Origin of the sequence: Xaviernesmea rhizosphaerae (assembly GCF_001938945.1) — a bacterium.
Lineage (GTDB): Bacteria > Pseudomonadota > Alphaproteobacteria > Rhizobiales > Rhizobiaceae > Xaviernesmea > Xaviernesmea rhizosphaerae.
In genome coordinates this window covers 227,130-340,342 of the sequence record NZ_MKIO01000040.1, presented here as the reverse complement: position 1 = coordinate 340,342, position 113,213 = coordinate 227,130, and the positions used below count along the sequence as shown (strand labels likewise).

Below are 113,213 nucleotides of genomic sequence, written 5' to 3'. Positions count from 1 at the left end.
CGAGCCCGCCGCTTCGGGAGAAAGCGCGGGAGCCGAGGCGGCGGAGGTGGACATCAAGCCGCTTCTGGCCAAGGCCGATGCTTCGGCCGGCGAGACGATCTTCAAGAAATGCGCGGCCTGTCACACCGTGGAAAAAGGCGGGCCGAACAAGGTCGGCCCCAATCTCTGGGGTGTGGTGGAGCGGCCGATCGCCTCGCATGAAGGCTTCAGCTATTCGGCTGGCATGAAGACCTTCGCGGAGGCCAACAAGACTTGGACCTACGACCATCTGAGCTATTTCATCGAGGCGCCGAAGAAGCATGTGCCGGGAACGGCCATGGGCTTCGCCGGCCTGAAGAAGCCGGAGGAACGCGCCAGCCTGATTTCCTGGCTGCGCGGCCATGCCGACCAGCCCGTGCCGCTGCCGGGCGGCGAGGCGCCGAGCCAGTAAGCGGCCCTGCGCAGACTCTACGCCGGGAGGAGGAGCCCGGCCGGGAACTGGCAGATCCGACGTTCCGGTGAAAGCAGGCTGATCGCCTGCCGGCTTGCGGCGGGCGCACTTCGCTGCCCTCAAAGCGCGTGGCGCTCTGTCAGAGTGGCATCAGGCGCTTTCCGCGTTTTATGTATCTCGGGATTGCAAAGCCGGCGCCGCCTTCACGCGACTGGCTCCCGGCCCTTCCTCAGAGCAGCAGATAGGCCCAGCCCGAGACGGTCAGCACGCCGAGCGCGGTCGTCAGCGTGATCGTCGAGGAGGCGAGCGCGTGGCCGACATTGAAATGGTTGGCGATCAGCCAGGCATTGACGCCGGTCGGGACGGCGGCGGTCAGCACCAGGGCCGCGCGCCAGTCCGCCGGCAGGCCGAGCAGCGTGGCGAGGCCGAAGACCGCAGCCGGCATCAGCACGAGCTTGAGGAAGCTGGCAACGCTTGCCAGACCCAGATTGCCCTTCAGGCCGTAACGGTCGAGCGCCATGCCGATCGACACCAGCGCCGCCGGCGCCGCCATGGCCACCAGCTGGTCGAGCGCCACCTTCACCGGTCCGCCCAGGGGAAGCCCAAGCAGGTGGAACAGGGCGCCTGCGAACAGGCCGATCACGAGCGGATTGCGCGCGAGACTGCGCAGAACGCCGCGCGCGAGCACGAGCGGCGGCTGCGGCGGGCGACCGTTGACCCGGCGTTCGGCCCGCTCCATCAGCAAGGTTCCCGAAATCATCATGATCGGCAGATGCACGGCGATCAGGATCGACAGCGCAACCAGGCCATCGGCGCCGACGACGCGCGAGACCAGCGGCAGGCCGATGAACACCGTATTGGCGAAGGCGGCGGAAACGCCGCCGAGCACGCCGACGCGCTGATCCCGCCCGAAGGCCCTTGTTGCCGCCAGATGGCCAAGGCTCCAGGTCACGGCCACGCCGCCGAAATAGGCGAGCCACAGCGGCCAGGGCGAGCCGCTGGCGGAGAAATCCGCTTCGGCGATCGTTCGGAACAACAAAAGCGGCACCGCCACGCGAAACACGAAGTCGCCTAGCGCCTCACCCACATCAGGCTTGAGATAGCGCAGCCGGATCAATCCGTAGCCGACCAGGATCAGCAGAAAGATCGGCACGACATTGAGGAAGACTTGCGACATCACGCTCTTTCGGCGGCACAGGCTGTGGATGAACCTCTGACATGCACCGGTGAGCAGGCTGGCGCAAGCCAGAGGACCTAGCCTTGTTTCCCTGTCTCGCCACTATGTGCGTGTTCTCTAAGGTTTTCTCAACCCAAAGGAGAAGATGCGGGTGGGAAAAATGGAGTTCGCCAATGAACGAAAAATGCTGGCGCCGGCCCGTGATCATCGAACTCAGGGGGATCGGCGACTTTGAAGCTGTCTGCGATACCCGCGAAGCCGCCGAAATTCTGCTGCGCCGATGGCCCGGCGAGGGTAAGGGTCCCGCTTACGATATCGCCCTGAGAACCTGCAACTATGTTCTGCGCGGGGAGCAGGCGCCGGATTATGCACGGCATGATTTCATCGCCGCCGCGCATGAGGCGCTGATCTATGTGCGCCAGGACCAGCCGAACTGACGGCAAGGGGGCACGCCCGCCCGCCCTGCGGCTCGGGAAGGGGCATGGACGGCGGCAGGTGCCGGCGCCCTGACGCATGATCCGACCGGCGTGAAGCGAGGATCGTTGAGATGATGCCTGAACAAAAAGGCCTGAGCGCGCCGATCTCATTCCATCGAAGCGAACCACGCCCGGAGGCTTGGTTTAGCCATTCGAATTCCAACAGATGCTTGCGGAACATTCGGAAAAATCCGGCGTTGCCCTCCCACTTGTGAAAAGGGGCAGGCTTATGCGTGAACATCTCTTTTGCCGCACGGATGACGAGGCGCATCTCACCGACGACGATCTGGCCGGCAAGGTCCTGCGCTATCTGCGCTATGTTTCCATGATCGACACGAGCGACGTGCGCGTGATCGCGCTTGGCCGCACGGTGGTGCTGTCAGGCGAGGTGGCCAATGACAATGAGATTGGTTGCCTCGAGGAATGTGCCGCCTCCGTCATCGGCGTGCATCTGGTGGAAAACCAGCTTCGGGTGCGCGTCCGGCACTGAGCGGTCCGTACCCGCTTTCGATGCCGCGTCAGGGGGTCAGAAGGCGCCCGGCAGATGCACCGGCCAGCGCCAGGGACGCACGGCGACGATATCGAAGCGCACCGACAGCCGCGCGGCATCGGCGCGCCGGGACAGCCAGAGTCCGGCTGCGCCGCGAATGCGGTGCTGTGCGGCGGGCGTGACGGAGAAGACGGCCATCTCGACCGTACGCCGCGCCTTCACCTCCACGCAGGCGATCAGGTCGCCCTTGCGGGCAATGATGTCGATTTCGCCGAGCGGCGTGCGCACGCGAAAGCCGAGGATCCGATAACCTCTGGCCATGAGCGCCAGCGCCGCCCGATACTCGGCCAGCGCGCCGCGCCGCCGCGCCTTCTGCCGGTTGGGATCCGGTCGGTCGAGATGCCGGGCCGGGCTCATTCGTCCCGCCGCAGCGCGATCAGCCGGTCATAAAGATCGCGGCGATTGAGATTGAGCCGTTGCGCCGCCTCGCTGGCCGCCTTGCCCGTCGAAAGTGTGGCGGAAAGCTCCAGGAGCAGCCGGTCCACCGTGTCCGCATCCGGCGCGGCCTCCGGCAGAGGCGGGCCGATCACCAGCACGATCTCGCCCTTCACCGTGAGATCGTCATAGGCTGCGGCGAGGTCCTCCAGCGTGCCGCGGCGAAATTCCTCGAAGGTCTTTGTCAGCTCGCGGCAGACGGCGGCCTGCCGCGCCGCGCCCAGCACCTCGGCCGCCGCGGCAAGCGTTGCGCCGATGCGGTGCGGCGATTCGAAGAAGATCAGCGTCGCGGGCGAAGCCTTGAGCTCGCCCAGCCGGTCGCGGCGCGCCTTATCCTTCGTCGGCAGGAAACCGGCGAAGAGAAAGGCGTCGTTCGGCAGGCCAGAGCCGAGAAGCGCGGCCAGAGGCGCCGAGGCGCCGGGCAGGGGCACGACGCGGTGTCCGGCCGCGATCGCCGATTGCGCCAGCCGGTAGCCGGGGTCGGAGACCAGCGGCGTGCCGGCATCGGACACCAGCGCCACCGATTTGCCGGCGCTCAAGGCCGCCAGAAGTCTTTCGCCGGCCTCCGCCGCATTGTGCTCGTGATAGCTGAACGGCCGGTTGCGGATGCCGTATCGGTCGAGCAGCACCCGGGTCACGCGCGTGTCCTCGCAGGCCAGCATATCCGCGCCCGCCAGGGTTTCCAGCGCGCGCAGGGTGATGTCGCCGAGATTGCCGATGGGTGTGGCCACGAGATAGAGGCCGGGCTCCAGCGGCCGGGCGGGCAGGCTGGCCTGGCCGATGCGGAAGCCGCGCGCCTGGCTCTCTGCCGCGGTCTCAGCCGCTGCTTCTGCGCCGATCCTGTCCTCGTCCATGCTGTGCGTCCTTGTTCTCATATCCCGGCTCCGTCCCGCTCGCCGCCCGGTCCGATGGGGAGCGTCCAGCGGCGGTGTCGAACGGGCCTTGCCTTTGGCAGGTCACTTCTGCCATTTTGCCGGTCCACTTCCTACCCCGCCTCCGGTGTCCTTGGAGGGAAAAGGGTCTGTCACGAGTTCGAGCCGGATCTCCGGTTCAGTCTGAAAGCGGTTTTCTCCATGCGCATTACCCTCGAGCGGTCCAATCTCCTGAAGTCGCTGAACCATGTCCACCGCGTGGTCGAGCGGCGCAACACGATTCCGATCCTGTCGAACGTGCTCCTGCGCGCCGCTGCCGGCGACAGCCTGGAAATGAAGGCCACCGACCTCGATCTGGAGATCACCGAGGCGACGCCCGTCAATGTCGAGCAGGCCGGCGCCACCACCGTGCCCGCCCATCTGCTCTACGACATCGTGCGCAAGCTGCCGGACGGTTCCGAAGTGCGCTTGGCCACCAATGCCGAGGGCACGGCGATGACGGTCGCCTCGGGCCGCTCGAAATTCTCGCTGCAATGCCTGCCGGAAGCCGATTTTCCCGATCTGACCGCCGGCACCTTCAGCCATGGCTTCAAGATGAAGGCGGCGGATCTGAAGATGCTGATCGACCGCACCCAGTTCGCCATCTCCACCGAGGAGACGCGCTATTACCTCAACGGCATCTATATCCACACGGTGGAAAGCAAGGGCGACCTGAAGCTGCGCGCCGTGGCCACCGACGGCCACCGCCTGGCGCGCGCCGATCTGGAGGCGCCCTCCGGCTCGGAGGGCATGCCCGGCATCATTATTCCGCGCAAGACCGTGGGCGAGCTGCAGAAGCTCGTCGACCAGCCGGACACGATGGTGACCATCGAGGTTTCCGACGCCAAGATCCGCTTCACCATCGGCTCGATCGTGCTGACCTCCAAGCTGATCGACGGCACCTTCCCGGATTATCAGCGCGTGATCCCCGCCAACAACGACAAGGAGCTGCGCGTCGATTGCCAGAGCTTCGCCCAGGCGGTGGACCGCGTTTCGACCATTTCCTCCGAGCGCGGCCGCGCGGTGAAGCTGGCGCTCAATGATGGCAGCCTGACGTTGACCGTCAACAACCCTGACTCCGGCAGCGCCACTGAAGAGCTGCCGGTCGGCTATGAGAGCGACCCGCTCGAAATCGGCTTCAACGCCAAATATCTGCTCGACATCACCTCGCAGCTTTCCGGCGGCGAGGCCGTGTTCATGCTGGCCGACCCCGGCTCGCCGACGCTGGTGCGCGATCTCGCCGGCGAGGAAGCGCTCTATGTGCTGATGCCGATGCGCGTCTAAAGCATCGGGCCGAAAAGTGGGAACCGGTTTTCTGAACATGTCGATGCGCAGAAAGGCGTCCAGGGCATCGGACTGATTGTGATTTTCAGTGCGATGCCATGAGGCGCCTGGGGAACTTCCTCTCTTCGTTGCGGTTTTCGCCTCCTGCGGCGCGGCTGTCATGGTCGCGCCCTTTTCGCTTTTGCGGGGAGGCTTGCAGGCGAGAATGGGAGAAGCGACGATCCGTATTGGCCTGTCAGGCTGGGCCTATCCGCCCTGGCGGGGCGGCTTCTATCCCACCGGGCTGCGCCAGGCCGACGAGCTGGCCTATGTCGCCAGCCGTTTCGACGCGCTGGAAATCAACGCCACCTTTTACGGCCTGAAGCGCCCAGAGACCTTCCGGCGCTGGCGCGCGGCCGTGCCGCCACGTTTTCCGCTGGCGGTGAAGGCGCCGAAATACATCACCCACGAGCTCAGGCTCGCCGATGCCGCCACCCCGCTCGCCAATTTCCTGGCGTCCGGCCTCCTGGCGCTGGGACCAAACCTCGGCCCAATCCTCTGGCAATTGCCGCCCAGCCTGCCTTTCGATCCTGCACGGCTCGAAGTCTTTCTCTCGCTGCTGCCGCAGGATCCGGAAGACGCTTTGGCGCTCGCCCGGCGCCATGACGGGCATGTGGCGGGCCATGTCTTCCTGGAGGATGAGGGCCTGCCGCCGCTCCGCCATGCGCTGGAGGTGCGCCACGAGAGCTTTCGCGATCCCCGGTTCGTGCAGCTCCTGCGCCGCTTCGATGTCGCGCTGGTGCTCGCGGATACGCCTGATTATCCCCGTCTCTTCGACCGTACGGCGGATTTCACCTATGTCCGGCTGCATGGCGACCGGGAGCTTTATGTCAGCGGCTATGACGAACCGGCGCTGGATCTCTGGGCGGATCGGCTGAAACGCATCGCGCGGGGAAGAAGCGGGAGGCTTGGCCGCGCCACCGGGCGAGGATATGGCGCCGCCATCGGAGATTTTCGTCTTCTTCGACAACACCCTGCGCGCGCATCGCGCGCCTGTCGATGCGCTGGCGCTCAAGACGAAATTATGAAAGATTCGTGAAATCTTGTTTGCGCAACCCCCGCCTTTCCCACATAAGACAACAGATGCTGAAATGCGCCACAGTGAGCCTTCATCAGCCATCGCAGTGGCCGCCGGTTGTGAAACGATGACCTCACAGGGCATCGCGGCGGGTTCGAGGAAGCAGCATGCCGCCTGGCAAACGGGCGGGCTGCGCGACGTTCAGGTGTGCAGGAGATGACGTCCATGGCATTGCGTTTGAAGGACAAGCTGGGCCGCAAGTTCGATGAGGAGATCCGCTTCTTCAAGGGCTGGATCAGCAACACGAAAGCGGTCGGCGCCATCCTGCCGACCTCGGGGATTACCGCGCGGCGCATGGCCAGCGTCATCGAACCGCATTCGGGCCGCCCGGTTCTGGAACTCGGGCCGGGCACCGGCGTCATCACCAAGGCGATCCTCGGACGCGGCGTGCGGCCTGAAAATCTCTATTCCATCGAATATTCCACCGATTTCTACCTGCATCTGAAGCGCAGCTTCGAGGGCGTCAACTTCATCAATGGCGACGCTTTCGATCTCGACACGACGCTGGGCGATGCCCGCGACACGACCTTCGACTGCGTGATTTCCGCCGTGCCGCTGCTGAATTTCCCGATGTCGCGCCGTGTCGCGCTGATCGAGGACCTGCTGGCGCGCCTGCCGGTCGGCCGGCCGGTGGTGCAGATTTCCTATGGGCCGATGTCGCCCGTCGTGGCCATGCCCGGCCGCTACATCATCCAGCATCTGGATTTCGTCGTGCGCAACATTCCGCCGGCGCAGCTGTGGATCTATCGCCGCACGCACTGAGCGGCGCCGCGGCGCGGGCTTGACGCGGCCGGTTACGATAGCGACCGCATTCGTGTCATCAAACTGTCGGATCGGTGCTGCTAGAGGCGCGGCCAAGGGTGCACGCATGCGGTGCGCTCTCTTGCCCCTGAGCTGACGAAAGGCATCCGCGATGCTCGCCCTCTACCTGACCCATCCACAAGTCCAGATCGATCCGGCCGTGCCCGTTCCGCTCTGGGGCCTGTCGCCGAAGGGGCGCGAGCGCTGCATGGCCGCCGCCGCGCATGCTCCCTGGGTGCGCCAGCTTGGCCGCATCCTTTCCAGCGCCGAGACCAAGGCGGTGGAGACGGCCGCGATCCTGGCAGAGGCGGCGGGTGTCACGCCGGAAGCCGTCGAGGCCATGGGCGAAAACGACCGCTCGGCCACCGGTTTCCTCACGCCCGACCTGTTCGAGGCCGCCGCCGACCAGTTCTTCGCGGCGCCCGAGGAAAGCTATCGCGGCTGGGAGCGGGCGGTGGATGCGCAGGCGCGCATCGTTGGCGCGGTCGAGGCGGCTCTTTCAGGGCATGATCCGGCCATCCCGGTGCTGTTTGTCGGCCATGGCGCTGTCGGCACGCTGTTGAAATGTCACCTGCAGGGCGCACCGATTTCGCGCACCGGCGACCAGCCGGGCGGCGGCGGCAACCTCTTCGCCTTCCGCCTTGCGGACCGGCAGGTGCTGTGCGATTGGACGCCCATCGAAGCCTGGCAGGAGAAGAGCTTATGAAGGATGGAATCCGCGAACGCCTGATCGTCAGTCTCGACGCGCCCGATATCCAGGAAGCGCGCGCCGTGGTGGAGCGGATCGGCGAGGCGGTGTCCTTCTACAAGATCGGCTATCAGCTGGCCTTTTGCGGCGGTCTGGATCTGGTGCGGGCGCTGATGGGCGAGGGCAAGCAGGTCTTCCTCGACATGAAGCTGCTCGACATCGACAACACGGTCGCCAAGGGCGTGGAGCGCATTGCCGAACTCGGCGTGTCCATGCTCACCCTGCATGCTTATCCAAAGGCCATGCGTGCGGCCGTGGATGCGGCCAAGGGCTCGCCGCTCTGCCTCCTGGGCGTCACGGTGCTGACCTCGATGGATGCGGACGATCTCGAAGAGGCCGGCTATGCCGGCACGCCTGAGGCGCTCGTGCTCAAGCGCGCGGCCCAGGCGCGGGAAGCCGGCATGGGCGGCATCGTCTGCTCGGCCGAGGAGGCCGGCGCCGTGCGCGCGATCGTCGGTCCCGACATGGCCGTGGTCACCCCCGGCATCCGCCCGGCGGGTGCCGAGGCCGGCGACCAGAAGCGGGTGATGACGCCCTATGACGCCATTCGCGCCGGCGCCAGCCATCTCGTCGTGGGACGGCCGATCATGAATGCCGCCGACCCCGCCGCCGCCGCCCGCGCCATTCTCGACGACATGCTGCGCGCGGCCTGGCCTGCCAACCGCTGAGCCGTCCGGGCGCATAGGAGCCAGCACGCGGAGCGCTGCTCCGGTTTTGTCGGCTTTAACCGGAAACCGTTTCCCGTTTTCCGGCCCGATGCCTATATCGACTGAGAGACGCCATTTCAGGGAGACATCATCATGGCCAAGGGATATTGGATCGCGCGCGTCGATGTTCGCGACCCCGAGCGTTACAAGGATTACATGGCCGCCGCCAAGCCGGCCTTCGAGCGTTTCGGCGCGGTGTTCCTGGCGCGCGGCGGGCGGCATGAGGTGCTGGAAAGCCCCGGCCGGGCGCGCAATGTCCTGATCGAGTTCCCCTCCTTCGAGGACGCCGTCGCCTGCTACAACTCGCCCGAATATCTGATTGCCGCCGCCATTCGCCAGACCGTGGCCGATGGCGAGATCGTCGTCGTCGAAGGCGTGTGACGCTTAAGGTCGCCGAGGGGCAATCAGGGTATTTCCGCGGGAAAAGCGTGGCCGCGTGGCGGCGCTTCACCTGTCGTCAATCTTGCGTTATGTACCGTCCAACCACCTCGTTTTCCCTAAGGACCGGAGCTCGTCCATGACCCTTGGCAATCACCCCCCGCTCGTGACGGTTTTCGGCGGGTCCGGTTTCGTCGGCCGGCATGTGGTGCGCGCGCTGGCCAAGCGCGGCTACCGCGTGCGCGTCGCCGTTCGCCGCCCCGATCTCGCCGGCTTCCTGCAGCCGCTCGGCAATGTCAGCCAGATCGGCTTCGTGCAGGCCAATCTGCGCAACCGCGCCTCCATCGATGCCGCCGTGCGCGGTGCCGATCACGTGGTCAACTGCGTCGGCATCCTGTTCGAGCGCGGCGCCAACAGCTTTGAAGCCATCCAGGAATTCGGCGCCCGCGCCGTGGCCGAAGCCGCCCGTGCCGAAGGCGCGACGCTGACGCATATTTCGGCCATCGGTGCCAATCCCGATGCCGAATCCGCCTATGCCCGCTCCAAGGGCCGCGCGGAAAAGGCGATCTTCGACATCCTGCCCGGCGCCATCGTTCTGCGTCCCTCGATCGTTTTCGGTCCCGAGGATGGCTTCTTCAACAAGTTCGCCGACATGTCGCGCTTCTTCCCCGCTCTGCCGCTCATTGGTGGTGGCCGCACGGCGCTGCAGCCCGTCTATGTGACCGATGTCGCCGAGGCCGTGGCAGGTGCTGTGGCCGGCCAGGTCGCCGGGGGCAAGGTCTATGAGCTGGGCGGGCCGGAGGTTCTCACCTTCCGCCAGTGTCTGGAGATCATGCTCAAGGTGATCAACCGCTCCAACCCGCTGGTGTCGATCCCCTTTGGTCTCGCCTCCACGCTCGGCAGCATCGCCTCGCTCGTGCCCTTCGGCGCACCGGCGCTGACGCCCGATCAGGTCACGCTGCTGAAGTCCGACAATGTCGTCTCGGAGGCCGCCAAGGCCGAGGGCCGGACGCTTGCGGCCTTCGGCATCGAGCCGCGCCTGGTCGAAGCCGTCCTGCCGTCCTACCTGGTGCGCTACCGTCCCCAAGGCCAGTTCACCCGGCCCGACACGGCGGCATAAGCACGGAGTGACCGGCTGGAGAAGGGTGTTAACCCTTTGTTAACCTTGATAACTGCGGCAGGCGTTGCACTTCTGCCGCAGCTGCGAAAAGGCGACAGCCTTTACCGCTCTTTCAGGATGCCGCGTTATTGATTGTTGACCATGCTGGGCATAGACCCATGGCAACGGCGCGAAAGACGGCTTCCGCGTGATCTCACGACATCCTCGAAAGGCTTCAGGGAAATGGGCAGGTCCATTACACTCTTCTTTGCGTGTGCGGCTTTGGTAGTGGTTGCGGGCTCCTTCATGGCGCCGCGCACGGTCGCGGGTCATCACGACAATTGCGCCCCCGCCTATGGGGTCGATCCCTGCACCACCGCATCGATCCGCTCCTCGTCCAACTGAGGCGGATCGGCCGGCCTCAATCGCTTTCCCGATACGAGTTTGTTCACGGCCTGTCGCGCGAACCGCGACGGGCCGTTTGCTTTTCAAGGGTCGCCGAGGCGGTCGGGCGCAGGATGCGGCGTCGCTGCGCGGAACTGTATGTCCGATGCCCGAGCCGTCTCCCAAAAGCAAAGAGCGACGGATGGCAGCCATCCGTCGCTCTTCAGGGTTCAGGGATTGTCTGACCGTCAGGCGATCAGGCCCATATAGGCCATGCCCAGGAGGATGGCGCCGAGAATGATGCGGTAGATGGCGAAGACGGTGAAGCGGTTGCTCTGGATGTAGGAGAGCAGCCATTTCACGGCGACGAAGGCGGTGATGGTGGAAACGACGAAGGCGATGGCCAGCAGCGTCCAGTTCTCGCCGGCGGTGCCTTGTTCCTTCAGCGTCTTCAGCAGCGAATAGGCGCTGGCGGCATACATGGTGGGAATGCCGACGAGGAAGGTGAATTCGGCGGCCGCCGCGCGGCTGGCGGAGCCCGCGAGCATGGCGACGAAGATGGTGGCGCCGGAGCGCGAGGTGCCGGGGAACACGCCGGCCACGACCTGGGCGATGCCGACCAGGATCGCCGCCGTCCAGCTGATATGTTCGGTCGGCGCCTTTCTGGCGGCGAGCGATTCCGCGGCGATCATCCAGAAGCCGCCGATGATCAGCGCCCAGGCGATTGGTTCGGCGTTTTCAGGCAGTTCGAAGCCGAGCTTCTTGACCAGGAGGCCGAGCACGGCGGTGATGCCGAAGGCGACGATGAGCTTCAGCGCATAGTCGCGGTTCTCCGGCTTGTGGAAGTTGAGCAGGAGTTCCATCAGGCGGCGCCAGTAGATGATGGTCACAGCCAGAATGGCGCCGGCCTGGATGACGATGTTGAAGGTGTCCGACCGCTCGCCCAGCCATTGCTCGGCAATGATCAGGTGCCCGGTGCTGGAAATCGGCAGGAATTCGGTAATCCCCTCGATAATGCCCAGCAGGATGACATTGATATATTCCATATGCGTCTCCGGTTCGAATGGTCGGATCTCTGGTACGGGCTAAGAGCGCGCTGCGTCAATTGCTGCAGTGCACAGTGTCATTCGTCAATCCTGTGGCAAAAAAACGCCCGATTTCGCCACCGGTCATGAAAATTCCCAGATTGCGGCGGCTTGGCTTCGCCCAGGCAGGCAGCGGCGGTGGCGAACCGTCTCTATCCTATGAATTTGTTAAGGTCTGATTGGTAGAATTTTAAGAGATTGCCTCTCTTCGCCCAGGCGCCTCGGTGGACGAACAGCCAGAATGCCCACGCTTTATCATCATCCCATGTCGACCGCCTCGCGGTTCATCCGTCTCGTTCTGTCGGAATACGGTTACCAGCCGGAGCTGACGGAGGAGCAGCCTTGGGAGAAGCGCCGCGAATTCCTCGCGCTCAACCCGGCCGCCACGCTGCCTGTCTTTGTCGATGACAATATGCGCGCGCTCTGCGGGCCGATGGTGATCGCTGAATTCGTCGACGAGACCAATGGCGTGCTCAAGCGCGATCGGCGTCTCCTGGCCGAGGATCCCTTCCAGCGCGCCGAGATCCGGCGGCTGACCGAGTGGTTCCTGCAGAAGATGGAGGGCGACGTGACGCGCCCCCTGGTGCGCGAGCGGATCTTCAAGCTGCAGATGACGGCTGCGCAAGGCGGCGGGGCGCCGGACAGCAAGATGCTGCGCACCTCGCGCGCCAATATCCGCCAGCATATGAAATATCTGTCCTGGCTTGCCGGGTCGCGCACCTATCTGGCGGGCGATCGTTTGTCCTATGCCGATCTGGCGGGGGCTGCCGCGATCTCCGTCCTGGACTATATGGGCGAGATCGATTGGAACGAATCGCCCGCCGCCAAGGAGTGGTACCAGCGCATCAAGTCGCGCCCCTCCTTCCGTCCGCTCCTTGCCGAGCGGGTGCGGGGGCTGACCCCGGTGTCGCATTATGCGGATCTCGACTTCTGAAGATAAAGACAGCCCGGAAGCGCGGCAGAAAGCGAAGCTGACGGCTTTCCTCAAGGCCGAGGCCCGGGACAAGGGCTTCGACCTCTGTCGCATCACCCTGCCGGATTCCATCCCGGAGGCGCCGGCGCGGCTGCGCGACTTTCTCGATCGCGGCTATCACGGCACCATGGACTGGATGGCCGAAACGGCAGAGCGGCGCGCCGATCCGCGCGTGCTCTGGGGCGAGGTGCGCGCGATCGTCGTGTTCGGCATGAATTACGGACCGGAGCATGATCCGCGCGCCGTGCTGTCCATGCCCGATCGCGGCGCCATCTCCGTCTATGCGCAGAACCGGGACTATCACCATGTCATCAAGGGCAGGCTGAAGGAGGTGGCCACGCGCTTTGCCGCACGCGCGGGCGCCGACGTCAAGGTCTTCGTCGATACCGCGCCTGTCATGGAAAAGCCGCTGGCCGAGCAGGCGGGCCTGGGCTGGCAGGGCAAGCACACCAATCTCGTCAGCCGCGATTTCGGCTCCTGGCTGTTCCTCGGCAGCCTCTTCACCACGGCGGATCTGGAGATCGACGCGCCCGAGCGCGATCATTGCGGCTCCTGCCGCGCCTGCCTCTCCGCCTGCCCGACCGACGCCTTCCCCGCGCCCTACCGGATCGATGCGCGCCGCTGCATTTCCTATCTGACCATCGAGCACAAGGGCGAGATTGCGCCCGAGATGCGCGCCAGCTTCGGCAACCGCATCTATGGCTGCGACGATTGTCTGGCTGCCTGTCCCTGGAACAAGTTCGCGGCGCAGGCGGCCGAAATGAAGTTGCGCGCCCGCGAGGAGTTGAAGGCGCCGCCGCTTGCCGATCTGCTTCGCCTGGACGACGCAGAGTTTCGCAGTCTTTTCTCCGGCTCGCCGGTCAAGCGGATCGGCCGCGACCGCTTCCTGCGCAATTGCCTGATCGCGGCAGGCAATTCCGGCGATCCCGCCCTGGTGGAGCCGGTTCTGCGCTGTCTCGACGACGCCACGCCGGTCGTTCGCGCCATGGCGGTCTGGGCGCTCGGACGGCTTCTGGGGACTGCGGCCCGCACCACCCTTGCCGATCGCATCGCGGCGGAAGAGGATGAGGCGGTGTTGCGCGAGTGGAAACGTCTGGAGGACCCCGCATGCATCTCCTGATTCTCGGCGCCGGCTTTTCCGGCCGGGCCATTGCCGGTGCCTTCAAGGCCGAAGGCGCCAGGGTCACCGGCACGACCCGCTCGGCTGACAAGGCTAGGACTCTGGCCGAACAGGGGATCGAGCCCGTGCTGTTCGACGGCGAGACCATCGGGCCCGATCTCGCCGCCGCCATGGAAACGGCGACGCATCTGGTGCAGTCGATCGCGCCGGGGGCCGCCGGCGATCCGCTGATGCGGCCGCAGAGTGGCGCGCTCAAGGCGCGGATGCCGCAGCTCGCCTGGGCCGGCTATCTCTCCACCGTCGGCGTCTATGGCGATCATGGCGGCGCATGGGTGGATGAGGAGATGGTCTGCCGGCCGGTCTCGCAGCGCTCGCGCGAGCGGGTGGCTGCGGAAGCCGCGTGGATGGCGGCGGGTGAAGAGGAGGGGGTGCCGGTCGCAATCCTGCGTCTGGCCGGGATCTACGGCCCCGGGCGCAACACCTTCGTCAATTTCCGCGAAGGCCATGCCCGCCGTCTGGTCAAGCCGGGCCAGGTCTTCAACCGCATCCGGGTTGAGGACATTGCCGGCGTCACGCTGTTCCTCGCCGACAAGGGCGCGGGCGGCATCTTCAATGTCACGGATGATGAGCCCGCCCCGCCGCAGGACGTCGTCACCGAGGCCGCGCGGCTGATGGGCGTCGCGCCGCCGCCGGAGATCGCCTTCGAGACGGCGGAGCTCTCTCCCATGGCGCGCTCCTTCTATGGCGAGAACAAGCGGGTCTCCAACCGGCGCCTGAAGGAAGCCGGCTATGTCTTCCGCTTCCCGGAATACCGCATGTCGCTTGCCGATCTCTGGCTGAGCGGACGCTGGTCGGGATGATGCGGGAGCGCGGCTTGAAGAGCCTAGCCGGCTCTTCAAGCGCGCAAAGCCATTTCATCTTCATGCCGAAGTCGAAAATTCCATTTCGAAAGCCTGCGGAAATGAGGCAGAAATGGGCGGATTGCCCTTCGAGGGTGCAACCTGAAAACGAATTTACGAAAAATTTACTCTAATTTCGTGCGTTTTCCCCATGCTCTTAAAAAATCGAATCCGTGGTTCAGCCACAGCCAACAGCCGGCTCATCCCTTATTAGGCCGATTTTGATTCGTGACGCGAAATCAAGACTCTTTGCCAATTTTTAAAATAAATTAAAAAATTGTCACAATTAAATTCGTTTGAAGTATAGATGGCTGTGCAGAGCAACGCCGACGGTTGAGGCACCGTTTCGCCATTTTTGGCCAAGACAAACCCCCTCGTTCGCTAAGTCGAGCGGATGAAGACACAGGGGTAACTTGTTGAAGTCAGCGAAAGTCTTGACCGCCTGCATGGCGGTATTCGTCGCTCTGGGGGCTCATCTCGGTTCCAGCACATCCAGCTATGCGGCTTCACAGGGCTGCGGCGGCGCATCCTGGTACGCTCTGGGGTCCCGCACCGCATCAGGCGAGAAAATGAACGCCGCAACGCTCACTGCCGCCCACCGCAATCTTGCTTTCGGCACCAAGATCCACGTCATCAACAAGCGCAACGGCAAGTCCGTGGTCGTGCGCGTCAATGATCGCGGACCCTTCATCCGGGGTCGCGTCCTCGATCTGTCCAAGGCCGCCGCCCGCGAAATCGGCATGGTCAGCTCCGGCACCGCAAACGTCTGCTACAACGTCATCGGCTGACAGCGACCATAATGCGGGGCCTGCGCAAAAGGTTCCGCGCCTCATTAAGAAATTCTTAACCTTTGCGTCCGACCGCGGCAGCGTCTTGCTCTTCCGCACCTTGGCCGTTACACGGCAGGAAAACGGAGTGGATCATGCGGCTGGGCGGAAGGCTCGCCGGCGCCATTGAGGTGCTGGCCGATATCGAGGCACGGCGTCGGCCGGTGGCGGACGCGCTGAAGGATTGGGGCCTGTCCCATCGCTTCGCCGGATCGGGCGACCGGTCGGCCATCGGCAACATCGTCTATGACGCCCTGCGCATGAAGCTCAGCCATGCCTGGCTGATGGAGGACGAGAGCCCTGAAGCGCTGGCCTTTGCTGTGCTGCTGCGGCAATGGGGCCTGACGGCCGAGGCGCTGGCCGGCGAGCTCGAGGGCGATCGCTTCGCCCCGGCGCTGCCGCAGGCAGCCCTTGCCGCACTCTCCACCCGCAGGCTCGAGGATGCGCCCGCCCATGTGCAGGGCGATATTCCGCTCTGGATCCAGCCGGCCTTCGAGGCGGCTTTCGGCGATGCCTGGATCCGCGAGGCGCAGGCTCTGGCCGAGCGCCCCTCCCTGGACTTGCGCGCCAACCGGCTGAAAGCGCCGCGCGACAAGGTGATCGCGGCCTTGGAGGAGACGGGGGCGAAGCCCTCCGCCATCGCCCATGACGGCATCCGCATCGCGCCAGGCGAAGGAGCCTCGCGGCTTCCCAATGTCACGGCCGAGCTGACCTTCGCCAAGGGCTGGTTCGAGGTGCAGGACGAGGGATCGCAGATCGTCTCCGAACTGGTCGATCCACGGGACGGCGACCAGATTCTCGATTATTGCGCCGGCGGCGGCGGCAAGACGCTGGCGCTCTCCGCCCTCATGCGCAACAAGGGCCAGATCCACGCCTTCGACGCCGACCGCAAGCGCCTGGCGCCGATCATCGAGCGGCTGAAGCGCGCAGGCACGCGCAATGTGCAGGTGCATGACCGGCCGCAGCAGCTCAAGGCGCTGGACGACGGCTGCGACATCGTTCTCGTGGACGCGCCCTGCACGGGGACCGGCACCTGGCGGCGCCGGCCGGACACCAAATGGCGGCTGACCGAGCGCAGCCTGGAGGAGCGCCTGTCGCAGCAGCAGGATGCGCTCGCCAATGCCGCACGCCATGTGCGCCCCGGCGGCACGCTCGTCTATATCACCTGCTCGGTCCTGCCGGCGGAAAACGAGGCGCAGGCCCAGGCTTTTGTCGCCGCCCATGCCGACTTCGAGCAGAAGCCGGCCCTGCCGGTCTATCAGCGCCTGTTTGCCGGCGCGCCCGAGCCCTGGGCGGGCGAAAAGGGCGGGCTGACGCTGACCCCGGCCACCACCGGCACCGACGGCTTTTTCTTCAGTGTTATGACGCGCAAGGCGTCGTGACACTGCGGCATGACATCGGCTCGTGACACCGGGATGACGTTTCGGTGATCCGTCCGTGAAAAACTTTCCTCTTTGACACCAGTTTAAATTTGCGCCATGAGAACGGGCGAAGCGGGTGACCGGGGGCCGGCGCCCTGTTTGACGCAAAGGGTCGTTCCATGCTGTTTTTCCGCCGCACCGTTCTGGCGCTCAGCGCCACCGTGTCGCTCCTAGCCGTCGCACCGGCGTCCGCCGCCGATCCTGCGGCCGTCGTCCGCCACTATGCCGAGGTCGGTCATGCGAAATATGCCGACGCGCTGAAGGGGGCCGAGGCCTTGCAGAAGGCCGTGGATGCCTTCCTCGCCGCGCCGAGCGAAAAGACGCTGGCCGCTGCGCGCGAAGCCTGGCTCGCCGCGCGCAACCCCTACATGGAGACCGAGGTCTATCGCTTCGGCAACAAGATCGTCGATGACTGGGAAGGCAAGGTGAATTCCTGGCCGCTCGATGAAGGCCTGATCGACTATGTCGATCCGAGCTACGGCACCGAGAGCGACGAGAACCCGCTCTTCACCGCCAATGTCATCGCCAACAAGTCGATCACCATCGGCGGCAAGACCGTCGATACCTCGAAGATCACCCCGGAGCTTCTGTCGGAGAGCCTGCAGGAGGCCGGCGGTATCGAGGCGAATGTGGCCACCGGCTACCACGCCATCGAATTCCTGCTCTGGGGCCAGGATCTCAACGGCACCGGGCCGGGCGCCGGCAACCGGCCTTACACGGATTACGACCTCAAGGCCTGCACCCACGAAAATTGCGACCGCCGCGCCGCCTATCTCAAGGCCGCGACCGACCTGCTCGTTTCCGACCTCAAGGAGATGACGGAAAACTGGGCGCCAAAGGGCGAGGCCGCCAAGACGGTGGAAGCCGATCCCAAGGAGGGGCTGACCGCGATCCTCACCGGCATGGGCTCGCTCTCCTATGGCGAGCTGGCGGGTGAGCGCATGAAGCTCGGCCTGCTGCTGCACGATCCGGAAGAGGAGCAGGACTGCTTCTCCGACAACACCCACAATTCGCATCTGCATGACGCGATCGGCATCCGCTCGGCCTATACCGGCATCTACAAGACGCTTGACGGCAAGACCCTGACCGGCCCGTCGCTGCACGATCTGGTCGCGGCCAAGGATCCGGCGCTCGACAAGGAAATGAGCGAGAAGCTCGACGCCAGCGTCAAGGCGATGGAGGCGATTGCCGAGCGCGCCCGCACCACCGAACATTACGACCAGATGATCGCCGAGGGCAACAAGGAGGGCAATGCCCTGATCCAGGCCGCCGTCGATGCTCTGGTATCGCAGGCCAAGACCGTGGAGCGGATCATCGCCGCGCTCGATCTCGGCACCGTCAAGCTCGAAGGCTCCAAGAGCCTCGACGACCCGAACGCCGTCTTCAAGTAGGAGGCTCTCGCGGGCGGCGCAGGAAAGCATCGGACCGGAAGCGGGAACCGGTTTTCGCAAGGATCCGGTGCACAAGCAGAAATCCGGAGCGCCGCCCGTGTCCTTCGCTCTGGCCGGCAAGGTTCTGTCGGCCCTCCCGAACCGGACTGTCCGCCTGAACTCGAGACTTGAAGCCCGCCTCCTCTGCACAGGCGGGCTTCCGCCTGCCGCCCTGAACGGGCGGCGATCCTGTTGCGCCCAGGAAAGGGGATGGCGAAAGGCCTGTGCGACTTTCGCCTGAACGCCCGTTCCGAACCTTGATCCAGATCATGATGCGCCTGCGCCTTTCCTTCCGCCTGTCTTGGCCTCGCCGTCAGGCCCCTCCGGGGCCGGCGGCGCGCCTTCTGCTGGCCGGGTTCTGTGCGCTGCTGCCCGCCTTGGTGACGGGCCTCGTCCTGTCCGGCGGGTCCGTGGCGCAGGCTGGCGCCGATACCATTTCCGCCCCCATCGCGCTGCGGCCAGCAGGGCGGCCGGATCTCAGCGCGGCCGACCGCGCGCGGATCGCCGCCGTCTTGGCGCCGCCAGCGGATCTTGCCCGCGCGCAAGCCTTCGAGGCGATGCCCGGCGGCGCGGCGACGGCGAGAGCCGATGCGCGCCACCGGCCCGCCGCCAATCTCGGGCCGGAGGACGAGCAGCGCTTTCATCTGGGCGAGGCGCTGTTTTCCAAGCTCTGGGTCACGGCGCCATCATCCACCCAGGCGACCGATGGGCTGGGCCCGCTCTACAATGCCCGCTCCTGCGCCACCTGCCATGTCGGCGGAGGGGGAGGGGTGGCGCTGTCGGCCGGGCCTGTGCCGCCGTCGCTCCTGCTGCGCTTGGCGCGTGCGCCTGAAACGCCGCAGGAACAGGCGGCGCTGGAAAGCGGCATGGCGCTTACCTTCGACGATCCGGTCTATGGCCACCAGCTGCAGACCGCAGCAGTGCCCGGTCTTGTCGCCGAGGGTCAGCTGCGCCTCGCTTTTAAGACGCAGCCGGTGACGCTGTCGGGCGGGCGGGTGGTGCTGCTGCGCCGGCCGATGGTGGCGATCGACGGTCCCGGCTATGGCCCGCTCGATCCGCGCACGCGGCCCTCCGCGCGCATCGCCCAGCCGCTGGTCGGCCTGTCGCTGATCGAGGCGATCCATCCCGACGACATTCTGGCACTGGCCAATGATCCGGTGCTGAAGGCACGGGGGCTTGCCGGCCGTCCGGCGCTGCTGCGCGATCCGCAGAGCGGGGAGACGGTGCTCGGCCGCTTCGGCTGGAAGGCACAGGCCGCCAGCCTGAAGGCACAGGCGGCGGATGCCTTTTCCAACGATATCGGCATCTCCACGCCGCTGGCGCCTGACAGCCATGGCGACTGCACCGCGGCCGAGACCGCCTGCCGCTCAGCGCCGGATGGGGTCCAGCCGCGTTATGGCCGTTATGAGGCATCGCAGACGGTGCTCGATCTCGTGACCTTCTATGCCGGCCATCTCGCGCCCTTGCCCCGGCCACGCGCCGCCATGCCGCAGGTGCTGGCCGGCAAGGCCCTATTCTCCGCGATGGGATGCGCCGATTGCCACCATCCCCGTTTCGTCACGCGGCGCGATGCGGGTGATCCGGCGGATGCCTTCCAGCTGATCTGGCCCTATTCGGATTTCCTGCTGCATGACATGGGCGCGGATCTTTCCGGCGGTCATCCGGTGGGCCTGGCCGGCGCGCAGGACTGGCGCACGCCCCCGCTTTGGGGTATCGGCAGGCGCATGGCGGAGCCCGCCGCCGGCGCATTTCTGCATGATGGACGGGCGCGCACGCCGGAGGAGGCCGTGCTTTGGCACGGCGGCGAAGGCGATGCGGCCCGCAAGGCCTATCTCGCGGCGACGGAGAAAGACCGCGCCGATCTTCTCGCATTTCTGGAGTCGCTCTGATGCGTGCCTTTCTGTCTTTTCCCCGCCAGCGTCTGGCCGGCCTTGCCGCAGCCGCGCTCCTCGTCTGCGGCCCAGCCTTCTTCTGCGGTCAAGCCTTCGCCACGCAGGACAATCAGGACCCCGACCCGAACTTCGTGCCGCATCTGCTGCAGGCGGACCATCTGCCGCAGGTGATGGCGCGCGCGGTCGATGAGGTCATCCGCCCCGGCTACCGCGCCATGGGGGCCAGCACGGCGAAGCTTTCGCAGGCGCTGGGCGGCCTCTGCGCCGCGCCGTCGCCCGCCCATCTGGCCGAGGCGCGCGCGGCCTTCGCCGAGACCGTCAGGAGCTGGGCGGCGATCGAGTTCGTCCAGGTCGGCCCGGTCATGGAGGATGCGCGCATGGAGCGCATCCTGTTCTTCCCCGATCGCAAGGGGCTGGGTCTGAAGCAGGTGCAGCGCATTCTCGCGGAAAAGGACCAGACCGCGCTCAAGCCCGACACGCTGAGGGCCAAGAGCGTGGCGGTGCAGGGGCTCACCTCGCTCGAATTCGTGCTCTACGGCACGGGCGCCGACAGTGTCGCGACGGCGGAGGGCGCTTTCCGCTGCGGCTATGGCGCGGCGATCGCCACCAATGTGCAGCGCACGGCCGACGAGATCGCCGCCGCCTGGGAGGCGCCCGATGGCGTCGCCAAGGCCTGGAAGCAGCCGGGCCCGGACAACCCGGTCTATCGCGATGCCAGCGAGGCGGCGACCGGGCTGCTCGGCGTGCTCGTCCACGGCGTGGAGAATGTCCGCGACCAGCGCATCCGCCCCTTCCTTGCCGATGGGCTGCAGGAGGGCGGCGGCCGGCCGAAGCAGGCGATCTACTGGCGCTCTGGCCTGACCATGGCGGCCGTCTCGGGCAATCTGAACGCCCTGAAGCGGCTGTTCGACATTTCCGGGGCCGGTACGCTGCTGCCGCAGGACAAGCAGACCGTCGCTGCCGAGATCGACGCGCTCTTCACCAGGGTCACCAATGCTGCCGAGGCGCTGAACCGGCCGGTGGAGGAGGTGCTCTCCGACCGCAGCGCCCGCTCGCAACTCGACGTGCTCTCGCTCAATGTCGAAACGCTGCTCGACAAGCTCAACAAGGATTTCGGCGGCGCCATCGGGCTCACCGCCGGTTTCTCCTTTGCCGATGGCGACTGAGCGGGAGGCGATGATGGCGCAGGGTCAGAGCCTTTCGCGCAGCCGGCTGATCAACCGCCGCACCTTCCTGCGCGGCGCCGGTGCCGCCTGGGCCGCGACGCTTGCGCCGGCGGAGGCCTTTGCGCTCCACCAAGCGCCGGCCGTTTATGCCTCCGCTTTCATGGCGCCGGATGGGCGCTTCGGCCTTGCCACGCTGACGGAGGAGGGCGCGCTCATCGACCGGGTGCTGATGCCCGCGCGTGCCCATGGGCTGGCGGTCAGCCCCGCCGATGGCACGCTGGTCGCCTTTGCCCGCCGCCCCGGCATTTTCGCGCTGGCGGTGGACCCCACCTTGTCGCGGCCTCCCGTGACGATGGCCGCGGTCGAAGGACGGCACTTCTTCGGCCATGGCAGCTTTTCGCGCGATGGCCGCCGGCTCTTCGCCACCGAGAATGATTTCGACGGCAATCGCGGCATGATCGGCGTCTATGACGCCACCGACGGCTTCCGCCGGCTCGGCGAATTTCCCTCCTATGGCATCGGCCCGCATGACATGGTGGCCAGCGAGGACGGGCGCTTCCTGGCGGTCGCCAATGGCGGCATCGAGACCCATCCCGACTTTGGCCGCGCCAAGCTCAATCTGGAGCAGATGGCGCCATCGCTTGCCTTGATCGATACGGACAGCGGCGCGCTCGTCGAGCGGCACGCGCTGCCGGCGGCGCTCAACCGCCTGTCCACCCGCCATCTCGATCTCGGCGATCGCGGCCGCATCTGGTTTGCCTGCCAGTATGAAGGGCCGCGCAGCGATCGGCCGCCGCTGGCCGGCTCCTTCGCGCCGGGCGAGGCTCTAAGCTTCCTCGACCTTCCTGACGAGACCACGCAGGCGCTCGCCAATTATGTCGGGGCCATCGCGATCAATCGCGCCGAAGGGCTGATCGGCCTCGCCTCGCCCAAAGGGGGCGTGGTGGTGGTGGTGGAGGCCAACTCCGGCCGCGTTCTCGACACCCGCAGCCGCAAGGACGCCGCCGGCATCGCCGCCTCCTCCCAAGGCTTCGCGGTGACCTCCTATGACGGCCTGTTCGCCGCGACCGACCGGGCGGGGGGCGTGAAGAGCCCGGTCGCCTGGGACCAGCATGTCGTCAGGCTGAGGGGATGACGATTGACCCTTCATGCTTGTCCTGTCGGCCCGGCGTTCAACCAGCCTGCGCCCATCCGGATCTGGACAGACGCCAAGCGCGCGCTAATTGAGGCAATCATGAACCGTCTGCTCGTCACCCTTCTCTTCATCGCCGTCGTTCTCGGCATCGGCTTCCTGATCGGCATCAGCAATCCGCCGGGCGAATGGTATCAGTCGCTGGTCAAGCCCGTCTTCAATCCGCCGAACTGGATCTTCGCGCCGGTCTGGTCGGCGCTCTACGTGATGATCGGCTTTGTCGGCGCGCGGCTGTTCCTCGATCATCCGCGCTCCTCCGCCATGCGTCTCTGGCTGGCGCAGCTGCTGCTGAACTTCGCCTGGTCGCCGATGTTCTTCGGCTTCCATCAGGTGGAACTGGCGCTGGTGGTGATCCTGGCGCTCGGCGTCTGCATTCTCCTGTTCATCGCCATGGCAATGAAGCGCGACCGGCTCTCGGCCATGCTGTTCATTCCCTATGGCGTCTGGGTCGCCTTTGCCACGCTGCTCAATGGCGCGATCATGATCCTGAACTGATTACGGCCTCGTCGATGCCGGGCCTTGAGGTCTCGGCCCGATCACGGCCCTTCAAAAGCTTTCCAGAACGGGAAACAGCACTTGCCGGCCTCCGGCCGTCATGCAACTGTTCATGCCGCACCGCAGCATGCCGGGCCGGGCGCGATCACCATCCGGGCCCATGCGGCGGCAGGGCAAGGCGGCAGGACACGGCAACCGGACAAGGATGCCGGACAGGGCAGCACCACAAGGCAATGGAACGATGGCGTAACGTGCCGCAGGGAGCGCGACACCGCCACGCCGGGGGCGAAGACACCGATGAGTGACGAGACAGAACGGGATTTTCGCGAGCGCATCCGCCGCAGCTTCGCCCGGCAGGGCGCCATGCGCACCATTGGTGCGGAGCTGATGCGCGTCGAGCAGGGCATGGTGGAGATCGAGATGCCCTTCAGCGAGAGCCTGACGCAGCAGCACGGACTTCTCCATGCCGGCATCATCTCGACCGCGCTCGATGCCGCCGGCACCTATGCCGCCTACACGCTGATCGATGCCGACGCCTCGCTGCTGACGATCGAATTCAAGGTCAACCTCCTGTCGCCCGGGCGCGGCGAGCGCTTTCTCTTTCGCGGCGAGGTGACCAAGCCCGGCACGACCATCATCGTCTTCGACGGGCGCGGCTATGCCATCTCGCAGGAGGCGCCGGCCAAGCTGATCGCTTCGATCTCCGGCTCGATGATGGTGGTGCGCGGCCGTCAGGGCATCCAGGATTAGAGCATCAAACTGAAAATCGCACGCAGTCCGATGCTCTAATTTTTTGTTTTTGCATCGGATTTTTCCGAAAACCGGTTCCCAGTTTTCGGTCGGATGCTTTAACAACAGCCTGCATTTGATAAATGGCACATAAGATGCTGTAAGCGTGGCGTCGCGTGCATAGGCTGCGCGCGCAGCCTCGCCGCCACAGTCATTGTCCAGCTTTTCTCACCGATTGATCAAGGAGCCTTCCCGTGGAGCTGAAGCAAGCCGGCCCGGTCTCGATCCTCTATGTGATGGCGGCCAAGGCCGAATATGGCGCCGAGCTGCAGCGCCGCTTCGTGCCGTTGATGACCGGCGTCGGCCCTGTGGAGGCGACGCTGTCGCTCGCCCGCGCGCTCTGCCGGCTGGAGGCTCAGGGGAAGCTGCCCGATCTGGTGGTTTCGCTTGGCTCGGCCGGTTCGGCCCGGCTGAGCCAGGCCGAGGTCTATCAGGCTTCCTCGGTCGCCTATCGCGACATGGACGCCTCGCCCTTCGGCTTCGAGAAGGGCCGCACGCCCTTTCTCGACCTGCCGGCGACGGTGCCGCTCGATCTGACGCTGCCGGGCGTGCCCACGGCCTCGCTATCGACGGGCGGGAATGTGATCTCAGGCGCGGCCTACGAGACGATCGAGGCCGACATGGTGGAGATGGAGACCTATGCGGTCTATCGCGTCTGCCAGAGCTTCGGCCTGCCGCTCATCGGTCTGCGCGGCATTTCCGACGGCATCACGGAAGTCGCGCATATCGATGACTGGACGCAATATCTCGACGTGATCGACGCCAAGCTCGCCGCCATCATCGATCGGCTGGAGGCCGCGCTGGCCGAGGGCGGCTTGGCGGCGCTGCGCAGGCCGGCCTGAGCCCTTGCCCCTGAGTGAAGCCAGGGGGTGTCAGGCCTTTCGGGCCCGGCTTCGCCGCGTTCGGCAGGGCGAAACTTGCATCGCCGGCCAAGTGCCTTTAAAGCCTCGCCATGTTTCCCCGAGCCTCGAAAGATCCGGCATGACGACGATCGCCCATCCCGACAGCATTCTGATCATCGACTTCGGCAGCCAGGTGACGCAGCTGATCGCCCGGCGCGTGCGCGAGGCCGGGGTCTATTGCGAGATCCATCCGTTCAACAGCGCGGATGCGGCCTTCGCCGCGATGAAGCCGAAGGGCGTGATCTTCTCCGGCGGTCCGGCGTCGGTCACGGCCGAGGGCAGCCCGCGCGCGCCGCAGGCGGTGTTCGATGCGGGGATCCCCGTTCTCGGCATCTGCTATGGCCAGCAGACGCTCTGCACCCAGCTGGGCGGCACGGTGGAGGGCGGACACGCCGCCGAATTCGGCCGTGCCGATCTGGAAATCCGCAAGGAAAGCCCGCTCTTCGAGGGCTTCTGGGAGGTCGGTGGGCGCTATCCCGTCTGGATGAGCCATGGCGACCGCGTGACCCAGCTGCCGCACGGCTTCGAAGTGGTGGCAACCTCTGAAAACGCCCCCTTCGCCATCGCGGTGAACGAAAGCCGGCGCTACTACACCACCATGTTCCACCCAGAGGTGGTGCACACGCCCGATGGCGCCAAGCTTCTGTCCAACTTCGTTCACAAGATCGTCGGCCTCAAGTCCGACTGGACCATGGCCGCCTATCGTGCCGAGATGATCCGCAAGATCCGCGAGCAGGTCGGCTCCGAGCGGGTGATCTGCGGCCTGTCCGGCGGGGTCGATTCCTCCGTCGCCGCCGTGCTGATCCATGAGGCGATCGGCGACCAGCTGACCTGCATCTATGTCGATCACGGCCTGATGCGGCTGGGCGAAAGCGAGCAGGTGGTCGGCATGTTCCGCGACCATTACAACATCCCGCTCGTGCATGTGGACGCCTCCGACCTGTTCCTGACGCAGCTGGCCGGCGTCACCGACCCCGAGGTCAAGCGCAAGACCATCGGCCGCCTGTTTATCGAGGTTTTTGAAGCCGAGGCGGGCAAGATCGCCGCCGACGGCAAGGGCGCGCCGGCCTTCCTCGCCCAGGGCACGCTCTATCCCGACGTGATCGAAAGCGTCTCCTTCTCCGGCGGCCCCTCGGTCACGATCAAGAGCCATCACAATGTGGGCGGCCTGCCAGAGCGCATGAACATGAAGCTCGTCGAGCCGCTGCGCGAGCTGTTCAAGGACGAGGTGCGCGCGCTCGGCCGCGAGCTCGGCCTGCCGGAAAGCTTCATCGGCCGCCATCCTTTCCCGGGGCCGGGCCTAGCCATCCGCTGCCCCGGCGCGGTCACCCGCGAGAAGCTCGACATCCTGCGCAAGGCTGATGCGATCTACCTGGACGAGATCCGCAAGGCCGGCCTCTACGACACGATCTGGCAGGCCTTCGCCGTGCTGCTTCCCGTGCAGACCGTCGGCGTCATGGGCGATTACCGCACCTATGACTTCGTCTGCGCGCTGCGCGCCGTCACCTCCGTCGACGGCATGACCGCAGATTTCTACCCCTATGACATGAACTTCCTCGGCCGCACGGCCACCCGCATCATCAACGAGGTGCGCGGCATCAACCGCGTGGTCTACGATGTCACCTCGAAGCCGCCGGGCACGATCGAGTGGGAGTGAGACGCGTCAGCGCCCGGGCGGCGCCGGGAGCCTGACCATCTGCAATGCAAAAGGCCATCCGCGCGCCCCCGCCGGATGGCCTTTTCTTTGGTGCTTGCCTCGCGTCAGAAGCCTTCCAGCACGATCTTGCCGCGCGCCTTGCCGCTTTCGAGAAGAGCATGGGCGCGCTTGAGGTTGGCGGCATCGATGCGGCCGAAATGCGTGCCGAGCGTGGTCTTGAGCGTGCCGGCGTCGATCATCGCCGCGATGGCGTTCAAAAGCCGGCCCTGTTCCGCCATGTCGGCCGTGGCGAACAGGGAGCGGGTGAACATGAACTCCCAGTGCACCGAGACGCTCTTCTGCTTGAAGGGGCTGATATTGACGGCGCCGGGATCGTCGATCAGCACGAAGCGGCCCTGGGGGGCGATCAGCCGGGCGATGGCGTCGAGATGGCCGTCCGTGCCGGTGGTGGAGAAGACGAAGCCGGGGGCGCCGAGGCCGAGCGCGGCAATTTCCGCATCCAGCGGCTTGCTATGGTCGATGATGTGATGGGCGCCGAGCGCGCGGGCCCAGTCCGCCGTTTCCGGACGTGAGGCGGTGGCGATGACGGTGAGGTCGGTGCGGGCCCGGGCGAGCTGGATGGCGATCGAGCCGACGCCGCCGGCGCCGCCGATGACGAGCAGGGCCGGCGCGGCCCCGGGAACCGGGCGCTCGACGACCAGCCGGTCGAACAGCGCCTCCCAGGCGGTGATCGCCGTCAGCGGCAGGGCGGCGGCGGCGGCAAAGTCGAGACTGTCGGGCTTGCGGCCGACGATGCGCTCATCGACCAGATGAAATTCGGCATTGGTGCCGGGGCGGTCCAGCGCGCCGGCATAGAAGACGGCATCGCCGGGCTTGAAGCCCTCGACCGCCTCGCCGACGGCGGCGACGACACCGGCCGCATCCCAGCCGAGCACCTTCCAGTCCTCGCCTTCCGGGCCAGCGCGGTGCCGCACCTTCGTATCCACCGGATTGACGGAAATGGCCCTGACCTCGACCAGAAGATCCCGTCCCCCAGCCACGGGGCGCGGCAGCTCGATCTCCACGAGCGATGCGTCGGCCGCGATCGGGCCAGGTGTGCGGTAGCCAATGGCACGCATGTCAGTTTCTCCTTCTAGAGTGGATAAGATTGGGTTGGGCAGGATCGGACGCAGCCGTGCGCGCTGCGCTCACGCCGGATGCCGACGTGCCGAACGGGTGATCGAAACTGCCGGCGGGTCGTTCTCCGGCCGCAAGTGATTTGCGCCTTTGCGCTCACGCGTGCAAGAATGCACGGAAACTGCACATAGTGTCGAAAAGGATACCGTCGATGCCTGCCAAGCCGCGCCATGCGCAGATGGATTGCAGTCCCGGCTGCCCGGTCGAGGCGACGCTGTCGCTCATTGGCGGCAAGTGGAAGGGGCTGGTGCTCTACCATCTGATGGACGGCACGCTGCGGTTCAACGAGCTGCGCCGTCGGCTGCCCAATGTCACACAGCGCATGCTCACCAACCAGCTCAGGGAGCTGGAGGCCGACGGGTTGATCTCGCGCACCATCTTTGCCCAGGTGCCGCCGCGTGTGGACTATGCGCTGACCGAGCGCGGACGGTCGCTGCGCACGGTAATCCTGGCGCTGAAGGAATGGGGCGAGGAGCACGCTGCGGCTTGAATCTTGGGGTCCCGGTGGCTGGAGGTGATCCCAGTGGCTTTGGTGCCAGTGCCTGGGGTGCCAGTGGCGGAGGCCTGATGGCTGGCACGCTCCGCCCAAGGCAGAGCCCATCACATCTCCTCGTCCTGCTGCGGCTCGGACAGAAGATCCACCAGCTCGGCCACGCGTCCCGATGGCAGCGGCCTGCCGTCATTGACGAGCGCCTCGTCGGCATTTACCCAGGCCCAGGCCTGCGCCAGTTCCGGGGCGGAGGCGCCGGTTGCGGCGATCTCTGTCAGGAGGGTTTCGTCCACAGGGCCGAGAACGGCCAGAATCTCCTCGCGGGTCATCGGTGATCTCCTTGTGGCATTTCGAATTCTGCGCCCGGCGAAAGGGTTTCGGGCGCGGTCTGGGTCAGGCCGCCGCATGGGCCTTAAGGCGCTGTCCTGTGCGGCCGATGCGACGCCTGATCCGCGGCAGGTGGTCGGTGTCGACCGCCTGCCGCGGTGAAAACGCACCGGGTCACGCAAAGGTTTCCAAGGCCGCGCGTGCCCCTCCTTCGTCCACGGATACGAAGCGTTAACCAAACTTCTCCTAAATCCTGTGGAAACAATGGAGAATCAGATGATGCAGCAGGTGGGCGAAAACGGTCGGCAGATGGCGTGCACTCCGGTCATGGCCTTTCCGCTGGCGAGCCGCCGGGGCGTCGTGCGCCGTTGCGCCGCCGAGCTCGACAATGTCCATGGCGACGAGGCCGTGGCCTATTGGCGCGGCACCTGCCGCAGCCTGGCCGAGGATCTCGCCCGTCTTGGCTGCGACGAGGAAGACGTGCGCCTGCAGATCCTCGATTTCCAGGCCGAAGTGCAGCTGGAAATGATGCGCCGCTATCGCGAGGCGGCTGCTCTCACCGTGGAAGAAGAGCGCTGGACGCCGGATCGCGCCTGAAGCCATGGGTCGCGGCGGGCTCCCACGGTCCGCCCCGATAGCGCCAGAGATCGAGCCCCTCCGCCGCGAAGGTCAAGGGGACGAAGGCGGCGGCAAGCTCCGCCAGCGTGTCCTGCGCCACCTTGACGCTTACCTTGTTCTGCACGGTGATGTGCGGGCGAAAACCCTGCCGGTCCTGCGGGCCGAGATGGCGGGCAAAGCGGGCCGAAAGCGTTGCGCGCAGCCGCATCAGCGCGGCGCTCTCCAGATCATAGGCGACGCCGAAGCCAAGCCTCCGTGGCGGCCGCACCGTCACCGGAAATTCAAGCGTACGCTCCGCCTCGTCTTGAAGGACGGCGCGGATCTCGTCTTCTTCCTCGCCGGGCAGCTTGTGAAACAGTGTGACATGGGCGGCGATCACATTGCGCTCCGGGGGGAAATATCGGCGGCGCAGAGCATCAAAATGCGCGAGCGCCTGCGGGGCGATGCGCAGCGAGACGATCAGGGGATCCATCGAAAAGACCGTTCAAATTGCCATGACGCAGGAGATAGGTGCGCCGTGGCCTAAGGGGAGGGTGCGCTCGCGCAAGCCGCCTGTGCAGGTCCGGCAAGCGCCCGATACGATTCCCGTGAAACATCTGCAAAGCCCTGCGGGCATTTCGCATCGGCACCAATGACTAGAGCACCGGACCGAAAAGTGGGAACCGGTTTTCGGAAAAATCCGGTGCAAAAACAAAAAACTAGAGCATCGGACTGCGTGCGATTTTCAGTCTGATGCTCTAGGCGGGCTGCGCCATGGCCTGGCGTTCGCGCACATAGGCGGCGGCGGCTTCCGCCGGCATGGCCTTGCCGAAGAGGTAGCCCTGGCCGATATCGCAGCCATGGGCCATCAGATAGGCGAGCTGCTGGTGCTGTTCGATCCCCTCGGCGGTGATGGCGATGTTCAGGCTGCGGCCGAGGCTCAGCATGGCCAGCACGATCTTTTCCTGCCGCTCGTCGTCCTGGGTAGCGATGAAGCTCTTGTCGATCTTGATCTTGTCGAAGCGATAGCGCGCCAGTTGCGACAGGCTGGAATAGCCGGTGCCGAAATCGTCGAGCGCGATCTGGATGCCGGCGGCATGCAGCTCCCTCAAGAGATTGCCTGCCAGCTCGGGATCCTCGATCAGCGCATTTTCGGTGATTTCCACCTCCAGCCGCTGCGGCGCCAGCCCGGCATCGGCCGTGATCTTGAGGATGCGGCCGGCAAGCAGCGGATCCTTCATCTGCACCGGCGAGATGTTGAAGGACAGCATGACCTCCGCCGGCCAGCCCGCCGCATCGGCGCAAGCATGCGACAGCAGGCGCTCGAAAAGTTCGGTGATCAGCCCGGTTTCCTCGGCAATGGCGATGAAGACGGGCGGCGGCACGGGGCGGCCATTGCCATCGGTCCAGCGCGCCAGCGCCTCGAAGCCGCAGAGCGCACCGGTCTTGAGATTGATCAGCGGCTGATAATGCGGAACGATGTCGCCCGCGCGGATGGCATCGCGCAGCCGCGCCTCGTAATGGGCGCGCTCGGCGGCCTTGTTCTGCATCGCCATATTGTAGGCGGCCACGCGGTTGCGGCCGAGCGCCTTGGCTTCATGCATGGCCAGATCGGCGCGGCCGGCAATGTCGGAGAGATCGTCCGTTGCGCTGTTCGCCCTGGCATAGCCGATGCTGGCGCCCACCTCGGCCGGTACGCCATTGATACGGATCGGCCGGCCGACCGCCTGGATCAGGAGTTCGGCCATCAGGTGATCCTGCTCCGCGCTCCGGCCGGTGAAGATCAACAGGAAGTCGTCGCCGGAGGTGCGGAAGACATTGTCGGCCCCGCCCAGCGCCTGCAGCCGCTTGGCCAGCAGCGACAGGACCGCATCGCCGCCCTGGTGGCCGTGAAGATCGTTGACGCGCTTGAAGCCGCTGAGATTGACCGAATAGACGGTGATCTCGTCCTCGGCATCGCTTCGCTGCACGCTGTCGGCGTTGACGTCGGCATCCAGCATCGCACGCGCGCGCTGCTCTGCCGCCGCGGCATGCTGCTGGCGTCGGCGCTCCAGGGCGTAGCGGTTCGGCAGCCGCGTTAGGTGGTCGTGCAGGGCCATCCAGTCGGCGGTCTCCTGCGCCTGGATGCGCACCTGCATTTCCCTGTTGAGATCCATGATCCGCAGGGCAGAGAAGATGAAGCTGCAAAGGCTGGCGATCGCCAGCGCCAGGACCGCCTGCTTCATGCCAAATTCGTCATATTCGCTCATGAGCCCATAAAGAATATTATGAACTTCCAAAGTGACGCCGAATGCGAACATGGAAATGGACAGAATGGCCAAGCCCATGACTTGGCGTCCAGCCCTGCTTTTCAAGAAGTCGGTCATCGGCGTATTCTCCAGGCCCCCTTTATGGCCGGAATATGTTAATGTTTGCCACTCTTTCTGCTTGGTAGAACTTGCGATTGCAGAAAGTCGCATTTGGCGATGTTGGCGTTGCGAGATTGTTGCGCTGCATCGGCTTGACGCCGGCGGCCTGCTCGCCGATGGTCGCCCCCGATAGAATGACAGCCAAGCCTGCGATGCGCTTTTTGCGTGAGAGGCCGAAGAAAGAAGGCGCGCGGAAGCGGCATGACGAAGACCGATATTGCACGGCGTGTCTACGACAATGCCTGGAAGCTCGACCCGGTGGTGCGCAGCCTTCTGGACACGGATTTCTACAAGCTGCTGATGTTGCAGATGATCTGGCGCCTCTATCCCGAAGTGGATGCCACCTTCTCGCTGATCAACCGCACCCGCACTGTCCGTCTGACGGAAGAGATCGACGAGCAGGAGTTGCGCGAACAGCTCGATTATGCGCGCAAGCTGCGTTTTACCAAGAAGGAGATGATCTGGCTCGCTGGCAACACTTTCTATGGCCGCAAGCAGATCTTCTCGCCGGACTTCCTGGCCTGGCTCGCCGATTTTCACTTGCCCGACTATGAGCTGTCGCGCAAGGAAGGTCAGTATGAGCTGACATTTCCGGGGCGCTGGACCCATACCAGCATGTGGGAGATCCCGGCGCTGGCGATCATCAACGAGTTGCGCTCGCGCAGCGCGATGAAGGATATGGGGCCCTTTGCGCTGGATGTGCTCTATGCCCGCGCCAAGGCCAAGATGTGGTCGAAGGTGGAGCGGCTGCGCCAGCATCCGGACCTGCGCATTTCCGATTTCGGCACGCGCCGGCGACACAGCTTTCTCTGGCAGCGCTGGTGCGTGGAAGCGCTGAAGGAGGGAATCGGCGAATCCTTCTCCGGCACCAGCAACGTGCTCCTGGCCATGGACACCGACCTGGAGGCGCTCGGCACCAATGCCCATGAGCTGCCGATGGTGGCGGCCGCGCTGGCGCGCGACGACGAGGAACTGAAGGCCGCGCCTTACAAGGTGCTGCAGGACTGGAACCGTCTCTATGGCGGCAATCTGCTGATCGTCCTGCCGGATGCCTTCGGCACGGCCGCCTTCCTGCGCAACGCGCCGCCCTGGGTCGCCGAATGGACCGGCTTTCGCCCCGACAGCGCGCCGCCAATCGAAGGCGGGGAGAAGATCATCGCCTGGTGGAACAAGATGGGGCGCGATCCGCGCGAGAAGCTGCTGATCTTCTCCGACGGTCTGGATGTCGATACGATCATCGATACCTACCGCCATTTCGAGGGGCGGGTGCGCATGAGTTTCGGCTGGGGAACCAATCTGACCAATGATTTCGTCGGCTGCGCCCCGACCCATATCACCGGTCTCGATCCGATCTCGATCGTCTGCAAGGTGATGACGGCCAACGGACGCCCGGCGGTCAAGCTCTCCGACAATCCGCGCAAGGCCACGGGCGAGCCGGAGGAGATTGCCCGCTATCTGCGCCTCTTCGGCAGCGAGGATTTCGCCGAGCAGGCGCTGAAGGTCTGATATCAACCGTCGAGGAGAGGAGCCGAGAGGGTCCCGTCTTCGACTGTTGTTTACCGATCAGCTTTTGCCCAAGGGAGGCAAAACAATCATCCATGTGCGGCGCTCGCAGCATGGTGTTTCGCGGAAAGCCGCTGCGACAGAGCGCAGGTGCTTGGCTTCCGCGGCGCAATGCCGCACAAGAGGGGAGCCGTGCGCTGCGAGACGGCGGGTGCCGGCGCGCTCCTTGCCTGGCCCCAAGCCAAGGCAGGCGCGGCGGAAGCGGGACGGGAAGCTGGTGCGGAGGTTGGGGATGAAATTCGACGGGATGCGCGCCGTGTCCGAGGCGCGTGCGCAAGGCGGTCGCGAGCAGGCTGTTGGCCTGCAGGGTCATGGCGAGCAGGGTGGCGGGAACGCCAGCCGCCGGGCAGGCCGGGGCCTGCGCGCCGTGGCGATGACGGCGCTGGCCGCCTGGCTCGGCCTTTCCGCGCTGCCGGCCGCTGCGCAGGATGCGGTTAGCCCCGAGCGCTGCGCCAGGAACAAGGCCGCCGGCACGATCACCTTTCTGACCTCCTTCGCCTATGCCGCCTCGGCCGGCATTCTCGACGTGGTGGCCGCGCGGGATCTCGGATATTTCAAGGCCCTGTGTCTGGATGTGGCCCTGGAGCCCGGCTCCACCAACACCCAGCTGGTCAGCGCCGGAACCGCGCAGATGGCCGGCCTCGGCGGCGCCTCGGATGTGCTGGTCGCCGTCGATCACGGGGCCGACCTCGTCGGCGTCGCCACCTATGGCAATGTCGGGGCGATCGAGCTTCTGACCATGGCCGACAGCGACATCAAGACGCTGAAGGATTTCGCCGGCAAGACCGTCGGCTATAAGGGCGCCATCCCGCCGCAATTTCTGGCGATGTTCCTCGATGCCGGGCTGGCCGGCGATGCGGTCAATTGGGTGTCGGTCGGCTATGATCCGATCATCCTGCCCAATGGCAATGTCGATGGGCTTGCCGCCTACAAGTCCAACGAGCCGAAGGCGCTGGCCGCCAAGGGCTACAAGATCCGCGAATGGGACCCGGACGCCTTCGGCGTTCACTCCACCTTCAACACGCTGGTGGCCAACCGTCGCTTCGCCGAGGCGAACCAAACCGCGGTGGAGGACTTCCTGCGCGCCACCTTCAAGGCCTTTGCCTGGATCAACGAGTCGCCCGCCAATCTCGACAAGGCGTTGGCGGCTGCCGCCGCGCTGTCCACCTCGGGCTATGATCTCGAGACCTCCAAGGTGCGCTGGGGCGTGGAGATGGACCTCATCGCCAAAAGCTTGCCCAAGGGCATGGCGGTCGGCCAGCAAAGCATCGCGCAATGGACGCCGGAGGCCGAGACGCTGGCACGCTTCAAGCTGATTGGCACGCCCGACATCGCCCGCGCGCAGGACAACCGCTACATCGATGCCGTCGTCAAGGATGGCGCGGTGGTCTGGCCGGCGCCGTGACGGCGGATCGGCGCGGGCTGGGCGGATGTCTTCCTTGGACGGCCGCGCGCCGTGGCCGGATGATGATGTGAAAGAGCCCGACCGCATGCCCAGCCCCTTGCCCTATCAGGCGCCCGCCGCGGATGCGCGGGACAGCATCGCCGTCAAAGGCCTTGCAAAGGTCTATGGTGCTGGTGCGGACCGGGTCGAGGCGCTGGGCGGCATCGACCTGACCATTCCGCGCGGGGCATTCGTCACGCTGTTCGGTCCCTCCGGCTGCGGCAAGTCCACGCTTCTGCGCATTCTCGCCGGGCTGGAGGAGAAGAGCGCCGGCGCGGTGACCCTCTTCGGTCAGACGCCGGAGACGGCGGCGCGCGCCAAGAACATCGCCTGGGTGCCGCAATCCTCCGCGCTCCTGCCTTGGCTGACCATCCGCGACAATGTGCTCCTGTCGCGCCGGCTCAACCGCCGCGCCGATCGGGATCCGGCCTGCGTCAGCCGGCCCGAGGATGCCGACCAGGTGCTGCGCGAGCTCGGGCTTGCCGAGTTCGCCCATCATCGTCCCGCAGCCCTGTCGGGCGGCATGCGCCAGCGCGCGGCGATTGCCCGCGGCTTCGTCCAGGGCGCGCCGCTGATGCTGATGGACGAGCCCTTCTCGGCGCTGGACGAACTGACGCGCGACGCCCTGCGCCTGCGGCTTCTGGAGGTGTGGGAGCGCCACCGCAAGACCGTGGTCTTCGTCACCCATTCCGCGGCCGAGGCCGTGCTTCTGTCGGATCGCGTGGTGGTGATGACGCCGCGTCCAGGAAGGATCGAGGCCGTGATCGACATCGACCTGCCGCGCCCGCGCGGGCGGGATGCGGCCGACAGCCCGGCCTTCGACGCCCGGGTGCGGGCGGTGAAGGACACGCTGCGCCGTGGCTGGGAGGGCGAGGAATGACCGGGCGCAGCATGCGCGAGGAAGCCGCCCGTGCCGCCCGCAACCGCGCCGCCGCGCCGCGCGCGGCAAGGCTGATCGCGCCGCTTCTGGTCTTCCTGCTGCTGGCCGCCGGCTGGCAATGGGTGGCCTTCAACCTGAAAAGCATCCTGCCATCGCTGCAGAGTGTCGGCCTGGAGCTTCTGGCGCGGCCGGGCTTCTATCTCGGCCATCTCTGGGTGACGCTGTCGGCCGCCCTGAGCGGCTTTGCCATCGGCAGCGCGATCGGCATCCTGCTGGCGATCCTGATCGTGCACTTCTCGGTGCTGCGCGCGGCGATCCTGCCTGTCGCGCTGATGCTGAACGTGACGCCCGTGGTGGCGATCTCGCCGGCGTTGATCGTCGCCTTCGGCTTCAACGCCGTGCCGCACATCATCGTCGCGGCGATCTCGGCCTTTCTGCCGATGCTGATCAACGCGCTGACGGGGCTGAGGGCGATCGATCGCGATGCGCAGGACGTCTTCCGCTCGCTGTCCGCCTCGAAGATGGAGACGCTCTGGCACCTGCGCCTGCCCTCCAGCCTGCCGCATCTCTTCGCCGGCGCCAGGCTGGCGATCGCCGCGGCCATGGTCGGCTCGATCGTGTCCGAATTCATGGGCACCAGCAAAGGCATCGGCGCGACCATCATCATGGCCACGGCCTATCTCAACCTGCCGCAAATGTGGGTGTCGATCTTCGTCTCGGCGGTGACCTCGCTGTTGCTGATCGGCCTTGTCGATCTCGCGGAGCGGGCCCTGATCCGCTGGTCGTGATCGATCCGCTCCCGGCAGGTGAAAGGCTTTGATCATTCCGCCATGATCGGCATGGGCGCGCGAAGCGGGAGGAGGGCGTCTAGCAGGCCATGCGCCGCGGCTCCTCTCGTTCCTCCGCAGCATCATGCTTCGGCTCGCGGACAGGTCCGCGGGAAACGCAAAGGCAGAACCGCAACGCAATGCAATTGCCTGCTAGACAATCTTTAGTCTAGTCTAAAAAAGCGGCGCGACAACAACCTTGGCGTTCAAACTGGTGCAATCTTGTTCAATGGACGGTTTTTCCCGCCTCTTGCGCACGGTGTCGCCCTTGATGGCAGCTTTTACGGCCCGCCGGCGCCGTCCTGAAGGGCGGGCGCCACTTTGGCGGGCCGGAGCGCATCTGTCCTGCGCGCATCGGACCGAAAAGCGGAGGCTGCTTCCGGTCCGATTTTTCAGCAGGCCATGCACACCTCGCCGCGGGCGGCGAGCGGATGCACCATCGACAGAAGCCGGCGCTTGGGCGCGGTCATCAGCCGGTGCGCGACAGCACGGGCGCCGCCATCCTGAGACTGTGCGCTCCTCATGGCGCTGGCTGCGGAATAGAGGAGCGTCTTCATCTCGGAGGTCGTGACGCCATCCGCCCGCATCATCATGCGGATCATCGGATCGGTCAGAACGTCGTTAAGGGTCAAATCGTCATGCGCCTGGTTCATGGCAGTTTCCTCTTCAACCTCAAGGCCAAGCCCTTACTGTCCCGGCCCATGCGGCGCCGGGAGGCTGTCTTGGCTCTGACTGACGGGAAGCCCCGCGATCCCTGAACGCGGCCCGTGGAGCTTCAAAGCGATATTCGGACCTGGTCCCCGCCGCCGGTTGGGCCGGGCAGGGGCCGATACGGGGCGGTCCGACGCCCCAAGCTTGACAAGACCGAAACGGCCTGTTACCGATTGGTAACATGATGCTTGTTACCGACCGGTCACACCTATGTCAAGCACGAATGCGAATAAACCCGTCGAAGGTGGCGCTATTGTGAAGAAGAGCACCGCCAAGGCGGACGCCAAAACAAGCCCGCGTGAGCGGATCGTGTCCACGGCCTGCGCGCTGTTTCGCAGCCATGGCATTCGCGGCATCGGCGTGGACGCCATCGCCCAGGCGGCCGACACGAACAAGATGACGCTCTACCGTCATTTCGGCTCCAAGGACGATCTCGTCTGCGAAACCCTGAAGGTGGCCTCCTCCAAGGCTGCAGCGCTTTGGGACGATCTGTCGACCCGCTTCCCCGGCAATCCCCGGGCGCAGGTGGATGGCTGGGTCAGCGCGCGTGTCGACTGTCTGGCGAGCGAGCCCTATGGCTGCGATCTGGCCAATGCCGCGGTCGAGCTCAAGGAGAGCGACCATCCCGCCCATGCGCTGATCGAGAGCTTCAAGACCGCCCAGCGCCAGCGCCTGGAAGAGCTCTGTCGCGAGGCGGGGCTGAGCGAGCCGGAGCTTCTGGCCGATACCCTGTCCATGCTGCTCGAAGGCGCGCGGGTCAGTCGCATCGCGACCGGTGACCAGGGCCCCGCCGCACGTTTCGAGCGCGCCTGTCGCGCGGCCATCTCCGCCCATGCGGCGCGGGTCGAAGAGGCGGGCGTCGGCCACTAAGCGGTTTTTGCCTGGTTGCGCCGAAGCCGGCGGGCTTGAGCGCCAATCCATGCGAAAAGCGGGGTGGCTGTCGCCACCCCGTCGCAAACATGTAAGTGATGGCTATCTAGTATGAGCCGTCCGCCCAATCGGTCGGCTCAGTAGCCCGCGCGTTGCAGAATGGTGCGCACCTCTTCAAAGCGCCGCTTGTTTTCCGCATTGCGTTCATCGGGAGAATAGCAGGTGCTCGAGACGCAGAAGCGCTGGATGTTGAAGGGCGCCTTGGTGTTCTGAAACTGGCATTCGATCGTGTCGACCATGTTCTTCGGCTCGACACCGTCGCGCGTCGAATAGGTCATGCGCACGCCTGGCGGCTTCAGCTCGGGGAAGGCCTGGACCACGCCGGTATGCAGCGTGGCGGCCAGCAGCAGGTTCTGCGTCACGGCCTTGCAGGCGTCCTCGATGGTTGCTTGGGCGGCCGGCACCAGGCCCGGCGCCTGGGCAAAAGCCGGGGGCGCCAGCACGGCGCCCGCCATCAGAGCCGCAGCCAGTCTCGTGCACATTCTCTTGATCATGAAATTCCCCGTGAACCTGTCTCTTTCGAGACCGTTTTCAAACGCATGACATGCCGATCTGGTTCCTGAAGCTGCAGGGTTTTTGATGCGCATGCCGGTGGCAGTGCCGATGGACGCGCCGCAGCGCCGGTGCATTCCGGTCGCACCGCAGCAAAGCCTGGGCTAGGCTCGACCGAGACTTGGAGTGATTCGCCTCCTGCGTCTGCCCCATTGCAGCCGCCGGAACCAATGGGTCCACGCCGCAGTTGGACGTCCTGCAGCGCGTGGTTTGAAGGGAGTAGCGACGATGAGCATCGATGAGGACAAGATCCGGGCCCGCGCCTATCGTCTCTGGGAAGAAGAAGGCCGCCCTCAGGGTCGCCATGATCACCACTGGCAACAGGCGCTGAGCGAAGTGGCCGGCCAGAGCGGATCGCCCCAGAGTGAAATGACAGATCAGAGTGCAGCGGCAGAGACGAGCGCCGCACCGGAGATCGCTTCCGCCGCCGAAGAGACCCCGGCGCAGCCGGCTGAACGCAAGGCGCGCGCCGTCAAGGCGGCCGCGCCGAAGTCTTCGGAACCGAAGGCGGCAAAAGCGAAGATGGGCACCTCCAAGGCTGCTGCTGCCAAGCCTGCCTCTGCAAAGTCCGCTACGTCCAAGGCAAAGGCCGCGAAGGACATCGTGCCGGCCGCCGTGGGCGTGGATGTCACCGCCGATTTGACTCCCTCGGCGCCCATCGCCGAGACCGTCTCGGCCGAGGCGCCGCAGCCGAAGCGCCGGGGCAAGGTGGCGACCGAGACGGCGTGAGGCGGGGTAGCCGGATCTTTGTGGAGGAGATCCGGCGCGCGTCTGACCTGCGTCTTCACCCGGTGGCGATCAACGCCAAAGGCCGGTGAAGGCCTCCGGTCAGACCGGGACGCAGCCGTTCTGGCCCAAGCGCACAACCGCGGCGCGTTGCCGTGGTGCGGTGGACAGGCCGCAGAAAATGACCGGGCCGGCTTCTTTTCCTGGCCGGCATGGTTACAGTCGGAGCATTGGGATTCGGTCGATGCGGCAACGGGGCCGCTGAAGCGGAAGCCATCATCCTGCCCGAATTCAAGCCTCGAAGCGCTATCGCAGAGCCTCTGCGCTGGAGCTTGAGGCGATGCGGGCGACATCTGAGACACAAAAAAGGGGCTTGCGCTGTTCGGTGCCGGGTGCACGGATCGGCGAAAAGGCCGGGACGAGGTTTGCGTGAAGATACTTTCGGTGGCGTCGGAGATTTTTCCGTTGATCAAGACGGGCGGCCTGGCCGACGTCACGGGTGCGCTGCCAAAAATTCTCGGTCATCTGGGCTGCGAGACGCGGTCGCTGATCCCTGGCTATCCCACCGTGCTGGCCAAGGTGGAACAGGTGCGCCCGGTGCATTTCTTCAGCGATCTCTTTGGCGCGCCCGCCACGCTCTTGGAAGCGCAGCATGACGGGCTGGATCTCCTTATCCTCGACGCGCCCAGTCTATACGACCGCAAGGGCGGTCCCTATGTCGGCGCGGATGGCGTCGACTATCCCGACAACTGGCGCCGCTTCAGCGTGCTGTCCTATGTGGCGTCCGCCGTTGCCGGCGGCCTGTTGCCGGACTGGCGGCCGGATCTGGTCCACACCCATGACTGGCAGACGGCGCTGACCACGGTCTACATGAAATACTCCGGCAATGCGGCCGATGTTCCCTCGGTGCTGACGATCCACAATCTCGCTTTCCAGGGGCAGTTTCCCGCCAAGCTCATCCGCCAGATCGGCCTGCCGCCGGAGGCGATGAACATCAACTGCCTGGAATATTACGGCGATCTCTGCTTCCTGAAGGGCGGCATCCAGACGGCGAGCGCCGTGACCACGGTCAGCCCCACCTATGCCCGCGAGGTGCTGTCCACCGATCTCGGCATGGGCCTCGACGGTGCGCTCCTGTCGCGGCTTCGCGATTTTTCCGGCATCGTCAACGGCATCGACACGGAAATCTGGGACCCGGCGACCGACCCCTATATTCCGGCCAACTACGATTACAAGCAGATCCGCCTGCGCCAGCGCAACCGCGCCGCGCTGATCGACGCCTTCCGCCTGGACAATACGCCCGGGCCGATCTTCGCTGCCGTCACGCGCCTGACCTGGCAGAAGGGCGCGGATATGCTGGCCGAGGTGGCCGACGAGATCTGCAATCTCGGCGGCAAGCTGGTCATTCTCGGCCAGGGCTCCAAGGATGTGGAACGCGCGCTGATCCTGGCAGCCGGCTGGCGCCCGGGGCAGATCGGCGTGCGCATCGGCTATGACGAGGCCACCGCCCATCTGATCCATGCCGGCTGCGATGTCATGGTGCAGCCCTCGCGCTTCGAGCCCTGCGGGCTGACGCAGCTCTACGCATTGCGCTACGGCGCCGTGCCGCTGGTCTCGCGCACTGGCGGCCTGTCGGAGACGATCATCGACGCCAATGATGCGGCCATGTCGGCGCGGGTGGCCACCGGCTTCCAGTTCCATCCCGTCACTGCCGACAATCTGCGCCTCGCCGTCCACCGCGCCTTCCACGCCTATCGTGACCCGAAGAAATGGGCCCGGCTGCAGAACCAGGGCATGAAGGCCAATTTCTCCTGGGAGCGCTCGGCCGAGCAATATGCCGCGCTTTATGAGCGGCTGATCGCGCAGCGCCCGTCGGCTTTGTGAGTTCACACTTTCGGGAGGCTCCGGCGGGAGGCGGCTGCCCGCGCAGTCAGGCGGCCGTCTCGACAAGGATTACGGGCTCGGCATGAACGGGAAAGTTCACCGAGCGCGCGATGAAGCACATGGCATGCGCCTCGTCATGCAGGGCGCGGGCCTTGGCCGCATCGCTTTCGGCCGAGATGGTCACGCGAGGGCGCAGCGTCACCGCTGTGAACTGTCCGGCACCACCGGTCTCCTCCAGCATGATCCCTTCCGCATGATCGGCATAGTCGAGCACGATCACGCCAGCCCCGGCGCAAAGCCCGAGATACCAGAGCTTGTGGCAGGCGTAGAGGGAAGCGACCAGCAAATCCTCCGGATTCCACCGCGCGGGATCGCCGCGAAAGCTCGGATCCGACGAGCCGGCAATCGTCGGCTTACCCTCGGCGCGAATCTCGTGATCACGCCGGTATCCACGATAGGAGGCCGTGCCTGTCCCCTCGTTTCCGGTCCAGACGATATCGACAGTATAGTGGTGCCGTTTCCCGCTCATCCCAATCTCCTGCTCCTGACGCGTCGGACCGGTTCTGACGCGAAAACGGCGCGACGCCAAGGGCGCCGCGCCGTCTACTCAGTTGGGAGTGCCTGTCGGTCTATCAGGCCGGGATGAACAGGCAGAGACTGCGGCCGGTCATCTCATAAGCCTGGCCGCCCTCGACCGCCTCGTCTTCCAGCGTCGGATCGTCGGTGGTCAGCATCAGCCGCCATCCGCCTTCCGGCAGGACGAACGGCACGGGCCCATCATGCGGATTGAAGATCACCAGCATCTTTGACCAGATGCCATCCTGCTCTTCCAGATCCGCACGCGAAACCAGCGCGCCGATCGTGGTGCCGCCGCCATCGGCCCAATGTTCTGGCAGCTGCGGCCCGCCGCCGGCATTCACCCATTCGATCACCATGCCATCGCGCCAATTGTCGCGGTGCAGGAGCGGCTGCGCGTTGCGCAAAGCGATCAGTCGGCGGGTGAAGTCGCGCAGTTCCTCGGCAGAAGGCGGCAGATCCTCCCAATGGACCCAACTGATCTCGCTGTCCTGGCAATAGCCATTGTTGTTGCCCATCTGGCTGCGGCCGAATTCGTCACCGGCCAGCACCATGGGCGTGCCATGGGAGAGCAGCAGCGTGGCGAGGAAGTTGCGCTTCTGGCGTTCGCGCACGGCGATGATGGTCTCGTCCTCGGTCGGACCTTCCGCGCCGTAATTATAGCTGCGGTTGTCGCTATGGCCGTCCTTGTTGTCCTCGCCATTCGCCTCGTTGTGCTTCTCGTTGTAGGAGACGAGGTCGTTCAGGGTGAAGCCATCATGGGCGCAGATGAAATTCACCGACGCCCAGGGGCGGCGGCCGCGCTGGTCATAGAGGTCGCCCGAGCCGAAGAAGCGAGCGGCGAAATCGGGCGCCGTGTTATCCGTGTCTTTCCAATAGTCTCGCACCGTGTCGCGATATTTGTCGTTCCACTCGGCCCAGCCGGGCGGGAAGCCGCCGACCTGGTAGCCGCCGGGGCCGATATCCCAGGGCTCGCCGACCAGCTTGACCTTCGACAGGACCGGATCCTGCGTCACGGCATCGAAGAAGCCGCCGCGCTGGTCGAAGCCTTCCGGTTCGCGGCCAAGAATGGTGCCGAGGTCGAAGCGGAAGCCGTCGACATGCATTTCCTCGACCCAGTAGCGCAGCGAATCGGTGACCATCTGCAGCACGCGGGGGTGCGAGGTGTTCACCGTGTTTCCGGTGCCGGTATCGTTGATATAGTAGCGGTGATTGTCGGGGATCGTGCGATAGTAGGAGAAGTTGTCGATGCCCTTGAAGGACAGCGTCGGGCCCATCTCATTGCCTTCGGCGGTGTGGTTGTAAACCACATCGAGGATCACCTCGATGCCGCCGTCATGCAGCGCGCGCACCATGTCACGGAAGCCGTCGCGGCCGTTCGGACCATAGTAACGGTTGGCCGGCGAGAAGAAGCCGAGCGTGTTATAGCCCCAGAAATTGTGGAGCCCCTTGTCGATCAGCATGCTGTCGTCGGGGAAGAAGTGGATCGGCAGAAGCTCCACCGAGGTGATGCCCATGCTTCTGATGTAATCGACCACCGCCTTGTGGCCCATGCCCTCGAAGGTGCCGCGCAGGTTTTCCGGGATCGCCGGGTTGAGCTTGGTGAAACCCTTGACGTGGGTTTCGTAGAAGATCGTCTTGGACCAGGGAATGATCGGCGAACGATCACCCTTCCAGTCATAGCTGCCGGTATCCACCACCCGGCATTTCGGCATGACGGCGGCGCTGTCGGTCTCGCTGAAGGAGAGATCCTTCTCTTCCGAGTCCATGATGTAGCCGAAATGGTCCTTCGACCAGGCAACATCGCCGACCAGTTCGCGTGCGTAAGGATCGACCAGCAGCTTGTTCGCGTTGAAGCGGTGCCCGTCTTCCGGCCGGAAGGCGCCGTGGACGCGGTAGCCATAGAGCTGGCCGGGCTTCAGCCCGGGCACGAAGCCATGCCAGATCTCGTTGGTATATTCCGGCAGCGTCAGGCGGGCGATCTCGATCTTGCCGCTGTCATCGAACAGGCAGAGCTCGACGCGCTCGGCATGAGCGGAAAACAGCGCGAAGTTGACGCCATCCTTGTCAGGATGGGCGCCCAGCCGGTGCCAGCTGCCGGCCTCGATCGAATAGGTGTTCACTTGAGCGTCCACGCGCTTTGTCCCCCTGGAGATGACATCGATGTCTAAGTGATGCGTCCAGAAATTGTGCGGCGCACCCTTTTGTTCCAAGCGCCAGGACAAAAAGGGGATGATTTTGCGCCCGGGGTCATTTTCAGGGCATGGTCGGTTCGAGATGCCAATCCCATAGGCTCGATGGTCCGATGCAGAGGCCTGTTCGTGAACGATTCGGGAGCGCTGTTCACTTTTCAGAGACAATCCGTGCAGACGGCGTCCGCTTTTCAATCGCCACCGATAGGCCCATCTTCAGCCCATCGACGGGGCGGACACGCCGCTCCGTCATCGCCGAGAGCGGACATGCTTCCTCCGGCGATAAACCGACAGGCGCCGCACGCGAACCGGCGCGGAAAGGAATGAGCCATGCTCGACCAGATCAAGGGCCTTCATCATGTCACCTCCATGGCCGCCAGCGCCCGGGAGAACAATGCCTTCTTCACCGACGTGCTCGGCCTGCGCCGGGTGAAGAAGACGGTCAATTTTGACGCACCCGATGTCTACCATCTCTATTATGGCGACGAGCTCGGCACGCCCGGCAGCGTCATGACCTACTTTCCCTTCCCCAACATCGCCCGCGGCCGTCCCGGCACCGGCGAGGTCGGCACCACGGTCTTTACCGTGCCGAAGGGAAGCCTGGACTTCTGGCGGTCGCGCCTGGAGGCCCACAAGGTCGATGGTCTGAGCCAGGATACGGCCTTCGGCGCCAGCCGCCTGCATTTCGCCGGGCCTGATGGCGATGGCTTCGCGCTGGTGGAGGCCGAGGACGATCCGCGCCAGCCCTGGACCGGCAATGGCGTCGGCGCCGACGAGGCCATTCGCGGCTTCCACTCCGTCTCCCTGCGGCTGCGCGATGAGGGCGCGACGCGCGAACTCCTGGGCTTCATGGGCTACCAGCCCGTCGACACCCATGAGGGCGTCACGCGTCTGGCCGTGCCCGGCGGCAACAAGGCCGATGTCATCGACCTCGAAACCCTGCCCAACATCGCCCATGGGCGGCAGGGCGCGGGCTCCGTGCATCACGTTGCCTTCGCCGTGGAGAATCGCGAGGCCCAGCTTGCCGTGCGCAAGGCGCTGATGGACACCGGCTACCAGGTCACGCCCGTCATCGACCGTGATTATTTCTGGGCGATCTATTTCCGCACGCCGGGCGGCGTGCTGTTCGAGATCGCCACCAACGAGCCGGGCTTTGCCCGCGACGAAGAGGTTGCCCATCTCGGCGAGGCGCTGAAGCTGCCGCAGCAGCACAAGCATCTGCGTCCGATCCTGGAGCAGCATCTCGAAAAGCTGGAAGGCTGAGCCGATGGACGATCGGGACTATCATCATCTGGTCAGGGCCGGCGCGCCGGGCGCGCCCGCTTTCTTCGTCTTCCATGGCACGGGCGGCGACGAGAACCAGTTCTTCGGCTTTGCCAGCCGGCTCCTGCCGCAGGCGACCATCGTCGCCCCGCGCGGCGACGTGTCCGAACATGGCGCGGCCCGCTTCTTCCGCCGCACGGGGGAGGGCGTCTACGACATGGCCGACCTGGCGCGCGCCACCACCAAGATGGTGGCCTTCATCCGCCGTCTGACGAGCGAACATGGGGCCGGCGCGGTTTATGGACTCGGCTTCTCCAATGGCGCGAACATTCTCGCCAATGTGCTGATCGAGGAGCCCGGGCTTGTGTCGAAGGCGGTGCTGATGCATCCGCTCATCCCGTTCCAGCCCGCCGCTTCCGCCTCGCTCAAGGGCACGCGCGTGCTCGTCACGGCCGGGCGGCGCGACCCCATATGTCCCGTTCCGCTGACGGAAGCTCTCGCCGCGCATCTTGCGGGCCGGGGTGCTGCAGTCGAAACGGAGTGGCACGATGGTGGCCATGACATTCGGCCGAACGAGGTGGCCGCACTCGAGCGGTTTCTCGGCGGGGACGGTGCCTGAGCATCGGACCGAAAAGTGGGAACCGGTTTTCGGATCATCCGATGCGTGAAGCCCTGAGCATCGGACCGAAAAGTGGCGACCGGTTTTCGGATCATCCGGTTCAGAAAGTCGACCGCACAAGACCAGAAAGCCGCCGCTTCCGGCGGCTTTTTTGTGTGAATCATGTCGCTTTCGTCATTAAATTGTCATGTGAGAAGTGATTCGCAACGGTTTCTCCTTGATCTTGCCGCGATGATCGGCGCAAAGCTTCGGGCCTGAACGTCACCGGTGCGCAGGGCGCGGTCATTCTCAAGACCGTCGATGCATCGCGATCAGGAGGATTTCGGTGCTATCCCGCCCGAGACCGGCCGGATGATCGACGTCAATCTGAAAAGCGGGACTGCCGCCATCTCCCTGTCGTCCGCAGATCTGACGGCCTCTCCGGGAGGCGTTCATGGTGCGGCGAAGGGACGACCTGTTATGAAAATCTCCGATATCGCCCGGATCGCCTCCTGGCTGACGGCCCAGGGCCTCAAGGGCGTCGATGAACTCACCATCCTGCATGGCTTCTGCATGCAATGCCGCGCCGCCGGCCTACGGATTGATCGCGGCCTGGCGCTGATCGATACGCTGCATCCCGTCTATGAAGGCCGCGCCTTTCAGTGGGACAGCAGCGAGCCGGTGCTCTCCACCTTCGAATACATGTCCTCTGCAGAGGGCGAGGCTTCGGAAAACTGGCGCCGCACCGCCTTTCATCACCTGCGCAAGACGCATCAGAACGAGCTGCGCCGGCGCCTCGGCTTCGGCGAGCCGGCCGACTTCTTCAAGCTCGACCTGCTGCAGGAAGGAGGGCACATGGATTATGTCGCGCTGATCCATCGTTTCGCCGAGGCCAGCCATATCGGCGATATGGACTGCTTCTATTCGCACTGGACCACGCGCGACGCGAATGGTTTTGCCGAGACGGATCTGGCGGCCCTGCGCGAATTGGTGCCCTATCTGGCGCTGGCCATCAAATCCTGCACGCTGGACCGCATCTCCCGCACCATTGCCGAGGTCTATCTCGGCCGCGATGCCGCGCGCCGGGTGCTGGAGGGGCGCATTTCGCGCGGGCGCACCGACAGGATTTCCGCCGTGCTCTGGTTCTCGGATCTGCGGGACTATACCCGCATCACCGAGAGCCTGCCGCCCGACGAAATCATTCCCTTTCTCAATGATTATGCCGATGCGGTGATCACCTCGATCCACGAGGCGGAAGGCAATGTGCTCAAGCTGATCGGCGATGGCGTCATGGCCATCTTCAAGGCCGAGGAAAACGAGGAGGCCTGCCACCGCGCGCTAAAGGCCGAGCATATCCTGCGCGACAAGATCGACGCACTGAATGCCAGGCGCCAGGCCGAGGGCAAGCCGACGACGGAGGTCTATCTCGGCCTGCACACCGGCGATGTCTTCTACGGCAATATCGGCAGCGCCAACCGGCTGGACTTCACCGTGATCGGCCCGGCGGTCAACGAGGTCGCGCGCATTGCTTCGCTCTGTCGGGTGGTGGATCGCTCGGTGGTCATGTCCTCGCCCTTCGTCGCCAGCGCGCCGCCGCCCTCCGACCGCGAGGTGGTCTCGCTCGGCCGCTATGCGCTGCGCGGCGTCAAGGCGGCGCAGGAGCTCTTCACGCTGATGCCGGTGGCCGAAAAGCCGCGCCGGCCGGCGCCCGACATCGAGGAGGCCGACCGCATGGCGCCGACCCGGCTGCGGGCGCGCCTGTAAGTGTTGTCGAAGGCGGAACAGGGTGCAGCCGCCGAGCACGCACCTTATTTCTGCCGGCCCGCTTTCCTTCCGGCCGCATTCTGCTCTAACACCGGGACGCGCCGGATTTGAGCCCAAGCGGCCGGCTCGGCGCGCCTTTGAGCAAAAACCCTGCGCCCCACTCGCGCCGGCGCAAGGACAGGCAGGAGACGGCAGACCGCGGATGTACAGGCTCTTTGTCGACCCCTTGACGATCCGCACCCCGCGGGTGCTCTTCGATATCTCCCGGCTCTATCGCAATCGCGGCCGGCGCTTCGGCACCGGCGTCGACCGGATCGATCTCGCCATCGGGCTCGATCTGCTTGCCCGCTTCGGCAAGGACTGCCATTTTCTTCATGCCGGCATCCATGGCATCGTCCTGCTGCCGCAGGCGCTGGGAGCGAAAATTCTGCTGGATCTCGACCGCGCCTGGCGCGGCGACGCGAGGGCGCTGCCGGCGGGGCAGCGCGCGCTTAGCCTTGCCGCCTTGCCCTTCCTGCGCCGCGCGCTGCCGATCGACCGCAGCGTGGTGACAGGGGAAACGACCTATGTCGTGGCCTCCCATTCCGGCCTCGCCAAGCTGAGGGGCGGGCTGCGGCGGCTCGACCCGCAAGCCCGCATGGCGCGCCTCGTCTATGTCCATGATCTCATTCCGCTCGAATATCCCGAATATCAGCGGCCGGAAACCGCGCCCGCCTTCGATCGCTATTTGAGCGCGCTGGCGGAGGCGCCGCTCGATTTCGTCAGCAATTCGCGCGACACCGACCGCCGCCTGCAGGCCTTCGCCGCCCGGCGCGGCTGGCCCGTGCGCGATTTCTTCGTCAATATTCCAAGGCTCGAATTCACGCCGGAGCCCGAAGGGCCGGTTCGCCCCCCTGTTGCCGCCTTTCTCGCCGACAGCCGCCCCTTCTTCACCGTGCTGGGCACGATCGAGCCGCGCAAGAACCATCTCCTGCTGCTGGAGATCTGGCGGGAGATGGCGCTGGCGGGCGTGCCGCCGCGCCTTCTGGTGCTGGGCAAGCGCGGCTGGGAGAATGAGAACATTGTGGACATGCTCGACCGTTGCGACTATCTGAAAGGCCATGTCGTCGAGTTCGACGGGCTGACGGACGGCGAGGTCCAGCAGCTGTTGAAGCGCTCGGCCGCGCTGCTCTTTCCCTCCTTCTGCGAGGGGCTCGGCATCCCGCTTCTGGAGGCTGCGGCGCTCGGCGTGCCCGCGGTGGTCTCCGACCTTCCGGTGTTTCGCGAGATCGCACCCGAGGGAACGGTGTTCCTCAGCCCGCTCGACGGTCTCGGCTGGATGCGCGAGATCCAGGCGCGCGCAGCGCGCTGAGCAGGGATCCGGCGGAAGGCCAGGTGCCGGAAAAGGACAGGGCATGTCGATCATCTTCTCTCACGTACACAAGACCTTGCGACGCAAGACCGACCGCACGCCGGTTCTGGTCGATGCCAGCGCCGAGTTTCCCGCCGACCAGATCACCGGCGTGCTGGCCCCGCCCGGCAGCGGCAAGACGACGCTCGCCTCGCTGTGCACCGGTAAGTTCAATGCCGACAAAGGCCGCATCAGCCGCAACTCGCTCGTGTCCTTCCCGGTGGCGAGCGGCGGGATCTTCAACGGGCTTTTGACCGGGCGCGAAAACCTGGCTTTTCTCTGCCGCGTCTTCGGCTTCGACCCCGTGCCGATCATCCGCTTCATCATCGATTTCGCCGAGGTGGGAAAGGCGATCGACAAGCCGTTCAATTCGCTGAACCGTGACGAGCGTACCCGCATCATGTTCACGGCGGTCTACGCGATTCCCTTCGAACTCTATATCGTCGATGGCACGCTGGTGGGCGGGCGCGCCAACTTCCGGCAGAAATGCGAGGAACTGGTTGCCGAGCGCATGCGCACATCAGGCTTCCTGATGATCTCCTCCTCGCCGAGCCTTCTGGGCAAGCATTGCGCGAATTTCCTGGTCATGGACAATATGGCGCTGCATCCCGCCGCCTCGATCCAGGATGCGCAGGACAGGCTCGGCGCGGATCGCCTGCGCGATGGCGACGGCTATGCCGAGGGCGTCGAAGGCGTCGACAATACGGCGCTGCATTGATGGACAGAGCGGCTGCCGGCCATGAGCGGGATCTGCCGGAGGAGGGCGACGGCGCGCGCACGCCCGCCCGGCTGACGCTTGGCGTCCATATTCAGGCCTGGAAGCAGGCGATTGTCAGGCGCTATTTTCCCGAGCGGCGCTTCGTCTTCCTGCCGTTTCACCTCAGCGAGGCGCAGCTCCGGCGCGACTGGCTGACGCCGGCGCTCGCGGCGCAAAAGCCCGACATCCTGGTATGGAGTCTCAACCTGCCGCCGGCTCTCGACGCTTTTGCCCGGGCCGAGCAGCTCAGCGTGCTGGTCATGGAAGATGGCTTCATCCGCTCCGCCAGACCCAATGCCAGCCGCACGCCGCCCCTGTCGCTGGCGCTCGACAGCCGCACGGCCTATTTTGACGCCCGCCAGGCCTCCGATCTGGAAGTGCTGCTGGAAACCCATGATTTCGATGCAGATCCCGCCTTGATGGCGCGCGCCGTCACCGGTATGCGCGCCATGGTGGAGCGCGGTCTGAGCAAATATAATGGCGCGGCCGCCTCCGCCCCGGGCGCGCTCTATGGTCCGAAGTCGCGACCGCGCATTCTGGTGATCGGTCAGGTGGATGGCGATGCCTCCATCCGCTTCGGCTGCACGGATATGCGCCGGCAGGACGATCTGGTGCGCCTCGCGGTTGCGGAGCATCCCGATGCCGAGGTGATCTTCCGCCCGCATCCCGATGTGGTCGCGGGCGTGCGGCCGACGGCAGTGGACTGGAAGGCTCTGGCGCGCATCTGTCGGATCTCCACCGCGCCGGCGCCGATCGCCGAGGCGCTCTCGACCATCGACCGCGTCTATACGCTGACCTCCCTGGCCGGCTTCGAGGCGCTGATGCGCGGCATTCCCGTGACGGTCGCAGGCTATCCCTTCTATGCGGGATGGGGACTGACGGACGATCGCGCCAGCCTGCGCCGCCGGCAGCGCCATCTGTCGATCGAGGCCTTGTTTGCCGGGGCTTATCTGCTCTATCCCCGCTATTTTCATCCGCGGACGGGCGCGGCCATCGACTTCGAACAGGCGCTGCGCTGGCTCGTTCAGCCCGAGCGCGACGAGACGCCCAGTGGGACCGTCTCGCCTTTCGAGGGCGCACCCGCCCTGGGCGCCTGGACCAAGCTGCGCGCCCGCCTGCTTTCGCCCGTGATCGCCCGCGTGGGGACGGCGGAGGATGCCGCCTATTTCCGCGCCTTTCCGAAGAACTTCTTTCAGGAGCGCCCCGAGGTGTCCCTCAGACGGTTGGGCCGGTGCCTGTTTCCATGATGGTTCGGCCAAAGGCTTCCTGGCCTCAAGGCCCGGGACAGGGACGGTGACGGGCTGGATTGCGCCAAAGGGGACTGGATATCGATTCCCGCAAATGGTGTCGATGCCGGTCCGGTTGACGTTAGGGATTGTGGTTCGCCAAAAGGCATGAAGGGGACAATACGATGAGAAGACTCTCGGAATCCGCGCTAACCGCCTGACGCAAATCACGATTCGCTTTCAGACATCTAAAACCGGCCATCGCGCGTCGAAAACTGGAATGCTGGCGCAAAACATGCCATGCATCTGGCACGGCCGGATGCCGGCAAGACGAAAGGGCCTCGCCCCGCCGCAGTGAGGCGGGCGCTGCGGGTCTTCAAGGATCGGAGTGGAATGACCAAACCGCGAATCATGGTGGATGGCTATAATCTGGCGCTGGAAAAGGGCACCGGGATTGCCACCTATGCCCGCAACCTCTCCAGCCAGCTGACGAAGATGGGCCACAAGGTCGATCTTCTCTACGGGCTGCGCCGGGGCGTGGGCAAGGACAAGCTGCTGGCCGAAGTGAACTTCTTCGATCCCTCGACCAAGCCATTAAAGGTGCATGAGGTCGTGCGCGCGCTGTCGAACTCGTGGATCCGGCCGGTGCCGGCGCGTGAGGTTCCCATTACGGGCAAGGTCATCGCGCGCACGGCGCAAGGCAGCATTCCCGACAATGACAGGATCTTCAACGCCAAGAACCTCTATCGCTATTCGCAATGGCATTTCCGCGTCTTCGGCAATTTCATGACGACGCAGTACGAGCAGCCGGCGGCGGTCGCGCACTGGACCTATCCTCTGCCGATCAAGCTCAAGGGCGCGGCCAATATCTACACGATCCACGATCTCGTGCCGCTCAGGCTTCCCTATGCCACGCTCGACGACAAGCGGGAATTTCTTAAGACGGTGCAGACGATCGCCAAGAAGGCCGATCACATCGTCACCGTCTCCGAAGTGTCCAAGCGCGACATCATCGACCTTCTGGGGGTCGATGAAAGCAGGGTGACCAACACCTATCAGGCCGTCAGCCTGCCGGCCGCCATTCTCAACCGCGGCCATGACGAGGTGGCGACCGAGGTCTCGGCGATCTTCGGGCTGGAGAACAAGAAGTACTTCCTCTTCTTCGGTGCTATCGAGCCGAAGAAGAATGTCGGGCGCATTATCGAGGCCTATCTGGCGAGCCAGGTGCGCTATCCGCTTGTCGTCGTTGGCCAGCTGGTATGGAAGGATGCCAAGGAACTGCGCCTTCTCGGTGTTCCCTCAACTCCACCCGGCCGCCGGGCCTCGCGCGACGAGCCGCCACCGGATCCAACGCTGACCCATATTTCGCGCTCCTCGCAGGTGGTACGGCTCGATTATCTGCCGCTGAGCCTGCTGGCATCGGTGATCCGCTGCGCCCGCGCCGTCGTGTTCCCCTCGCTCTATGAAGGGTTCGGCCTGCCGATTCTCGAGGCGATGCAGCTTGGCACGGCCGTGATCACAGGCAGGGAAGGCGCCAATCCGGAAGTGGCCGGTGAGAGTGCTTATCTGGTCGATCCCTACAATGTCGGCGCCATCGCCCAGAGCCTGCGCGACATGCAGAATGACGACGCCATGGTCGCGCATTACGAAGCACTGGGCACGCAGCAGGCACAGCTGTTCTCCCCGGAGCGCTATGAAATGCGGCTGGCGGAGCTTTACGGCAAACTGGTATAGGATCGCGGCCGGCAAGCCGGTGCGGTCGCCAGCCCGCACCGCCCTTCGCCGGCGGCCGCCCTTCAAGGAAAGAACAGTCCAGCCATGACAGATGCATCCGCGCCGCTGGCTTCCTCGGACGACCTGCTGACGCAGGCCCGCGACCTTGCCGCCGCCCAGCCTGAGGCGCCGGCCTCCGCCCTTCTCGTTGCGCTGGCCAATGAGGTCCGCGCCCTGCGGGCGCAACTGGCCGACAGCCGGCGCGAGGGCTTCAAGGAAGGTATTCGCGGTGCCGCCAAGGTCATCCGCAACCGGCAGGCCGCCGAAGGCTCTGCGCTCGCCGGGCTGATGAACCGCTCGCAGGAGGATATCGAGCGCTTTTCCCGCGAGGTGGAGCAGGCTGCCGAAGGCGGGCCGATCACGCTCACGGATCTGCGCAGGCTGCGCAGCAAGATCAATGCCGTGACAGTCGGCGACGACGAACTGGATGACGGCATCCGCCGCCTCTATTATAGCGTGGTGCACACACGCACGCCCGGCGCGGACGACATTCCTCCGCCAGGCTCCCCCTCCCGTTCCCTCGATGTCGCGTCCTTCATCGTCGAGCGCATTATGCAGGAGGGCTGGTGGACGCTCGGCAAGAGCGGCATGCGGGTGGAGGAGAAGCCGGTCTCAAAGGTGGGCATGTATGCCCAGCACAATCCCGGCTCGCACTCGGCCAGCGACGGGCCGCTGACCCTTCTCCTCGCGCTGGTGATGACCCTGATCGAAAACGTCAAGCGTCAACAGGGCGCCTGATCGGCCGGCTCTGCTTCGATCCTCGCAAGAGGAATGCGCACCCCCTCATACGGCTGGCTGATCGGGAAAATAGATCGCCCGATGCGTGCCGCACGCGATGAAGGAGGGGTTGGCGAAGTCGGCATCCGTTGCCTGGTGCTGCTTGCCATAGAGCAGAAGGCTGCCGTCCAGCGCGTGCACGCTGCCGCCCGCGGCTCGGAGGATGGCATCTCCGGCGGCCGTGTCCCATTCCATCGTCCGCCCGAAGCGGGGATAAGCATCGGCCAGCCCCTCGGCGAGCAGACAGAATTTCAGCGAAGAGCCGATCGACCGGCGCTCGTAAAAGCCGCAGCGATCGATGAAGGCCTCTGTTTCGGGCGTGCAATGGGATATGCTGGCGAGCACCACCGCCTGCTCGGGGCAGGCCCGCACGCCGATCCTGCGTCGCTGCGAGCGGTTGCCGGCCTCATCCGTCACAAACTTTTCGGCGACGCCCTCCACGGCGCTGTAGCCGACGTTCAGCGCCGGCGCATAAACGACGCCCGCCACCGGAACGCCGTCGCGAATGAGGGCGATGTTCACCGTGAAGCCGTCGCGCTTCCCGACGAATTCCTTCGTCCCGTCGAGTGGATCGACCAGGAAGAATTCGCCTTCGATCCGGCTGACATGGCCTTGGGCCGCCTGTTCCTCGGCCACGACGGGGATCTGCGGAAAATGCCGCGCGAGATCGGCGAGGATCAGCGCCTCGGCCTGCTCATCGGCATCGGTCACGGGTGATCGATCCGCCTTGATCGTTACTTCCGCGCCGCGCCGGTAGATCGCCATGATCTCCAGCCCGGCCGCAATCGCGCTTGTTTCCAGAATGTCCCGCATCGTGCCCTGCTTCGGCTGCCAAGCTTCGTCTTAGCGTAGCCGGAGGAAAACCGGAACAGGATGTGGGGCGCGGTCCCGGCGGAATTTCTCCGTGGCGCCCCGCCGTCCAGCCTCGCTGGGTCCATTCCGCCCACGCGGCGGATCGGGGAGGTGCGGGAAAATCCACAGCGGCCACCGGCTCTTCAGTTTCATGGTTAAGATCGACTAAATCATGTCTAATCAAATGGTTATTAGAGAATGATCTCGTCATCCCGCCTTTGAGCGGCTTGTCATCGAAAGCTCTTGTTAACCTGCCCTCGCCAAGGTCTTGGCATGAAGCGCTGTGCTGTCTTGAGGCAAGTGGGTGACAGTTCGCGGCCTTTGCGGGGCTGGAAGACTGTGTGCTGCTGGTTGCCGTTGAAGAGTGCAGGGCTTTGGGCTATGCAAAGTGCGCCTGCGCTGGTTCTCGGCGAGCGACAAGGGCTTCGGTAAACTGGTAAGTCTATGAAAATTACGAAGAAAACCGTCGGTCCTCTGGCGATCTCGCTGTCTCTCGCTTTGTCGTCCTGCACAGGGCTTCCAAGTTCCGGACCCAGCGCATCCGCGATTTCGAGCGCCAGCAGTGAGCGCACGGCGCCCTATGTCCTCATTCCCGTCACGGCCACGACGCTCAGCCTGATGTCGACGGCGGACCCGGAGAAGCTGTCCGCCACCTTCGGCAGCGGCCGGCAGCAGAGCGCCTCGCTGATCGGCATCGGCGACATCGTCATGGTGTCCATCTGGGAAGCGTCCGATAACGGCCTGTTCTCGAACGGAACCGGCGGCAAGTCGGGCGGCACGCAGATCCCCGAGCAGCCCGTGGGCACGGATGGCATGATTTCCGTTCCCTATGCCGGTCAGGTGCGCGCCGCTGGCCGCACGCCGCAGCAGGTCAAGCTCGACATCGAAAAGGCGCTGACGCGGATGGCGGTCGAGCCGCAGGTCCTCGTCCATGTCTCGAAGAACGTGGCCAACACCGTCACAGTCACGGGCGAGGTGGCGCAGAGCGGCCTCGTCTCGCTGTCGCCTCGCGCCTCGCGCCTCCTGGACGTCATCGCGCTGGCGGGTGGCCCCCGCTCGGAATCGCAGGCGCTGGCGGTGCAGGTCACGCGCGGCTCGCGCTCGCAGACCATTGCGCTGGAAAAGCTGATTTCCGATCCGCGCGAGAATATTTTCGTCCAGCCGAACGATATTGTCGCGCTTATTCGCCAGCCGCGCAGCTTCACCGTCTTTGGCGCCGCCATGGCCAATTCCTCGGTCCAGTTCGACGAGCCCGAGCTCTATCTGAACCAGGCTCTGGCCAAGGTCGGCGGTCTCTCGGACGAGCGTGCCGACGCCAAGGGCGTGTTCATCTACCGCACAGAGCAGGCCTCGGCGGTGGCGCGCATCGCCCCCGGCCGCACCTATGCCGGTGCCGGCCCCTTCGTGAACGTCATCTATCAAATCGACCTCAAGGACCCCAACGGCTTCTTCCTGTTGAAGAGCTTCCGCGTCCAGAACCGCGACCTGATCTACATCGCCAACTCCTCGCTCGCCGAGATCCGCAAGTTCTCGACGCTGGTCAGCACCACGGCAGCCCCTGTTGCCCAGGCTGCCGCGATCGGCAGCGTGGTCAACAATCTCGCGACCAAATAGCTTTAGGACAACGCTTCCGATTGAAGATCATCGAAATGCGCCGGGCGAAAGCCCGGCGTTTTGCTTTATTTGCATCTGTAGGCAGAGAGCCACTAAAGCCCTTGGCGATCATTGGAGCCGCCATTTCAGATGTGCGCTTGGCGAAGTGGATGTCTTTCGCCCGTTATGGAGGAGAACCGACGCTAAAGCGTCGGACCGAAAGGTGGGAACCGTCTTTCGGAAAATTCGATGCAAAAACATAAATCTAGAGCGTCAGACTGCGTATGATTTTAAGTCCGCTGCTCTAAAGCACGGCGCGATGTTCTTAGCGGCCATCAGAATGCAACGACATGAGAGGAAGAAACGCGGGTCTCGCACTGAGGCATTTGCAAAGTGGGTTACCACAAGCATCTGCAAGCTTACCGATCGTCATGTGCGCGAATTATTCCCGGGCAAGTCAGCGATATCCTTCCTATCGCTCGTCCTGTGGTAACGACAACGCGCATCAAGTCGTATTGGTCTCTATATATCTGCAGATAGCAATAACGGCCATTGTCTATCAGCTTAAGACTTGCGCTATTGATGACGATGATTGCGCAGTGAACGCTCAAGTGCCAAGCCAAGCACAAGTACTGCCACAGTACATGAAATCATGTAAGTCATCGAAATTAGATGTGTTGGATAGGTCGGATAAAAGCCAGTGCGAAACAACGACACAAAATGCATGATGGGGTTGAATGATACGTAATATTTAAGCTCAGGAGGCATGTATTCGGGAATATAAAATACCGCGCTGAAGAAAATTTGCACGCGCGAAAATCCTCCCCATAGAAATTTCCAAAGAGGGAATAGATAAGTAATAAAAGAATTGATTAACCCCATGCCGAATGAGAATAGGCTAATCAAGATAGCAAACTCGATAATTGGCTGATAGTCAAATGGCAAGGCAAAGCGTGACATGCCAAAGGCATATGCTAGTGTAAAAAACAAGCAGAAGGTCAACGTAAACGATAGAAATTCAACAAAGGATCGAGCTATGGAGTAATCCAGTGCGCCGACAAGCGGAATGGAGGTCACGCCCTTCGACGCTTCGACGGCTGAGGCGGCGCGAATGGATATCGTTCGGAACAGCAGCACCGGCATGATGCCGGTTGAAATGAAAATCAGCAAGCTGTCGCCGATCAGCAACTGACGGTGCATCACGGTGAAGATAACCCAGTGCACCATAATGAAAACGAGCGCTTCACCCAGGTCGAAAAGCTGGGTAAAGGCGTGCTTGCTGTTGCGCAGCCGGACCTCGCGGATGGTTAGCGCGCTGATAATGCGCAGCTGGCGCGAGGTGCCAAGCAGAACGGCATTTTGCGTCATGGAGGAGCCCTGTCTCCCTGTCCCGTCGCCGACCGTCAGGCGTGGTCGCGAATGCTATAATAGATCAGCGTCAGAACGACCCAGATGCCGATGGCTGACAGGAGAACCAGGATCGTGTCGAACACCACGCGTGGATAGGACGCGATCTGCGGCAGGCCCGGCTGGACATAGGTGGCGAGATAGATCTGCGAATTGCTCGCCTGCATGCGGGCATTCTCGAAATTCGTCAGCATCGACTGGTAATATTTCGTGGCGATGTCGATGTCGGTTTCGAGCTCGTCATAGCGCGTTACCAGGCTGGCGCCGTCGAGCGCGCCGTTCTTGTCGTCCGAGGTGGTGATCTGCGACTGCATCTGCTTGAGCTGATCGTCATTCGCCTTGATCTGGCTGCGCAACACGCTGAGCTTCGGGGACTTCGAGTCCATATAGCTCGACAGCGAGGCATATTCCGATTTCAGCGCAGCCTGCTCCGAGCGCAGCTTGGAGGTGATCTGCAGCTTGGCGTCGGCCTCCTTACGCGCGTCGATCGTGCCCTGGTCAATGCGCAACGCCGTCTGCTCGCGGCGCAAATCGCGCAGCCGCTCGGCGGCACGGTCGAGCTCGGTCTTCGACACGGACATCTGCGTCTGCCGTGCCTTTTCCGAGATTTCGTTGATCAGCTTCTCGCTCAGCGTCTTCAGTCCGGCGGCGATGCGCTGAGCATCTTCCGGACGGAAGGCCGAGACCTCGATGATGTTGATGCCGGTCGTCAGATCGTAGCTCGTGGAAACGCGGCGCTTCCAGTATGTGACCATCTTCTCGATCGAGGCGTCTGGTGACATGCGCGAGAGCGCGTCGATATTTTCATTGGAATAGATCTGCCTTAGCCCGACCATCTTGTCCAAGGCTTCGACAGCGTCGCGTGAAATCGCATAGTCGGAGACGATGTAGCTGTTGGACATGATCAGCGCCGCCTCAGCCGCCATGGAGCCGTTCGTGGAAGAGGGACGGACGGAAAAGCGGAATTCCGAGACATATTGCGGCGAGGCCACGAAGGCGAAATACATTGCGCCGATCACGGTCGGCAGGACGACCATCAGGAAGAAGGAAATCGCCGTGCCGGAAATGCCGCCGCTGGCAGCCTTGACGAAGCCGGTTATCTTCTCGGTCTTGTAGGTGACGACCGTCTTGCGAGGGCGGGCAGAGGGAAGCTCGGGCGCGGTCTGGCGCTTGGCCGGAATGCGGTTGGGCCGAACCTCGTCGAGCCTGAGCACAAGGGACCCTTCCCCCTGCTTGTTCTTGCCGGTGTCCAGCTTCGCAGACGTGCTCATCCGATCTCCTTGCAGCCCATGCGGGAAGAGCGACGAAAGCCGCCAGCCAGCATTCATATCAGAGGTATGGGCGAGAGGACAGGGCTAGGGCAACATTCCGGCGAATTGAAGGCGCATGTTGCCCCGCGGCATGGCCTCGGCGACGCCTGTGCTGACCATGAGGACGGCACCGAGACGGTGCCGTGACAGGGCCTTTCGACGCGCCCTCTTCATTTTCTCCGCGAAGACGCCTAACTCTCATCGCAACACTATCCCGACGCCCCTGTCCCGGAGACTGCTTCCATGAACGCGTTTGCCCCCCTTGCCGCCATCGACGCCGCCAAGCTCGAGAAACTCGCCGAGGTCACCGTGAAGGTCGGGCTTCGGCTGGAGCGCGGGCAGGATCTGGTAATCACCGCGCCGCTGAATGCCGTGGCGCTGGTGCGGCTGATCACGCAGAAGGCCTATGAGGCCGGCGCCGGCCTGGTGACGACCTTCTACGCCGATGAGGAGGCGACGCTCGCGCGCTACCGCCACGCCCCCGATGAAAGCTTCGACCGGGCGGCCGGCTGGCTCTATGAGGGGATGGCCAAGGCCTATGCCGGCAATGCCGCGCGCCTGGCGATCTCGGGCGACAATCCGATGATGCTGGCGAACGAGGATCCGGCCAAGGTCGCGCGCGCAAACCGCGCCACCTCGATCGCCTATAAGCCGGCGCTCGAGAAGATCTCCAACTTCGACATCAACTGGAACATCGTCTCCTTCCCCAATCCGTCCTGGGCGCGGCAGGTCTTCCCGAACGAGCCGGAGGCGGTGGCCGTCTCGAAGCTGGCCGAGGCGATCTTCGCCGCCTCGCGCGTCGATCAGCCGGATCCGATCGCGGCCTGGTCGCGCCACAATGACGAGCTGGCCAAGCGGTCCGCCTGGCTCAATGGCGAGCGCTTCTCAGCCCTGCACTTTGTCGGTCCGGGCACGGATCTGACCGTCGGGCTCGCAGACGAGCACGAATGGCATGGCGGCGCTTCCACCGCCAAGAACGGCATCACCTGCAATCCGAACATCCCCACCGAAGAGGTCTTCACCACGCCGCATGCGCTGAAGGTCGAGGGCCATGTCGCCTCCACCAAGCCGCTGTCGCATCAGGGCACGCTGATCGACGACATTCGCGTGCGCTTCGAAGGCGGCCGGATCGTCGAGGCCCATGCGGCGAAGGGCGAGGAAGTGCTGAACAAGGTGCTGGACACCGACGAGGGCGCGCGCCGCCTGGGCGAGGTGGCGCTGGTGCCGCATTCCTCGCCGATCTCGGCCAGCGGCATCCTGTTCTACAACACGCTGTTCGATGAAAACGCTTCCTGCCACATCGCGCTCGGCCAGTGCTACTCTAAATGCTTCCTCAACGGCGCATCGCTGTCGCAGGACGAGATCACGGCGCGTGGCGGCAATTCCAGCCTGATCCACATCGACTGGATGATCGGCTCCGACAAGGTCGATATCGACGGCATTGCCGCCGATGGCAGCGCCAAGCCGGTGATGCGCAAGGGCGAGTGGGTCTGATCCACGCCGGATGACGCATGTTTCGCATGAGCCCGGTCAAGCGGCAGGGCTCATGCTCTGGCGCGCCTGCGCACAGGCTTTGTCGCATGGCGGTCAGGCAAAGGGTGTAGGCACGGCTCTGAACCGCCGCCCTCAGGCGACCGGTTCGAGCACCCGGATGGTCGGGCTTTTTGCGGCCCGCACCTTTTCAAAATCCCTGATCCGTCGAGGAGAAACATCATGGCTGGCTTCGCGTCCCCGTCCGGTTCGCTCGTGATCGACGGCGCGACCGTCCTGTTCGAGGACCGGTTGGCGCCGGCACGGCTGCGCATCGAAGGCGGCGTGATCGCCGAGATCGACGGGCCGGCAGGGGATGGCGATCATCTGGACGCATCCGGCCTCCTGCTCGCGCCCGCCTTTGTCGACATGCATGGCGATGCCTTCGAGCGTCAGGTCATGCCGCGCCCCGGCGTGATGTTGCCCTTGCCGGCAGCGTTCCTGGAAACGGACCGCCAACTTGCCGCCAACGGCGTGGCCACCGCCTATCACGCGCTGACGCTCAGCTGGGAGCCGGGCTTGCGCTCGGTGGAGATGGGGTGGTCGGTGCTGGAGGCAGTGAACCGGCTGGCGCCGCGGCTTTTGGTGGAAAACCGGCTGCAGCTGCGCTGGGAGAGCTTCTGCTTTGAGGCGGTCGGGCTGATCGAGGCGGCGCTGGAAGGCCCGCTCCAGCCGTCCATCGCCTTCAACGATCACACCTCCATGTCCATGCTGGCGGCCGAGGTGCCGGTGCAGCAGCGGCCATTTGAATTCTCGCCCGACTTTCCCGTGATCTCGCCCGATCACCCGAAATTCAAAACGCGGATGGAGGAACGGGCCCGGCGGATGAAGGTGACGGCGACGGAGGCGGAGGAAATGCTGCATGCCGTCTGGGCGCGGCGGCCGCAGGTGCCCGAGGTGATCGAGCGGGTGGCGCTTCTCGGCCGCACGGCCGGCGTGGCCATGCTCTCGCATGACGACAGCCAGATCGAGACGCGCGACTATTATCGTGGTCTCGGTGCCCGCATCAGCGAATTTCCGATGAGCGAGACGGTGGCGATCGCCGCGCGCGAGGCCGGCGACATGATCCTGTTCGGCGCGCCGAATGCCGCGCGCGGCGGCAGCCATCTCGGCGCCTCGCCCGATGCCGCCGAGATGATCCGCCGGGGCCTGTGCGACATCCTCGCTTCGGATTACTACTATCCGGCGCTGCTTCTGGCGCTCGCCCGGCTCGAGGCAGATAAGGTCGCGCCACTTCATGACCTCTGGTCGCTGGTGGCGCGCAATCCGGCCCGTGCCTGCGGCCTTGCCGATCGCGGCAGCATCGCCGTGGGGCAGCGCGCCGATCTCCTGCTCCTGGAATGGCCCGAGGCCGACACCCCGCGCGTGATGACCACCTTCGTCGCCGCCCGCCCGGCATTCCGGGCGATGGCCTGAAGGTTACCGATCGTCCGATCAAGCAGGATCGGGATGTCATCGGCGTGGTGGCGTCCGACTTTCAGTCTGATACCCTAGAGCGTCAGACTGAAAATCAGACGCAGTCTGACGCTCTAGGATTTTGTTTTTGCATCGGATTTTTCCGAAAACCGGTTCCCACTTTTCGGTCCGATGCTCTAGCAGGCGAGGTCGGCCACCACCGCATCGAGGATCAGCATGCCGGAGGGCGTGCAGCGCAGGCGCGAATTGCCCAGCCGCTCGATGAAGCCCTGCTGGATCAGGAAATCCTCGCGCTCTGGGTCCAGTTCGCGGCCGGACAAGGCCTGCCAGCGGGCGAGATCCACGCCCTCGCGCAGGCGCAGGCCCATCAGCAGCAGTTCGTCGGCCTGTTCCTCGCGCTCCAGCATGGTGCAGTCGACAAAGCCGCGGCCTTCCTCTTCCACCCGGGCGAGCCAGGTTTCGGGATGGCGCTCGGTCGCCGTGGCGATCTTGTCAGGGCCAACGCTCAGCCGGCCATGGGCGCCGGGGCCGATGCCGGCATAGTCGCCATAGCGCCAATAGGTCAGGTTGTGCCGGCTTTCCGCGCCCGGAATGGCATGGTTCGACACTTCATAGGCCGGCATGCCGATCTCGGCCGTGATCGCCTGCGTCGCCTCGTAGAGCGCCGCCGAGGCCTCGCCATCGGGCACCACGATCTTGCCCGCCTTGTGCAGGCCGAAGAAGGGCGTGCCCTCCTCGATCGTCAGCTGGTAGAGCGAGAGGTGATCGACCGCCAGATCCACGGCGCGGCGCAACTCGGCCGCCCAGGCGTCCGCGGTCTGGCCGGGCCGGGCATAGATCAGGTCGAAGGACATGCGCGGGAAGATCTCCCGCGCCAGCCCGATCGCCTTCAGCGCATCATCGACATCGTGCAGCCGGCCGAGCCATTTCAGGTCCCGGTCATTGAGCGCTTGTACGCCGAGCGAGACGCGGTTGACGCCCGCCGCGCGATAGCCGCGAAAGCGCGTGGCCTCCACGCTCGACGGATTGGCCTCCATGGTGATCTCGATCCCGTCGGGCACATGCCAGAGCCAAGCGATTTCCTGGAGAATGGCGTCGACGGTCGCCGGGTCCATCAGCGAGGGCGTGCCGCCGCCGAGGAAGATGCTGGTGACCGTGCGCGGGCCGGACATGCCCCGCGTCGTCGCCATTTCCGCCTTGAAGGCCGCGACGAAACGGTCCTGGTCCACCTGCTGGTGGCGGACATGGCTGTTGAAATCGCAATAGGGACATTTGGCCGCGCAGAAGGGCCAATGGACATAGACGCCGAAGCCCGGCTCCGTCGCCTCCGTCAGGGGAATGATCCGCGCGGTCCCGGCCATGGCGTCGCGCGCCTCAAGCACCGAGGCAGGTCTCTGCGAAGAGCTTGAAGGCGCGGGCGCGGTGCGACAGGGCGTCCGCATCGCCGGGCTTCCAGCCGTGCTTTTCCTCCGCCGTCATCTCGCCGAAGGTGCGCGTGTGGCCGGCCGGCTGGAACAGGGGATCATAGCCGAAGCCGGCGGTGCCGCGCGGCGGCCAGACGATCTCGCCCTCGACCTCGCCGCGAAACAGCTCCACATGCCCGTCCGGCCAGGCCATGCACAGCACGGAGACGAAGCGGGCGGTGCGCGCCTCCGGCGTGGTGGCGCCGGCCTTTTGCAGGGCATCCTCGACCTTGCCCATGGCCATGGCGAAATCGCGCTTGCCTTCAGGCGTTTCGGCCCAGTTGGCGGTGTAGACGCCGGGGTCGCCCCCCAGCGCATCCACCACCAGACCGGAATCGTCCGACAGCGCCGGCAGTCCGGAGGCCCTGGCCGAGGCCAGCGCCTTGATCGTCGCGTTCTCCTCGAAGGTGGTTCCGGTCTCGTCCGGCTCGGCGAAGGAGAGATCGGCGGCGGATTTGGCCGAGAAGCCGAGCGGGCCGATCAGGTCGCGGATTTCGGCGATCTTGCCGGCATTGTGGCTGGCGACGATCAGCACCTTGTCTTCGAGCTTGCGCATGGATGAGACCTTCATCAAGAGGGAAAAGCCTGGCCGTTGTCAGCCAAGGTCCCAGAGTTTCGGTTCGGCGATCTCCAGGCTGTTGCCCGCGGGATCACGAAAATAGAGAGAACGCGCGCCGTTCGGCCAGGTGATCTCCGTCTCGATCGGCACGCCCTTGTCGATCAGCCGCGCCCGCCAGGCATCGAGCACGGGCGGCGATGCGCGGAAACAGGCATGGCCCGGGCCTTTGGCGCCATGGGGCGGCGCGGCCAGCGCCACCTCGGGCGAGGGCGGCCTGATGGTCGCCTCCGGATTGAAGATCAGCAGCACGGACGGGCCGCAGCGGAAGAACACATGCCGGCCCGCCACGCGGGCGATCTCGTCAAGCCCGAGCAGGCCGCCGTAAAACGCGGCCGCGGCATCGAGATCCTCGGCATAGAGTGCGGTTTCCAGAATGCCGTCCAGCGCTGCCATGGTCTCACGTTCTCCTTCGCTCGATCCTGCCGGGCTCAGCCCTCCAGCGCCGCCTTCTGCAGCGCCACCAGCTCGCCGATGCCGCTCTTGGCCAGGCCCATCAGCGCGGAAAACTGCTCTTCGCTGAAAGGCGCGCCTTCGGCCGTGCCCTGGATCTCGACGATCCCGCCCGAGCCGGTCATGACGAAATTGGCGTCGGTCTCGGCGGTGGAGTCCTCGAGATAATCGAGATCGATCACGGTCTGGCCGGCGAAGATGCCGCAGGAGATGGCGGCGACATGGTCCTTCAGCACCTTCTCGAGCTTGATCATGTTGCGGCTTTCCATCCAGGCCAGGCAGTCGCGCAGCGCCAGCCAGGCGCCGGTGATGGCCGCCGTTCGGGTGCCGCCATCGGCCTGCAGCACGTCGCAGTCGATCGAGATCTGGCGCTCGCCCAGCGCCTGCAGGTCGACCACGGCGCGCAGCGAGCGGCCGATGAGGCGCTGGATTTCCTGGGTGCGGCCGCTCTGCTTGCCGGAGGCAGCCTCGCGCTTCATGCGCTCGCCGGTGGCGCGCGGCAGCATGCCGTATTCGGCGGTCACCCAGCCCTTGCCGCTGTTGCGCAGCCACGGCGGCGTCTTGTCTTCCAGGCTGGCGGTGCACAGAACATGGGTATCGCCGAACTTGACGAGGCAGGAGCCTTCCGCATGCTTGGAGATCCGGCGCTCGAAGCTCACCTTGCGCATCTGGTCGGTTTTTCTGCCGGAGGGCCGCATCGTCGTCATTGTCCTTGTTTGTTTCTGGTCGCGTCTTTTAGTGCGCCTGCGCCGGAAAGGAAAGCGCCGCCCGGTCGCACGGCGGCGATCTCGCGGCGGCAGCGGAAATTCTTTGAACTTGTGCGCCGCGCCATTATATTGAACGTTTGAACACAGGGCCCGTCCGGGGCCGGATCGGCATCTGGAGATCACAGGTTCGATATGTTGCGTGACCCTGCGACGATGCGAGAGAGACTGTCCGCGCTCGACGAGCGTTCGGCGGAGATCTTCCGCCGCATCGTGGAGAGCTATCTGGAAAGCGGCGAGCCCGTGGGCTCGCGCAGCCTGTCCCGGCTGCTGCCGATGTCGCTCTCGCCTGCCTCCGTGCGCAATGTGATGAGCGATCTGGAAGATCTCGGCCTGATCTATGCCCCGCATATCAGCGCCGGGCGGCTGCCGACGCAGGGCGGCCTGCGCTTCTTCGTCGACAGTTTCATGCAGGTGAGCGACCTTTCGCAGGAAGACCGCGCCTCGATCGACCGGCAGGTGCGCCGCTCCGAGCCTGACCGCACGGTGGAAGGCCTTTTGACCCAGGCGAGCCAGATGCTCTCGGGCATGTCGCGCGGCGCTGGGCTAGTGATCACCGCCAAGTCCGACACCATGCTCAAGCACGTCGAATTCGTGCGGCTGGCGCCCAACAAGGCGCTGGCCGTTCTGGTCGGCGCGCAGGACCAAGTGGAAAACCGCATCATCGAGCTGCCGAGCGGGGTCACTAGCGCGCAGCTGACCGAGGCCGCCAATTTCCTCAACGCCCATCTTGCCGGCCAGACGCTGGGCGAGCTGAAGCGGCAGATGCAGAAGGTCAAGGAAACCATCCGGCGCGAGCTCGACACGCTCTCCCAGGATCTGGTGGAGCGCGGGCTGGCGATATGGTCCGGCGGCGGGGAGGGGGACAATCCCACCCGGCTGATCGTGCGCGGCCGAGCCAACCTGCTGGAGGGCTTGGCCGGCGCGGAGGATCTCGACCGGCTGCGGCTTCTGTTCGACGATCTCGAAAAGAAGGACAGCCTGATCGAAATCCTCAACCTGGCCGAAACCGGGCCGGGCGTGCGCATCTTCATCGGCTCGGAAAACAAGCTGTTCTCGCTTTCCGGCTCCTCGCTGATCGTCGCGCCCTATCGCGACGAGGAAAACCGCATCATCGGCGCCGTCGGCGTCATCGGCCCCACCCGGCTCAACTATTCCCGCATCGTGCCGATGGTGGATTACACCGCCCAGCTGATGTCGCGGCTGGCGCGCTGAGCTGCGCTTCCCATCCCGAACACGATCCTGCACGGAGGGCGTGTCTCCTGCCTTAGCCTGTCCTTGCCCGTTTTCGACCGCTCGCCTTGCGCGCGAGACAGGCGAGAGACGGCGCGAAACGCCCGTCAACCCTTGATTTTTGCCCGCCGAAGTTCGATATCGGGGCCGAAAATCGACAATGACGGACAATGCGGAGACGTCCATGACCGACGAAACGAACAAGCGTCCAGCAGACGGGGCGGAAGAGCATCTGGCGCAGACCCACGCCGAGACCGCTGCCGAAACCGCCGCGCCGGAAGCGGGCGTTCAGGAAGCCCCGGCCGCCGCAGAGGCCTCTCCCGATCCGGCCGAGGCGCTCAAGGCCGAAAATGCTGAGCTGCGCGACCGCTATCTGCGGCTCGCCGCCGAGATGGACAATCTGCGCCGGCGCACCGAGCGCGACGTGAAGGATGCCAAGACCTATGCGGTGGCCTCCTTCGCCCGCGACATGCTGGCCGTGTCGGACAATCTGCGCCGCGCACTGGAAGCAATCCCGACCGAGGCGCTGGCCTCGGGCGATCCCGGCTTCTCGACGCTGGTGGAAGGCGTGGACATGACCGAGCGCTCGATGCTCTCGGCGCTGGAGCGCCACGGCGTGAAGAAGCTCGAACCCGTCGGCCAGAAGTTCGACCCGAACTTCCACCAGGCCATGTTCGAGGTGCCCAATCCCGAAGTGCCGCACAACACCGTGGTGCAGGTGGTCCAGGCCGGCTTCACCATCGGCGAGCGCGTGCTGCGCCCGGCCATGGTCGGCGTGTCCAAGGGCGGCCCGAAGGTGGCCGCAGCGGAAGCCGAGACGCCGGCTGCGGGCTGAGCCTGCGGGTGAGAATTATGACGCGTGAGAGGCCGGGCATTGCCCGGCCTTTTTCGTGGATGGGTTGTGCGGAGTCGAGCGGCTCATTCCATTGCCCGGCGCAAAGCGGGCAGGATGCGTGCTTCGGCCATCTGCGTGACGTTAAAGCGCATGAAGGCGGCGGCCGACTGCGTGGCGCTGAAGACATTGCCCGGCGCCAGAATGATTTTTTCGGTCATGCAGCGTTTGGCGATTATGGTCGAATCCTTGCCTTCCGGCAAACGGCACCAGAGATAGAACCCGCCGCGCGGCGTGATCCAGGGAACAACGCCGATCGAGGCGAGCTGCTCCGCGACGTCTCGGCGTGTGCGCGTCAGGCGGTTGCGCAATGCCTCTATATGCTTGCGATAGGTGCCTCCGGCCATGACCTCCGCCAGGATCTCGGTTGCCAGAGGGCTTGGCCCGCCAAAGCGCGTGGCGACCTGAAGGTCGACCAGCGCTTCGATCCATTCAGGTCTCGCCGCGATGTAGCCGCAGCGGATCGACGCGGAGAGGGTTTTGGAGAAGCTGCCGATGCGGATGACCTGTTCCAGCCCATCGAGAACAGCCAGACGAGGGGAGGGGGCGGGTTCGAACTCGGCAAAGATTTCATCCTCGATGATGGTCAAGCCTGCGGCGCCGGCCGCACGCAGGAGACGATGGGCCGTTTGCGGCGAGATCGTCGCGCCGGTCGGATTGTGAAGCGCGGAATTGGTTATATAGAGACGCGGCTGGAGGCGACTGACGGCTTCTTCGAAGGCGGCGATGTCAGGCCCGGTGGGGGTATAGGCAATGCCGGCGATGGTGACCTGATGCGCGCGCAGAAGGGCCTGGAAATTGAAATAGCAAGGATCGTCGATCAGAACCGTATCACCGGGACGCAACAGAAGCCGGCAGAGGAGATCGATTGCGTCGGTGCCGGAGCCCGTCAGCATGAGCTGATCTGGAGAAAGCATCAGCCCCTCCTCGGCAAAGCGACCGAGCAGCAGCCGGCGCAGGCGTGCCGATCCCCGGGTGCTGCCATAGTCCGAAAGCACCGCGCCATCGCTGCGGCTCACATTGCGCAAAGCCTTACGGATCGCCGCATTCGGCATCGACGCGGTCGGCATCCAGCCGCAGCCGGGCTTCAGCGCATCCTCATCGGCGTCCAGCGCCTGCCGGGATACCCAGAAGGGATCAACCGCACGCTCGCGCGCCGGCGCAGCCTCGCTTAACGCCATAGGCGGCGTCTCTGGTCCAGCCACATAAAAGCCGGAGCCGCGCCGCGCGCGGATCACGCCGGCTGCTTCCAGTCGGCCATAGGCCTCCACCACGGTCGAGGGCGACACGCCCATGATTTCGGCGAAGCGGCGCACCGAGTGCAGACGGTCGCCTGCGGCAAGCGCCCGGCTCGCAAGCTTGCCCCTGATTGCCGCCATCACCCGTTCCGTCTGCGTGACCAAGTGCGCATACCTCCCACTGTAGGGGTGAATTAACCCATACGGTTTTTCGAGATTGTATGGGACTGTGCCTGTGTGTGCCAGGACCCGGCTGGTAGTTCTTCGTCTTGAAAGCGAGGTTTCATGCAGCGATCGATGGCAGGCTGGGGCAGTGGGCTCCTGGGTGTGATGATTTTCAGCGGTTCGCTGCCGGCGACGCGCGTGGCTGTGGTGGATTTCAATCCGATTTTTCTCACCTCGGCACGCGCCGCCATCGCGGCCATTCTCGGCGCGATCTTTCTCTTCCTGTTCAGGCAAAAGCGGCCGGCCAAGTCCGATCTCTCATCGCTCGCGATGATCGCCGCCGGCGTCGTCGTCGGTTTTCCTCTTTTGACGGCGCTGGCGCTGCAACAGATCACCGCTGCCCATTCCATTGTCTTTATCGGTCTTCTGCCGCTGTCGACGGCGATTTTCGGGGTCTTGCGCGGTGACGAGCGGCCAAAGCCTGCGTTCTGGCTGTTCTCACTTCTGGGCGCGGCCACGGTCGCGGGCTTCGCGCTGTCACGCGAGCAAGGCGGCGCGCTTGAGGGCGATCTTCTGATGATCGCTGCCATCCTGCTCTGTGGCCTCGGCTATGCGGAAGGGGCGGCTCTCTCGCGCCGGCTGGGCGGCTGGCAGGTGATTTCCTGGGCGCTGCTTCTATCGCTGCCGGTCATGACGGTGATCGCGCTCGCCAGCCTGCCGGCAAGCCTGCCGGTCTTGACCGCGCCCGCCTGGCTCGGTCTCGCTTATGTCTCGATCTTCAGCATGCTCGTTGGCTTCATCTTCTGGTATCGCGGCCTTGCACTTGGCGGAATTGCCGGCGTTGGGCAATTGCAATTGCTCCAGCCCTTTTTCGGCCTTTTGCTCGCCGCGATCTTCCTGCGTGAGCCAATCGCCTGGACGATGATTGCCTCGACGCTGATCGTGGTTCTTTGCGTTGCCGGGGCGAAGCGCTTCAGCTGAGCTCTGAAAATCCCGTCACGTGCTGACTGCGCCTCATGCGCCCGGCTGGAGAGCGGGGCGCATTGTCGCCGTTTGTGTCGCGCCGAAAGCCATGCATGTCACGACCGCTGGTCGGTCTCATCCGACCGAACGCCGATCAACAGCGAGCCTCAAGCCGCGTGCGACGTATGCGCCTCGCTCAAGAAAGCATAGATGGCGCTGGCGGAATCCGTGCCGCGCAGGCGCGAGACCATGTCAGGGTCGCGCAGCACCCGGGCGATGCGCGAGAGCGCCTTGAGGTGGTCGGCGCCGGCGCCTTCGGGGGCGAGCAGCAGGAAGACGAGATCGACCGGCTGGTCGTCCAGCGCCTCGAAATCGACGGGGGTTTCCAGCCGGGCGAACAGGCCGGTGATGGCGGGAAGCGGGGCGAGCTTGCCGTGGGGAATGGCGATGCCATTGCCGACGCCGGTCGAGCCCAGGCGTTCGCGCTGGAGAACGACGTCGAAAATCTCGCGTTCGTTCAGGCCGGTCAGCCTGGCCGCCTTGGCGGAAATTTCCTGAAGCAGCTGCTTCTTCGAATTGACCTTGAGTGCCGGGATGATCGCATCCTGTTCCAGCAGTCCTGCTAACGCCATTCGTCGTCCCCGTTGGCGCCTGCGCCGCCCAGTCCTTCTGGCGGGACCGGAGCGGCACGGGCTTTCGCCTGATAGAGAGGCTGCCCGCCGGCGGGCGGGCATCCCCTTGGATGATGTCGGCGACAGCCGCGCGCTTTGAACGCGCCGCACAGGAAGCGAAGCTTCGAGGCGAGGCAGCGTGCGGGTCTGTCGTCAGCTCTTGATCGCGGCCGCGTCGATCCAGCCGATATTGCCGTCGTTGCGGCGGTAGACGATGTTGATCTGCTCGTTTCCGGCATTGCGGAACATCACGAGCGGATCGTCCGTCATATCCAGCGCCATCACGGCATGGGCCACGGACATGGTCTTCACCTGCTTGGAGCTTTCGGCCACGATCGTGGGCGCGAAATCCTCCGCAATCTCCTCGTCCTCGTCGGGCACGGAGTCCATGATGCGGTAGGAGACCTCGGAGAAGGCCGCATGGCCATTGCCATTGTGGTGGTCCTTCAAACGCCGCTTGTAGCGGCGCATGCGCTTGGCGATCCGTTCCGCCGCGCCGTCGAAAGCGGCTTGGGGGTCATTGGCCTCGCCATTGGCCTGCAGGGTCGCCCCCGTATCGAGATGAACCTTGCAGTCCGCGCTGAACCCCGCACCGGACTTCGCCACGGTGACCTGGCTCGAATATCCTCCGTCGAAATATTTGGTGACGGCCTGAGCGATATGATCCTCGATCCGCGTCCGAAACGCATCGCCGACATCCATGTTTTTACCGGATACACGCACACTCATGGAGTTTCCTCTCTTTCATGATTTGCGTGACCAGTCTATTCCAACGCCGCTTTCGGGTGAAGCCATTCCCCATCGGCTGGACGCGGGATAACGCGTTTCTGTCCTGCCGCGAGCTTGTACCATGAAAACCCGGCGCCGGGCTTTCGTTGGGGCGCGGGTTAATGGATCATTTACGCGAAGTCAACCGTGCTGCCGCAACCAAGGATGCAGAAGACAGGCGTCTCATCCGCGCGGCTGAAGGCATGCGCGACAGGCGCTTTCGGTTTCAACTTATTGTTATCCTGCGGATTTTCGACGATCACCCACCTTGCGTTCCATTTTTCGAGGCTCTCGCCAGGATTGGGGAGGCGCTCAGGCGGAGATCTTGGCGAGCGCGCGCTTTTCCCGCCGGCGCTGGACGGAGGAGGGGATATCCATGGCCTCGCGATATTTCGCGACCGTTCGCCGGGCAATATCCACACCGGCCTTTTTCAGGATATCGACGATGTCGTCGTCCGAGAGCACGCTGTCGGCGCTTTCGGTCTGGATCAGCTGGCGGATCCGGTGGCGGATCGACTCGGCCGAATGCGCGTCGCCCCCCTCGGCCGAGCCGATCGAGACAGTGAAGAAATATTTCAGCTCGAACACGCCGCGCGGCGTCATCATATATTTGTTCGACGTGACGCGGCTCACCGTCGATTCATGCATCTTGATCGCCTCGGCGATCGCCTTGAGGTTCAATGGCTTGAGATGCTCCACCCCATGGGTGAGAAAGGCCGATTGCTGGCGGGTGATCTCGGTCGCCACCTTCAGGATGGTCTTGGCGCGCTGGTCCAGGCTGCGCGTCAGCCAGTTGGCGCTCTGCAGGCATTCCGAGAGGAAGGCCGGATCGTCGCCGGCGCCCGGCGCGTGGCGCGCCACCTTGGCATAATAGACATGGTTGACGAGCACGCGCGGCAGCGTCTCGGGATTGAGCTCCACCGCCCAGCCGCCATCGGCCGCCGGCCGCACGACGATATCGGGCACGATCGCCTCTGTCGGGGAGGTGTCGTAGCGGGTGCCGGGCTTGGGGTCGAGCGCGCGGATCTCCGCGAGCATGTCGAGAATGTCCTGCTCGTCCACGCCGCAGATCCGCTTCAGGCTGGCGAAATCGCGCCGAGCGAGCAGGTCGAGATGATCGACCAGCGCCTCCATGGCCGGGTCCAGCCGGTCGAGTGCGCGCAGCTGGATCTTCAGGCACTCGGCCAGCGAGCGGGCGAAGACCCCTGGCGGATCGAGCGTCTGCAGCCGGGCCAGGACCTTTTCCACCTCGCCTTGGCCGCAGCCCAGCCGCTCGGCCAGCGCCTCGGGCGTGGTCTGCAGATACCCGGCGGCGTCCACATGATCGATCAGGTGCAGGCCGATCAGCCGCTCGCGCTCGCCGCGCAGGCTGAGCGCCATCTGCTCGGTCAGCACGTCGCGCAGGGAACGGCGCTGGGCGACGAAATCGTCGAGATCATAGCCCTCCGCCCCGTCACCGTCGCTGCCGGGCATGGAGCGCCACTGGCCGAGAAGCTCCGGCGCATCGGCGCGGACAGGCGCGCCGTCATCGGGAAAGACATTGCTGAAATCGGCGTCGAGCTGGTCGCCCATGCCGGGGCCCAGATCCTGGCGGGTGCTGTCGAACACGTCGCCGAGCGGATCGAAAGCAGGGGCTTCCGGCGCGAAATCCTCCGCCGCCTCACTCTCGGCCATCCTGTCGCCGCCGCGCCCGACATCGGAGCCGGCCAGTTCGAGCAGCGGATTCTTCTCCAGCTCCTGCTCGATGAAATGCGTCAGCTCGAAATGGGTCATCTGCAGCAGCTGGATCGACTGCATCAGCTGCGGCGTCATGGCGAGCGTCTGGCTCTGACGCAGGAAAAGGCTGGCCGAAAGTGCCATGTGGACGCGAAACTCCCCTTCACCGTCCGAACCGGCGGGCTGTTTTTCAGCCATGCATCCGGTCTCAATCAGTTGGCCCAAAAATTGCTTATTCAGGAGGTTTGGTCAAGCGGCGGCGGGGAAGAATAGGTCTCTTGCGCGAAAATCCTGCCTGCTTTTGGGGCATGCGCCTGTGCAAAAGGCAACAAAGCGCGACGTCCAGCCTCATTAGGCGGGTCGGAGGCAGGGGCAGGAGCGGAAACCGGGCGGACATTCAGACTGCGCAAGCCTCGCGCAAGTTTTCGGCGAGGTCAAGTCGTCTGTGCGGCAGGACAAATATAAGCTTAACTGAGAAGATCGGCCGCGAAGATGCGCGGCCGCATGCGCATGGGTCAAAGACTGAAGTTGTCGCCGAGATACAGGCGTCGCACGTCGGGATTGGCGACGATGTCATTGGCGCGCCCATGAGTCAGCACTTCGCCGTCATGGATGATATAGGCGCGGTCGATCAGCCCCAGCGTCTCGCGGACATTATGGTCGGTGATCAGCACGCCGATGCCGCGCGAGGTGAGATGGCGCACAAGCGCCTGAATGTCGGCAACCGAGATCGGGTCGACACCGGCGAAGGGCTCGTCCAGCAGCATGAAGGTCGGGTCGGTGGCCAGAGCACGGGCGATTTCCAGCCGCCGGCGTTCGCCGCCCGACAGCGAGACCGCCGCCGCCTTGCGCAGATGGGCGATGTGGAACTCGTCCAGAAGATCGTTGAGCTTGGCTTCCTGCTTGGCGCTGTCCTTCTCGTGGAATTCGAGAACCGCGCGAATATTGTCCTCGACCGACAGGCCGCGGAAGATCGAGGCTTCCTGTGGCAGATAGCCGACGCCGAGGCGGGCGCGGCGATACATCGGCATGGAGGTCACGTCGTTGCCGTTGATCTCGATCGCGCCTTCATCGACCGGCACAAGCCCTGTGATCATGTAGAAGCAGGTGGTCTTGCCCGCCCCGTTCGGGCCGAGCAGGCCCACGGCCTCGCCGCGCCGCACCACCAGCGACACCCCGCGCACCACACGGCGCGCATTGTAGGACTTGGTGATGTTGCGGGCGATCAGCGTGCCGTCGAAACGGGCGCGGTCGCCCTCCTCGCCCTCGATGACGATCGCGCGCGGTTGCGCGGCGGGCTCGGATTTACGGGGCGAATCTTTGAGGAAGGAGAAGAGTGACAAGGGTTCCGTCTCGAACTGTGGTCATCCGCCGAGGCCGGGCAATCGCCCTCGCGCTGCAGCCTGCAGGACCGGTCCATATCGTCGATCGCCGGTCATGAAAACCGATGGCCTGTTGTGGCGATCGGCTCGATCACGCCGGCATGCTGGCGCGCCATCCGGCGCTGCGCAATCGATCGCGGCCACTCGGCCGCCATTCGATTGCGCAAGCGCGCTTCGGCAGGCTTAATTGGTCGTGCGTTGCGGTTGCTGCTGCTGTTGCTGCGATTTCGGGTCGAGCTGGATGCGCACCCGGCCGCCACAGGCCTGCAGCCGGGCCTCGCCGGTGTTCATGGCCACGTCGAGCTGGCAGCCGGTAAAGACGTTTGCGCCTTCCGACAGTACGACTTCCTTGCCCTTGAGAACGAGCGTCTGCGCGTCCATCTGGAAGACGCCGCTGTCGGCTGTTGCCTGCTGTGTGCCGGAGGAGATGAACACCTTCTTGTCTACCTCGATATGGTCGATCTGGGCATTGCCGCCGGTGAGCGAGCCGCCGGGCGTGTTCTTGGCGCCGCTGCCGCTGGCCGGCTTGTAATAGACCACCATGGTGCCGGCCTGCAGCGTGGTCGCACCCTGCACCACCTTCACATTGCCGGTAAAGATCGCCTTGCTCTCGGCGTCTTTCACCTCCAGCTGATCGCTCTCGATCTGGATCGGCTGGTCGTTGGACAGCTTCATGCCCGTCATCCGGCTCGATCCGCCGGAAGGTGCCGCGCCCTGCGCCAGGGCCGCTGCGGCCAAGGTCAGGGACAGGCCCGCGGCGAGCGCCGTTCTGGCGGCGAAGGAAGCAGTGCGCAAGGTGACCGACATGGAAACGGAAATCCTAATTTAAGGTCTTACGAAGTGCGCTCGGGTCCACCACGACCTTCACATCGCCCTCGAAAATGATGTTGTGACCTTTATCGGTCATGTCGAGCTTTTTCGCAACAATCGAACCACCGTTCAGGCGCACGGCAATCGGCTTGTCACTGCGCATTTCCCCGGCATTGATGTCGAGATAGGCGGAGTTAAACTCTGCCAGCAGGCCATTGTTCATGGAGACGGTAAACGGAGCGTTCATATCCAGCGTGTTCTTGCCGCGGTCATAGATGCCGCTCTTGGCATTGACGGTGGCAATCGTCGTATCGTTGACGGGCATTTCCGCCTGGATGTTCTCCAGCGTGATCTGGTCGGGATTGGCGATATCCTGCAGGGCGCGCTGGGCCTTCATCGAATAGCTGATGTTCTGCGGATTGCGGCCGGAGATGGCCGGGCTCTGCATGACGATCTTGCCATCCTCGATCGTTGCGCTCTCGATGTTGAGATGCTCGGGCAGGAAGGTGTGCGCCACGGAAACCACCAGGAAGACGGCGGCGATGACGAGGGCTGCGATCGGCAGGACGATCTTCAGCCGGCGCACGCGCTGGGAGTGGCGCACGGCACGCCGATAGGCATCGGCGACAGGAGCGCTGGTCTGCGCCAGGGCGCCGTCGAATTGCACGTCATTGACCATGAAAAAGAAGTTCCGTGTTCTGGCGGCCCCCAACGGCCGCTCCCGGTAAGCCAGGAGCCCGCCGTCTGGACGGCTGGAATATGGAGATTTTTCGACCGCTCGACAATGGAAGGCTCGAAAATCTTGCGATCCGGTGTAAATGGCAGCACACAAGTGTCGGCCGTCGGCAGAAACTGACCAGCCGGACGAGCGATGAGGGGCACCATGGACGATTCCAATCTGGCCGGGCAGCGCCGCATGCGCCGGAAACTCACCTTCTGGCGCGTCGCTTTCGTCGTCCTCATCATCGCCGGGGCCGGTCTCGTCTGGATTGCCGGGCGCTCCGGCCAGGCAGCCGGTCCGGCCGCGCCGCATATCGCCCGCATCGCCATCACCGGCCTGATCCAGGACGATCGCGAACTTCTCGACCGGATCGACCGCATCGGCCGCACCGATGCGGCCAAGGGTCTGATCGTCACCATCAGCTCGCCCGGGGGTACCGCGTTTGGCGGCGAGGCGATCTACAAGGCGATCCGCAAGGTGGCGGCCAAGAAGCCTGTCGTCAGCGATATCCGCACGCTCGCCGCTTCGGCCGGGTACATGATCGCTCTGGCGGGCGACCATATCGTCGCCGGCGACACCTCGATCACCGGCTCCGTCGGCGTCATCTTTCAATATCCGCAGATCCAGCCGCTGCTCGAAAAGCTCGGCGTCTCGCTGGAGGAGATCAAGTCCACGCCGCTCAAGGCCGAGCCCACGCCCTTCCATCCGCCGAGTGCGGAGGCGCGCGCCGTGATCCAGGCGATGATCGACGACAGCTATGCCTGGTTCGTCGATCTCGTCGCCGACCGGCGCAAGATGCCGCGGGAGGAGGCGCTGAAGGTGGGCGACGGGCGGATCATGACCGGGCGTCAGGCGCTCTCGGCCAAGCTGATCGACGAGCTCGGCGGCGACGAGGCGGTCAAGGCCTATTTCAAGAGCCGCAATGTCGATCCCACGCTGACGATCGTCGATTGGGAGGCGCCGAGCAAGGGCTTCCTCGGCCTCGGCGCCACGGCCACGGCGCGCGCAGCGCTGGAGGCGCTTCTGCCGGGTCTTTCCGGCCTTGAAAGCGTGGCGCGGGAGAAGTTGTTTCTTGACGGTCTGGTTTCCGTTTGGCAGTTTGACCCCCGCTGAGGCAAGGTGCCGATAGCAGGGCTTTCGCCAATGCGTTGAACGACTTGCAGGCAATGGTCGGCTATAAGCGACAGGCTGGCATGCCTGCACGCGGGCAGCCGGAAGACAGGCGGGTGGCGGCATGGGCCGTCGCACGCAGGCGCTAGAAGCCGAAGGCCGCGACCGCAGCGATGCGGCAGGCCGCAATCGATAGCCATATCGGAACAAGGGGCGACCATGATCAAGTCGGAACTGGTGCAGATCGTCGCAGCGCGCAATCCGCATCTGTACCATCGCGACGTCGAGAACATCGTCAATGCCGTCCTCGACGAGATCACCGATGCCCTGGCAGCCGGCAATCGCGTGGAACTGCGCGGCTTCGGCGCCTTCTCGGTCAAGAACCGCCCCTCGCGCTCGGGTCGCAATCCGCGCACCGGCGATTCGGTCTTCGTCGAGGAGAAGTGGGTGCCCTTCTTCAAGACGGGCAAGGAGCTGCGCGAGCGGCTGAACCCCGGCAATGCCGATGCGGTCGAAGACGAAGACGAGGATTGATCCTCGCGCCGGGATGTCCGGGCTCGTCCGTCGATAGGCCGATGGGGCGCGCAAAGCCGGGCCACTGTCGTTTTTGAAGATTTTCCGACCTGCTCGTGCCGCGCGTCTCACTCTTGCCGCGCGCGGCGAAGCCTTGGTTTCGTCGTCGTTGCCGCCTCTGATGGGATCGCAAGATGCGATCGCAGGGCAAAAGCTGGAGAAGCGCCGGATCTGGGCTGGACGCCGCTTGCGAAAAGCCTAATTTGACCGTCATGCCGAGGTGGAAGGGCCGGGTGATCATCCGCGGGCCGGTTCCGCATCAGGCTCTTGGCGCTGGCTGCGGCGCCAAGGAAATGGGATTGTTCAGGAGATCGTCAACGTGCTGAGACGCATCGTCAATATCGTGGTGTTCGTGCCGCTCGCCATCCTGCTGATCGTGCTGTCGGTCGCCAATCGGCATGAGGTGCGCCTGGCGCTCAATCCGTTCGATCCCTCCGACCAGACCCTGTCGGTCTCGGGCCCGCTCTTCGCCTTCCTGTTCCTCGCCGTCATCGTCGGCATCCTGATCGGTGGCGCCGTCATGTGGATGGAGCAGGGCAAGCATCGCCGCCGCTCGCGCCTTGAGGCGCGCGAGGCGATCAAGTGGCAGACGCTGGCCGAAAAGCGCGCCGTCGTGGCCCAGCAGGCAAACCCGGCACCGGCGCCTCGCGCGACCAATGGAAACGCCCCCGCACTGGCGCCTTCCGCACCGCAGGCCGCTCTGCCGTCGTCCTCCTCGCATTAGGTTTCGCGCCGAAAACGGCGGCCGGCTTTCGGCTGGTCCGATGCTCAGGAGGGGCGGCTGCGTCAGCCTTCGGCCATCCTGCGCCGGGCCGCGGCGGTGAAGTCCGCGAAGAAGCGCCGGGCGATCCGGTCCGCGCTGGATTGGGCGAGCGAGGCGCCCAGCTCGGCAAGCTTGCCGCCAAGCGCTGCGTGAATCCGGTAGGTCAGCTGCGTCTCGGCCTGCGCATCGCCGCCGCTTTCCTGGAGATCGACATCCGCCGACCCCTTGGCAAAGCCGGCAAGCCCGCCATGGCCCTGCGCATCGATCTTGTAGCCTTCGGGCGGGCGCAGCTCTGACAGGGTGATGGTGCCGCCGAAGGTCATGGGGATGAAGGCGATCTTTACCCTGACACGGGCGTCGAGCGTCGTATCCGAGGTCCAGGCCAGGGTTTCGCAGCCCGGAATGCAGGATTTCAGCACGGCCGGATCGTTGAGCGCCGCCCAGACGGCATCGCGCGGCAGAGGGATCCGCTCTTCGCCCGACAGTTCCATAGCCTCTCCTTCATTGGCTCTGCAGGCGGCATGGCGCCGCCCGGAAGGGCAGATATCGTGCAGCCTCGGCGGAAAGACAATGCGTTTCCGGCTGCCGCCCGACGAGGCTTCGGCCCGCCGGCCATTCGCGTTTGCCAATCCCGCTCGCCAGTTCCGATCGCAGGGGGGACATCAGACGCTCGACCCCGCCGGCGGGAAGGGCCGGAGCTTTGCCATTTCCCCCGGGTGATGCTATGTCGCCCCATCGACAAGAAGGCCGTATCCGCACCGCGATCGACGGCAGACAGAAAGACGACGCCAGCCGTGAAGGACAGGACGAAGCGCGACGGCAAGGGTCGCGACGCGAAAAGCCGCAATGGGCAAAGCGCGAGTGCGAAGGGTCCCGGCAGCAGAGGCGCGGGCGACAAACCCGCCGGCAGCAAAGGCCGCTCGGACGCGCCTGCCGCGCTGCGCGGCCCCGGCAAAGCCTTCTCGCCCTCCCTAAGCGAACCCAAGGTCCCGAAGCCTGCGCGCGGGCCGCGCCCCGACGCGCCGATCGCCGCGGAGGCCAAGGGCCGGCCGGAGCAGGGCCATGCCCCCGAGACGCGGGAGGCCATGCCCCCGCTGCCGCCGCGCCGCCTGTGGACGGGCGACAAGCCTGCCGAGCGCGTGCCGGTGATCCTCGAAACAGTTGCTGATGGCAATGGGGAAGGGGCCGGCTATCATCTGATCGACAGCGGCGACGGGCTGAAGCTCGAGCAATATGGCCCCTATCGCATCGTGCGTCCCGAGGCCCAGGCGCTCTGGCCCAAGGGGCTGGACGAGGCGGTCTGGGCGCGGGCCGATGCGGTTTTCACCGGCGATACCGACGAGGACGGCATGGGCCGCTGGCGCTTTCTCGATGCGCCGCTTGGCGAGACCTGGCCGATGCGCCTGCTCGACACGGATTTCCTCGGCCGTTTTACCGCCTTCCGCCATGTCGGCGTCTTTCCCGAGCAGCTGGCGCATTGGCGCTGGGTCAAGGACCAGGTGGAGGCGGCGAAGACCAGGCGGGCGAGGCCCGTGCGCGTGCTCAACCTGTTCGGCTATACCGGTGTCGCCTCGCTGATCGCGGCAAAAGCCGGCGCCGAGGTCACCCATGTCGATGCCTCGAAGAAGGCGATCGGCTGGGCGCGGGAGAACCAGGCGCTCGGCCGGGCCGAGGAGCTGCCGATCCGCTGGATCTGCGACGATGCGATGAAGTTCATCCAGCGCGAGGAGCGGCGCGGCTCGGGCTATGACATCATCCTCACCGACCCGCCGAAATTCGGCCGGGGACCCAATGGCGAGGTCTGGCAGCTGTTCGATCATCTGCCGGGCATGCTCGACCTCTGCCGCGCCATCCTCTCGCCCGAGGCGATCGGCCTGGTGCTGACGGCCTATTCGATCCGGGCAAGCTTCTATTCGATCCACGAACTGATGCGCGAGACCATGCGCGGCGCCGGCGGGCGGGTCGAATCGGGCGAGCTCATTCTGCGCGAGGCAGGCCTTGCCGGCGACGAGCCGGGCCGCGCTCTGTCCACTTCTCTCTTCAGCCGATGGATTGCCCATGACGAATGAACGCGCCGGGGAGGGCCCGGGACGGGTCGGCCAGGTGAAGGAAATCACCAGCCTCTCCAACCCGATCATCAAGGACATCAAGGCGCTGGCGCTGAAGAAGACGCGCGACGAGACCGGAAGCTTCATGGCCGAAGGGCTGAAGCTGGTGATCGACGCGCTGGCGCTCGGCTGGACCATCCGCACCCTGGTTTACTCCAAGGAAGCCAAGGGCAAGCCGCAGGTGGAGGACGTCGCCGTCCGCACCGTGGCCAAGGGCGGTCTGGTGCTGGAGGTCAGCGCCAAGGTGATCGGCGCCATCACCCGGCGCGACAATCCGCAGATGGTCGTCGGCATTTTCGAGCAGAAGCTTACTAAGCTCGACAGCCTGCGGCCGACACTGGGCGAGACCTATGTCGCGCTCGACCGGGTGCGCGATCCCGGCAATCTCGGCACGATCATCCGCACGGCGGATGCCGCCGGCGCCTCCGGCGTGATCCTGATCGGCGAGACCACCGATCCCTTCTCGCTGGAGACCGTGCGCGCCACCATGGGCTCGGTCTTCGCGGTGCCGGTGATCCGCGCCAGCCAGGCGGATTTCCTCGCCTGGCGCCGCAAGGCCGACGTCTCGATCGTCGCCACGCATCTGGCCGGTGCGGTGGACTACCGCACCATCGACTATAAGAAGAAGCCCGTCGTGCTGTTGATGGGCAATGAGCAGCAGGGCATTCCCGACGAGCTGGCCAAGGCGGCCGATGCGCTGGCGCGCATTCCCCAGGCCGGGCGGGCCGACAGTCTCAACCTGGCGATCGCCACCGGCGTCATGCTGTTCGAGGCGCGCCGCCATCTCCTCAGCCTGGAGGCGCGCGGATGACGGCGGACGGCAAGCCCACGCTCTTCTCCCGCCCGCTCCCGATCGCGCTCTTCATTCTGGTGGCTCTGGTGCTCGACCAGGCGATCAAATGGGCGGTCGACCAATATCTGCCCTTCGAGCAGGCGGTGCATGTCATGCCGATGCTCGCGCTCTATCGCACGCATAATTACGGCGTGGCCTTCTCCATGCTGTCAGAAATGGAAGGCTGGTTCATCGTCGGCATGCGGCTTTTCGTCGTCGCCTTCGTGCTCTGGCTGTGGCGGCGCACACCGAAGGATCGGTTCTTCGCCCATCTCGGCTATGCCATGATCATCGCCGGCGCGATCGGCAATCTGATCGACCGTTTCCTGCATGGCTATGTCATCGACTATGTGCTGTTCTATACGGCCACCTGGTCCTTCGCCGTCTTCAATCTGGCGGACAGCTTCATCACGCTGGGCGCCGGCGCGATCGTGATCGACGAGATCCTCCATGCCCGGCGGGTCAAGGCTGCGAAGGCACAGACGGGCGATTGACGGTTGCGGAGGCGGCATCGCCTGCCGCCGGCTGGGCTTGGAAGGGAAATCGAAAGGCTGCTCTGTTATGCAGTCCTTATGAACGCCTCAGCCCTTTCCCTGATCGGACGGTTGCGCCGGGCCGCGCGCGCGGCACGGGCCGGCTGGCGCGGCGCGCTCGACGCGGCCGCGGGCCCCGGCGCGCTTGCCGCGGGCCAGAAGGCGGAGGACAAGGAGGGGGCGTGCGAGCCGTCCTATCCTGCGCAGGATGCGCCGATGAGCGCGCGGCTGGTGGCCACCGTCGCCCATGAACTGCGCACCCCGCTTGCCGGCATTCTCGGCATGGGGCAATTGCTCTCGGAAACACCGCTCAATGCGGAGCAGCGCAACTACCTCACCCAGATGCGCGACAGCGGCGCGGCGCTCTCCCGGCTGGTGGATGATCTGCTCGATCTCTCCTCGCTGGCCGCCGGGCGCTTCGAGCTCACGGCCGTGCCGACGGAAATCCGGGTGCTGGTGGAGCAGGTGGTGGAGATGCTCGCCTATCGCGCCCATGCCAAGAGCATCGAGGTGGCCTCCACCGTGGATGCATCGGTGCCCGAACATCTCCTGCTCGATGGCGCAAGGCTGCGCCAGATCCTCTTCAATCTCGTCGGCAATGCGGTGAAATTCACCTGGCACGGCGGCGTGCTGGTTTCTGTTTCTTATGAGGACGGGGCGCTGGCGATCGCCGTGCGCGACAGCGGCCCCGGCATGAGCGATGGCGAACAGGCGCGTCTGTTCAAGGCCTTCGAGCGCGGCGAGGCGGGCCGCCAGACGCTCGACAGCTCGGGCCTCGGTCTTTCCATCGCCTGGCGCATCGTTGCGGCCTTCGGCGGCACGCTCGACGTGACGAGCCGGCTGGGAGAGGGCAGCACCTTCCTCCTCAAGCTCCCCTGCCGTCCCGAGGGGGACGCCACGTCGCAGCGCGACCGGGCGAGGCTCCTCGTGCCGTCGCGCGTCTTGGTGCTGGCGCCCGAAGGTCCGGCGCGCGAGGCGCTGCTCGCCACCATCGCCACGCTCGGCGGCCTGTGCCGGTCCGCCACACGACAGGACGAGGCGGTCGCGGCCTGGCATGCGCTGGAGGAGGGGGGCACGGTCACCGACATCATCGTCGATCATCGCGTGGCGGCCGTCTTCCATGAGCTTCTCGTATCCTTTCCGGCGCTCGGACGGGTGGAAACGCGGCGCACCTATCTGGTCAATCCGGAGGAGCGGATCGTGCGACCGCTGAACCGCCGCGACGGCTATCGCAGCTGGCTCGTCCGTCCCTTGCGCGAACGATCGCTGATCGAAGTGCTGAGCGGGCGGATGCAGGGCATCGAGGTGCGTGACGCGATCAACGACAACCAGCCGGTCTTCCGCGCCGCGGCACCCTCTTCTGTCGGCCCGTCTTCCCTTGGCCGCTCTCCTGATGGTCAGGGGCCCGCGACCATGTCACCGCCGGTCGCCAATCAGGACAGACCGGCCGGCATTCTCGTGGCCGAGGACGATGCCGTTCAGGGCATGCTGCTGTCGGCCATGCTGCGGCGCGCCGGCCACCGCGTTCATCTCGTCACCGATGCGCCATCGCTTCTGGCGGCGCTGCTGCCGGGCGACGGCCTGCCCGTGCGCCCGGTTCTGGTGCTGACCGATCTCAACATGCCGGGCGGGCGCGGCGTCGAGCTCATCCGCGCCATCCGCGCCCGGGCCCTGACCCCGGACGGGCGGCCGCTGCCGCTCGTGGTGCAGACGGCCGACAGCGACGCCGCCGTTCTGGCGCAACTCGAGGCGGAGGGCGTCTCTGCCGTTCTGGCAAAGCCGGCTAATGCCGACGCCCTCGCGCTGCTGCTGGAGAGATTGCTGGACAGGCCGGACCGTTGATAGCGTCAGGTTCGCAATAGTCCTGTTCCGGCTCACGGCCCGCATCGCAAGCTCCGCCAGGAAGTCCAGCCTGTTCAGTCAGATGGCGGTTGGGCCGCTCTGGGAGCCTGTCCTGTCTCGCCCTGTCTTGCCGATGTCGTCATGCTTTTGTCGCCAAACCGTGATTTAAGCCGGCAAAGGCAGCGGGGGCTGTTTGGCGACGTCTCGAAGGCGTGCTGAAGGACCAGAACGGCAGACAAAGGGGACAGATCATGAGCGATGCAATGATGATGGCAAGACCTGCGGCTGCCGAAGGCCTGGCAAAGGTGGACATGCTCTCGGCTCTGACGCCGACCAAGCATCTGGCCGATGCCGATCTTCTCGGCCGCATCGGCACGCTCGAAACCCGGATTGCCCGCAATGCCGCCGAGGTCGATGCGGCCCAGGCCGTGCGCTATCAGGTCTTCGTCGAGGAGATGCATGCCGGCGTGGCCAGCGACCATGCTGCGCGCCGCCGCGACGTGGACTCCTGGGACGATGTCTGCGACCATCTTCTGGTGCTTGACCGCGCGATCGAGGGCGACACGACCGACCAGATCGTCGGCACCTACCGCCTGCTGCGCCAGGATGTCGCCGAGCGCGGCGCCGGCTTCTACAGTCAGAGCGAATTCGACGTCAACACGCTGATCGCCCGCCATCCGGGCAAGCGTTTCATGGAGCTCGGCCGCTCCTGCGTGCTGCCAGCCTACCGCACCAAGCGCACGCTGGAACTGCTCTGGCAGGGCAACTGGGCCTATGCGCTCAAGCACCGCATCGACGTGATGTTCGGCTGCGCCTCCTTCCACGGCACCGATCCGGCAAGCCATGCGCTGGCGCTGTCCTTCCTCCATCATCACCTGACCGCGCAGGGGGAATGGGAAGCCCATGCCCTGCCGGCGCTGGCCGCGTCGATGAACCTGATGCCGCTCGACGCGATCGACACCCGCAAGGCGCTCTCCGCCATGCCGCCGCTGATCAAGGGCTATATCCGCCTCGGCGCCAAAGTCGGCCATGAGGCCGTCGTCGATCACGCCTTCGGCTCGACCGACGTTCTGATCGTCCTGCCGATCGAAAGCATTTCCGGGCGCTACCTGTCCTATTACGGCGCCGACGCCAATCGTTTCGGCGCGCAGGAATCCTGAATGCTGTGATTGCTTTGCCGGCTTAGGATCCGCATGCGTCGGATCGCCGGTCTGGCGTCATGAACACGCCCGGTGATATAAACAGGCCAAGTCACATGAATGGGCAAGGGGCGGGTGCCAGGCATCCGCCCCTCTTTTGTTTCTAGCTCGTGGCCTTGTAGGCGGCGAGCGCGGCCATGTTGACGATGTCGGATTCGCGCGCCGCCATGCTGACGATCTGCACCGGCTTGTCGAAACCGACCAGCAGCGGGCCGATCACGGTGGCGCCGCCGAGCTGCTCCAGCATCTTCGTCGTGATCGAGGCCGAGTGGATCGCCGGCATGACCAGGACATTGGCGGGGCTGGAGAGACGGCAGAAGGGATATTGCGCCATCACCTCTTCGCTCAGCGCGACATCTGCGCCCATCTCGCCATCATATTCAAAGTCGATTCGCTTGCCGTCGAGGATCTTCACCGCCTCGCGCACGCGCTGCGACCGCTCGCCCGAGGGATGGCCGAAGGTGGAATAGGCGAGGAAGGCGACGCGCGGGACATAGCCGAGCTTGCGGGCAAGCCCTGCGGCCTCGATGGCGATCTCCGCAAGCTCCTCCGCCGAGGGCATGTCATGCACGGCCGTGTCGGCCACCATCACGGTGCGGCCACGGCACAGCGCCAGCGAAACGCCGATGACGCGGTGGCCGGGCTTCTTGTCGAGGCAGCGGCTGACATCGTCGAGCGCGGTGGCATAGTTGCGGGTGATCCCCGTGACCATGCCGTCGGCATCGCCGAGCGCCACCATGCAGGCGGCGAAGTGGTTGCGGTCGTGGTTGATCAGGCGCTGGGCATCGCGGAAGAGGAAGCCCTGGCGCTGCAGGCGGGCATAGAGATAGTCCGTATAGGCCGCCGTGCGGGTGGAGATGCGGGCGTTCACCAGCTGGATGCCGGGGCGGTCGAGGTCGATTCCCTCGCGCTCGGCCGTTTCCAGCATCCGGTCCTCGCGGCCGAGCAGAAGCGCGGTGCCGAAGCCCTGATTGGCATAGGAGATCGCCGCGCGCATGACCTGGGCTTCCTCGCCCTCGGCAAAGACGATGCGCTGCGGATGGCGGCGCACCCGCTCGTGGATCGTGGCGAAGGTGGCGGCGATCGGGTCGCGCCGGGCCGAAAGCTGGCGGGCATAATGGTCGAGATCGGCGATCGGCCGGCGGGCCACGCCGCTGTCCATGGCCGCCTTGGCCACGGCAACCGGGATCGACGAGATCAGCCGGGGGTCGAACGGTACGGGGATGATATAGTTCGCGCCGAAGCGGGGGCGGTTGCCCTGATAAGCGGCGGCGACATCATCCGGCACGTCGGTGCGGGCAAGGTCTGCCAGCGCCTGGGCGGCGGCGATCTTCATCGCCTCATTGATGGTGGTGGCGCGCACATCGAGCGCACCGCGGAACATATAGGGGAAGCACAGAACGTTGTTGACCTGGTTGGGATAGTCGGAACGCCCGGTGGCCACGATCGCATCGTCGCGAATGGCCGAGACTTCCTCCGGCGTGATTTCCGGATCGGGATTGGCCATGGCGAAGATGATCGGGCGCGGGGCCATGGAGCGGATCATCTCGGGCGAAAACGCGCCCTTGGCCGAAAGGCCCAGCACTACATCGGCGCCGTCCATCGCTTCGGCCAGCGTGCGCCGCTCGGTCGGCACCGCATGGGCCGACTTCCACTGGTTCATGCCCTCGGTGCGGCCCTGATAGATCACGCCCTTGGTGTCGCAGAGAATGACATTCTCCGAGGCAAAGCCCATGGCCTTGATCAGCTCGATGCAGGCGATCGCCGCAGCACCCGCGCCATTGCAGACGAGGCGGGTGGTCTTCAGGTCGCGCCCGGTCAGCGACAGCGCGTTGATCAGGCCGGCGGCGGCGATGATGGCGGTGCCGTGCTGGTCGTCATGGAACACCGGAATGTCCATGATCTCGCGCAGCTTCTGCTCGATGATGAAACAGTCGGGCGCCTTGATGTCTTCCAGATTGATCCCGCCGAAGGAGGGGCCGAGGAAGCGCACGCAATTGATGAATTCGTCGACATTCTCGGTATCGACCTCGAGGTCGATGGAATCGACGTCGGCGAAGCGCTTGAACAGCACCGACTTGCCTTCCATCACCGGCTTGGAGGCGAGCGCGCCCAGATTGCCGAGACCGAGGATCGCCGTGCCGTTGGAGATGACGGCCACCATGTTGCCGCGCGCGGTATAGTCATAGGCCGTCGCCGGATCGGCAGCGATCGCCTTGACCGGAACCGCGACGCCCGGCGAATAGGCCAGCGAGAGATCGCGCTGCGTGGCCATCGGCTTGGTCGGGGTGATTTCCAGCTTGCCCGGGCGGCCGCGCGCGTGAAAATCCAGCGCTTCCTGGTCGGTGATCCCGGTGGGCTTGCGGCCGACCGATTCCTTCATCTCCATGGTCTTCTCCAGCTGCTTCTTCTGTGGGCGGCACGTGGGCGGACGTTCTTTCCGGTTGTCTTCTATAAACAGCGATGGGTACTGTGCCACCAGTTTTTTACCTTGGAACAGCTTTTCCTTGAATATGCAGCTCAATCCGCAGTCCGACGTTCTCTCCGATGCCCGGCTCATCTCCGATGACAGCCGTGCCTCGGCCACGCCGATGATGGAGCAGTATATCGAGATCAAGGCGGCCAATCCCGGCTCGCTTTTGTTCTACCGGATGGGCGACTTTTACGAGCTGTTCTTCCAGGACGCGCTGGAGGCGTCGCGCGCGCTCGGGATCACGCTGACCCGGCGCGGCCAGCATCTGGGCCAGGACATTCCCATGTGCGGCGTGCCGATCCATGCGGCCGACGATTATCTGCAGAAGCTGATCGCGCTCGGCTACCGCGTCGCCGTCTGCGAGCAGATCGAGGATCCGGCCGAGGCGAAGAAGCGCGGCGCGAAATCGGTGGTCAAGCGCGATGTGGTCCGGCTCGTCACCCCCGGCACCATCACCGAGGACAAGCTGCTCTCGCCAGGTGACGCCAATTACCTGATGGCGCTGGCCCGCATCCGCGCCGGTGATGAGCCGGCTTTCGCGCTCGCCTGGATTGATATTTCCACCGGCGTCTTCCGCGTGGCGGAAACCACGCAGACCCGGCTCCTGGCCGATATCCTGCGCATCGATCCGCGCGAGCTGATCCTCGCCGACAGCCTGTTCGAGGATGCCGAGCTGCGCCCGTCGATCGATCCGCTCGGTCGGGTGGCGGTGCCGCAGCCGGCCGTGCTGTTCGACAGCGCGACGGCGGCCGAGCGGCTGGCGCGCTATTTCTCCGTCGCCACCATGGATGGCTTCGGCACCTATTCCCGCGCCGAGCTGGCCGCCGCCGCTGCCGCTGTCGCCTATGTCGAAAAGACCCAGCTGGCCGAGCGCCCGGCGCTCTCCGTGCCCGAGCGGGAAGCCGGCGCAGCCACGCTGTTCATCGATCCGGCGACCCGCGCCAATCTCGAAATCGCCCGCACGCTTTCCGGCGAGCGCGCAGGCTCCCTGCTCAAGGCGATCGACCGCACGGTGACGGGCGGCGGCGCCCGGCTGCTGGCCGAACGGCTGATGTCGCCCCTGACCGATCCCGAGGCGATCCGCGCCCGGCTGGACTCCGTCTCGACGCTCATCGATGCGCCGCGTCTGGTCACCGATCTGCGCGCGGCGCTGCGCCAGGTGCCGGACATGCCGCGCGCGCTGTCGCGTCTGGCGCTCGGCCGAGGCGGCCCGCGCGATCTCGGCGCCATCCTCGCCGGTCTCTCGGCGGCAAGGGCCGTCGGTGCGGCGCTTGCCGGGGCCGATCTGCCGCAGGAGCTTCATGCGGCCCGCGCAGTGCTTGATGCCTTGCCCGAAGCGCTCGGCACCCGCCTCGCCGCCATGCTGGCCGACGACCTGCCGTTGTTGAAGCGCGACGGCAATTTCCTGCGCGAGGGGGCGGATGGCGAACTGGACGAGGTCCGCGCGCTGCGCGACCAGTCGCGCCGGGTGATCGCCGGGCTGCAGCTCGACTATTGCGAGGAGACCGGCGTCAAATCGCTGAAGATCAAGCACAACAACATGCTCGGCTATTTCATCGAGGTGGCGGCACCCCAGGCGGGACCGCTCACCGAGGGGCCGGAGGCCAAGGCCCGCTTCATCCACCGCCAGACCATGGCCAATGCCATGCGCTTCACCACAACGGCGCTGTCGGATCTGGAAACCAAGATCGCCAATGCCGCCGACCGGGCGCTTGCCATCGAGCTTGCCGCTTTTGATGCGCTGTCGGCCGACGTGCTGGCGGAAGGCGAAGCGATCAAGGCGGCGGCGGCCGCGCTTGCCGTCATCGACGTGTCCTCGGCCCTCGCCGTCCTGGCCGAGGAACAGGCCTATTGCCGGCCCGTGGTCGACCGGTCGCTGCAGTTCAACATCGTCGGTGGCCGCCATCCCGTGGTCGAGCAGGTGCTCCGGCGCGGCAGCGGCCCGGCCTTCGTCGCCAATGATTGCGATCTCTCCGCAAAGCCAAAGGCCGGCGGCGATGGCGAGGGCCATGGCGCAATCTGGCTTCTGACCGGCCCGAACATGGGCGGCAAGTCGACCTTCCTGCGCCAGAACGCGCTGATCGCCATTCTCGCGCAGATGGGTTCCTTCGTGCCGGCGGGGCAGGCGCATATCGGCGTGGTCGACCGGCTCTTCTCCCGCGTCGGCGCCTCGGACGATCTGGCGCGCGGGCGCTCCACCTTCATGGTCGAGATGGTCGAGACCGCCGCCATTCTCAACCAGGCGACCGAGCGGTCGCTCGTGATTCTGGACGAAATCGGCCGGGGCACCGCGACCTTCGACGGGCTGTCGATCGCCTGGGCGGCGGTGGAGCATCTGCACGAGGTCAACCGCTGCCGCGGCCTGTTCGCCACCCATTTCCATGAGCTGACGGTGCTCTCGGAAAAGCTCGCCCGCCTGTCCAACGTCACCATGCGGGTGAAGGAGTGGGACGGCGAGGTGATCTTCCTGCACGAGGTGGGTCCTGGTGCGGCCGACCGGTCCTATGGCATTCAGGTCGCCAAGCTCGCCGGCCTGCCGCCCTCGGTCGTCACCAGGGCGCGCGATGTGCTGAACAAGCTCGAGGATGCCGATCGCAAGAACCCGGCCAGCCAGCTGATCGACGACCTGCCGCTGTTCCAGGTGGCGCTGCGCCGCGAGGAGAGCCGGCGCGCCGAGCCCTCCAAGGTCGAGACGGCGCTGAAGGCGCTGAACCCCGACGACATGACCCCGCGCGAAGCGCTCGACGCGCTCTATGCGCTGAAGCGTCAGATGGGCTGACAGCTGACGGGCAGTAGCCGGATTTGCGGACCCGGCAACGCTGGCAGCGACAGTCCTTGAAATGATATGACAGACAGGGACCCTCTGCCGTTTCGTCCCCTTCCTTTCGACCGCGATCATGGTAAAGGCCGTGCCGGAACATGATCGAGGTCGTGCGCGTGCTCTCCATTCCCCTGCCATTCCTCGCCGGCCTCGTCATCGCGCTGACGCTGCATGCCAATCTCAAGGGCGTCTCGGCGCCCGGACCGCGCTGGGTCTTCACCGCCTTTCTCATCTTCTATGCTCTGCAGGGGCTCATCGTCGGCCTGCGCTTCGGCTATGGCGTGGAGGCGCTGGCGCCGGTGCAGCCGGTGACGGCGGCGGCCATGCCGCCGCTCGCCGCGCTCGCCTTCCTGATGCTGGCGGACCGCCCGCCGCAAAGGCTCTGGCTGCATGCGCTGCCACCGGTGCTGGCCGGGCTCGGCGTCCTGCTCTTTCCCCCTGCCGTCGATATTGTGCTCTTCGCCACGTTCGTCACCTACGGGCTGGCGCTCTGGCGGGTGGCGCGCGGTGGCGAGGCGGCTGCGGCCGAGGCGGAAATCTCGCGCATGCTGCCAATCCTGCGCACGGCGCGGCTGACCGCCGTGCTGATGCTCTATTTCGCGCTGACCGATGCCATGCTGTCGATCTACACGCTGTTTGCCGGACGCGCGGTCGTGCCGATGGCTGTGGGGCTGATGAATATCGGGGCGATCGTGCTGGCGCTGCTGTCCTATCTGGCGCCGGTCGCCGTCGCGCCCTCCGCCCGTTCCGACGCTGGTCTGGCGCCCGACGCGACGCCTGCTACTGTCGCCACACCGGCAGAGGCGGCAGAGGATGCCGCGTTGCTGCGCCAGATCAATGCCGCGCTCGATGCCACGTTCCGCGACGAGGCCCTGACACTCGCCCGGCTGGCGCGCAAGGCCGGCCTGCCGGCGCGCACGGTGTCGGCCGTCATCAACCGCGCGACCGGCTATAATCTCTCGCAATTCGTCAACAACCGCCGCGTGGCCGAGGTCTGCCGCCTGATCGAGACGGAGGACCGGCCCCTGACCGCTCTGATGCTGGAGGCAGGCTTTTCCACCAAATCGAACTTCAATCGCGAATTTCGCCGTGTCACGGGGCTCTCCCCGTCGCAATATCGTGCGAAGATGCGCAGGAGCGCTGCCGCGCGCGCTTGACCGCGAGGCGCAGCGCGAACATATCGTCCCCATATCATCGGCCGGCCCCGTGGCTTCGGGTCATGATTTGGTCACCAGCTTCGCCGATGGGGCAGAGGCTGACGGGACTTGAAATCTGTTGGCAAGGCATTGGGCGTTATAAGCCCTGAGAAGCCGGGATCGATGCGGCCCGCGATCGATCGGAGAGGGCGCCGCTCAAGCGACGCCATGGACGGGCGAAAGGTTGGATCAGCATGTCAAAGCCGCGGCAGGCCATGGCGCCCGAACGCATCGAGCAGATGGCGACGGACCGGGAGGCGACCCTGCCGGAAGGGCTGATCGATCTTGCCGCGCTGAAATCCAGGGTCGAGTTCATCGCCTCCGTCCATGCCGATCAGCCGGACCAGCGCCGCCAGGCGCTGATGGCGCTGTTGAAGGAGGCCAATCTCAAGGGGCGCGAGGTCGCCCGCCGCATGCTGATGGAGGATGGCAGCGGGCTTGCCTGTGCAGCCCGCATCTCGCGGCTGCAGGACGAGCTGATCACCGTCCTTCATGATTTCGCGCTCGCCCATGTGTTCAACGGTCTGGCAACACCGGCGGCGCAGCGCATCGCCGTGGCGGCCGTCGGCGGCTATGGCCGCGGCACGCTGGCGCCGGGCTCGGATATCGATCTGCTCTTCCTGCTGCCGGCGCAGAAGGCCGCCTGGAGCGAGCCGGCGATCGAATTCATTCTCTACGCGCTTTGGGATCTCGGCTTCAAGGTCGGTCATGCCACCCGCACCATCGAGCAGTGCATCACGCTGTCTCGCGAGGACATGACCATCCGGACCGCCATTCTGGAGGCGCGCTGCATCTGCGGCAACCGGCCGCTCGCCGCCGATCTGGAACAGCGTTTCGACCATGAGGTCATCCGCAACACCGGCCCCGACTTCATCGCCGCCAAGCTGGCCGAGCGCGACCAGCGCCATCAGAAGGCCGGCGACACGCGCTATTTGGTGGAGCCCAACGTCAAGGAGGGCAAGGGAGGCCTGCGCGACCTGCACACGCTCTTCTGGATCGCCAAATATTACTACCGCGTGCGTGACGCCGCCGATCTGATCAAGCTCGGGGTTCTCTCGCGACAGGAATACAATCTCTTCCTGAAGTCGGACGATTTTCTCTGGGCGGTGCGCTGCCACATGCACTTCCTGACCGGCAAGGCGGAGGAGCGGCTGGCCTTCGACATCCAGCCGCAGATCGCCGAAAGCTTCGGCTATCAGGCCCATCCGGGCCTGACCGCGGTCGAGCGCTTCATGAAGCACTATTTCCACGTGGCCAAGAATGTCGGCGATCTCACGCGCATCTTCTGCGCCGCGCTGGAAGACCAGCAGGCCAAGGAACTGCCGGGCTTTGCCGCCACGCTGGCGCGCTTCCGGCGGCGCACCCGCAAGATCCCCGGCTCGCTCGAATTCGTCGACGATGGCGGCCGCATCGCGCTCGCCAGCCCGGACGTCTTCCGCCGCGATCCGGTCAATCTGATCCGCTTCTTCCACATCGCCGATGTCAACGGGCTGGAATTCCATCCCGCCGCGCTGAAGCAGATCACCCGCTCGCTGGGGCTGATCACGCCCTCTTTGCGCGAAAACGAGGAGGCCAACCGCCTTTTCGTGTCGATGCTCACCTCCAAGCGCGATCCCGGCCTGATTCTCAGGCGCATGAACGAGGCGGGCGTGCTGGGCCGCTTCATCCCGGATTTCGGCCGCATCGTCTCGATGATGCAGTTCAACATGTACCATCATTATACGGTGGACGAGCACCTCCTGCGCGCGCTCGACACGCTGGCGCGCATCGACCAGGGCAAGGACAAGGACATCCATCCGCTCGCCGTCGAGCTGATGCCCCATGTCGAGGACCGCACCGCGCTGTTCGTCGCCGTACTGATCCATGACGTGGCCAAGGGCCGGCCGGAGGATCATTCCGCCGCAGGCGCCCGGGTCGCGCGGCGGCTTTGCCCGCGCTTCGGCCTGACGCCGAAGCAGACGGAACTGGTCGCCTGGCTGATCGAGGAACATCTGACCATGTCGATGGTGGCGCAGACGCGCGATCTCAACGACCGCAAGACCATCGTCGATTTCGCCGAGCGCGTGCAGTCGCTCGAGCGGCTGAAGATGCTGCTGGTGCTGACAGTCTGCGACATTCGCGCGGTGGGCCCGGGCGTGTGGAACGGCTGGAAGGGCCAGCTTCTGCGCACACTCTATTACGAGACCGAGCTGCTGCTCTCCGGCGGCTTCTCCGAAACGCCGCGCAAGGAGCGCGCCGCCCATGCCGCGCGCCGCCTGGAACAGGCGCTGACGGATTGGGATCCGGCCGCGCGCTCGGCCTATGTTGCCATGCACTACCAGCCCTACCTGCTCTCGGTGGCGCTGGAGGACCAGCTGCGCCACGCCCGCTTCATCCGCGAGGCAGACATCGACGGGCGGGCGCTGGCGACCATGGTGCGCACCCATGAATTCCATGCGATCACCGAGATCACCGTGCTGGCGCCAGACCATCCGCGCCTGCTGGCGATCATCGCCGGCGCCTGTGCGGCCGCCGGCGCCAACATCGTCGACGCCCAGATCTTCACCACGGCCGAGGGCCGGGCGCTGGATACGATCCTCGTCACGCGCGAATTCCCCGTGGAGGCCGACGAGTTGCGCCGCGCCGCCAATATCGGCAAGCTGATCGAGGAGGTTCTGGCGGGCCGCAAGCGCCTGCCGGAGGTGATCGCCAGCCGCACCAAGGGACGGCGCCGCAACAAGACCTTCACGCTTGCCCCTTCCGTCACTCTGTCCAACACCCTTTCCAACAAGTTCACCGTGATCGAGGTGGAATGCCTCGACCGCACCGGCCTGCTCTCGGAAGTCACCGCGACGCTCGCCGATCTCTCGCTCGACATCACCTCGGCCCACATCACCACCTTCGGCGAGAAGGTGATCGACACCTTCTATGTCACCGATCTCGTCGGCCAGAAGGTCACCAACGAGAACCGCCAGGCCCATATCGCCCAGCATCTGCGCACGATTCTGGCGGGTGAGACGGACGAGGCCCGCGCGCGCCTGCCCTCCGGCATCACTCCGCCGCAGCCGGCCACACGGGTGGCCGCGCGCAAGGCGAAGGCCTGACGGAGGCCGAGCCGGTGTCCGCTTTTGCGGGCCTGTTCGTGACGGGCCTGTAAACCGGGAGCCGGATTTCCCTTTCGGGCGGGAGGCTTGAAGGTCCGCAGCGCGCTGCCGGATGGATGCCCGCTTTGCGCAAATCCTGTTTTGCCTGGAGTGTCACCACAAAACCGCTGCACAGTTCGCGTCGCATGCTTTATGAGGTGCGTCCGCAGCGCGTTGCATGGCCTTGTGGTTTTGAGGCGCGCGCGGATGCCATCGTCTTTCCGGGCTGCGCCGGTCCCGCCACGGCGCGCGCAACAGTGAGCTGCTCTCGACATGAGCCTTGTGAAGAAATTCGCCACCGTCGGCGGCGCCACGCTGGGCAGCCGCATTCTGGGCTTTACCCGCGAAACCATGATGGCGGCCGCGCTCGGCACCGGTCCGATGGCCGATGCCTTCTATGCGGCCTTCCGCTTTCCCAATCTTTTCCGCCGGCTGTTTGCCGAGGGCGCCTTCAACGCCGCCTTCGTGCCGCTCTTCGCCAAGGAGATCGAGACCCATGGGGTGGACGGCGCCAAGCGTTTTTCAGAAGAGGTCTTCGGCGTCCTCTTCACCGTGCTGCTGCTGATCACCGTCGTCATGGAACTGGCCATGCCGCTGATCGTCGCCTGGGTGATCGCCCCCGGCTTCGTCGGCGATGCCGAGAAGTTCGACGTGACGGTCAAGCTGGCCGTGGTGATGTTTCCCTATCTCATGTGCATGTCGCTCACCGCCATGCTCTCGGGCATGCTCAATTCGCTGCAGCATTATTTCGCCGCGGCGATCGCGCCTGTTTTCCTCAATGTCGCGCTGATCGGCGCGCTGGGCTATGGCCTGTGGACGGGGGCGGACCCGCTGACGACTGCCTGGTGCCTGGCCTGGGGCGTTCTGGTGGCGGGCCTTCTGCAGATGGCCGTGCTCTATGCCGGCGTGCGCCATGCCGGCATGCGGCTTTCCTTCAAGCGGCCGCGCATGACGCCCAATGTGAAGCGCCTGCTGGTGCTGGCCCTGCCGGCGGCCGTGACCGGCGGCATCACCCAGATCAACCAGATCATCGGCCAGATGATCGCCTCCACCAAGGAGGGCGCCATCGCGGTGCTGCAATATTCCGACCGCGTCTACCAGCTGCCGCTCGGCGTCGTCGGCATCGCGGTGGGTGTCGTGCTCCTGCCGGAGCTGTCGCGCGCCCTGCGCGGCGGGCATCTGAAGGAGGCCGGCAATCTTCAGAACCGCTCGCTCGAATTCGTGCTGTTCCTGACGCTGCCGGCCGCTGGCGCGCTCTGGGTCATCTCCGACCAGATCGTGCGCGTGCTCTACGAGCGCGGCGCCTTCTCGCCCGAAACCACGCAGACGGTCGCCTCGGTGCTGGCGATCTACGGCCTTGGCCTGCCGGCCTTCGTGATGATCAAGGCGCTGACCCCCGGCTTTTTCGCCCGCGAGGACACGCGCACGCCAATGCGCATCACCGGGATCTCGGTGATGGTCAATTGCGCGCTGGCCGTCTCGCTCTTCCCGATTCTCGCCGAACGCGGCATCGCCACGGCCGAGGCCACCTCCGGCTGGCTGACGACCATCATGCTGTTCGTCACCCTGGTTCGGCGCGGCCATTGGGACTGGGACAAGGCGCTGTTCTCGCGCGCCATCCGGCTCTGCATCGCCACCGGCGTCATGTGCGTCGTGCTAGCCTATGCCTCGGATGCGCTGCAGCCCTGGCTGCAGCCGGGCTCCAAGCTCCTTCACCAGCTCGGCGCACTCTGCGCGCTGATCGGCTTGTCGATGCTGGTCTATTTCTCGCTCGCCTTCCTGATCGGCGGCGCCGATCTCGGCATCATCCGGCGCAATGTGAAGCGCAAGGGGGCAGTAGAAAAGTCATAGGAGGGCGCAGCAGATGGTCAGCCGGATCTCGCTGGTGACGCTGGTTGTCGATGATTATGATCGCGCCAAATCTTTCTATTGCGATGCACTGGGATTCGAGTGCCGTTCGGACGTGATGCTGGATGATGGCAAGCGCTGGGTTGTCATTGCACCTACAGGCGCCGAAAGCGGTCTCTTGCTGGCCCGCGCGGATGGCGCGTCTCAGGAAGAGACGATCGGGCGACAGACTGGAGGGCGCGTCAGCTTTTTCCTGGAAACGGATGATTTTGCGCGCGACCACGCAGAATTTCTGGCGCGCGGCGTTCGTTTCGAGGAGCCGCCGCGCCATGAGGCTTACGGAACCGTCGCCGTCTTTGTCGATCTCTATGGCAACCGTTGGGATCTGATTGAACCTCGCTACGCCGAAACGCCGCCTGCCTCTTGATCGCCCCGGGGCCGTCATGCATAAGCGCCGGCAAGCAGGCGCACGTTGCCGCGTGCCGGAATTGCCGTGCCCGATGGCCGGTCCGGGGCAGGCGCGACGATGGCATGACAAACACGATGCGAGCGGTGCAGCGACCCTTTTCGTCGCGGCCCTTCGCGAGCCGACCGAGGTCCTCACCATGTCCCAGTTTCCGCCGCGCGTCTTCTCCGGCGTCCAGCCGACCGGCAATCTCCATCTCGGCAATTATCTCGGCGCGATCCGCAAGTTCGTGGCGCTGCAGGACAACAATGACTGCATGTATTGCGTGGTCGACATGCATGCGATCACCGCCCAGCTGGTGCAGGGCGACCTGATCGGCCAGACCCGCTCGATCGCCGCCGCCTTCATTGCCTCGGGCATCGACGCCAAGAAGCACATCGTCTTCAACCAATCGACCGTGCCGGAACATGCCGAGCTGGCCTGGATCTTCAATTGCGTGGCGCGCATCGGCTGGATGAACCGCATGACGCAGTTCAAGGACAAGGCCGGCAAGGACCGCGAGCAGGCCTCGCTGGGGCTCTATGCCTATCCGAGCCTGATGGCCGCCGACATTCTCGTCTATCGCGGCACGCACGTGCCCGTCGGCGACGACCAGAAGCAGCATCTGGAACTGGCGCGCGACATCGCCATGAAGTTCAATCTCGACTTTGCCGAGAAGATCCGCGCCTCGGGCTACGGCATCGACATCACCGTCGGTGATGAGCCGGTGCATGCGCTCTTTCCCATGGTCGAGCCGCTGATCGACGGTCCGGCGCCGCGCGTCATGTCGCTGCGCGACGGCACGAAGAAGATGTCGAAGTCCGACCCGTCGGACCTCTCCCGCGTCAATCTGATGGACGATGCCGAGACGATCTCCAAGAAGATCCGCAAGGCCAAGACCGATCCGGATGGCTTGCCGAGCGAGATCGACGGTCTTGCCGGCCGGCCGGAAGCTGACAATCTCGTCGGCATCTTCGCCGCGCTCTCCGACCGGACCAAGGCCGATGTGCTCGCCGAATTCGGCGGCCAGCAGTTCTCGGTGTTCAAGCCGGCTCTGGTCGATCTGGCCGTAACAGTGCTTGCGCCGATCACGGCCGAGATGCGCCGTCTGATGGACGACACCAGCCATATCGACGCCATCCTCAAGGATGGCGGCGAGCGTGCCCGCGCCCGGGCCGCAGAAACCATGGCCATGGTGCGTGAGGTCGTCGGCTTCTTGCGCTGATCCCCGACTGCTGATCCTCGGCGCGGAGCCCTTGGCTTGACCCCGTGAAATCAGGGGGCGGCGAAAATCCGCCCTTGCGGGGCGCCGCCGGCTTTGCCACAGTCCAGCCATGGTTTCGACAAGACTCTCCCGCGCGGAAGGCCATCGCCGGAAATTCCTGGCGGTTATCGACGATACGCCCGAATGCAGCCGGGCGGTTCACTATGCCGGACGGCGCGCCAAGCATTCAAGCGGCGCGCTGGTTCTTCTCTATGTCATTCCCGATGGCGATTTCCAGCAATGGCTGGGGGTCGAAGGCATCATGCGGGCGGAAGCGCGCGCAGAGGCCGAGGCGACTCTGGCGAGGATCGCCCAGACCGTGCGCGAGACCATCGGCATCGAGCCGGAAATGGCGATTCGCGAGGGGCTCGCCACCGAGCAGATCAACAAGCTGATCGACGAGGACCGCGACATCGCCATTCTCGTTCTGGCTGCCGGCTCCGCCAAGGATGGCCCGGGCCCGCTGGTCTCCTCCATCGCCGGCAAGGCCGCCGCCTTCCCGATCCCCGTCACCGTCATCCCCGATGCGCTGACGGATGCGGAAATCGACGCGCTGACGTGAGTGCAGCGCTGCTTGTGGGGCCGGCGGGGTCGTGTCTTCAACTGCGCCGGAAAACTTGACTGCAATCCCCATCTTGAAGCTGCGCGGCGAGAGGCGTATATCCAGTTTAGAAATTTTCTAAACCCCGCAGGACATGGCATTCTTCGCCTGTCCGCGACCGGAGCGCGATCGAGCGATGTTCATCCAGACCGAATCCACCCCCAATCCCGCCACGCTGAAGTTCCTGCCCGGGCGCGTCGTCATGGAAACCGGCACGGCCGAGTTTCGCGACGAGGATGAGGCCAATGCCGGCTCGCCGCTGGCCGCGCGGCTGTTCCGCGTGCCCGGCATCACCGGCGTCTATTTCGGCTATGACTTCATCACCGTGACCAAGGACGGGCAGGACTGGCAGCATCTCAAGCCCGCCATTCTCGGCTCGATCATGGAGCATTTCATGTCCGGCCAGCCGGTCATGGCCGGCCCGCGCGCCGAGGCGACGGATGCCGAAGGCGAGTTCTTCGACAGCGGCGACGAGACCATCGTCGCCACGATCAAGGAGCTGCTAGAAACCCGTGTGCGTCCGGCCGTGGCCCAGGATGGCGGCGACATCACCTTCAAGGGGTTCCGCGACGGCACGGTGTTTCTCAACATGAAGGGCGCCTGCTCCGGCTGCCCGTCCTCCACCGCGACCCTGAAGCACGGCGTGCAGAACCTGCTGCATCATTTCATCCCGGAAGTGCGCTCGGTCGAGGCCGTCTGAAACGGGCCGATAAAGCCCGGCGCGGATTTCCTTCCGCGCCCCCATCCTCGCTTCGGCAAAAGACCGGAAACAGCGGTTGCCAAAACCGGCTCCGGCGGGGCAATAGACGATCATGATCGTTCTTGCACTGGATACGGCGGGCGCGGATTGCCGCGCCGCGCTTTTTGACGCCGATGCCGGCCGGATGCTGGCCGTTGCAGGCGAGCGCATCGGCAAGGGGCACGCCGAGCGCCTTCTCGCTTTCATCGATGCGGCGCTCGACAGCGCCGCCCTCGATCTTTCCGCTGTCGATCGCATCGCCGTGGCGGTCGGCCCCGGCTCCTTCACCGGCATCCGCGTCGGCGTGGCGGCCGCGCGCGGTTTTGCTTTGGCGCTGGAGCGCCCCGTGGTCGGCATCTCCACCCTTTCGACACTGGCCTGGACGGCGCAGAAACAGCAGGAGGCCGGCGATGTGCTGGTCGCCATCGACGGTCGGCGCGAGGATCTGTTCTGCCAGACCTTCGGGGCCGATGGTGCGCCCGCCAGCCGTCCGGCGCTATGGCCGCTTGCCCAGGCACGCGATTATTTTGCCGGCTATCAAGGATCCGTCGTCGGTTCCGGCGCGGCCCTGCTCGCCGGCGCGCCCGATGTGGTGAGCGGCCAGACGGTGCAGGACAGTGTCGAGATCGAGGCCCTGGCGCGGCTCGGCGCGCTTGCCGATCCCGCTGCGGCGCCCGCCCGCCCGCTTTATCTGCGCGGGCCGGATGCCAAGCCGCAGGAGGGCTTCGCCATCGCCCGGCAGCCGTCTGCCCAGCAAGAGGGTGGGGCATGACGCTGATCGACCAATGGCTGCGAAAGCCCGACTTCGAGATCGTCGCGCTGCGCTCGGCCGATCTGCCCGAGGTCGCGCTCTGCCATGCCGGCCGCTTCCCCCATCCCTGGGGTGAGGACGAGATTCACGCCTTGACCGGGCAGGCTACCGTCTTCGGCTTTGTCGCGCGCCAGACCAATGCGCTTCTCGGCCGCCCCGCGCTTGGTGGCTTCGTGCTGACGCGCGCCGCCGGCGGGGAGGGGGAGATCCTCACCATCGCCGTGGATGCGCGCTACGGCCGGCTGGGGATCGGCTGGCGGCTGATGCGCGCGGCCTTGGGCGAGGCCCGTCGGCGCGGGGCCGAGAGCCTGTTCCTCGAGGTGGACGAGACCAACCAGCCCGCCATCGGCCTCTATCGCCGGCTGGGCTTTCAGACGGTCGCCACCCGCAAGGCCTATTACAAGGGCGCCGACGGCACGCGCACCGGCGCACTCGTCATGCGGCTGGATCTTTGAGGGGGCGGCATGGTCAACCGGCTGCGCATCGCGCTCGTGCTCCTGACTCTGGTGCTGGTCACCGCGCTTCTCCTGCCGGCCCAGCTGATCTTTCTCTGGTGTGACTGGCCCGCGCGCCGGCGACTGCCGCGTCTCTGGCACCGCATCGCCTGCCGGCTTCTGGGGCTGAAGGTGCATGTCCATGGGCGGGTCGAGACCGAGCGGCCGCTGATGCTGGTTTCCAACCATGTCAGCTGGAAGGACATTCTGGTTCTGGGCGCGATTGCCGACGTGGTGTTCGTCGCCAAGGCGGAGGTGCGCGACTGGCCGGTCTTCGGCGTGCTGGCGCGGCTGCAGAGCACGATCTTCGTGGCACGCGAGGAAAAGCGCCGGGCCGGCGAGCAGGCGAACGAGATCGGCCGGCGCATGGCGGCCGGCGAGATCGTCGTCCTGTTTCCGGAAGGCACGACCTCCGACGGAAATCGGCTCCTGGAGATCAAGAGCGCGCTGTTCGGGGCCGCCACCTCCGCGCTTCCGGCCTCGCCCACCGGCATCGTCCATATCCAGCCGGTCTCGATCGCCTATACCCGCGTCCACGGCATGCCCATGGGCCGCTATCACCGGCCGATCGCCGCCTGGCCAGGCGATGTAGAACTCGTGCCGCATCTTCTCGGCGTGCTGAGGGAAGGGGCGATCGATGTCGAGGTCGATCTGGCTCCGGCGCTGCCCTATGATGCGAAGAGCAACCGCAAGACCACGAGCCGCATGGTGGAAGGTGCCATCCGCGCCATGCTGACGGCGCGCCTGCGCGGACGCTGACACCCATGGCGCCGCCGCGGCCTTGCCACGCACGGCCTTTCTCCGCGCCGCCTTCATTTCCGGGCATTTTTGCGCTATGAGCCGCGCCATGACCGAGATCTCCGACATTCTGGCCGCTCCGCCGGCCCCCCAGCCGACCCTGGACCCGGACCATGCGCCGGCCCCTGAAACGCCTGCGCCGCGCAAGGTCTTTCTGAAGACCTATGGCTGCCAGATGAACGTCTATGACAGCGAGCGCATGCAGGATGCGCTGGCCCGCGATGGCTATGAGCCCTGCGACAGCGAGGCCGAGGCCGATCTCGTGCTGCTCAACACCTGCCACATCCGCGAGAAGGCGGCCGAGAAGGTCTATTCCGCGCTTGGGCGTCTGCGTGAGCTGAAGAAGAAGAAGGCGGCAGAGGGCAAGGTGATGACCATCGGCGTGGCCGGCTGCGTCGCCCAGGCCGAGGGCGGCGAGATCCTGCGCCGCGCGCCCTCCGTCGATCTGGTGATCGGCCCGCAGACCTACCATCGCCTGCCGGAGGCGCTGGCCCGGGTTAAGCAGGGCGAGCGCGTGCTCGAAACTGATTATGCGCTCGAAGACAAGTTCGAGCATCTGCCGGCGCCCAAGCCTGCGGCCACGCGCGCGCGCGGCGTCACCGCCTTTCTCACCGTGCAGGAAGGCTGCGACAAGTTCTGCACCTTCTGCGTGGTGCCCTATACCCGCGGTTCCGAGGTCTCGCGCCCGCTGTCGCGCGTGGTCGGCGAGGCCGAGCGGCTGGCCGCATCCGGCGTGCGCGAGCTGACGCTTCTTGGCCAGAACGTCAATGCCTGGCATGGCGTGGACGATGCCGGCAAGGAGCTCGGGCTTGGCGATCTCCTGCGCCGGCTCGCCGAAATTCCCGGCATTGCCCGTCTGCGCTACACCACGAGCCATCCGCGTGACATGGACGATACGCTGATCGCGGCCCATCGCGATCTGCCGGCGCTGATGCCCTATCTGCATCTGCCGATCCAGTCCGGCTCCGACCGCATTCTCAAAGCCATGAACCGGCGCCACAAGGCGGCGGATTACGTGGCGCTGGTTCAGCGCATCCGCGCGGCACGGCCGGATCTGGCGCTCTCAGGCGATTTCATCGTCGGCTTCCCCGGTGAGACGGAGGAGGATTTTCAGGCCACGCTCGATCTGGTCGAGGCGGTCGGCTATGCCCAGGCCTTCTCCTTCAAATATTCCACCCGGCCGGGCACGCCTGGCGCCGATCTTGCCGACCAGGTGGACGAGGCGGTGAAAGCCGAGCGGCTGGAGCGGCTGCAGGCGCTGCTTTTCAGCCAGCAGCAGGATTTCGCGAGAGGCTGTATCGGCCGCACCATCGACCTTCTGCTGGAAAAGCCGGGCCGCATGCCCGGCCAGCTCATCGGCCGCTCTCCCTGGCTTCAGTCGGTGAATGTTGATGCAAAGGGCGTGGAAATCGGTGACATTATCAGGGTACGAATCACGGGCGCCGGCCCTAACAGTCTGTTTGCGGACGTGTTAGGCTGACGCGGACGGTCGGTCCCCGCTTTCAGGAGGACCTGGCCGTTTCGCTCACATTCCTCAAAGGAGCTTTGCTGCTTGAACGGACACGAATTGGTTTCCTCCTCGCCGCGCCAGTCGAAGACCTCTGCGACCGACGTCAATCACTTCGTGCTTACCTTTGAGAACAATCGCTTCGCCAGCGCGCTGTTCGGTCAGTTCGACGAGAACCTCAAGCTCATCGAGCAGACGCTTCATGTCGAGGCCCGCCCGCGCGGCAATTCGGTGGCGATCTCGGGCGATGTGGTGGCCACCAATCAGGCCCGCCGCGCGCTCGATTATCTCTATGGCCGCGTCCAGAAGGGTGGCAGCATCGAGGCGTCGGATGTCGAGGGCGCCATCCGCATGGCGATTGCCGCCGACGACCAGCTGCAATTGCCGACCATGGAAAAGAAGGCGAAGCTCAATCTGGCGCAGATCACCACACGCAAGAAGACCATTGCTGCCCGCACCCCGACGCAGGATGCCTATATCCGCGCGCTGGAGCGCTCCGAGCTGGTCTTCGGCGTCGGCCCGGCCGGCACCGGCAAGACCTATCTGGCCGTGGCCTATGCCGCCCAGCTGCTGGAGCGCGGCGTTGTCGATCGCATCATCCTCTCGCGTCCGGCCGTCGAGGCCGGCGAGCGCCTGGGCTTCCTGCCGGGCGACATGAAGGAGAAGGTCGATCCCTATCTCCGTCCGCTCTATGATGCGCTCTATGACATGATGCCCGGCGACAAGGTGGAGCGGGCGATCACCGCCGGCGTCATCGAAATCGCGCCGCTCGCCTTCATGCGCGGCCGCACGCTCGCCAATGCCGCCGTCATCCTCGACGAGGCGCAGAACACCACGACCATGCAGATGAAGATGTTCCTCACCCGTCTGGGCGAGAACGGCCGCATGATCGTCACGGGCGATCCGAGCCAGGTCGACCTGCCGCGCGGCGTCACCTCCGGCCTGGTCGAGGCGCTGCAGATCCTGAGGGAAGTCGAGGGCGTCTCGGTCATCCGCTTCAAGGATGCCGACGTGGTCCGCCATCCCATGGTCGCCCGCATCGTGCGCGCCTATGAGGCGCAGACGGCCGTGCCGGATGCGAGCCTTTCCCCGTCGCCCCGGAACGGCTGATGTCACGCTTCGACATTCAGCTGAGCCGGGAGGCGGACGCCTGGGCGCCGGAAGAGGCGCTCGAGGCGCTCGCCACCCGTGTGATCGAGGCCGCCGCCGATCATCTGGCGGTGGCGGAGGGGCAGCCCTTTCAGGAGGCGCCGTCCGAGCTGTCGCTGGTCTTCACCGATGACGAGAGCGTGCGCGCGATCAATGCCGAGTGGCGCGGGCAGGACAAGCCGACCAACGTGCTGTCTTTCCCCGCCTTTCCGGTAGAGCCGGGCGATATGCCGGGCCCGATGCTCGGCGATATCGTGCTCGCGCAGGAGACGATCGCGCGCGAAGCCATCGATCTCGGCAAGCCTTTCGAGGAACATCTGAGCCATTTGCTGGTTCATGGATTTCTCCACCTTCTCGGCTATGATCACATCGATGCCGAGGAAGCGGAGGAGATGGAGGCCCTTGAGAGTAGCATTTTGATCGGAATTGGCCTATCTGATCCCTATGGGGATAGTGATCCCGTTTGACGAACTGGAACAATGAGCGATTTTCGGACAGAGCCGGCCGCGGCTGTTACGGACGAGGCGGATCCCGCCAGTCAGGACGAAACGGGCAGTAGCATCACCGGCGCCGCGCAGGATGGCGCCTGGAGTGAGACGACCACACGGCAGGAGGGCGCCCGGCCAGAGTCCGCGAGGTCAGACTTCGCCCGGCACGAGCCGAGCAAGCCGGCCGTCTCCTTCTGGAGCAGGGCCGCGCGCATCTGGCGCGGCGCCTCCGCGCCCAATCTGCGCGAAGACCTCGCAGACGCGCTGATGGCCGATCCCGGCACGGACACGGCCTTTTCGCCCGCCGAGCGGGCCATGCTCAACAATATTCTGCGGTTCCGCGAGGTGCGCGTCGAGGATGTGATGATCCGGCGCGCCGAAATCGAAGCAGTGGATCTCTCGATCACGCTCGGCGATCTGTTGATCCTGTTCGAGGAGTCCGGCCGCTCGCGCATGCCGGTCTATCACGAAAGTCTCGACGATCCGCGCGGGATGGTCCATATCCGCGACCTTCTCGCCTATATCACCAAGCAGGCCCGCAATCGCCGTCGAGGTTCCAACCGGCCGGCTGCGCCCGCCGCCAATGGCGAGGACAAGCCCGAAAAGCCAGTGCGCCAGCCGCGCCCGAGCTTCGATCTTGGCCGCGTCGATCTGATGAAGACGGTGGAGGAAGCGGGCATCATCCGCCAGGTTCTCTTCGTGCCGCCCTCCATGCATGCTTCCGATCTGATGCAGCGCATGCAGGCCGCCCGCATCCAGATGGCGCTGGTCATCGATGAATATGGCGGCACGGATGGGCTGATCGCGCTTGAGGATATCGTCGAACTCGTGGTCGGCGATATCGAGGACGAGCATGATTCGGAGGAGGTGATGTTCGCGCGGACCTCCGATGATATTTTCGTTGCCGATGCCCGCGTCGAGCTCGAGGAGATCGCCGCCGCCATCGGCCCGGATTTCGACGTGCGCGAACAGCTCGAAGATGTCGATACGCTTGGCGGCCTGGTCTTCAACACGCTCGGCCGCATCCCGGCGCGCGGCGAGGTCGTCCAGGCGATTCCCGGCTTCGAGTTTCAGGTGCTCGATGCCGATCCGCGCAGGGTCAAGCGCGTGCGCATCGTGCGCAAACGCATCCCGCCTGCCCGCCGCCGCCCGCGTGACGGCATGGCGGACGGTCAGGAGCTGGCCAGCGAGGCCGGCACGGGGTCGCAGGGCTGATGCTGCCAGACCTTCCGGGAGCGCGGCGTGCTGCGCTCCCGATGCGGTTTTCCATCACGACAGCCTGCGACGTCGAGCGCCTTCCGTCAGATCGCCGTCCGGACGGGGCCATGCAGCCGCATCGGCCTTGCGCAAGCGGGCGAATATAAGCACGAGGCCCTGAAGCATCGGCCGCGCGAAACGCCAAGGCCGAGACCCGCAGGGAGACGAACGCGATGGATGGGATTGCAGGGCGGATCATGCTGCTCTCCGGCTGGCGCCGTGCGGCACTGGCGATCGCGGCCGGCCTGCTGACGGTCCTGGCGCTGCCGCCTTTCTCCATCTTCGCCGCGCCCTTCATCAGTTTCCCTATTCTGGTCTGGCTGATCGACGGTCTGCCGGCCGACCCCGCCAGAGGCGTGCTACGCCGCTATCTGCCGGCCTTCTGGACCGGCTGGTGCTTCGGCTTCGGCTATCTGGCCGGAGGGCTCTGGTGGCTGGGCAATGCGCTGCTTGTGGAGGCGGACACCTTTGCCTGGGCTCTGCCGCTCGCTGTTCTCGGCCTGCCTGCGGTTCTGGCGATCTATTACGGTCTGGCCGGTCTCCTCGCCCGCATCCTTTGGTCGGAAGGCTGGGGGCGGATCGCCGCGCTGGCCGCAAGCTTCGGTCTGGCCGAATGGCTGCGCGCCACCGCCTTGACCGGCTTTCCCTGGAATGCGATCGGCTATGCCGCCATGCCGGTGCCGCTGGCCATGCAGTCGGTGAGCCTCATCGGGCTGATGGGCATGAATGTCGCCGCGGTCTTCGTCTTCGCGGCGCCGGCGCTCGTCGGCACGCGGCGCGGGCTCGCTCTCGGCCTCATGATTGCCGCCCTGCTGGTTGCCGGCCATCTCGGCTTCGGCCTGTGGCGGCTTTCCACACCCTCCGGCCCGCCGCTCGATCCGCCAATGACCCTGCGCGTGGTTCAGCCGGTGATTGACCAAGCGCAAAAGCTCGATGATGCGGCGCGCGCAGCAATCTTCGAAACTCATCTGGCTCTCAGTGCCGCCCCTCCGGCAGAGGGCGGCCGCCGGCCCGATGTGATCGTCTGGCCGGAAACGGCCGTGCCCTTCATCCTGACCGAAAATCCCGACGCGCTGGCGCGGATCGCCGAGGTGCTGCAGGAGGGGCAGGTGCTGGTCACCGGCGCCGTGCGCACGGAGGATGCCGGAGCGGGCCTGCCGCCGCGCTACTACAATTCCATGATCATGATCGATCATCAGGGTCAGATCATCGGCGCGGCCGACAAGGTGCATCTCGTGCCCTTCGGCGAATATCTGCCGCTGGAGGATCTGATTTCCGCCGCCGGCCTGCATGCGGTGGCCGCCGCCATGCCCGGCGGCTTTTCCGCGGCCGCCCAGCGCATGCCGATGACCCTGCCGGGCGGGCGCATTCTCTACCCGCTGATTTGCTACGAAGCGATCTTTCCAGCCGAGATCGGCGACGATGCTTTGGCCTCCGCAGCGCTTCTCAACGTCACGAATGATGCCTGGTTCGGCGACACGCCCGGGCCTTATCAGCATTTCCTCCAGTCCCGGTTGCGCGCCGTTGAAACCGGCGTGCCGATGGTGCGCGTGGCCAATAGCGGCATCTCCGCATCGATCGATCCGTTCGGACGCGTGCAAAAAGGGCTGAATTTCGGTGTTGCCGGCGCTTTCGATGTCGATCTGCCACCGCGTGCAGCGCCGATCTTCCCCCCTTCGGGGCAGGCCAGAAATGGTCTTATTCTTCAATTGATTGCGCTTGCGGTTGCAATTTTTTCGCGCATGAGTTTTGTTTTTCGAGAGAATTGACCGAAAACCCATGAGATTGCATAGTGGCCGCCGCCATTAAAGCCTTAACCTCTATGAGGCAGGGGGCCTTGCTTTGTCAGTTGCGGACGGCTGGCACGGCGGCTTTCTGTCTGTTGGTCGGAGGGGAAAGAAAGCGCATCGATTGATAGGAACCCACAATGATTGAGAACAAGAAGAAGCCCAATCCGATCGACATTCATGTCGGCAGTCGGATTAGGCTCCGTCGGACCATGCTGGGGATGAGCCAGGAGAAGCTGGGCGAAAGCCTGGGGATCACCTTCCAGCAGATCCAGAAATACGAAAAGGGTACGAACCGCGTCGGCGCCAGCCGCCTTCAGAATATTTCGTCGATTTTGAATGTACCGGTTTCTTTTTTCTTTGAAGACGCTCCGGGTGAAAGCAATGCAGCCAGCCCGTCCGGCATGGCCGAAGCCGCCAGCTCCAACTATGTCGTCGACTTCCTGTCGTCCTCCGAGGGTCTGCAGCTGAACCGCGCCTTCGTGAAGATTGCCGATCCCAAAGTGCGCCGCAAGCTGGTCGACCTCGTCAAGGCGCTGGCATCGGAGAGTGACGGCGAATGACCCCTCCACGTCGCGGGAGCCTTTCCCGCGACGTGCCTTCCTGCCAGAGGCCGACCTGCCGGCTCCTGCCGGAGGCCGAAGTGGCCGAGCGGCCTTTTTCCGACGGATTCGACTGTCTGACGGCGCAATTCGCCCCGCCCTGATCGCCAAAGGGCAAAAACCGCCCGGGCTTCAGGCCTTCCTGACCGGCGCGCTAGGTGAAAGTCGGCGATCCATCCGCCCCGTCGATGGCGACCTTGCAACAGCGGGGAAAAACCATCTCCATCACAGCATATAAAGATATATATATGTCCTTGTATCCTTTCGGGGGATGGACTAGGAACGTCGGAGCGATTTTTCATTGAGGGGACGTCCCGCATGCGCGCAAATTATCTGTTCACCAGTGAGTCCGTGGCGGAAGGCCATCCGGACAAGGTCTGCGACAGGATCTCGGACGAAATCGTCGATCTGGTCTATCGGGAAGCGGCCCGCACGGGTGTCGATCCCTGGACAGTGCGCATCGCCTGCGAGACGCTGGCCACGACCAACCGGGTCGTCATCGCCGGCGAGGTCCGCCTGCCCAAGAGCCTGATGAAGACCGACAAGGCCGGCAACGAGGTCATCAACCCGACCAAGTTCAAGGCCGTCGCCCGCAAGGCGATCCGCGAGATCGGCTATGAACAGGACGGTTTCCATTGGAAGACCGCAAAGATCGACGTGCTGCTGCACTCGCAGTCCGCTGACATCGCCCAGGGCGTCGACAATGCCGCCGACCGCCAGGGTGACGAAGGCGCTGGCGACCAGGGCATCATGTTCGGCTATGCCTGCCGCGAGACCGCCGAGCTGATGCCGGCGCCGATCTATTATTCCCACCGCATCCTGGCGCTCCTGGCCGAGGCTCGCAAGAAGGGCGAGGGCGATGCTGCCCATCTCGGCCCCGATGCCAAGAGCCAGGTGACCGTGCGCTATGCCGATGGCAAGCCGGTGTCCGTTGCCTCCATCGTCCTGTCCACCCAGCATCTCGACGAGAGCTGGGATTCGGTCAAGGTGCGCGAGGTCGTCGAGCCCTATATTCGCGAAGCGCTGCACGACATCGAGATCGCAGACGATTGCCAGTGGTACATCAATCCGACCGGCAAGTTCGTCATCGGCGGACCGGACGGTGACGCCGGTCTGACGGGCCGCAAGATCATCGTCGACACCTATGGCGGCGCCGCGCCCCATGGCGGCGGTGCCTTTTCCGGCAAGGACACGACCAAGGTCGACCGCTCGGCCGCCTATGTCGCCCGCTACCTCGCCAAGAACGTCGTGGCCGCCAATCTGGCCGACCGCTGCACCATCCAGCTGTCCTACGCCATCGGTGTGGCCCAGCCGCTGTCGATCTATGTCGACCTGCACGGCACCGGCCGCGTGACGGAGGATCAGGTCGAGGCGGCAATCCGCAAGACCATCGATCTCTCGCCCTCCGGCATCCGCCGCCACCTGAACCTGAACAAGCCGATCTATGCCAAGACCTCGGCCTATGGCCATTTCGGCCGCAAGGCCGGCCGTGACGGCTCGTTCTCCTGGGAGAGGCTGGATCTGGTCAAGCCGCTGAAGGACGCGCTGAAGGCGGCCTGAGCCGCCTGCGCCATGCCTGCCGGCAGCCTTGCCCTTGCGCTCTGCCCTTGACGGGCGGGGCGGCATGGACGAAAGGAAGCCGCGCCGCGCCCCATCTGGGGCATCGGACCGAAAAGTGGGAACCGGTTTTCGGGAAAATCCGATGCTCTCGCGGGGCGGCGCGCTTCGAAGGGACCTATGACATGAGTGATGAGCAACGCGGCAGCCGATCGACCGAGGCCTTCTTCGGCCGGCGCAAGGGCAAGCCGCTGCGCCCCATGCAGGCCTCCCATCTGGAAACCCGCCTGCCGGATCTCAAGCTCGACCTTTCCACGCCCGCGCCCGGCGATCTCGCCACCTTGTTTCCCGTGCCTGTCTCGCGCCTGCGGCTGGAAATCGGCTTTGGCGGCGGCGAGCATCTGATCCACCGCGCTATCACCGAGCCGGACACCGGCTTCATCGGCGTCGAGCCCTTCGTCAATTCCATGGCGAAGCTGATCGGCCATATCGAGGAGGCCGGCGCGCGCAATATCCGTCTTTACGACGACGACGCGACCCAGGTGCTGGACTGGCTGCCTGAAGGCGTGATCGACCAGATCGATCTTCTTTATCCCGATCCCTGGCCCAAGCGGAAGCACTGGAAGCGGCGTTTCGTCTCGAGCGTCAATCTCGACCGCTTCGCCCGCGTGCTCAAGCCCGGCGGCCTGTTCTGCTTCGCCTCCGACATCGACACCTATGTCAACTGGACGCTGCTGCACTGCCGCGACCATGAGGCCTTCGCCTGGACGGCCAAGGCTTCCCCGGACTGGCTGACGCCCTTCGAGAACTGGCCAAGCACGCGCTACGAGGCTAAGGCCCGCCGCGAGGGTCGCTCCTCCGCCTATCTGACATTCAAGCGGGTCTAAAGCCTCGGACCCAAAAGTGGACACCGATTTTCGCGAAGCTGTACGCCTTGTGCGCAGGGCGTTCGCGTGGCGCCGCTGGCCCTTGAGCATGGGCGCGCGATGCGTCAAGCGGCGACCGCAAGGCGCGGCGCCGCTCTCGATCATCTGAAAAAGGGGAGACAGGAACTCGGGTGGCCCGCGCGAGGGAACGAGGGACTGAGGCGGGCCCCGAGAAATACGGGCGACACGAGGGTCGCCCGAGGTGACCGGCGAGGCGTCTGCGCCGCCGGTCAGGCATGAGTTTCAGTCAGGGATCAATGCAGCGTGACGGTCTTCAGATCGTCTTCGGCTGCCTTGAAGAAGGTGGAGGAGCGGTTGTCGGTCAAAAGGATCGGCGTGCCGTCGGCGCCGAACAGCGCCCAGAGATCCAGGCCGGGTTCCATGTTGGGAGCTTCGGGGAAGCAGCGGGAGACTTCGTCAGAACGCATTTTGCGGATGTAGCCGACTTCACCGGCGCCCAGATGCGCAAGATCCGACTTCGAGAGGCGGTTGCTGACGTGTTTCAATCCCATCGGTCCCATGCTCCGTTCTTCAGCGCTTTTGACAGTCCCTGCCATTGGCGCCTCCGTCTCCGTTTTTGCTTCGGGCGTGCGAATGATCCGTCCCCGAATCAACCGCCCGAAACCTGCAAGGCCCGGCCTCACAGGATTATCAGTCTGGGACCAAAATATTAATTTTCTTTACCATGCGCTGCGGTTCTGGGCGGATCAGGTCGATTGACAGGAGGCCATTGCGAAGTTCGGCCTTGACGACCTGCATTCCGTCCGCCAGCACGAACATGCGTTGGAACTGCCGCGCGGCGATGCCGCGATGGAGGTAGTCGCGTTCGATGCCCGGCTCTGTCTGCCGGCCGCGAATGACCAGCTGGTTCTCCTCGGTCGAAACCTCCAGATCCTCCTCGGAAAACCCCGCCACCGCGAGCGTGATGCGCAGCCGGTCGGCTTCGTTCTGGTCGCCGCGAATGCGCTCGATATTATAGGGCGGATAGCCGTCATTGCCCTTGGCCACGCGTTCGATCGTCTGACCCATGGCATCGAAACCGACGAGAAACGGACTGGTGAAAGGAGGCAGGCGCGTCATGGTGCAGGGTCCCGGCAGCTGGCCATGAGGACCGGAGCGCCAAGCGAAACGGCTGTCTCTCCCGTCCTGCGGCAGTTCAAAGCGACGATTGCAGGGCCTTTTCAAGCAAGCGCCCGGCAGGGGGAATATGGGCATGGCCAAAGACCGCTGCAAGATTGCCCGATGGCTCGTCCCCAGGTGACGCAAGGCCTGCCGGACCTGCGGCCTGCCCCTTGCGAAAACCGGATTTCCTTTTTCGAGCGATGATCCCGTTTTTGTCCTTGCAGCGGTTTTTTCCGAAAACCGGTTCCCACTTTTCGGTGCGATGCTCTAAGCAGGACGGACAGAGCTGATCCAGACAGGAAGGGAAACGCCGTGGCGCCGCGCAAGATCATCATCGACACCGATCCGGGGCAGGACGATGCTGCCGCCTTGCTTCTGGCTCTGGCCAGCCCTGACGATCTCGATCTCCTCGCCATCACCACCGTCGCCGGCAATGTTCCGCTGACGCTGACGACGCGCAATGCCCGGGTCGTCTGCGAGGTCGCGGGCAAGCGCGACGTGAAAGTCTATGCCGGCTGCGACCGGCCGATGAAGCGCCAGCTCGTCACCGCCGAGCATGTCCATGGCAAGACCGGGCTTGACGGCTTCGAGGTGGACGAGCCGACCATGCCGGTCGAGGAGGCCCATGCGGTCGATTTCATCATCGAGACGCTGCGGTCCGCCGAGCCGGGCACCATCACACTCTGCACCCTGGGTGCGCTGACCAACATCGCCACCGCGCTGACCAGGGCGCCGGATATCGCCCCGCGCATCCGCGAACTGGTGATGATGGGCGGCGGTTTCTTCGAGGGCGGCAACATCACGCCTGCGGCCGAGTTCAACATCTATGTCGATCCCGATGCGGCCGAGATCGTGTTCAAGTCAGGCGTTCCGATCGTGATGATGCCGCTCGACGTCACGCATCAGGTGCTGACCCTGAAGCGCCGCGTCGATCGCTTCCGCACTATGGGCACGCGGGTCGGCGACGCCATGACCGGCTGGCTGGATTTCTTTGAGCGGTTCGATGTGGAAAAGTACGGTAGCGATGGCGGCCCGCTGCATGATCCGACGGTGATCGCCTATCTCCTGAAGCCCGAGCTCTTCAGCGGCCAGGCCTGCAATGTCGAGATCGAAACCGTCTCGGACCTGACCGTCGGCATGACGGTGGTCGACTGGTGGCAGGTGACAGGGCGGCCGCACAATGCGCTCGTCATGCGCGAGGTCGATGCCGAAGGCTTCTTCGAACTGCTGACCGAGCGTCTGGCGACGCTCTGACGCAAAAAAAGGCCCTCCCGGTTGGGGAGGGCCTCGACGCCGCAATGGGCGTGGGAATGGCCTGACGGCTTAACGCCACCACTTGGTGTAGCTCGGCTGCGGCTGGCTGGCTGCGCCGATGACATAGCCGACCAGAAGGCCGAGGGCTGCGGTGAGCGCCAGAACGCTGCCGGTGGCGGCGGGATGCTCGCGGGCAACTTCGGCGATGGCCTGTCCTTCGGCCTTGACCTGGCGCACGGCGTTGCGGGCGGCGGGTGCCGCGGCTTCCAGCGCTTCCTCGGCCTTGGCGCGAGTGTCGCTGTAAGCCTTGGCGCCCTGGGCCGAAACGATCTTCGACAGGCGGGCCACTTCGTCGCGCAGGGCGTTGATGTCCTGTTCGGGGTTAATGCCGTTATGGGCCATGACAATCTCCTTGGGTTCGAGGCAGCGGCCGTCTGGCGGGATCGGGACCGTGCCGGCTTCATGCGCACAGTCTCTCGGCGGTCGATGCTGCAGAGCGAAAGTCGCGGGTTCGGCCTGAAAACGTGATGGACCGGGCTTGGTTCCATCACGCTTTGCTGATCAAGAAAAAGGATGGCTCCGCTGACGGCAGGGGAGGGCAGGCTTTCTCAGGCGGCTTCGATCTCGGCCGAATCCACATCGGCGGCCATGGGAATGGCTGGCTGAGCGCCGGGTGCCAGGCAGGCGAGCGAGCCGGCGATGGCGGCGCGGCGCAGCGCCCGCTCGAAGGAGAGGCCGTCATCGAGCCCGGCGGCAAGATAACCGCAGAAGGTGTCGCCGGCGCCGACCGTATCGACCGGGGTGATCGACAGGCCTGCGGCCTGATAGAACTGGCCGTCGCGGATGGCGATGA

Annotated in this window: 104 protein-coding genes and 3 pseudogenes (2 of these 107 cut by a window edge); 75 read left to right on the top strand and 32 right to left on the bottom strand. The window is 65.1% G+C overall.

Features of this window, described 5'->3' with window-relative positions; genetic code table 11:
- A pseudogene (locus BJF92_RS21010) lies at positions 1-418 on the top strand (c-type cytochrome); its annotated part reaches 134 nt to the left of the window's first position; the annotation flags it as partial.
- A gap of 241 nt (positions 419-659) precedes the next feature.
- On the opposite strand, the gene BJF92_RS21005 reads toward BJF92_RS21010, so the two are convergent.
- The gene (locus BJF92_RS21005; protein ID WP_075636675.1) at positions 660-1,607 is read right to left on the bottom strand and encodes an AEC family transporter; all 948 of its coding nucleotides are present in this window, start codon (positions 1,605-1,607) and stop codon (positions 660-662) included.
- 173 nt (positions 1,608-1,780) lie between these two features.
- On the opposite strand from BJF92_RS21005, the gene BJF92_RS21000 reads away from it, so the two are divergent.
- Together BJF92_RS21000 and BJF92_RS20995 are read left to right on the top strand one after the other, a co-directional pair.
- Positions 1,781-2,044: a DUF982 domain-containing protein gene (locus tag BJF92_RS21000; protein WP_075636674.1), complete on the top strand. Its 264-nt coding sequence runs from the start codon at positions 1,781-1,783 to the stop codon at positions 2,042-2,044.
- 268 nt (positions 2,045-2,312) lie between these two features.
- Positions 2,313-2,573 (top strand): BON domain-containing protein, encoded by a 261-nt coding sequence (locus BJF92_RS20995; RefSeq protein WP_075636673.1) that lies wholly within the window; start codon positions 2,313-2,315, stop codon positions 2,571-2,573.
- Positions 2,574-2,609: 36 nt separating this feature from the next.
- Here BJF92_RS20995 and BJF92_RS20990 read toward each other — a convergent pair whose 3' ends face one another.
- Entirely contained in the window at positions 2,610-2,990 is a 381-nt protein-coding gene (locus BJF92_RS20990; protein WP_075636672.1) for a YraN family protein, read from the bottom strand.
- Positions 2,987-3,922: a 16S rRNA (cytidine(1402)-2'-O)-methyltransferase gene (gene rsmI / locus BJF92_RS20985; protein ID WP_075636671.1), complete on the bottom strand. Its 936-nt coding sequence runs from the start codon at positions 3,920-3,922 to the stop codon at positions 2,987-2,989. Before rsmI ends, BJF92_RS20990 begins: the two co-directional genes overlap by 4 nt.
- A gap of 219 nt (positions 3,923-4,141) precedes the next feature.
- On the opposite strand from rsmI, the gene dnaN reads away from it, so the two are divergent.
- The 8 genes and pseudogenes from dnaN (at position 4,142) to BJF92_RS25830 (ending at position 10,518) form a co-directional block, all read left to right on the top strand.
- Positions 4,142-5,263 carry a DNA polymerase III subunit beta gene (dnaN, locus tag BJF92_RS20980; RefSeq protein ID WP_075636670.1) on the top strand — a complete coding sequence of 374 codons (1,122 nt, stop codon included), beginning with the start codon at positions 4,142-4,144 and terminating at the stop codon, positions 5,261-5,263.
- 205 nt (positions 5,264-5,468) lie between these two features.
- A pseudogene (locus BJF92_RS20975) lies at positions 5,469-6,330 on the top strand (DUF72 domain-containing protein).
- A gap of 215 nt (positions 6,331-6,545) precedes the next feature.
- Positions 6,546-7,142 carry a phospholipid N-methyltransferase PmtA gene (gene pmtA / locus BJF92_RS20970; RefSeq protein ID WP_075636669.1) on the top strand — a complete coding sequence of 199 codons (597 nt, stop codon included), beginning with the start codon at positions 6,546-6,548 and terminating at the stop codon, positions 7,140-7,142.
- 151 nt (positions 7,143-7,293) lie between these two features.
- The gene (locus tag BJF92_RS20965) at positions 7,294-7,887 is read left to right on the top strand and encodes a histidine phosphatase family protein (protein WP_075636668.1); all 594 of its coding nucleotides are present in this window, start codon (positions 7,294-7,296) and stop codon (positions 7,885-7,887) included.
- Positions 7,884-8,597 carry an orotidine-5'-phosphate decarboxylase gene (pyrF, locus tag BJF92_RS20960; protein ID WP_075636667.1) on the top strand — a complete coding sequence of 238 codons (714 nt, stop codon included), beginning with the start codon at positions 7,884-7,886 and terminating at the stop codon, positions 8,595-8,597. Before BJF92_RS20965 ends, pyrF begins: the two co-directional genes overlap by 4 nt.
- 132 nt (positions 8,598-8,729) lie before the next feature.
- Complete coding sequence (locus tag BJF92_RS20955; protein WP_075636666.1) at positions 8,730-9,017, top strand: DUF1330 domain-containing protein; 288 nt, start codon at positions 8,730-8,732, stop codon at positions 9,015-9,017.
- Positions 9,018-9,153: 136 nt separating this feature from the next.
- Positions 9,154-10,134: a complex I NDUFA9 subunit family protein gene (locus BJF92_RS20950; RefSeq protein ID WP_075636665.1), complete on the top strand. Its 981-nt coding sequence runs from the start codon at positions 9,154-9,156 to the stop codon at positions 10,132-10,134.
- A gap of 222 nt (positions 10,135-10,356) precedes the next feature.
- Entirely contained in the window at positions 10,357-10,518 is a 162-nt protein-coding gene (locus tag BJF92_RS25830; RefSeq protein ID WP_198931575.1) for a hypothetical protein, read from the top strand.
- 227 nt (positions 10,519-10,745) lie between these two features.
- Here the strand turns inward: BJF92_RS25830 and BJF92_RS20945 are convergent, their stop codons facing one another.
- Positions 10,746-11,543: an undecaprenyl-diphosphate phosphatase gene (locus BJF92_RS20945; RefSeq protein WP_075636664.1), complete on the bottom strand. Its 798-nt coding sequence runs from the start codon at positions 11,541-11,543 to the stop codon at positions 10,746-10,748.
- A 280-nt stretch (positions 11,544-11,823) separates the two neighbouring features.
- Here BJF92_RS20945 and BJF92_RS20940 point away from each other — a divergent pair, with 280 nt between their 5' ends.
- The 13 genes from BJF92_RS20940 to guaA all read left to right on the top strand — a co-directional run bounded on the left by BJF92_RS20940 (position 11,824) and on the right by guaA (position 26,345).
- Positions 11,824-12,516 carry a glutathione S-transferase family protein gene (locus BJF92_RS20940; RefSeq protein WP_075636663.1) on the top strand — a complete coding sequence of 231 codons (693 nt, stop codon included), beginning with the start codon at positions 11,824-11,826 and terminating at the stop codon, positions 12,514-12,516.
- Positions 12,497-13,675 carry a tRNA epoxyqueuosine(34) reductase QueG gene (gene queG, locus BJF92_RS20935; RefSeq protein ID WP_075636662.1) on the top strand — a complete coding sequence of 393 codons (1,179 nt, stop codon included), beginning with the start codon at positions 12,497-12,499 and terminating at the stop codon, positions 13,673-13,675. The genes BJF92_RS20940 and queG overlap by 20 nt, the downstream gene beginning before the upstream one ends.
- Complete coding sequence (locus tag BJF92_RS20930; RefSeq protein WP_075636661.1) at positions 13,663-14,535, top strand: SDR family oxidoreductase; 873 nt, start codon at positions 13,663-13,665, stop codon at positions 14,533-14,535. Before queG ends, BJF92_RS20930 begins: the two co-directional genes overlap by 13 nt.
- A 485-nt stretch (positions 14,536-15,020) precedes the next feature.
- On the top strand, positions 15,021-15,362 hold the full coding sequence (locus BJF92_RS20925) for a septal ring lytic transglycosylase RlpA family protein (protein WP_075636725.1): 342 nt from the start codon (positions 15,021-15,023) through the stop codon (positions 15,360-15,362).
- Between the two features lie 134 nt (positions 15,363-15,496).
- Positions 15,497-16,783, top strand: a complete 1,287-nt coding sequence (locus tag BJF92_RS20920) for an RsmB/NOP family class I SAM-dependent RNA methyltransferase (RefSeq protein WP_075636660.1) — start codon at positions 15,497-15,499, stop codon at positions 16,781-16,783.
- Between the two features lie 158 nt (positions 16,784-16,941).
- Positions 16,942-18,213 carry an imelysin family protein gene (locus BJF92_RS20915; protein ID WP_075636659.1) on the top strand — a complete coding sequence of 424 codons (1,272 nt, stop codon included), beginning with the start codon at positions 16,942-16,944 and terminating at the stop codon, positions 18,211-18,213.
- A gap of 311 nt (positions 18,214-18,524) precedes the next feature.
- Positions 18,525-20,141 carry a di-heme oxidoreductase family protein gene (locus BJF92_RS20910; RefSeq protein WP_075636724.1) on the top strand — a complete coding sequence of 539 codons (1,617 nt, stop codon included), beginning with the start codon at positions 18,525-18,527 and terminating at the stop codon, positions 20,139-20,141.
- Positions 20,141-21,310 (top strand): imelysin family protein, encoded by a 1,170-nt coding sequence (locus tag BJF92_RS20905; RefSeq protein WP_075636658.1) that lies wholly within the window; start codon positions 20,141-20,143, stop codon positions 21,308-21,310. Before BJF92_RS20910 ends, BJF92_RS20905 begins: the two co-directional genes overlap by 1 nt.
- A 10-nt stretch (positions 21,311-21,320) precedes the next feature.
- Positions 21,321-22,445, top strand: a complete 1,125-nt coding sequence (locus tag BJF92_RS20900) for a DUF1513 domain-containing protein (protein WP_425356483.1) — start codon at positions 21,321-21,323, stop codon at positions 22,443-22,445.
- Between the two features lie 99 nt (positions 22,446-22,544).
- Positions 22,545-22,997, top strand: coding sequence for a TspO/MBR family protein (locus BJF92_RS20895; protein ID WP_075636657.1), 453 nt, complete (start codon positions 22,545-22,547; stop codon positions 22,995-22,997).
- Between the two features lie 297 nt (positions 22,998-23,294).
- The gene (locus BJF92_RS20890; protein WP_075636656.1) at positions 23,295-23,747 is read left to right on the top strand and encodes a PaaI family thioesterase; all 453 of its coding nucleotides are present in this window, start codon (positions 23,295-23,297) and stop codon (positions 23,745-23,747) included.
- Positions 23,748-23,980: 233 nt separating this feature from the next.
- The gene (locus BJF92_RS20885) at positions 23,981-24,628 is read left to right on the top strand and encodes a 5'-methylthioadenosine/S-adenosylhomocysteine nucleosidase (RefSeq protein WP_280938393.1); all 648 of its coding nucleotides are present in this window, start codon (positions 23,981-23,983) and stop codon (positions 24,626-24,628) included.
- Between the two features lie 139 nt (positions 24,629-24,767).
- Complete coding sequence (gene guaA, locus BJF92_RS20880; protein WP_075636655.1) at positions 24,768-26,345, top strand: glutamine-hydrolyzing GMP synthase; 1,578 nt, start codon at positions 24,768-24,770, stop codon at positions 26,343-26,345.
- 104 nt (positions 26,346-26,449) lie between these two features.
- Here guaA and BJF92_RS20875 read toward each other — a convergent pair whose 3' ends face one another.
- Complete coding sequence (locus tag BJF92_RS20875; RefSeq protein ID WP_075636654.1) at positions 26,450-27,463, bottom strand: zinc-binding alcohol dehydrogenase family protein; 1,014 nt, start codon at positions 27,461-27,463, stop codon at positions 26,450-26,452.
- A 209-nt stretch (positions 27,464-27,672) separates the two neighbouring features.
- Between BJF92_RS20875 and BJF92_RS20870 the strand changes: the two genes are divergently transcribed.
- Complete coding sequence (locus BJF92_RS20870) at positions 27,673-28,011, top strand: winged helix-turn-helix transcriptional regulator (RefSeq protein ID WP_075636653.1); 339 nt, start codon at positions 27,673-27,675, stop codon at positions 28,009-28,011.
- Between the two features lie 110 nt (positions 28,012-28,121).
- Here the strand turns inward: BJF92_RS20870 and BJF92_RS20865 are convergent, their stop codons facing one another.
- On the bottom strand, positions 28,122-28,340 hold the full coding sequence (locus BJF92_RS20865; RefSeq protein WP_075636652.1) for a hypothetical protein: 219 nt from the start codon (positions 28,338-28,340) through the stop codon (positions 28,122-28,124).
- Between the two features lie 274 nt (positions 28,341-28,614).
- Between BJF92_RS20865 and BJF92_RS20860 the strand changes: the two genes are divergently transcribed.
- Entirely contained in the window at positions 28,615-28,935 is a 321-nt protein-coding gene (locus BJF92_RS20860; RefSeq protein WP_075636721.1) for a DUF6074 family protein, read from the top strand.
- On the opposite strand, the gene BJF92_RS20855 is transcribed toward BJF92_RS20860, so the two are convergent.
- Together BJF92_RS20855 and BJF92_RS20850 are read right to left on the bottom strand one after the other, a co-directional pair.
- Positions 28,895-29,428 (bottom strand): 2'-5' RNA ligase family protein, encoded by a 534-nt coding sequence (locus BJF92_RS20855; protein ID WP_075636651.1) that lies wholly within the window; start codon positions 29,426-29,428, stop codon positions 28,895-28,897. The genes BJF92_RS20860 and BJF92_RS20855 overlap by 41 nt on opposite strands.
- 265 nt (positions 29,429-29,693) lie before the next feature.
- Complete coding sequence (locus tag BJF92_RS20850) at positions 29,694-31,301, bottom strand: putative bifunctional diguanylate cyclase/phosphodiesterase (RefSeq protein WP_075636650.1); 1,608 nt, start codon at positions 31,299-31,301, stop codon at positions 29,694-29,696.
- 243 nt (positions 31,302-31,544) lie between these two features.
- Here BJF92_RS20850 and pncB point away from each other — a divergent pair, with 243 nt between their 5' ends.
- From pncB to BJF92_RS20830, 4 genes are all read left to right on the top strand, one after another.
- On the top strand, positions 31,545-32,849 hold the full coding sequence (gene pncB, locus BJF92_RS20845) for a nicotinate phosphoribosyltransferase (RefSeq protein ID WP_075636649.1): 1,305 nt from the start codon (positions 31,545-31,547) through the stop codon (positions 32,847-32,849).
- Positions 32,850-33,138: 289 nt separating this feature from the next.
- The gene (locus tag BJF92_RS20840) at positions 33,139-34,311 is read left to right on the top strand and encodes an ABC transporter substrate-binding protein (RefSeq protein WP_198931574.1); all 1,173 of its coding nucleotides are present in this window, start codon (positions 33,139-33,141) and stop codon (positions 34,309-34,311) included.
- Between the two features lie 85 nt (positions 34,312-34,396).
- Positions 34,397-35,230, top strand: a complete 834-nt coding sequence (locus BJF92_RS20835; protein WP_075636719.1) for an ABC transporter ATP-binding protein — start codon at positions 34,397-34,399, stop codon at positions 35,228-35,230.
- The gene (locus BJF92_RS20830; protein WP_198931573.1) at positions 35,227-36,018 is read left to right on the top strand and encodes an ABC transporter permease; all 792 of its coding nucleotides are present in this window, start codon (positions 35,227-35,229) and stop codon (positions 36,016-36,018) included. The genes BJF92_RS20835 and BJF92_RS20830 overlap by 4 nt, the downstream gene beginning before the upstream one ends.
- Before the next feature lie 431 nt (positions 36,019-36,449).
- Here BJF92_RS20830 and BJF92_RS20825 read toward each other — a convergent pair whose 3' ends face one another.
- Positions 36,450-36,710: a hypothetical protein gene (locus BJF92_RS20825; RefSeq protein ID WP_075636648.1), complete on the bottom strand. Its 261-nt coding sequence runs from the start codon at positions 36,708-36,710 to the stop codon at positions 36,450-36,452.
- Between the two features lie 268 nt (positions 36,711-36,978).
- Between BJF92_RS20825 and BJF92_RS20820 the strand changes: the two genes are divergently transcribed.
- A complete protein-coding gene (locus BJF92_RS20820) occupies positions 36,979-37,638 on the top strand; it encodes a TetR/AcrR family transcriptional regulator (RefSeq protein WP_075636647.1) in 660 nt (219 codons plus the stop codon).
- 137 nt (positions 37,639-37,775) lie between these two features.
- Here BJF92_RS20820 and BJF92_RS20815 read toward each other — a convergent pair whose 3' ends face one another.
- Positions 37,776-38,192 carry a hypothetical protein gene (locus BJF92_RS20815; protein ID WP_075636646.1) on the bottom strand — a complete coding sequence of 139 codons (417 nt, stop codon included), beginning with the start codon at positions 38,190-38,192 and terminating at the stop codon, positions 37,776-37,778.
- A gap of 286 nt (positions 38,193-38,478) precedes the next feature.
- Here BJF92_RS20815 and BJF92_RS20810 point away from each other — a divergent pair, with 286 nt between their 5' ends.
- Together BJF92_RS20810 and glgA are read left to right on the top strand one after the other, a co-directional pair.
- On the top strand, positions 38,479-38,979 hold the full coding sequence (locus tag BJF92_RS20810; RefSeq protein WP_075636645.1) for a DUF2934 domain-containing protein: 501 nt from the start codon (positions 38,479-38,481) through the stop codon (positions 38,977-38,979).
- 426 nt (positions 38,980-39,405) lie between these two features.
- Positions 39,406-40,860: a glycogen synthase GlgA gene (gene glgA / locus BJF92_RS20805; protein WP_075636644.1), complete on the top strand. Its 1,455-nt coding sequence runs from the start codon at positions 39,406-39,408 to the stop codon at positions 40,858-40,860.
- A 46-nt stretch (positions 40,861-40,906) separates the two neighbouring features.
- On the opposite strand, the gene BJF92_RS20800 is transcribed toward glgA, so the two are convergent.
- A complete protein-coding gene (locus tag BJF92_RS20800; RefSeq protein ID WP_075636643.1) occupies positions 40,907-41,389 on the bottom strand; it encodes an OsmC family protein in 483 nt (160 codons plus the stop codon).
- A 103-nt stretch (positions 41,390-41,492) separates the two neighbouring features.
- A complete protein-coding gene (gene glgX, locus BJF92_RS20795) occupies positions 41,493-43,571 on the bottom strand; it encodes a glycogen debranching protein GlgX (RefSeq protein WP_075636717.1) in 2,079 nt (692 codons plus the stop codon).
- Positions 43,572-43,958: 387 nt separating this feature from the next.
- Between glgX and BJF92_RS20790 the strand changes: the two genes are divergently transcribed.
- The 8 genes from BJF92_RS20790 to BJF92_RS20755 all read left to right on the top strand — a co-directional run bounded on the left by BJF92_RS20790 (position 43,959) and on the right by BJF92_RS20755 (position 53,137).
- Positions 43,959-44,891 (top strand): VOC family protein, encoded by a 933-nt coding sequence (locus BJF92_RS20790; RefSeq protein WP_075636642.1) that lies wholly within the window; start codon positions 43,959-43,961, stop codon positions 44,889-44,891.
- Positions 44,892-44,895: 4 nt separating this feature from the next.
- Positions 44,896-45,510 carry an alpha/beta hydrolase gene (locus tag BJF92_RS20785; RefSeq protein ID WP_075636641.1) on the top strand — a complete coding sequence of 205 codons (615 nt, stop codon included), beginning with the start codon at positions 44,896-44,898 and terminating at the stop codon, positions 45,508-45,510.
- Between the two features lie 459 nt (positions 45,511-45,969).
- Positions 45,970-47,253: an adenylate/guanylate cyclase domain-containing protein gene (locus BJF92_RS20780; RefSeq protein WP_078058303.1), complete on the top strand. Its 1,284-nt coding sequence runs from the start codon at positions 45,970-45,972 to the stop codon at positions 47,251-47,253.
- A 202-nt stretch (positions 47,254-47,455) separates the two neighbouring features.
- On the top strand, positions 47,456-48,604 hold the full coding sequence (locus tag BJF92_RS20775) for a glycosyltransferase family 4 protein (protein ID WP_075636640.1): 1,149 nt from the start codon (positions 47,456-47,458) through the stop codon (positions 48,602-48,604).
- 43 nt (positions 48,605-48,647) lie between these two features.
- Positions 48,648-49,361, top strand: coding sequence for a P-loop NTPase family protein (locus BJF92_RS20770; protein WP_075636639.1), 714 nt, complete (start codon positions 48,648-48,650; stop codon positions 49,359-49,361).
- Positions 49,361-50,647, top strand: a complete 1,287-nt coding sequence (locus tag BJF92_RS20765) for a capsular polysaccharide export protein, LipB/KpsS family (RefSeq protein ID WP_075636638.1) — start codon at positions 49,361-49,363, stop codon at positions 50,645-50,647. Before BJF92_RS20770 ends, BJF92_RS20765 begins: the two co-directional genes overlap by 1 nt.
- A gap of 372 nt (positions 50,648-51,019) precedes the next feature.
- Positions 51,020-52,360, top strand: a complete 1,341-nt coding sequence (locus BJF92_RS20760; protein ID WP_245294843.1) for a glycosyltransferase family 4 protein — start codon at positions 51,020-51,022, stop codon at positions 52,358-52,360.
- 84 nt (positions 52,361-52,444) lie between these two features.
- Positions 52,445-53,137, top strand: coding sequence for a hypothetical protein (locus tag BJF92_RS20755; protein WP_075636637.1), 693 nt, complete (start codon positions 52,445-52,447; stop codon positions 53,135-53,137).
- Positions 53,138-53,182: 45 nt separating this feature from the next.
- On the opposite strand, the gene cysQ is transcribed toward BJF92_RS20755, so the two are convergent.
- Positions 53,183-53,989, bottom strand: coding sequence for a 3'(2'),5'-bisphosphate nucleotidase CysQ (cysQ, locus tag BJF92_RS20750; protein ID WP_075636636.1), 807 nt, complete (start codon positions 53,987-53,989; stop codon positions 53,183-53,185).
- A gap of 657 nt (positions 53,990-54,646) precedes the next feature.
- On the opposite strand from cysQ, the gene BJF92_RS20745 reads away from it, so the two are divergent.
- Positions 54,647-55,642 (top strand): polysaccharide biosynthesis/export family protein, encoded by a 996-nt coding sequence (locus tag BJF92_RS20745; RefSeq protein ID WP_210187605.1) that lies wholly within the window; start codon positions 54,647-54,649, stop codon positions 55,640-55,642.
- Positions 55,643-56,197: 555 nt separating this feature from the next.
- Here BJF92_RS20745 and BJF92_RS20740 read toward each other — a convergent pair.
- Both BJF92_RS20740 and BJF92_RS20735 read right to left on the bottom strand, forming a co-directional pair.
- A complete protein-coding gene (locus BJF92_RS20740; protein ID WP_245294842.1) occupies positions 56,198-56,989 on the bottom strand; it encodes an ABC transporter permease in 792 nt (263 codons plus the stop codon).
- Positions 56,990-57,024: 35 nt separating this feature from the next.
- Positions 57,025-58,299: a KpsE/RkpR family capsule polysaccharide export protein gene (locus tag BJF92_RS20735; RefSeq protein ID WP_075636634.1), complete on the bottom strand. Its 1,275-nt coding sequence runs from the start codon at positions 58,297-58,299 to the stop codon at positions 57,025-57,027.
- Between the two features lie 282 nt (positions 58,300-58,581).
- Here BJF92_RS20735 and BJF92_RS20730 point away from each other — a divergent pair, with 282 nt between their 5' ends.
- Positions 58,582-59,832 (top strand): aminopeptidase, encoded by a 1,251-nt coding sequence (locus BJF92_RS20730; protein ID WP_075636633.1) that lies wholly within the window; start codon positions 58,582-58,584, stop codon positions 59,830-59,832.
- A gap of 219 nt (positions 59,833-60,051) precedes the next feature.
- The gene (locus BJF92_RS20725) at positions 60,052-61,284 is read left to right on the top strand and encodes an alpha-D-ribose 1-methylphosphonate 5-triphosphate diphosphatase (RefSeq protein ID WP_075636632.1); all 1,233 of its coding nucleotides are present in this window, start codon (positions 60,052-60,054) and stop codon (positions 61,282-61,284) included.
- Between the two features lie 176 nt (positions 61,285-61,460).
- Here the strand turns inward: BJF92_RS20725 and hemW are convergent, their stop codons facing one another.
- The 4 genes from hemW to rph are packed head-to-tail and all read right to left on the bottom strand — an operon-like array spanning position 61,461 to position 64,514.
- Entirely contained in the window at positions 61,461-62,645 is a 1,185-nt protein-coding gene (gene hemW / locus BJF92_RS20720; protein WP_075636714.1) for a radical SAM family heme chaperone HemW, read from the bottom strand.
- Positions 62,646-62,658: 13 nt separating this feature from the next.
- Positions 62,659-63,303 (bottom strand): RdgB/HAM1 family non-canonical purine NTP pyrophosphatase, encoded by a 645-nt coding sequence (rdgB, locus tag BJF92_RS20715; protein WP_075636631.1) that lies wholly within the window; start codon positions 63,301-63,303, stop codon positions 62,659-62,661.
- Between the two features lie 39 nt (positions 63,304-63,342).
- Positions 63,343-63,759 carry a VOC family protein gene (locus BJF92_RS20710; RefSeq protein WP_075636630.1) on the bottom strand — a complete coding sequence of 139 codons (417 nt, stop codon included), beginning with the start codon at positions 63,757-63,759 and terminating at the stop codon, positions 63,343-63,345.
- Between the two features lie 35 nt (positions 63,760-63,794).
- Positions 63,795-64,514, bottom strand: coding sequence for a ribonuclease PH (gene rph, locus BJF92_RS20705; RefSeq protein WP_075636713.1), 720 nt, complete (start codon positions 64,512-64,514; stop codon positions 63,795-63,797).
- A 222-nt stretch (positions 64,515-64,736) separates the two neighbouring features.
- Between rph and hrcA the strand changes: the two genes are divergently transcribed.
- Positions 64,737-65,795, top strand: a complete 1,059-nt coding sequence (hrcA, locus tag BJF92_RS20700; RefSeq protein ID WP_425356481.1) for a heat-inducible transcriptional repressor HrcA — start codon at positions 64,737-64,739, stop codon at positions 65,793-65,795.
- A 202-nt stretch (positions 65,796-65,997) separates the two neighbouring features.
- Positions 65,998-66,648, top strand: a complete 651-nt coding sequence (gene grpE, locus BJF92_RS20695; protein ID WP_075636712.1) for a nucleotide exchange factor GrpE — start codon at positions 65,998-66,000, stop codon at positions 66,646-66,648.
- Between the two features lie 83 nt (positions 66,649-66,731).
- Here grpE and BJF92_RS20690 read toward each other — a convergent pair whose 3' ends face one another.
- The gene (locus BJF92_RS20690; RefSeq protein WP_075636628.1) at positions 66,732-68,084 is read right to left on the bottom strand and encodes an aminotransferase-like domain-containing protein; all 1,353 of its coding nucleotides are present in this window, start codon (positions 68,082-68,084) and stop codon (positions 66,732-66,734) included.
- Between the two features lie 144 nt (positions 68,085-68,228).
- Between BJF92_RS20690 and BJF92_RS20685 the strand changes: the two genes are divergently transcribed.
- Entirely contained in the window at positions 68,229-69,089 is an 861-nt protein-coding gene (locus tag BJF92_RS20685) for a DMT family transporter (RefSeq protein WP_075636627.1), read from the top strand.
- A gap of 149 nt (positions 69,090-69,238) precedes the next feature.
- On the opposite strand, the gene ptsN is transcribed toward BJF92_RS20685, so the two are convergent.
- From ptsN to lptC, 6 genes are all read right to left on the bottom strand, one after another.
- Positions 69,239-69,703, bottom strand: a complete 465-nt coding sequence (gene ptsN / locus BJF92_RS20680) for a PTS IIA-like nitrogen regulatory protein PtsN (protein ID WP_075636626.1) — start codon at positions 69,701-69,703, stop codon at positions 69,239-69,241.
- 192 nt (positions 69,704-69,895) lie between these two features.
- Positions 69,896-70,471, bottom strand: coding sequence for a ribosome hibernation-promoting factor, HPF/YfiA family (gene hpf / locus BJF92_RS20675; protein ID WP_075636625.1), 576 nt, complete (start codon positions 70,469-70,471; stop codon positions 69,896-69,898).
- Between the two features lie 351 nt (positions 70,472-70,822).
- Positions 70,823-72,370: an RNA polymerase factor sigma-54 gene (gene rpoN / locus BJF92_RS20670; protein WP_075636624.1), complete on the bottom strand. Its 1,548-nt coding sequence runs from the start codon at positions 72,368-72,370 to the stop codon at positions 70,823-70,825.
- A 371-nt stretch (positions 72,371-72,741) separates the two neighbouring features.
- Positions 72,742-73,503 carry an LPS export ABC transporter ATP-binding protein gene (gene lptB / locus BJF92_RS20665; protein WP_075636711.1) on the bottom strand — a complete coding sequence of 254 codons (762 nt, stop codon included), beginning with the start codon at positions 73,501-73,503 and terminating at the stop codon, positions 72,742-72,744.
- A gap of 288 nt (positions 73,504-73,791) precedes the next feature.
- Positions 73,792-74,427, bottom strand: coding sequence for an LptA/OstA family protein (locus tag BJF92_RS20660; protein WP_075636623.1), 636 nt, complete (start codon positions 74,425-74,427; stop codon positions 73,792-73,794).
- Position 74,428: 1 nt separating this feature from the next.
- The gene (gene lptC / locus BJF92_RS20655; RefSeq protein ID WP_075636622.1) at positions 74,429-75,097 is read right to left on the bottom strand and encodes an LPS export ABC transporter periplasmic protein LptC; all 669 of its coding nucleotides are present in this window, start codon (positions 75,095-75,097) and stop codon (positions 74,429-74,431) included.
- Positions 75,098-75,301: 204 nt separating this feature from the next.
- Between lptC and sppA the strand changes: the two genes are divergently transcribed.
- The 3 genes and pseudogenes from sppA to BJF92_RS20640 all read left to right on the top strand — a co-directional run.
- Positions 75,302-76,252 carry a signal peptide peptidase SppA gene (gene sppA / locus BJF92_RS20650; protein ID WP_075636621.1) on the top strand — a complete coding sequence of 317 codons (951 nt, stop codon included), beginning with the start codon at positions 75,302-75,304 and terminating at the stop codon, positions 76,250-76,252.
- 195 nt (positions 76,253-76,447) lie between these two features.
- Positions 76,448-76,783 carry an integration host factor subunit beta gene (locus BJF92_RS20645; RefSeq protein ID WP_280938395.1) on the top strand — a complete coding sequence of 112 codons (336 nt, stop codon included), beginning with the start codon at positions 76,448-76,450 and terminating at the stop codon, positions 76,781-76,783.
- A gap of 358 nt (positions 76,784-77,141) precedes the next feature.
- Positions 77,142-77,462 (top strand): annotated as a pseudogene (locus BJF92_RS20640) (DUF1049 domain-containing protein); the annotation flags it as partial.
- A gap of 146 nt (positions 77,463-77,608) precedes the next feature.
- Here the strand turns inward: BJF92_RS20640 and BJF92_RS20635 are convergent.
- Positions 77,609-78,076 (bottom strand): SRPBCC family protein, encoded by a 468-nt coding sequence (locus BJF92_RS20635; protein ID WP_075636618.1) that lies wholly within the window; start codon positions 78,074-78,076, stop codon positions 77,609-77,611.
- 303 nt (positions 78,077-78,379) lie between these two features.
- On the opposite strand from BJF92_RS20635, the gene BJF92_RS20630 reads away from it, so the two are divergent.
- From BJF92_RS20630 to olsB, 5 genes are all read left to right on the top strand, one after another.
- Positions 78,380-79,654, top strand: a complete 1,275-nt coding sequence (locus tag BJF92_RS20630; RefSeq protein ID WP_075636617.1) for a class I SAM-dependent rRNA methyltransferase — start codon at positions 78,380-78,382, stop codon at positions 79,652-79,654.
- The gene (locus BJF92_RS20625; protein WP_075636616.1) at positions 79,644-80,504 is read left to right on the top strand and encodes a TrmH family RNA methyltransferase; all 861 of its coding nucleotides are present in this window, start codon (positions 79,644-79,646) and stop codon (positions 80,502-80,504) included. The genes BJF92_RS20630 and BJF92_RS20625 overlap by 11 nt, the downstream gene beginning before the upstream one ends.
- Positions 80,501-81,019: a signal peptidase II gene (gene lspA, locus BJF92_RS20620; protein WP_075636615.1), complete on the top strand. Its 519-nt coding sequence runs from the start codon at positions 80,501-80,503 to the stop codon at positions 81,017-81,019. Before BJF92_RS20625 ends, lspA begins: the two co-directional genes overlap by 4 nt.
- A gap of 78 nt (positions 81,020-81,097) precedes the next feature.
- Positions 81,098-82,900, top strand: coding sequence for a hybrid sensor histidine kinase/response regulator (locus BJF92_RS20615; RefSeq protein WP_075636614.1), 1,803 nt, complete (start codon positions 81,098-81,100; stop codon positions 82,898-82,900).
- 311 nt (positions 82,901-83,211) lie between these two features.
- Positions 83,212-84,060, top strand: a complete 849-nt coding sequence (gene olsB / locus BJF92_RS20610; RefSeq protein ID WP_075636710.1) for a l-ornithine N(alpha)-acyltransferase — start codon at positions 83,212-83,214, stop codon at positions 84,058-84,060.
- Between the two features lie 142 nt (positions 84,061-84,202).
- On the opposite strand, the gene BJF92_RS20605 is transcribed toward olsB, so the two are convergent.
- The gene (locus tag BJF92_RS20605) at positions 84,203-86,488 is read right to left on the bottom strand and encodes an NADP-dependent malic enzyme (protein WP_075636613.1); all 2,286 of its coding nucleotides are present in this window, start codon (positions 86,486-86,488) and stop codon (positions 84,203-84,205) included.
- Positions 86,489-86,612: 124 nt separating this feature from the next.
- Here BJF92_RS20605 and mutS point away from each other — a divergent pair, with 124 nt between their 5' ends.
- The 19 genes from mutS to trmB all read left to right on the top strand — a co-directional run bounded on the left by mutS (position 86,613) and on the right by trmB (position 109,945).
- A complete protein-coding gene (gene mutS / locus BJF92_RS20600; protein ID WP_075636612.1) occupies positions 86,613-89,351 on the top strand; it encodes a DNA mismatch repair protein MutS in 2,739 nt (912 codons plus the stop codon).
- A gap of 140 nt (positions 89,352-89,491) precedes the next feature.
- A complete protein-coding gene (locus tag BJF92_RS20595; RefSeq protein ID WP_075636611.1) occupies positions 89,492-90,550 on the top strand; it encodes a helix-turn-helix domain-containing protein in 1,059 nt (352 codons plus the stop codon).
- Positions 90,551-90,828: 278 nt separating this feature from the next.
- Positions 90,829-93,672 carry a [protein-PII] uridylyltransferase gene (locus tag BJF92_RS20590; protein WP_078058301.1) on the top strand — a complete coding sequence of 948 codons (2,844 nt, stop codon included), beginning with the start codon at positions 90,829-90,831 and terminating at the stop codon, positions 93,670-93,672.
- 312 nt (positions 93,673-93,984) lie between these two features.
- A complete protein-coding gene (murJ, locus tag BJF92_RS20585; protein WP_075636610.1) occupies positions 93,985-95,562 on the top strand; it encodes a murein biosynthesis integral membrane protein MurJ in 1,578 nt (525 codons plus the stop codon).
- A 13-nt stretch (positions 95,563-95,575) separates the two neighbouring features.
- The gene (locus BJF92_RS20580) at positions 95,576-95,986 is read left to right on the top strand and encodes a VOC family protein (protein ID WP_075636609.1); all 411 of its coding nucleotides are present in this window, start codon (positions 95,576-95,578) and stop codon (positions 95,984-95,986) included.
- 178 nt (positions 95,987-96,164) lie between these two features.
- The gene (gene trpS, locus BJF92_RS20575) at positions 96,165-97,229 is read left to right on the top strand and encodes a tryptophan--tRNA ligase (protein WP_075636708.1); all 1,065 of its coding nucleotides are present in this window, start codon (positions 96,165-96,167) and stop codon (positions 97,227-97,229) included.
- Positions 97,230-97,338: 109 nt separating this feature from the next.
- A complete protein-coding gene (locus BJF92_RS20570; protein WP_075636608.1) occupies positions 97,339-97,830 on the top strand; it encodes a universal stress protein in 492 nt (163 codons plus the stop codon).
- Between the two features lie 175 nt (positions 97,831-98,005).
- Positions 98,006-98,569 carry a NifU family protein gene (locus BJF92_RS20565; RefSeq protein ID WP_075636707.1) on the top strand — a complete coding sequence of 188 codons (564 nt, stop codon included), beginning with the start codon at positions 98,006-98,008 and terminating at the stop codon, positions 98,567-98,569.
- A gap of 112 nt (positions 98,570-98,681) precedes the next feature.
- Positions 98,682-99,380, top strand: a complete 699-nt coding sequence (tsaB, locus tag BJF92_RS20560) for a tRNA (adenosine(37)-N6)-threonylcarbamoyltransferase complex dimerization subunit type 1 TsaB (RefSeq protein ID WP_075636607.1) — start codon at positions 98,682-98,684, stop codon at positions 99,378-99,380.
- Positions 99,377-99,874 carry a GNAT family N-acetyltransferase gene (locus BJF92_RS20555; RefSeq protein WP_143524126.1) on the top strand — a complete coding sequence of 166 codons (498 nt, stop codon included), beginning with the start codon at positions 99,377-99,379 and terminating at the stop codon, positions 99,872-99,874. Before tsaB ends, BJF92_RS20555 begins: the two co-directional genes overlap by 4 nt.
- A gap of 9 nt (positions 99,875-99,883) precedes the next feature.
- The gene (olsA, locus tag BJF92_RS20550) at positions 99,884-100,672 is read left to right on the top strand and encodes a lyso-ornithine lipid O-acyltransferase (protein WP_075636606.1); all 789 of its coding nucleotides are present in this window, start codon (positions 99,884-99,886) and stop codon (positions 100,670-100,672) included.
- Between the two features lie 88 nt (positions 100,673-100,760).
- A complete protein-coding gene (gene miaB / locus BJF92_RS20545; RefSeq protein ID WP_075636705.1) occupies positions 100,761-102,191 on the top strand; it encodes a tRNA (N6-isopentenyl adenosine(37)-C2)-methylthiotransferase MiaB in 1,431 nt (476 codons plus the stop codon).
- 72 nt (positions 102,192-102,263) lie between these two features.
- Positions 102,264-103,328: a PhoH family protein gene (locus BJF92_RS20540; RefSeq protein WP_075636605.1), complete on the top strand. Its 1,065-nt coding sequence runs from the start codon at positions 102,264-102,266 to the stop codon at positions 103,326-103,328.
- Complete coding sequence (ybeY, locus tag BJF92_RS20535; protein WP_075636604.1) at positions 103,328-103,834, top strand: rRNA maturation RNase YbeY; 507 nt, start codon at positions 103,328-103,330, stop codon at positions 103,832-103,834. The genes BJF92_RS20540 and ybeY overlap by 1 nt, the downstream gene beginning before the upstream one ends.
- A gap of 12 nt (positions 103,835-103,846) precedes the next feature.
- A complete protein-coding gene (locus BJF92_RS20530; protein ID WP_075636603.1) occupies positions 103,847-105,070 on the top strand; it encodes a hemolysin family protein in 1,224 nt (407 codons plus the stop codon).
- 215 nt (positions 105,071-105,285) lie between these two features.
- On the top strand, positions 105,286-106,881 hold the full coding sequence (gene lnt, locus BJF92_RS20525; protein ID WP_075636602.1) for an apolipoprotein N-acyltransferase: 1,596 nt from the start codon (positions 105,286-105,288) through the stop codon (positions 106,879-106,881).
- A gap of 158 nt (positions 106,882-107,039) precedes the next feature.
- Entirely contained in the window at positions 107,040-107,462 is a 423-nt protein-coding gene (locus BJF92_RS20520; protein WP_075636601.1) for a helix-turn-helix domain-containing protein, read from the top strand.
- A 357-nt stretch (positions 107,463-107,819) separates the two neighbouring features.
- Positions 107,820-109,061: a methionine adenosyltransferase gene (gene metK, locus BJF92_RS20515; protein ID WP_075636600.1), complete on the top strand. Its 1,242-nt coding sequence runs from the start codon at positions 107,820-107,822 to the stop codon at positions 109,059-109,061.
- Between the two features lie 182 nt (positions 109,062-109,243).
- Complete coding sequence (gene trmB / locus BJF92_RS20510; RefSeq protein WP_075636599.1) at positions 109,244-109,945, top strand: tRNA (guanine(46)-N(7))-methyltransferase TrmB; 702 nt, start codon at positions 109,244-109,246, stop codon at positions 109,943-109,945.
- A gap of 293 nt (positions 109,946-110,238) precedes the next feature.
- Here the strand turns inward: trmB and BJF92_RS20505 are convergent, their stop codons facing one another.
- Positions 110,239-110,496 carry a BQ00720 family protein gene (locus BJF92_RS20505; RefSeq protein ID WP_075636598.1) on the bottom strand — a complete coding sequence of 86 codons (258 nt, stop codon included), beginning with the start codon at positions 110,494-110,496 and terminating at the stop codon, positions 110,239-110,241.
- Between the two features lie 139 nt (positions 110,497-110,635).
- Positions 110,636-111,064, bottom strand: a complete 429-nt coding sequence (locus BJF92_RS20500) for an Hsp20 family protein (RefSeq protein WP_075636597.1) — start codon at positions 111,062-111,064, stop codon at positions 110,636-110,638.
- Positions 111,065-111,418: 354 nt separating this feature from the next.
- On the opposite strand from BJF92_RS20500, the gene BJF92_RS20495 reads away from it, so the two are divergent.
- Positions 111,419-112,360, top strand: coding sequence for a nucleoside hydrolase (locus tag BJF92_RS20495; protein WP_075636596.1), 942 nt, complete (start codon positions 111,419-111,421; stop codon positions 112,358-112,360).
- Positions 112,361-112,429: 69 nt separating this feature from the next.
- Here the strand turns inward: BJF92_RS20495 and BJF92_RS20490 are convergent, their stop codons facing one another.
- Together BJF92_RS20490 and BJF92_RS20485 are read right to left on the bottom strand one after the other, a co-directional pair.
- Positions 112,430-112,762, bottom strand: a complete 333-nt coding sequence (locus BJF92_RS20490; RefSeq protein ID WP_075636595.1) for a hypothetical protein — start codon at positions 112,760-112,762, stop codon at positions 112,430-112,432.
- A gap of 206 nt (positions 112,763-112,968) precedes the next feature.
- A protein-coding gene (locus BJF92_RS20485) for a ribokinase (RefSeq protein ID WP_075636594.1) crosses the window boundary here: on the bottom strand, positions 112,969-113,213 show its 3' portion. Its footprint extends 667 nt past the window's final position; only the last 245 of its 912 coding nucleotides appear in the window; the start codon falls outside the window, past its right edge; it ends in the stop codon at positions 112,969-112,971.

Coding starts and splice junctions, on each gene's coding strand:
- BJF92_RS21005 (WP_075636675.1), bottom strand. CDS start 1,607: ATGTCGCAAGTCTTCCTCAATGTCGTGCCGATCTTTCTGCTGATCCTG.
- BJF92_RS20865 (WP_075636652.1), bottom strand. CDS start 28,340: ATGACCCGCGAGGAGATTCTGGCCGTTCTCGGCCCTGTGGACGAAACC.
- BJF92_RS20990 (WP_075636672.1), bottom strand. CDS start 2,990: ATGAGCCCGGCCCGGCATCTCGACCGACCGGATCCCAACCGGCAGAAG.
- BJF92_RS20965 (WP_075636668.1), top strand. CDS start 7,294: ATGCTCGCCCTCTACCTGACCCATCCACAAGTCCAGATCGATCCGGCC.
- BJF92_RS20745 (WP_210187605.1), top strand. CDS start 54,647: ATGTCGACGGCGGACCCGGAGAAGCTGTCCGCCACCTTCGGCAGCGGC.
- grpE (WP_075636712.1), top strand. CDS start 65,998: ATGACCGACGAAACGAACAAGCGTCCAGCAGACGGGGCGGAAGAGCAT.
- BJF92_RS20760 (WP_245294843.1), top strand. CDS start 51,020: ATGACCAAACCGCGAATCATGGTGGATGGCTATAATCTGGCGCTGGAA.
- BJF92_RS20940 (WP_075636663.1), top strand. CDS start 11,824: ATGCCCACGCTTTATCATCATCCCATGTCGACCGCCTCGCGGTTCATC.
- BJF92_RS20920 (WP_075636660.1), top strand. CDS start 15,497: ATGCGGCTGGGCGGAAGGCTCGCCGGCGCCATTGAGGTGCTGGCCGAT.
- BJF92_RS20725 (WP_075636632.1), top strand. CDS start 60,052: ATGGCTGGCTTCGCGTCCCCGTCCGGTTCGCTCGTGATCGACGGCGCG.
- BJF92_RS20770 (WP_075636639.1), top strand. CDS start 48,648: ATGTCGATCATCTTCTCTCACGTACACAAGACCTTGCGACGCAAGACC.
- BJF92_RS20955 (WP_075636666.1), top strand. CDS start 8,730: ATGGCCAAGGGATATTGGATCGCGCGCGTCGATGTTCGCGACCCCGAG.
- BJF92_RS20565 (WP_075636707.1), top strand. CDS start 98,006: ATGTTCATCCAGACCGAATCCACCCCCAATCCCGCCACGCTGAAGTTC.
- BJF92_RS20945 (WP_075636664.1), bottom strand. CDS start 11,543: ATGGAATATATCAATGTCATCCTGCTGGGCATTATCGAGGGGATTACC.
- miaB (WP_075636705.1), top strand. CDS start 100,761: ATGACCGAGATCTCCGACATTCTGGCCGCTCCGCCGGCCCCCCAGCCG.
- BJF92_RS20755 (WP_075636637.1), top strand. CDS start 52,445: ATGACAGATGCATCCGCGCCGCTGGCTTCCTCGGACGACCTGCTGACG.
- BJF92_RS20500 (WP_075636597.1), bottom strand. CDS start 111,064: ATGACGCGCCTGCCTCCTTTCACCAGTCCGTTTCTCGTCGGTTTCGAT.
- BJF92_RS20685 (WP_075636627.1), top strand. CDS start 68,229: ATGCAGCGATCGATGGCAGGCTGGGGCAGTGGGCTCCTGGGTGTGATG.
- BJF92_RS20530 (WP_075636603.1), top strand. CDS start 103,847: ATGAGCGATTTTCGGACAGAGCCGGCCGCGGCTGTTACGGACGAGGCG.
- lspA (WP_075636615.1), top strand. CDS start 80,501: ATGACGGCGGACGGCAAGCCCACGCTCTTCTCCCGCCCGCTCCCGATC.
- rpoN (WP_075636624.1), bottom strand. CDS start 72,370: ATGGCACTTTCGGCCAGCCTTTTCCTGCGTCAGAGCCAGACGCTCGCC.
- BJF92_RS20595 (WP_075636611.1), top strand. CDS start 89,492: ATGATCGAGGTCGTGCGCGTGCTCTCCATTCCCCTGCCATTCCTCGCC.
- BJF92_RS20520 (WP_075636601.1), top strand. CDS start 107,040: ATGATTGAGAACAAGAAGAAGCCCAATCCGATCGACATTCATGTCGGC.
- BJF92_RS20915 (WP_075636659.1), top strand. CDS start 16,942: ATGCTGTTTTTCCGCCGCACCGTTCTGGCGCTCAGCGCCACCGTGTCG.
- lptC (WP_075636622.1), bottom strand. CDS start 75,097: ATGGTCAATGACGTGCAATTCGACGGCGCCCTGGCGCAGACCAGCGCT.
- BJF92_RS20835 (WP_075636719.1), top strand. CDS start 34,397: ATGCCCAGCCCCTTGCCCTATCAGGCGCCCGCCGCGGATGCGCGGGAC.
- metK (WP_075636600.1), top strand. CDS start 107,820: ATGCGCGCAAATTATCTGTTCACCAGTGAGTCCGTGGCGGAAGGCCAT.
- BJF92_RS20830 (WP_198931573.1), top strand. CDS start 35,227: ATGACCGGGCGCAGCATGCGCGAGGAAGCCGCCCGTGCCGCCCGCAAC.
- ybeY (WP_075636604.1), top strand. CDS start 103,328: ATGTCACGCTTCGACATTCAGCTGAGCCGGGAGGCGGACGCCTGGGCG.
- BJF92_RS20780 (WP_078058303.1), top strand. CDS start 45,970: ATGAAAATCTCCGATATCGCCCGGATCGCCTCCTGGCTGACGGCCCAG.
- BJF92_RS20590 (WP_078058301.1), top strand. CDS start 90,829: ATGGCGACGGACCGGGAGGCGACCCTGCCGGAAGGGCTGATCGATCTT.
- BJF92_RS20840 (WP_198931574.1), top strand. CDS start 33,139: ATGAAATTCGACGGGATGCGCGCCGTGTCCGAGGCGCGTGCGCAAGGC.
- BJF92_RS20710 (WP_075636630.1), bottom strand. CDS start 63,759: ATGGCAGCGCTGGACGGCATTCTGGAAACCGCACTCTATGCCGAGGAT.
- ptsN (WP_075636626.1), bottom strand. CDS start 69,703: ATGGCGTTAGCAGGACTGCTGGAACAGGATGCGATCATCCCGGCACTC.
- BJF92_RS20850 (WP_075636650.1), bottom strand. CDS start 31,301: ATGACCGACTTCTTGAAAAGCAGGGCTGGACGCCAAGTCATGGGCTTG.
- mutS (WP_075636612.1), top strand. CDS start 86,613: ATGCAGCTCAATCCGCAGTCCGACGTTCTCTCCGATGCCCGGCTCATC.
- BJF92_RS20950 (WP_075636665.1), top strand. CDS start 9,154: ATGACCCTTGGCAATCACCCCCCGCTCGTGACGGTTTTCGGCGGGTCC.
- murJ (WP_075636610.1), top strand. CDS start 93,985: ATGAGCCTTGTGAAGAAATTCGCCACCGTCGGCGGCGCCACGCTGGGC.
- BJF92_RS25830 (WP_198931575.1), top strand. CDS start 10,357: ATGGGCAGGTCCATTACACTCTTCTTTGCGTGTGCGGCTTTGGTAGTG.
- hrcA (WP_425356481.1), top strand. CDS start 64,737: ATGCGAGAGAGACTGTCCGCGCTCGACGAGCGTTCGGCGGAGATCTTC.
- rdgB (WP_075636631.1), bottom strand. CDS start 63,303: ATGCGCAAGCTCGAAGACAAGGTGCTGATCGTCGCCAGCCACAATGCC.
- lnt (WP_075636602.1), top strand. CDS start 105,286: ATGGATGGGATTGCAGGGCGGATCATGCTGCTCTCCGGCTGGCGCCGT.
- BJF92_RS20555 (WP_143524126.1), top strand. CDS start 99,377: ATGACGCTGATCGACCAATGGCTGCGAAAGCCCGACTTCGAGATCGTC.
- dnaN (WP_075636670.1), top strand. CDS start 4,142: ATGCGCATTACCCTCGAGCGGTCCAATCTCCTGAAGTCGCTGAACCAT.
- BJF92_RS20790 (WP_075636642.1), top strand. CDS start 43,959: ATGCTCGACCAGATCAAGGGCCTTCATCATGTCACCTCCATGGCCGCC.
- rph (WP_075636713.1), bottom strand. CDS start 64,514: ATGCGGCCCTCCGGCAGAAAAACCGACCAGATGCGCAAGGTGAGCTTC.
- BJF92_RS20870 (WP_075636653.1), top strand. CDS start 27,673: ATGCCTGCCAAGCCGCGCCATGCGCAGATGGATTGCAGTCCCGGCTGC.
- guaA (WP_075636655.1), top strand. CDS start 24,768: ATGACGACGATCGCCCATCCCGACAGCATTCTGATCATCGACTTCGGC.
- BJF92_RS20890 (WP_075636656.1), top strand. CDS start 23,295: ATGAGTGACGAGACAGAACGGGATTTTCGCGAGCGCATCCGCCGCAGC.
- BJF92_RS20855 (WP_075636651.1), bottom strand. CDS start 29,428: ATGGATCCCCTGATCGTCTCGCTGCGCATCGCCCCGCAGGCGCTCGCG.
- BJF92_RS20995 (WP_075636673.1), top strand. CDS start 2,313: ATGCGTGAACATCTCTTTTGCCGCACGGATGACGAGGCGCATCTCACC.
- pncB (WP_075636649.1), top strand. CDS start 31,545: ATGACGAAGACCGATATTGCACGGCGTGTCTACGACAATGCCTGGAAG.
- cysQ (WP_075636636.1), bottom strand. CDS start 53,989: ATGCGGGACATTCTGGAAACAAGCGCGATTGCGGCCGGGCTGGAGATC.
- BJF92_RS20925 (WP_075636725.1), top strand. CDS start 15,021: ATGGCGGTATTCGTCGCTCTGGGGGCTCATCTCGGTTCCAGCACATCC.
- BJF92_RS20580 (WP_075636609.1), top strand. CDS start 95,576: ATGGTCAGCCGGATCTCGCTGGTGACGCTGGTTGTCGATGATTATGAT.
- BJF92_RS20605 (WP_075636613.1), bottom strand. CDS start 86,488: ATGGAGATGAAGGAATCGGTCGGCCGCAAGCCCACCGGGATCACCGAC.
- BJF92_RS20810 (WP_075636645.1), top strand. CDS start 38,479: ATGAGCATCGATGAGGACAAGATCCGGGCCCGCGCCTATCGTCTCTGG.
- BJF92_RS20625 (WP_075636616.1), top strand. CDS start 79,644: ATGACGAATGAACGCGCCGGGGAGGGCCCGGGACGGGTCGGCCAGGTG.
- BJF92_RS20490 (WP_075636595.1), bottom strand. CDS start 112,762: ATGGCCCATAACGGCATTAACCCCGAACAGGACATCAACGCCCTGCGC.
- BJF92_RS20740 (WP_245294842.1), bottom strand. CDS start 56,989: ATGACGCAAAATGCCGTTCTGCTTGGCACCTCGCGCCAGCTGCGCATT.
- sppA (WP_075636621.1), top strand. CDS start 75,302: ATGGACGATTCCAATCTGGCCGGGCAGCGCCGCATGCGCCGGAAACTC.
- BJF92_RS20775 (WP_075636640.1), top strand. CDS start 47,456: ATGTACAGGCTCTTTGTCGACCCCTTGACGATCCGCACCCCGCGGGTG.
- hpf (WP_075636625.1), bottom strand. CDS start 70,471: ATGAGTGTGCGTGTATCCGGTAAAAACATGGATGTCGGCGATGCGTTT.
- trpS (WP_075636708.1), top strand. CDS start 96,165: ATGTCCCAGTTTCCGCCGCGCGTCTTCTCCGGCGTCCAGCCGACCGGC.
- trmB (WP_075636599.1), top strand. CDS start 109,244: ATGAGTGATGAGCAACGCGGCAGCCGATCGACCGAGGCCTTCTTCGGC.
- BJF92_RS20800 (WP_075636643.1), bottom strand. CDS start 41,389: ATGAGCGGGAAACGGCACCACTATACTGTCGATATCGTCTGGACCGGA.
- BJF92_RS20505 (WP_075636598.1), bottom strand. CDS start 110,496: ATGGGATTGAAACACGTCAGCAACCGCCTCTCGAAGTCGGATCTTGCG.
- BJF92_RS20930 (WP_075636661.1), top strand. CDS start 13,663: ATGCATCTCCTGATTCTCGGCGCCGGCTTTTCCGGCCGGGCCATTGCC.
- pyrF (WP_075636667.1), top strand. CDS start 7,884: ATGAAGGATGGAATCCGCGAACGCCTGATCGTCAGTCTCGACGCGCCC.
- olsB (WP_075636710.1), top strand. CDS start 83,212: ATGCTCTCGGCTCTGACGCCGACCAAGCATCTGGCCGATGCCGATCTT.
- BJF92_RS20765 (WP_075636638.1), top strand. CDS start 49,361: ATGGACAGAGCGGCTGCCGGCCATGAGCGGGATCTGCCGGAGGAGGGC.
- BJF92_RS20860 (WP_075636721.1), top strand. CDS start 28,615: ATGATGCAGCAGGTGGGCGAAAACGGTCGGCAGATGGCGTGCACTCCG.
- queG (WP_075636662.1), top strand. CDS start 12,497: ATGCGGATCTCGACTTCTGAAGATAAAGACAGCCCGGAAGCGCGGCAG.
- BJF92_RS20875 (WP_075636654.1), bottom strand. CDS start 27,463: ATGCGTGCCATTGGCTACCGCACACCTGGCCCGATCGCGGCCGACGCA.
- BJF92_RS20570 (WP_075636608.1), top strand. CDS start 97,339: ATGGTTTCGACAAGACTCTCCCGCGCGGAAGGCCATCGCCGGAAATTC.
- BJF92_RS20635 (WP_075636618.1), bottom strand. CDS start 78,076: ATGGAACTGTCGGGCGAAGAGCGGATCCCTCTGCCGCGCGATGCCGTC.
- BJF92_RS20895 (WP_075636657.1), top strand. CDS start 22,545: ATGAACCGTCTGCTCGTCACCCTTCTCTTCATCGCCGTCGTTCTCGGC.
- BJF92_RS20785 (WP_075636641.1), top strand. CDS start 44,896: ATGGACGATCGGGACTATCATCATCTGGTCAGGGCCGGCGCGCCGGGC.
- hemW (WP_075636714.1), bottom strand. CDS start 62,645: ATGGCCGGGACCGCGCGGATCATTCCCCTGACGGAGGCGACGGAGCCG.
- BJF92_RS20820 (WP_075636647.1), top strand. CDS start 36,979: ATGTCAAGCACGAATGCGAATAAACCCGTCGAAGGTGGCGCTATTGTG.
- BJF92_RS21000 (WP_075636674.1), top strand. CDS start 1,781: ATGAACGAAAAATGCTGGCGCCGGCCCGTGATCATCGAACTCAGGGGG.
- BJF92_RS20735 (WP_075636634.1), bottom strand. CDS start 58,299: ATGAGCACGTCTGCGAAGCTGGACACCGGCAAGAACAAGCAGGGGGAA.
- BJF92_RS20900 (WP_425356483.1), top strand. CDS start 21,321: ATGATGGCGCAGGGTCAGAGCCTTTCGCGCAGCCGGCTGATCAACCGC.
- olsA (WP_075636606.1), top strand. CDS start 99,884: ATGGTCAACCGGCTGCGCATCGCGCTCGTGCTCCTGACTCTGGTGCTG.
- BJF92_RS20615 (WP_075636614.1), top strand. CDS start 81,098: ATGAACGCCTCAGCCCTTTCCCTGATCGGACGGTTGCGCCGGGCCGCG.
- BJF92_RS20730 (WP_075636633.1), top strand. CDS start 58,582: ATGAACGCGTTTGCCCCCCTTGCCGCCATCGACGCCGCCAAGCTCGAG.
- pmtA (WP_075636669.1), top strand. CDS start 6,546: ATGGCATTGCGTTTGAAGGACAAGCTGGGCCGCAAGTTCGATGAGGAG.
- BJF92_RS20690 (WP_075636628.1), bottom strand. CDS start 68,084: ATGGCGGCAATCAGGGGCAAGCTTGCGAGCCGGGCGCTTGCCGCAGGC.
- BJF92_RS20910 (WP_075636724.1), top strand. CDS start 18,525: ATGCGCCTGCGCCTTTCCTTCCGCCTGTCTTGGCCTCGCCGTCAGGCC.
- tsaB (WP_075636607.1), top strand. CDS start 98,682: ATGATCGTTCTTGCACTGGATACGGCGGGCGCGGATTGCCGCGCCGCG.
- rsmI (WP_075636671.1), bottom strand. CDS start 3,922: ATGGACGAGGACAGGATCGGCGCAGAAGCAGCGGCTGAGACCGCGGCA.
- BJF92_RS20815 (WP_075636646.1), bottom strand. CDS start 38,192: ATGATCAAGAGAATGTGCACGAGACTGGCTGCGGCTCTGATGGCGGGC.
- BJF92_RS20825 (WP_075636648.1), bottom strand. CDS start 36,710: ATGAACCAGGCGCATGACGATTTGACCCTTAACGACGTTCTGACCGAT.
- BJF92_RS20905 (WP_075636658.1), top strand. CDS start 20,141: ATGCGTGCCTTTCTGTCTTTTCCCCGCCAGCGTCTGGCCGGCCTTGCC.